Source organism: Pseudomonas sp. NFACC08-1 (assembly GCF_900106735.1).
Taxonomy (GTDB): Bacteria; Pseudomonadota; Gammaproteobacteria; order Pseudomonadales; family Pseudomonadaceae; genus Aquipseudomonas; species Aquipseudomonas fluorescens_Q.
Genome location: NZ_FNNL01000008.1, coordinates 210111 through 309797, shown reverse-complemented (window position 1 = coordinate 309797; position 99687 = coordinate 210111). Strand labels below are relative to the sequence as shown.

Genomic DNA, 99687 nt, shown 5'->3' with positions numbered 1-99687 from the left:
AATTGCCCGTGAGGCTTGACCATATAACACCCAAGCAATTTGTATGCTCCAAGCCGAAGGCGAAAGAGACCAGATTGCGGTGTGTGAAGACGAAACGAACCGAAAGTTCGAGAGACTCGACAGCAACACACAAACTATCGCATACCCATTCGCTGGAACGTGACCGCAAGGCACGCGCTGGCTACCGAATTTCTTGACGACCATAGAGCATTGGAACCACCTGATCCCATCCCGAACTCAGAAGTGAAACGATGCATCGCCGATGGTAGTGTGGGGTTTCCCCATGTGAGAGTAGGTCATCGTCAAGATTAAATTCCGAAACCCCTATCTGCTGATGCAGGTAGGGGTTTTGTTTTGCCCATCATAAAAGTCTGCGAACGCTCGTAATAAATTTGCACAGTTATTTTCGAGCTGGAGCACTAGAATAGTCCCACCTTAGCTGAGCCTGAGCTGTTTATGCCCGATCCGTCAGACACTGATAGGTTGCCAGATCTTCCTCTGGGCGATTTGGTTGCGTGTCATGAGTGCGACTTGTTGATGCGCAAGCCCCAACTGGCCCATGGCGAAAAAGCCGAGTGCCCCCGCTGCGGTTATGAGCTTTATGCTCACCGGCACAATGTAGTCGAACGCAGTCTTGCGTTGGTGATCGCCGCCCTGCTGTTATATGTGCCGGCCAACTTCTTACCCATCATGGAGCTCAATCTGCTTGGGCAGTCCTCCCAGGACACCGTTTGGAGTGGGGTGGTCGGTCTGTTTGATACCGGCATGCAAGGCATCGCGGCAGTGGTGTTCCTGTGCAGCATGGGCATTCCGCTGCTCAAGTTGCTCTGTCAGTTGGTGGTGCTGTTGTCCATTCGCTTGGACTTTGGCCGTAGTTACGGTTTGTTGCTGTATCGCATTTATCACCATCTACGAGACTGGGGGATGCTTGAGGTCTACCTCATGGGCGTGTTGGTGGCCATCGTCAAGTTGGCAGACATGGCGGCCATCACTGTAGGCCTTGGCCTGGTGTGCTTCATCAGTTTGTTGCTGGTCCAGGTCTGGCTGGAGGTGGTGATGTCACCCCATCAGATCTGGCAGGCGTTATCAGGAGAAGATGCCCATGCGGGCGATTGATGCAGGGATTCTGATCTGTACGGAGTGCCACGAGTTGAATCGGCAGGATGCTGAGGTCGACAACCAAACCTGTACTCGCTGCGGCGCGCTGGTTCACCCCCGTCGCCCGAACAGCTTGATGCGGACCTGGGCGTTGTTGATCACGGCCGCGATTCTTTATATTCCGGCCAACATGTTGCCGATCATGACTATCAACTCGCTGGGCCAGGGCGCCCCGAGCACCATCATGGCTGGCGTCATCGAGCTGGTTCAACACGGCATGATTCCTATTGCCGCCGTGGTGTTCATCGCCAGCATCGTTGTACCCACTTTCAAACTGGTGGGCATCGCCTTGTTGTTGTTTTCCGTGCAGCGGCATCAGCCTATGTCGGCGCAGCAACGCATCCTTATGTACCGTTTCATCGAGTTCATTGGCCGCTGGTCGATGCTGGATATTTTCGTGATCGCCATTTTGGTGGCCGTGGTGAATTTCGGACGGCTCGCCAGTGTTGAAGCCGGTCTCGGCGCGATCGCTTTCGCCAGCGTAGTGATTTTGACAATGATTGCCGCAGTAACCTTCGATCCCCGACTGATTTGGGATAACACGGAGTCGGATGACGACCATGACTGATTTGCCTACCGCTAAAACTCGACCGGCTTCGAACTGGTCGGCCATCTGGGTCCTGCCGTTGATTGCCTTGATCATCGGCGGCTGGCTTGGCTGGCGGGCTTATAACGAAACCGGAATCGAGATCAACGTGCGCTTTGAGAGCGGAGAGGGCATTCAGGTCAACAAAACCGAAGTCGTTTACAAAGGGATGACGGTCGGCAAAGTGACGGCCCTTACCCTCGATGATGAAGGCAACTCCAAGGGAGTGGTCGCGACCATCGAGATGAACAAGGACGTCGAGCAATACCTCAAGACCGGAACACGTTTCTGGCTGGTCAAGCCGAGCGTGAGCCTGGCCGGGATCACGGGTCTGGAAACCCTGGTATCGGGTAACTATGTGGCTATCAGCCCAGGTGAAGGGGAGTCGACCCGTAAGTTCAAGGCCCTGGCCGAAGAGCCGCCGCTGTCGGACGCCAAGCCGGGTTTACACCTGACCCTCAAGGCTGATCGGCTGGGTTCGCTGAACCGTGGCAGCCCGGTGTTCTACAAACAGATTCAGGTCGGTCAGGTGAAGAGTTACCTGCTGTCCGAGGATCAGAGCAAGGTCGAGATCAAAATCTTCATCGAGCCGACCTATGCCAGCCTGGTGCGCAAACACACGCGTTTCTGGAACGCCAGTGGCATCAGCATCGATGCCAACCTCTCGGGCGTCAAAGTGCGCAGCGAGTCCCTGGCCAGCATCGTGGCCGGAGGGATTGCCTTCGCCACGCCGGAAAGCCGCAAGGACAGCCCGCCGACGGACCCAAGCCTGCCGTTCCGTCTTTACGAAGACTTTGACGCCGCTGCGGCGGGCATTCGAGTGAAAGTCAAACTCAGCGATTTCGAAGGGTTGCAGGCCGGTCGTACGCCGGTCATGTACAAAGGTATCCAGGTCGGCAGCCTGAAGAACCTCAAGGTCGATTCGGACCTGGCCAGCGCCACGGCTGAATTGACCCTGGACCCCTTGGCCGAAGATTACCTGGTAACCGGCACGCAGTTCTGGGTCGTCAAGCCATCCATCTCCCTGGCGGGTATCACCGGCCTGGAAGCCTTGGTCAAGGGCAATTACATTGCCGTGCGTCCGGGTGACAAGGGCGGCGCGCCGCAACGCGAGTTCGAAGCTCGGGCAAAAGCTCCACCGCTGGACTTGCGTTCCCCGGGGCTGCATTTGGTCCTGCTGACCGAAAACCTCGGATCGCTGGAGGTCGGCAGTCCGATCCTCTACAAGCAGGTCAAGGTCGGGTCGGTGCAGAGCTATCAGTTCTCCCGCAAGAAGAAACAACTGATCATCGGTGTGCACATCGAGAAGGAGTACGAAGGGCTGGTCAACGGCTCGACCCGGTTCTGGAACGCCAGTGGGATCACCCTCACGGGCGGTTTGACCGGCGGGATCCAGGTCAAGAGCGAGTCCCTGCAAAGCCTGATGGCCGGCGGGATTGCCTTTGAAACGCCGGAACCGAATGTGCCGCTGAAAAGACGTATTCCGCGTTTCCGCCTGTTCGCCGATCACGAAGCCGCACAACAGCGAGGCACTGAGGTCACGATCAAGGTCGATCGCGCCGATGGTTTGCGCAGTGGTACACCGATCCGATTCAAAGGATTGGATGTGGGCAAGGTCGAGGATGTTGATCTCAGTGCCGATATGCAATCGGTGCTGCTCACGGCGCGTATCACCGAAGTGCCCGAGCGCATCGCCCGGGTCGGGTCCCAGTTCTGGGTGGTCAAGCCGGAGTTGGGGTTGATGAAGACCTCCAACCTGGAAACGCTGGTCACCGGCCAATACATTGAAGTGCAGCCTTCGGCGAAAAACCTCGGGCCGCAGAAAAACTTCGTGGCCCTGGCCAACCCACCGCAAAGCGCTGTGCCCGAAGCGGGATTGAGCCTGGTGCTGAGCGCGGCCCGCCGAGGTTCGTTGAAGATCGGCGTACCGGTGACCTACCGCGAGATTACGGTGGGCAAGGTCACGGGTTATGAACTGGGCCAGACCGCGGACCGGGTGTTGATCCATATCCTGATCGAGCCCAAGTACGCGCCGCTGGTGCGCAGCGGCACGCGTTTCTGGAATAGCAGTGGCTTCGGTCTGGACTTCGGGCTGTTCAAGGGCGCGACGGTGCGAACCGAGTCCCTTGAAACGCTTATCCAGGGTGGCATTGCGTTCGCAACGCCGGATGGCGAACGAATGGGCAATCCGGCTCGACCGGAGCAGACTTTCCCGTTGTTCGATAAGTTTGAAGATGAATGGCTGACCTGGGCGCCAAAGATCAGTCTCGGCAAGTAAGCATAATGGTCGGCAATACCCGTGGCGAGGGAGCTTGCTCCCGCTGGACCGCGTAGCGGTCCTAAAGCCAGCGGCTGCTGCGCAGCCGAGCGGGAGCAAGCTCCCTCGCCACAGATTATGCATTAACCATGAAAAAGGCCGCGATCCATTAGATCGCGGCCTTTTTCATGCCCGGCTACTCACCTCACACCGGATCCAGCTCCGGCTCGTCGGCCTGGACATTCACCGTGGCCTTCACCGCATCGTGACGACGGATGTATTTCCAATCCGCTTCGTCTATGTAGATGCCGTTCGGCCCGCTGCCGCCTTCCAAGTCGATGGCGACACTGGCGCAGACTTGCGGCTTCACACTGGCGAGGATCGGCACGAAGCCCAGTTGCAGACTGGTTTCCAGCAGTGCCGCCTGGTTCTTCTCGTCGATGTCCGCCGCTTCGTCGAGGTAGTACGGCAGGCGCACGCGGCCGGCCTGTTCGCGGTCCATCAGGTGCAGCAACAAGTACATGTTGGTCAGCGCCTTGATGGTCATGGTAGTGCCGTTGGACGCCGCGCCGTCGATGTCGGTGTGGATCACGGGCTGACCATTGACCTTGGTGATCTCGAACGCGAGTTCGAACAGGTCCTTGAGGCCGAGCTGGTTGTGGTTCGCCGCCACCAGCCGCGCCAGGTACTCCTTGGCTTCTTCGTTCTTGTTGTCCTGCTCGGCGCTCTGGCTGAGGTCGAACACCGACAGCGTCTCGCCTTCCTCGTACTGGCCGGCACTGTGGATGATCTGGTCGATGTGCTTGAGCGCTTCCTTGTTCGGCGCCAGGACGATGCGGAAGCTCTGCAGGTTGGACACCTGGCGCTTGTTGATTTCGCGGTTGAACAACGCCAGTTGGTGCTCGAGGCTGTCGTAGTCGCTGCGGATGTTGCGCAGGGTCCGGGCGATGTCGGTCACCGCCGCACGGCGCGCCTTGCCCAGGGTCAGGGCTTCGTCGGTGCGGTGGGCATAGGCGTTGATCAGCAGTTGCAGGCGTCGCTCCATGTCGTCTTCGCTGTCGAACTTGGCCACGCCCTTGAGGCGCACCTGGGCATAGAGCGCTTCGATCTGGCCGTCGACCCGCAGCAGCCCTTGCCAGCTGTCCTGGTAGTCATTGAGCAGCGGCAGCAGGTTGTCCATGGAATCGTCGACCGGGTCCATGAACGGCGTGCCGAACGGCAGGTCCGCCGGCAGCAGTTGGCGGCGGCGCAGGGCGTCGTCGAGGGTGCGTTGCTTGGCTTCCATGTCGGCGATCTGCCGGCCCACCAACTGCAACTTGGCGGACAACTGCTGGACGCGCTCGGTGAAGGCATCGCTGGAGCGCTTGAGTTCGTCCTGGGCGGCTTCCATTTGCGCCAGCTGTTCGAGCTTCTCGCTTTCCTCGGCGCTCAAGGTCTGGGTACGGCGGAAGTCTTCCAGGGCTTTTTGCGCATCCAGGACCTGCTGGTACAGCGCTTCGGTCTGGGTCTTGCTCGCGGCGCGGTCGGCGGCCACGGCTTGCTGGGTCTTGAGCTGCTTGAGTTCTTTTTCCAGGCGTTCTTTCTGGTCGCGCAAGGCTGCACGGTCGGCCAGGGCTTGCAGGGCAGGTGGCTCGATGTGGGACAGGTCGATGGACAGGCCTGGCACTTCGAAGCGTTCACCCTTGAAGCCGTCGAGGATCAGCTCCATGGATTTGACCCACTCGCCATTCTCGTCCAGCGCGATGCCGTGTTCGCCCAATGGCAGGCTGAACAGGGCGCTGTTGAACAGGCGCATCAGGCGTTCGACGTCCTGCTGCGAGAACTCTTCCCGCAGGCGGGCGTAGCTGTTGTTGTCGGCGTGATCGAGTTGCTGCTTGACCGACTTCAGGCGTTTTTCCAGATCCCGCAGACGCTCTTCCAAGTCTTCGGCGCTGAATTGCCGGGACTGGGCCAGGGCGCCGGCCAGTTCGTCGTGGGCGTCCTTGGCGGCGAGCAGTTGCTGCTCCAGGACCTTGACGTCATCCACCAGGGCAAACCGATGCTTGAGCACCGACAACTCGCCGAGCCAGCGCTGGATGCCGCTGATTTCCCGTTCCAGGCGCATCAGTTCCTGAGTGCTGCCGCGCTGGTCGTTCTGCAGCGAATCCTGTTCGTTGCGGTAGTGTTCGGCCTGGATGGTCAGCTCTTCCTTGCGCGCACTGGCGTAGTCCGACCAGGTGCCGAGCAACGAGTCGAGCAATGGCGATAGGCGATGCAGTTTGCCGCGCAGAATGTCGCGCTGCTTCACGCCATTGGCCAGGGCTTCCACCAACGGGCCGGCGGCGACCAGGGAGTTGTAGTCCTGCTCCATGCGTCGTACGTCGCGGAAGGCTTCTTCGCACGCGGCGATGTAGTCCACGCTTCCGGAGCGCAGGCTGTGCTCGAACGCGTCGAGGAACAGTTGCTTGAGCTTGGCCGCAGTGATTTCGCGCATGTGCAGCAGGTTGATGAACAGCGCGCGGAAGGTCTTGAGGCTTTGCTCGCTGGTGGAGCGCAGCGGGATCAGCGTCAGGTCCAGCGGAATGGACGTATGACCGCCTACCAACAGCCGCCGCAGCTCATCCGGCTTGAGTTCGTAGGCTTTGAGGCCTTCGCGCTCCAGGTTGGTGAATAACTCTTTCTGACGCAGACAGGTGTCATTTTTCTGATAGTGGGCCAAGTCCAGCTTGCCGGCATAGGCAAAGAACTGATGACCGAAACCGCCGCCAGGGCCGCGACCGACCACGCCAATCACGTGCGGGCCGTGGGGCAGGGCGACTTCCACCAGGATGTAGCTGGTGTCCGAGGCAAAGTAGAAACGCCGGGACTGTTCCAGGCTGTACTTGCCGAAGCTCATGTCCGACATGCGCGCCAGGATCGGGAACTGCAACGCGTTGATCGAGGCGGATTTACCGAGGTTGTTCGCGCCATAGACCGACAGCGGTTCTTCCAGCGGGAACAAACCGAGGCTGTAGCCGGCGGTGTTCAAAAGGGCAAAGCGGCGGATGCCGTAGCGTTCCTTGCTCATGCGTCGGTCTCCTGTTCTTCGGCAATGGCACGGGCCAGTGCGTCTTCTTCGCTTTCACCTTCGAATTCGCTGAGGTCCAGCGGATCATCGGTCTGTAGCAGTTTCTCGTCGCTGTCTTCGTCGATCAGCACCGGCGCGGGCAGCGGCAGCACACTGTGCAGGCTGGCGGCCAGGTCGCGGTCCTGCTGGACCGACAGGCACACGTCGAGGAAACGATGCATCGGCGGCAGGAAGCGGTACACGCCGTTGTCTTCGCTGGCGAAACCCAGTTGGGTCATGCGCCGCATGATTTTCTCTTCCAGTTCTTCCTGGGTCTGGACTTCGGCCTGGATGAACAGGTCGCGGTACTTTTCCAGCAGCGAAGGCAGCTCATCGCGGCCCAGGCTGCCGCCGTCGAGCACGGCAATCGGGTCGCGGCCCTGGTCGGCCAGGTGCTCGACCAGGATAAAGGTGAACAGGGCCAGGCGCTGGGCGGTCTTGTTCACCGCCGCGGCGGCCAGGTCCGGCACGAAGTAATAGAAGCCACGGGTGTCGCACACCAGTTCGAAGCCCAAGGCCTTGAACAGCGTGCGGTACTGGTCCTGGAAGTTCGACAGTTGCGCGTACAGCTCCGGGTCGCGGCGGCTGACGTGGTAACCCTTGAACAGCTCGCGAAAGATCGGCGCCAGCTGGGACAGTTCGGATAGATCAAGATGCATGGGGGATGCTCGCAGAATCCTCGGCGGCGGTGTCGCCGGCCGAGAGCAGGGCGAAGGAGCGCAGGCTGACCTGATGCTCGTGAGTGTGATAGTCGCGGCGTTCCAGACGCTCGCGCTTGAAGCGTTTTTCCCGCGACAGGCGCGAGAACCAGTACAGCAATTCGTCGGTGGCGCCGTCCGGTTCCTGTTCCAGCAGCCAGGTCATCAGGTCCGGCATCGGCAGGGCGTCTTCGCAACGCTCGACCATCTCGCGCACGGTGCGTGGTGCGCGCGGCGCCTCGCCGCCCTTGTGGGTCTTGTGGGACTTGGGGAAACGCGCCGGTTTCGGTTCGAAACGGGCCAGGGCATAGACGTAGGCTTCGACCTGGCTGGCGCTGCCCAGGAAGGTGCTTTGCGGCCGGGTAAACAGCGGCATGGCGGCCTGCGGCACGGCGTCGATGCCTTTGCGACGAATGGCGGCCAGGGCCAACGCGGCGCCACGGGTCACCGCGTTATGGCGGCGGGCCTCTTCGCGCAGTGGCAGGAGCAGTTCACGGGCATGGCGTAGGGTCAACTGGGCGCTGGTCTGCATTTCAAGAATGCGCGCGTGGGTGCGCAGCAGCATGTCGTCGTCCACCAGGTGGCCGAGGCGTTGCTGTTCGGTGAGCATGCGCAACAGCACGTTCTCGACCTTGCGCACGCCTTGCTCGAAGGCGCCGTCGGCGTTCACCAGTTGGATCATCGGTTCGACGTATTCGTCCCAGGTCGCCAGCACTTCGGCATAACGCTGGCGCAGCGGGATCTGCCGGTCGCTGGTCTTGGCCCGCTCGGCCACGGCCACCAGGGCCTGTTCGTCGTTGGCGAGTTTCTTGAGCACGTCGCGCACGCGCATGTCCAGCAGGCGCAGTTGGCGGGCCAGGTCGTTGCCGTCGCGAATGTCGAAGGCGTCCTGGATATAGCCGGCCAGGCGCTCGAGGTGGCGCAGGTAGGCTTCGATCTCCAGGCACAGGCCCAGGCGGTGTTCGCGGCGCAGGTAGGCGAGAAAATCATGGATCTGGGCGTTGAGCTCGAAGCGGTTCGGGCTTTTCGCCACCGGTACGAGAATGTCCAGGCGGATCCACACATCCAGCAGGCTGGTGATGTCCTGGGGCGTGCTGTCCAGTTGTTGGGCGGCCAGCTGTGAACGCAATTCGTTGAGGCTCAGGGTGCCCTGGTCGAAGTGCTCGCACAAAGGTTCCAGCAATGCCCAGTGTTCAGCGAGGGCGCGCAAGACGCGCTTGGGTTCGATCATCGCAATGGCCGTCGGGTTGGCAATTAAAAGCGGCGATTGTACTGCATCGGGCCGGTTGCGATTCACCCCTTGGACGGACTGTCGTTCGCTATCGATCAACTATTGGCTCAACAGGGAAGCGATCCGCCTCGAAGGGCGGTAGAATCCCTCCCACTTTCAGTTATCCACAAGTGGCCGACCCTTGCTTATCGAGTCCCGCCGCCGCGCCTATCTGACCGCCATGCAGGTGGTCAACTGGCTGCCGCGTACCGAATTGCCGTTCGCCGCCCCGTCGCGGCCCGAGCTGTTGGAAGCGCCCGAACCGGTAGAGAGCGTGCCGGTCGTGACGGCGCCCGTGGCCAAGACCGTGGCCGAACCGGTGGCCGAGCGGCCGAAAGTCGAGGTGCCACGCCCGAGCCTGGCCTCGACCCGTACCAACGCCAAGCCGGTGGAGGAGGCCGATGAAAAGCCGGCCCCGGTCAAGGCGCCCTATGTCGCACCGCCGCGTTTCGCCCTTCAGTTGTTGCGGGCGGGACGTTGCCTGCTGTTGGTGGAGTTGCCCACGGGCGAGCCGTTCCAAAGCCGCGATCCAGCCTACTTGCTGCTCAAGGACATGCTGCGCGCCGCCGGTCTGCCGGATAGCCCGCAGATCATTGGCGAGCCGGTGCGCTGGCCGCTGTTGTCGCGCGGCACCATGGACCAGGGGCCCGAAGCGGCGCGGGATTTCGTCCAGGGCTTCGTTTCAGCGCGGCTAGAAGACGAGCCCTGCGTGTGCCTGTGGCTGATCGGCCTACCGGCGGTGAAGTTTGCCGGCGAGGCGGATGCCGAAGCGTTCAATCGCGAACTGCAGGTCGAAGGCCTGGGCTCGGCCTGGGCGTTGCCCGGGTTGGAACTGTTAATGGAAACGCCACAGCGCAAGGCTGATGTCTGGCAAGCCATGCGCCGGCTGATGGCGCGCTGGAAAGAATCGAATGAGTGACGCTGTATCGTTCCGCCCGATGACCGAGGCGGACCTCGACGCTGTGCTGAAAATCGAATACGCCGCCTACAGCCACCCGTGGACCCGCGGGATCTTTCTCGACGGGCTGGGCAAATACCAGATCTGGCTGATGTTCGAAGGCCAGCAGCAAGTGGGCCATGGCGTGGTGCAGATCATCCTGGATGAGGCGCACCTGCTCAATATCACCGTCAAACCGGAAAACCAGGGCCGTGGCCTGGGTTTGCGCCTGTTGGAGCACTTGATGTCGATTGCCTACAAGGCCGAGGCCCGAGAGTGCTTCCTGGAAGTGCGAGACAGCAACCGCACGGCGTTCCGGCTGTATGAGCGCTATGGCTTCAATGAAGTGGGCCGGCGCCGGGATTACTACCCGGCGGTGGGCGGGCGTGAGGATGCGGTGGTCATGGCCTGCACGTTGGTGGACTGAAGCACCGCGACCCCATGTGGGAGCGAGCTTGCTCGCGAAGACGGCGGTACATTCGACATCGATGCAAACTGATCTACCGCTATCGCGAGCAAGCTTCCACAGGGTCGGGTCAACGCTTGCCATCCAGAGGATCGATATCGGCCATTTCCGCCTCGTCCAGCCCGTCGCCCCCGCCAATATCATTTTCACCCACCACGCTCAGGTCCCAGTCCGCCTGTTCGTCGTCTCCGGTCTCGTGGGCGTCCCGGGCGCCGTCTTCGCGAATGAGCGTTTCCGGGCTCATGTCGTCGTCGGTCGGTTGGTGATCGTCCGTCGAAGCCCCCGTCAGGCCGGCTTCACGAACGCGCTCACGCGGCATCAGTTGTTCGCGCTCGTTGTCCGGCAGTTCATCGCCGATTTTCGCGCTGGGTTCTTCTTCGTCGAATTCCAGTTCATGCATCGAGCCCATGCGATCTTCATTGTCGTCGATGGGTTCCGGTTGCACCGCATCGAAAGGGCGTCGTGAATCATTCATGGCAATTCCTCATACTGTGGGCCTTACTGGTGTCGACCGGCAGCGCATCCAGGAATTCCAATGCATCGCCGACGTGACCTTGACCGACGGTCGTTTGTCATAGTTGCGCACTCTCAATCGAGGCTAGACAGCATGAACGAATTACAAGATCTGATTGATAACAACGCGCGTTGGGCCGATGCGATCAAGCAGGAAGATCCTGACTTCTTCTCCAAGCTGGCTCGTCAGCAAACCCCGGAGTACCTGTGGATTGGCTGTTCCGATGCGCGGGTGCCGGCCAACGAGATCGTTGGCATGCTGCCGGGCGATCTGTTCGTACACCGCAATGTGGCCAACGTAGTGTTGCACACGGACCTCAACTGCCTGTCGGTGATCCAGTACGCGGTGGACGTGCTCAAGGTCAAACACATCCTGGTCACCGGCCATTATGGCTGTGGCGGTGTGCGTGCCTCGATGCAGGACCGGCAACTGGGCCTGATCGACGGCTGGCTGCGTTCGATTCGCGACCTGTACTACGAGCATCGCGAGGCCTTGGGCCAATTGCCGACCGAGGAGGAACGTGTCGACCGCTTGTGCGAGCTGAACGTGATCCAGCAGGTGGCCAACGTCGGCCATACCAGCATCGTGCAGAACGCCTGGCACCGCGGGCAGAAACTGTCGATCCATGGCTGCATCTACGGCATCAAGGACGGACGCTGGAAGAGCCTGGACACCACGATCAGCGGTTTCGAACAGCTGCCGCCGCAGTATCGGCTGCGGCCGGTCGGCGCGCCCTGAGTCCGGTTCGTCAGTCGCGGTGACATTGACGGCGCCAGTGCCGTAGAAACTTCATTCCCTGTTCATTGGGCGGTTCGTCATAGCCGGTAATCCAGCCATGACAGTTGTACGAACCGCACCGGCAGGCGAACTGTCGATACAGTTTCTGTTCGGTACTGGCGTAGTCCATCGTCAGGCAGTCGCCTTCATCGATACGGGCCAGTGACCACAACCACAGTTCGCTCATGTCGAGGAACACATTCGGGTTGCAGGAATGCAGCAGCAATCCGGCGAAGCGTGGGTCATACATGTGCACGTCCGGCAGGATCTGCAACGTGTGCAGGCGCCGTCGGCTCACCAACAGCCCCGAAACCCTGCACATCCTTGTCATGGGAGCGAATGGTTTACGGGCGATGATGCCGTTGCCGCGGCCGTCGGTCGTGTGATGCACTTCGAAGTCGTGCACCGAGGGGTAGCCCAAGCGGGTGCTGAGTTGTTTTTCCGGGTAGATGCAATCCCGGTGCTGTGAACAGGCGCTATCTGTGATGAACGTGGTCATGACAGTCCTTGTCGGTGCTAAACACTCGACTTGCTGGCGCTGGCGATCCTGCCGGCGGTCGTTGAAAAAACCTTGATAGCTTCGCCCAAGTCGGGGGCGTCATCTACTGTCGACTCTGACAGGTGCCAAAGGCGCTTTCCCGCGTCAGCGCCAGCCTACGCGGGAAAACGCCTCAAGGTTTAGACCGCCTCGGCTGGCAGCGGCATGGGTACCTTCAGTTGCGGAAGTTGCGACTTGATCGCAGGTGTTTCGCATTTTTTCGCTGCGTCTTCCTCGCTCAGTTTCCGAACCGAGGTGTAGAACAACTCGCAGGTTTTCTCCTTCTGCGTGACCTGCCAGGTCTGCGTGCACTGGTTCAGCAGGGTGTTCGGGTCGGTGCCCGGCTTGCTGCCCATGCCGGCCTGCCAGCATGCAGCACTCAGGTCCTGGCCCATGACTTTCAGGCCGGCGGCATCAGCCTTGGCTTCGTCTCCATCGTAGTTGTCCTTGTCGGCGGCGTACCAGATGTAGCTCGGATGGTTGGAGCCCAGGACCGGAACCTTGACCCCGCTACCGGTTGTGATGGTCGCCAAGCTGAGCACATTCACGGTCTGGCCGTACTGAGCCTTGATCCAGTTCCGAACGGGCGCTCCGAAGGCGACCATCGGCAATGCGGCGCCGCTGGCGGTTTGGGTGACCTGTGTGACCATGGTGGTTTGGTAATCGTTGAAGTAGCTATAGAGCCCCTCCAATGTGCTGCCAGCATTGGACGGCGCTGCGATGGGCGCAATGTCGATGATGGTCTGGTAGGCCGGCGTCTGTTCAACCGCAATGCCGTTGACGGTCAGCAGTGTGGCCCAACGATCGGTGGTCGCCGACTCCAGGTAGTCCTGGGCCTGGGTCAGGGAGTAATCCGGCGGGAAGTGCAGCAACTCGACACTCTTGCGGTTTTCCAGGGCCATGCCCAGCGGCAGGAACAGGTACCAGTTATAGGACCATTTCTTGTCGCTGTTGAGTTTGGATGCGCTGTTGTACGCCAGGTCCCCGGCGTCAAGCAGGGCCTTGAGCGGTTGGCCGTAGCTCTTCGGTACGCCACTGATGCTGGCATAGACCTTGTCATTATCGATTTTGACGTGGACCTTGGCCGTGCCGTAGCCGTCGCGCTGCACGCTTTGGGTCAGGTAGTGCTCGACGGTCTGCTCCAGGGTCCAGTCGCGAAAGCAGATGACGTTGCAGTTGTTGGGGTAGGCGAAGAGTCGAGTGACGCGTTCGGTGCTGCCCAGTTGTACGTCAATGTCGGTAGCGTGGGCGGCGGCACTGAAGGCCAGGGCGGCAAAAGAAAGTACGGCGAGTTTGGACATGCTCAGATCCTTTTCAGCGTGTGGGCCCCTCAAAACAGGGCGCATCCATACTGAAACAGACCGGGCCGAAGGAGAAGTGGGCCGATGGAAATATCGGCCCTTTTTTATGGCTTTATGGCATCACTGGCGGCAAATAACTCAATGTCGTCCCCAGCGCCCATAGCAGCACCAGCACCAACGGCGTATGCACCAGCAACTGGACGAAGGAAAAACCGATCAGGTCCCTGGCCTTCAGCCCCAAGACCCCGAGCAACGGCAGCATGTAGAAGGGGTTGATAAGGTTCGGCAGCGCTTCGGCGGCGTTATAGATCTGCACCGCCCAGCCCAGGTGATAGTTCAGGTCGTTGGCCACCTGCATGACGTAAGGCGCTTCAATGATCCACTTGCCGCCGCCAGAAGGAATGAAAAAGCCCAGTACCGCCGAATAGACACCCATCAACAGGGCGTAGGTGTCATGGGAGGCAATTTGTACGAAAAAGGTCGAGATGTGGTGGGCCAGGGTCTGGGCATCGCTGCCTTTGACCGTGGTCAGCAACGCGGCGATCGAGCCGTACAATGGAAACTGGATCAACACGCCGGTGGTCGTCGGCACTGCACGGGCCACGGCGTCGAGAAAGCTGCGCGGCCGCCAGTGCAGCAAGGCGCCCAGCATGATGAACAGGAAGTTATAGGTGTTGAGCCCGGAAATGGCACTGATCGCAGGCTTGGTCGAAAACTCGTGGAACAGCCAGCCGGCCGCCAGCAGCACCAGGGCGATGATCAACAGTGGACTGTGTTCCAGCCATTCCCCTGGGCGGGTACGGGGCTGCAGCGCCGGCATGCTGAAACTGGGGTCGATACCACAAGCGGCGGCGTCACGGGCACTGTTCGGCCCGGGAGCGGTGGCGTAGGCGACGATCAGGGAAATCACGATCAGCGCCAGCAACATGACCCCGGACTGCCAGAGAAAAATGGTCTGGGTAAAGGGAATGACGCCAGTAATCGACAGGATCGAAGGCGGGAGGCTGGCCGGGTTGGCCTGCAATTGCGCTGCCGAAGAAGACAAGCCCAGGGCCCACACTGCGCCCAGGCCCAGGTAAGCAGCGGCCCCGGCGGCGCGATAGTCCATTTTCAAGTCGGTGCGCCGGGCGAGGGCGCGCACCAGCAAACCGCCAAACACCAACGACAGGCCCCAGTTGAGCAACGACGCGACCATGGAGATCAGCGCCACCCATGCCACGGCGGAGCGACCGTTGGTCGGAAGTCGTGCCAGGCGGTCAATCAATTTGACGGCTGGTGGAGAACTGGCGACCACGTATCCGCCGATCACCACGAAGGCCATTTGCATGGTGAACGGGATCAGGCTCCAGAAGCCGTCGCCGAACGCCATGGCCGCCGCCGTGGGCGTGGCGCCGATAAATTGTGTCGCCACGGCGACCACCAGCACCGCCAGCGCGGCGAAGACCCAGGAGTCGGGAAACCAGCGTTCGGCGAAACTGGAACAGCGCAAGGCGAAGCGGGCGGAACGGCTGTCTTCGATGTCGGTGGTCACGGCAATTACCTCGTTTTTATGGTTATGGGTATTGATGGCGGCAAAGGCTTCAAGGATCAGGCGCAACAGTAGAACAATCCAGTGACCATGGGAGGCTTATCGGGTTCGAGGGTGTCCTGGAATATTTTCACTGCGGGCTCGAGGTGCTCTTTAGAAAAAAAACGCCGGGCCGATGGCAAGGGAACAGCATTCAATTCTCCTGCTGTCGGAGCTGCCCATGTTCAACAACCGCCTGAAGCAGGAGCTACTGGCTCTTCGCCAAGAACTGTCCAGCCTTGCGCAAGTCAAGGAAAGCCTGGATCGCGAAATGCTTGGCCTCACCCTGGACGCCGATGGACGGATTCAATCGGTCAATCAGAATTTTCTCGACGAGATGCGCTACAAGAGCCAGGACTTGATTGGCCGGCCTGTGGATGAGCTGGTCCCTGGGTATTTGAAAACCAATGAGTTCCAGGTTCGCTTCAAGTCGGCGCTGACCCGTGGCGAGCACTTCTCCGGCGCCGTGCGCCTGCTGCGAGGCAATGGCCAGGAAGCCTGGCTGCGTTCGATCCTCCAGCCCGTACGAGGGGCTGACGGGCGGGTCCGCTTTTTTTCGATGTACTCCAATGACCTGACCCGCACCATCGAGGCGTCCCGCGAGCATGAAAACCTCATTGGCGCATTGGTGCGTTCAACGGCGGTGATTGAATTCGATCTGGGCGGTCACGTACTGACGGCCAATGATCGTTTCCTCAACGCCATGGGTTACAGCCTTGCGCAAATCAAGGGCAAGCATCACCGCATGTTTTGTGAACCTGAGGAATACAACGGCGCGGCCTACGAGCAGTTCTGGAAGCGCCTGAACAGTGGTGAATTCGTGGCCGGCCGCTTCAAGCGTATCGACAGCAGTGGTCGTGAGGTCTGGCTGGAAGCCTCCTACAACCCGGTGCTCGATGCCAATGAGCGGCTTTACAAAGTGGTCAAGTTCGCCACCAACATCACCGACCAGGTCAACCAGGAAAAAGCCGTCGCCGAGGCGGCCAACATCGCCTACAGCACCTCGTTGCAGACCGACAACAGCGCCCAGCGCGGCACGACGGTGGTAACCCAGGCCGTGGACGTGATGCGCGACCTGGCCCGGCACATGCAAACCGCTGGCGAAGGCATCGAGGCGCTGAATGAGCAATCCCTGGTGATTGGTACCATCGTCAAGACCATCAGCGGCATCGCCGAACAAACCAACCTGCTGGCGCTCAACGCCGCGATCGAAGCGGCCCGGGCCGGCGAGCAAGGTCGCGGCTTTGCGGTGGTGGCCGATGAAGTGCGACAACTGGCATCGCGTACCAGCCAGGCGACCGATGAAATCGTTGGCGTGGTCCGTCAGAACCAGGACATGGCCCGCAACGCCGTGGCCCTGATGACCGACGGCCAGCACCAGGCCGAACACGGCCTGGCCTTGGCAGCCGAGGCGGGAACGGTGATCGTCGAGATCCAGGACGGGGCGAAGAAAGTGGTCGATGCGGTGAGCCAGTTTGCCAATCAGCTATCTACTTAAGCTTCGACTATTATTGTTTTTTACATATTAATTATTGTTTTGCGATAATTTCATGGCTATGTTCTGGGCTCCTCTTATTCTGTTGGAGCCTCAACATGCGTACGAATCGTCTTGCCCTGTACAGCCAGCGCATGGCTGCCATAACGCTTTTCTTCATCGTCGCGATGATGGCCGTCAATGCCGCGGCCTGGCTCTTTCCTGATGTTGCATCACGATACGGCCTGGGATTTGCCCTGACCGAACGACAGCTGTCGAGTTTGTCCGAAGAGGCGCTGCACTTGACCGGCTGGCAATCGCTAGGCGGCATTTTGCTGTCGAGTATTCCTTTGTTGGCGTTGGCGGCTGGCCTGGCCAACTTGCGGCAGTTGTTCAAGCGGTATGCCCATGGCCAGTATTTTTCCAGCGAAGCGGCTGTCTATCTGGGCAAGGTCGGGCGCGCGGTTGCGCTGTGGGTGTTGTTGGATTTCCTGTGCGAGCCGTTTCTCAGCCTGCTGATGACAATCCATGCGCCGGTTGGCCAACGATTGTTGACCCTCAGTATTACCGCCCCCTCCTTTGTGGCTTTGTTTCTTGCGGCCTGTATTGCGATCATTGCCCGGATCCTGTCCCAAGCCAGTGAAGTCGACTCAGAAAACCGAACTTTCGTTTGAGAACCCCATGCCTATCGTGATTCAACTCGATGTAATGCTGGCGACACGCAAGGTCAAATCCAAGGACCTCGCCGCCGCCATAGGCATTACCGAAGCCAACCTTTCCTTGCTCAAGCAAGGAAAGGTCAAGGGTATACGCCTGGCGACCCTCGAAGCCATTTGCAGTTATCTGCAATGTCAGCCCGCCGATCTGCTGGTCTATCAGCCCCAGAGCGAGGTTGATCAATCCCCCAGCGCTTGACCCTCACGCCGTGGATCCGCCCCGCCAGCCAGTGTGGTTTTCCCTTGCGCATCGCGCACCCGGACAATCGCCTGGGTGCCACTGGTCATGTCAATTTCGCTCACCTCATGGCCTTTGTCTTTCAGCGCCTGGATCAGCGCCGGGCTGAATTGGCCCCGCTCCAGTTCGGTAGGGCCGTTGCGGCTGCCGAAGTTGGGAAGGTTGATGGCGGTTTGCGGGTCGAGGTCCCAATCCAACAGGCCAATCATTGACTTGGCGACGTATTCGATGATCTGAGAGCCACCGGGGGAGCCGACAGCGGCCACCAATTCCCCCCGACGATCGAAGATCAGCGTCGGTGCCATGGACGAGCGTGGGCGTTTGCCCGGTTCGACGCGGTTGGCGACTTTTTGCCCATTCTCTTCGGGGATGAACGAGAAATCGGTCATCTGGTTGTTGAGCATGAAGCCCTGGACCATCAAGTGTGAGCCGAACGCCGATTCCACGGTCGTGGTCATGGACACGGCGCCACCCTGGTCATCCACGGCCACCACTTGCGAGGTGGAAATACGCAGGGGGGAACGGTCCGGGGCGTAGGCCACCTGGATGCCCGGTGGTGTGCCGGGCTTGGCGACGCCCATGCTACGAGGGCCGATCAGGCTGGCGCGGCTGGCCAGGTACCCGGCATCGACCAAGCCGCTGAGCGGCACGGCGACAAAATTGGGGTCGGCAATGTATTGGGCGCGGTCGGCATAGGCCAGCCGCTCGGCTTCGGCGATCAGGTGCACCGCGTCTGGGGTGGGTTCAATGCCGGCGGGCTTGTCGGTCTTGACGGGTTTCAAAGGTGCGAGGGCTGCGGGGCTGTCGCGCTGTTCCAGGGCCTGCAACGTCCCGAGGATCTGCGCCACGGCAACCCCGCCCGAAGACGGTGGTGGCATGCCGCAGACTTGCCAGCGCTTGTAGTCGGTGCACAACGGTGCTCGTTCCCGCGCGGTGTAGCCCTGAAGGTCGTTCAGCGAAAGGCTGCCGGGGTTGGCGTGGCCTTGTACCTTGGCGACGATCTCGTCGGCGATCGGGCCTTTGTACAACGCGTCGGGGCCTTCGTTGGCGATGCGATTGAGCACGCCGGCCAATGCTGGATTTTTCAGCACGGTGCCAACCGCCTTCGGGCTGCCATCGGCATTGAGAAAGTAAGCGGCCATGTCTGGCGAACCCGGCAGGGAGGCGTCGGCGGCGATCAGCGAGTGCAGTCTGGGCGAGATCGCGAAGCCCTGTTCCGACAGCGTGATGGCCGGCTCGAACAGCGTCGCCCATTTGAGGCGGCCATGTTTGCGATGGGCCAATTCCAGCCCGCGCAACACCCCCGGTGTACCCACGGAACGACCGCCGATCTGCGCCGCCGTAAAGGGCATGGGTTTGCCGTCGGGTTGCAGGAAAAGCCTTTCGGTGGCGCCAGCCGGTGCCGTTTCGCGCCCGTCATAAGTGCTCACAGCCTTGCCGTCCCACAACACAATGAATGCACCACCGCCGATGCCGGAGGATTGTGGTTCCACCAGGGTCAGCACGGCCTGCATCGCAATGGCCGCGTCGATGGCCGAGCCCCCGCGTCGCAACATCTCCCGCCCGGCCTCGGCCGCCAACGGGTTGGCCGCGGCCGCCATGTGCTTGTCGGCGTAGCGGGTCTGCAGATCGGTACGGAAGCCGGAGATGACCTCTGGTGGAGCGGGCAATGCCGGTGTCGCTGTGGAGGAGGGTGGCGCCTTACAGGCCGCGAGTGTTAGAGCGACAGCCAACAACGAAACGGCTGACAGGCGATGGAGGTTCGGTTTCAGATCTGTAAGCACGTGTCGCTCCATCCGTGGACTTGGGGGTATAGAGATCGACTGTAGCGATGCGAGGCGTGGGGCGCAAATCAACACAAGGCTGGTCGCCTTGATTTCCGGCTTGCCCAGCTGCACCGTGGCGAGGGAGCTTGCTCCCGCTGGGCTGCGCAGCAGCCCCTTTTTTAGTACTTGGTGTACACAGTCATTTGAACAAGATTCCTAAACGCACTGTATCTAAATAGTTTAGTGCTTTTAATTTTACTCAGGCATACATGCAGGCATTACAAGCTGCCGCCTTTTGACTACTTTTTTCTCTCATGCTTGTACCAACAGAGAATGATCGTCACGCCAATACCTGAGGGAGCGATAGACAGAGTCCAGATTACCGCTCCCATGACAAGCCCTTGGCTTGACAGGCTCATCAGTAGACTTGATGCGAGCAACAGCGTTGCGCCGCAACGTAACACGCGTGTTCCGAGTAACTGTCGTTGAAGCGTAACCCTGCGCAAGTGAGTGATTTGACTTAGCGCCAATGCGCAGAGCCCCAATACCATTAAGCAGACCGCAGCGATGCTCGATAACCAATAAGCCATTTGTCACCTTGCCGAGCGCTTGTGACGGAGCAAGCGCCTACCCATGATTCCCGCGAGCAACGCGATGATCATCAACGCCAGATCCACCCCCGCCACCGCCGATAGCTTCTGGTTCATTGCCCGCCAGAGATGATCGCCCGTACTCCAAGCATTGGAGAGCACAGCCAGTAGCGCCAACGCGCTGATCAGCAAAAGGTGCGCGGCCCATGGCGCCCGTGATTGCGCCGAGCGCAAGATAACCAACAGGGCATGCACAGCCGCCAGCACCCAGACCCAGTAAAATGCTGTGGTTTCCCACTGGGCCCGGTCAACCAGGTCGATCGGCAGCCATCGATTGACCACTAGCATGGCCAGGGTGGCCAGTGGCATTCCAGTGATCAGCGCGCTGCTGAGCAGTGTCATCGACACCACGCCCCATTGCCCGGCAGCGTGCTGCAGGCGGCGCTTTTCCAGCCAGTACAACAGGCCACTGCCGAGCATCACGCAACCACTCAAACCGGCAAAAAAATACAAGGCGCGCAACCACTGCTGCTGAAAATGCGCCACATGCAATCCGGCCAGAAACTTGAAGCTCGCGGAGGCGGCCGGCAATCGGGACTCATGTAGCAGCCTTGCGCTGGCGCCATCGAAGTACAGGGTTTGCCCATCCTGGCTCATGCGGTCAGCCAAGGAGCGACTGATCTCGACGTAGGCATTGGCATCCCCGGGGTGCCAGACCCGGACAAACGCCGGCTCGCCATCGCCCCAGTGCAATCGGGCTTGCGCCATCATCCGGTCCAGCGAGGCCAATGACCCCGGTATGCCCGATGCCGGGCGACTGTAGGCTGCGTCCGCCTCTTGACCGAACTTACCGGGCTGGTCCAGGTACACCGCCAGGATGCCGGCAGGGAGATACAGTGGGAACAGGATCAGCACTCCCGACAACAGGATGACCACTTGAAAAGGCAGGGTAAACACACCGGTCAGGTTGTGCATGTCCAACAGCCGCCTGGGCGACTTATCGGCTCGCAATGTAAACAGATCCTGAAACAGGCGCGCATGGATACAAACGCCGGCAATCAACGCGATTATGCCCAGCATGGCGGCAAGGCCCAGCAGGCGCGCACCGATGTTCCAGAAGTTGATATTGAGGGTGTAATGCATTCGGTAGAAAAAGTCGCCGCCGAGGCTTCCGGCTTCGGGCAGCGCGCGGTCCCCGGCCGGCGCCAGAAAACGACTGAAGCCCTGACGGTCCTTGGTCCAGGCTTGAAATCGCACCACTGGCCGGCGCTCATCGGGCAGCTCCACGTACCACTGCATCAGCGGTTTGCCCTGCGTCAAGCCGGCTATGTGGGGGACCACCCGGTGATCCAGTGACAAGGGCGTGTCAATTGGTGCCAGGCGAATGTGCGGCAGCATCCAACTATCCAGCTCACGGTCATAAACCGCCAGGCTACCCATGAAAAATGCGATCAGCAGCAGCCCGGAAAAACCGATGCCGACAAATCGATGCATCCACAGCAACGCCTGCCGAACACTCGTGAACATCAGGCGCCTCCCGCCAGATAGCGGGTGTTTGCCCACATCGCCAGCAGTGCACTCACCACCAGCAAGCCGTTGCGCGTTGCATGTGGCGCACTGAACAACCACAACACCAGCCATGGAAAGAGCAAGAAACTGGTGATCGAACTGGTTAGCACCGCTTCACTGGGCTGCACACGCCAATGCACTAGGCACAACGCCAAAAAGCCGTTCAGCGCCCAGCACGATAGGTAACTGAGCAGCAACACCAGCACTAGCCACGCGGTACGCTGTGGGCCTAGGTTTTTCCTTGGTTGTTTTGACGCTGTTTGTCTCACCCCAACTCCCGGATCGCAGAGCGTGTAGCCGATAAAAAACGGCATACCGAAGTATGCCGGGTGAGTGACAGGCAATCGTAATCAGAACTTGGCGCGCAGTGTCATGGACACGGCACGGGGGTCACCGAAGATATTCCCGTCCTGGAAAGTGTTGATCCGCTGAAAGTACTTCTTGTCGGTCAGGTTGGTGCCGAGCAGATCAGCGGAGAAGTTTTGCGTGATCTGGTAGCCAATGCCCGCATCGTACAGAGCGTATCCACCCTGGCGGAGTTTGGTGCCGTTCATGCCGATGCCAGGGACATCCAGCTTATTATAGGTCTCGCTGACAACGCTGACGCCACCCTGGACACTCCACTTCTCCAACTCGCCGGGCAGTTTGTACAGGCTCCACACCCGCAACATGTTTTTCGGCAGGTAGGTCTGCAACTGCTCGTTGGGGCTGTCATAGCGTTTGTAGGTATGGGTAAAGTTCGCGCTGAGGAACCAGTCGGGAGTCATCTGTCCACTCAGCTCAGCCTCGAACCCACGGGTCCGAGCCTTGCCGCTGGCAACCACGGCCCGTGCATTCGGATCGTTCATATCCGGAATTGCGCGATTCTCTTCTTCGATCTGGAACGCTGCCAACGAGGCGTTCAATGCGCCATCGAGGAATTCGCCCTTGATACCCAGTTCATGTTGCTTGCCTTCCAGCGGCTTTATGATGTTGTTGTTGATGTCCAGATTGCTGACAGCCTGTGGCTGGAATACGCCGGAATAGTTGGCATACACCGAGTAGTTATCATTGAGGTCGTAGATCAGCCCGTAGAACGGAGTGAACTTCTGCGACACACTATCGCCGCTTTTTTCCGACGGTGAGCCGGCCTCGGGTTGGTGCTGACTGCGGTGCATCTCAAGCCAGGTCACGCGCCCGCCGAGTACCAGCGTCAGAGGGTCGGAAAGGCTCAAGCGCATGTTGCTGTAAAGCGCTTTTGCGCGGGTGTTGGCAACACTGGTCGGCAACTTGTCCGAATCAGGAAAGGCCGGGTAGGCAAAGTCGGGCTGCGGGTTAACGAGATCAACGTTCCCTAGGAAATTTGAAAAGTAGCCGCCGTTGGAGGCGAACTCGGAGCGCGAATAGTTGGCGCCCACCAGCACTGTATGTTCACGCCCGAGGAAGTTGAACGGACCATCGACATATACGTCAGCCTCGTCCTGTTTCTCGCGGTAATCGAACATGATCGAGTTCATTGACACCAAGTTGTCCGCAGGGTCGATGCCGCCGCCATTACGTGCGTAAGCCTGTGTCAAATCGTAATTGTTATCGGCGTGCCGCAGCGACAACCTGGTCTTCCAGCCATCGCCCAACTGATGCTCGAGTTCGGTGAAAACTGCGGTACTCCAGAAGTAGTCGCGGTTCCAGTCTTCACCGTAAAAGTTCTTGCGCGATGCATTCGGCAGTGACATCGCGGCTTCACCGGCTGAATTAGTGTAACGATAGGCCGGTAGGGAGCGTTGGGCGCCACGGATGTCGGTGTTCTGATTGCTCGCACCGATTGTCCAGACTGTGTCTGGCGTCAGGTCTATATCGACAATGCCATAGACTTGATTCGACTCTCGCTTGCCGCCACTGTCGTAGTAGTAACCTTCGTCGTGCTCGCTGAGCACCAGGCGTCCCCGCACATTACCGCTCTCGGTCAACGGGCCGGTGACGTCAACCATGCCCCGATAGTCGTCCCAGGAGCCGGCGCTGATTTCCGCCGAAGCAGCTGCCTCGGCCAACGGTCGCTTGCGTATCAGGTTGATGCTACCGCCGGGGCCGCCTGCACCGGTCAGGCTGCCAGACGGGCCCTTGAGTACCTCGACGCGGTCATACATGGTCAGGTCGGGTGACAGGAACACCCTGTTGTCCATGGTGGTCGGCGTACCGTCCAATTGCAGCGAGGTCATTTCGAAACCCCGGGAGAAAAAACTTAGACGGCTGGCGTCGATTCGCTGCACGGTTACACCACCGACCTTGCCCAGAGCATCTTCGAGGGTATAGAGATTTTGCTTCTGAATACGCTCCTGGCCAATCACGTTGATCGTCTGCGGCACCTCTCGAAGACGCAACGGGACTTTGGTACCCACCGACACGGTGGGTGCTTCGGTCTGCATTCCGACGATCGACTGTGCCGGTAGCGTCATGCTGCCGAGGGCGTCCAGCGTCAAGGTTCCATCCGAGGTCGTGCGTACTGACAATCCGCTGCCTTCAATCGCGATTTGTGCCGCTCGCTCGGCATTCATTGTTCCCTTGATGGCCGGAGCACGTAGCCCGGCAACGAGATTCGGCACATACACGATTTCGTGACCGCTTTGGCGGGCTATGCGGTCGAGGGTTGCCACCAGGGAGTCGGCTGGCAAGTCGAAGTTTTGTAGCGATTGGCTTTGCGTCGAAGCCGACTCCGCAAAGCTGGTCGAAGCGTATCCTTGAGCCAGCAATACAGAAAAGCACACAGACGTCAGCCTGCGCGTAGTGTTAAAACGATTGGACATAGGTAACTCCGTGTTGGCGGCTGCGCTTTTATTAGCGGTTAATGCCTATGTCCAACGAGACTGAAAAAGCGATACAGGGCAGATGAAAAAAACTTAGCCGAGCAGTTCGATCTGGGTCCAGAACCCCAGGTACTGCTCGATGCGTACGGGCAGAATCTGCTCCAGCGAGTTCAGTGCACGCTCACTGTTATCCAAGGAGAACAGGCCGGAAACACGAAGCCGGGCCGCTGCCGTACTGATGCGGATCACCCCGCGTCGGTAAGGCTGCAATGCCTCGATCACCTCCCCAAGCGCCCAGTCATCCACACTTAGTTTGCCGCTCTCCCAACTGCTCTCACCTTTACGATTAGCCGCCAGTGGCGTGATGCCTTTCGAGTCGAGTCGGGCACCTTCGCCGCTTTGGAGTGCTGAACAACGATCGTTGAGGCGACCGATGCAGAGGCTGGACCGCATGCCCCATACATGGGTCGAATCGCCCTGCAGCGAAACCATGAACCGAGCGCCAGCGCCGCGTGCAAATCCGTGGGACGTTTGCACTACGAAAGGCCGAGGGTCGTCACTGACCTCAATGATCAGCTTTCCGGCACGCAGCAGCAGGCTGCGCTCGCTATCAGTAAAATTGATATCCACCGCGCTGCGTGCATCCAACCGCAATTTGCTGCCATCCGACAGATTGAAATCACCCCGTTGGGCCGTAGCGGTCCGCAAATCGCCTCCGATAGTAGAGAACAGCGTACTCTGCCGGCCAATCAGTGTTGCACCGATGCCGACACCGCCGAACACCAGCGCCCCACGAAGCAAGCGACGTCGCTGCAGATCAGGGGTTTGCAGCACCCGGCGTACCTGTGAGTCCGAGCCACGCAAGAGGGGTGGGAAGGTTGCCTCCAAATGGACCTGAACTTTCTCCCATGCCTGCGCATTCGTCGGGTTGGCAAACCAGGCGTCAAACGCCTTTTGTTCGTCGGCCATGACTTCGCCTGAGCGCATACAGGCCGTCCACTCGATAGCTTCATCGACTGCGGAGCGTGTGTGCTTCATTTGCGCATCAGATTCTGGCAGCACAGTTTCAAACCCTTGGCCACGTATTGACGTACTCGAATGGTCGAGACCCCTATCAACTCGGCAATGTCGGCGTACTTCATTCCGTCCACCTGACTGCACAGAAATGCAGTACGGGCTCGCGCAGAAAGACCGGCGAGCAAGGCATCGATTTCAAGGAGCGCTTCAATCGCCAAAGCACGTACTTCGGGAGAGGGCTCAAACATTTGAGGTTGCAACGCTAACGCTTCCAGATAAGCACGCTCCAGATCGCGCCGTCGCCAACTGTCGTACATCAGTCGCTTGGCAATGGTCGTAAGCAACGCCCGAGGTTCGCGTATCGCCTGCGGCTCAGGTAAAGCGACAACCTGAACGAACACTTCGGCAGCCATGTCAGCGGCATCATGAGTACAACCAAGCCGCGCCCGCAGGCGACTCAGCAACCAACCATGATGGTCGCCAAAAAGACTGTGCAGAACCGTCTGCCGAGCACTGGAAGAAGCGAGCGCAATGTGGGTCATTGGAGTGTACTGAATGATAATTCTTATCATTATCTCCAGTGTTGTGATTTTTTCAAGGCGTAAGGCTTTCTATGAGCTTCGCCTCTGCGACATGGGGCGTTTAGACGTCCCTCATCAACGTTTTCCTAGAGAAGGGAACACGTGACGTTCCAAGGCTCCGAGAATCCTCTTCGCTGTGTCGAGATCCCCAGCCGCCCAAGCGAGAGGAATGCCATTTACGAGCCAAGGCCTCGAGGGGTTCGTTTGTGGCTTCTATCTCCGCAGCTTTCCTAGCTTTCTTGGCGGCTATCGGAGAGGGGACGGCGTTTGATATCGCTGCGCTTCATCTATGTATGCTTTCTACTGAGGCAGACATGGGGGGCATACAGGATGTGAAGGATGCGCGTAGAGCGGAATGGATTTCCAGATACAAGAAAGCCCGCACTAGGCGGGCTTCTTGTTGTTCAAAGACGTTCGAAAACATCGTTGAACAGGACTTGGTGGCTACACAGGGACTTGAACCCCGGACCCCAGCATTATGAATGCTATGCTCTAACCAACTGAGCTATGTAGCCAAGTGGCGCGCATTATTCGCCGGTAACGCAGATGTGTCAAGCGTAAATCTGAAATATTTCTCTGCGCTTTCAACCGCTTAACAATCCTCGCAGCAAATCGCTATCAACCGAGCTGAAATCTCCCTGTGTTGGCACTCAGAGCCCGGCTTCCCTGGCTCAGGGTATCCGCCGCCAGGTTCACGGCCCTTGCGCCTTCAAGCAAACGCATTGCTGCCTGGTCGACCTGCTGGATATTGCCGCTGACCTCGTCGGCGGTGCTGGCTTGCTCATCCACGGCGGTGGCGATTTGCGCCAGGGTATCGGTGACGCTTTGCACCGCGCTGGCAATTTCTCCCAGCCGTTCGCCAAGACCGGTGACGGCTTGGGCGTCGGTCTGGGCCTGGCCGCAGGCGGCTTCCATCAGGCTGACGGCTTCGTTGACCGTGGCGCGCAGGCTGTCGACGGTGGCGGCAATCTGTTGTGTGGAGGATTGGGTGCGTTGCGACAGGCTGCGCACCTCGTCGGCCACCACCGCGAAACCACGGCCCTGTTCCCCGGCGCGAGCGGCTTCGATGGCGGCATTGAGGGCCAAAAGGTTGGTCTGCTCGGCCACGCCACGAATGGTATCGACCACCAGTTGGATCTGTTGCCCCTGTTCGCTGACCCGTCCCAGTGCGGCGGCGGTTTCGTTGAGGCGCTGGTTGAGCTGCTGGATGCTGGCCGTGGTGCGTTGGCTGTCGTGGCTGCTGTCGGTGGCGATGCGGCGGGTCTGCTGGGCGCTATCGGAGGCCTGTTCACAACTCTTTGCCACGCCCTGGGAGGTGGCGGCCAGTTGTGTCGCGGCGGCAGCGATCTGGCTGATCTGCATCTGCTGGGCCTCGACTTCGCCCAGGGCGCCGCTGGAATGGGTATTGAGGGTGCGTACAGCGTTGCTCAACTGCAACGTTTCGTGGTCGACCCCCAGCAGGCTGTTGCGCAATTGCACCACGGCGACGTTGAGAGCGGTGCTGATGGCCGCCAGTTCATCGCGCCCTTGCACCGGCACTTGCAGGCTGAGATTGCCGTCGCGCAGGGCTTCGGCCAGCAGGGTAATGCCGCTGGCGCTGCGCCGGATCGACGCTTGCAGGCAAACAAAAAGATACAGCGCCGCCAGCAGCAGGCAGCCCAGTACCGTCGCTACCAGGGTGAACTGGCGAATCGCCGAACCGTGGTAATGGTCCAGCCGCGTATCCAGTGCCACCAGTGACTGTTGCCGCAGGGTCGCCAGGTCGGCGAGGAGGGCGTCCATGTGTTTTTCGAAGTCTTCGGGCTTGAGATTGATGGAACCGCCGAACACGCCGTCATCCAACACTTTCAGGCCAGCATCCAAGTGCTTGAGGCTGCCCTGGTATTGTCCGGCCCAGGTTTGCAGATCGCTGGGCAGGCGGGTTTCCAGCAGCGCTCCGGTCTTGACCAACTGGTCCCGGGCGTCGCCGATACGGCTGCGCAGGTCCCGCAGTTGCAGGCGACTCTGCAACGTGAACTGGCCTGATACCACGGAGGCTTGTCCAACGCTGGCCAGGCGACCGACCCGTTCGATCAGGTCCGGCGTCTGTTGGGTGGAGATCTGAGTCAGCAAATACGTTTCCAGCCAGGAGGCGAGGGTCAGGCGGTTGTCCATGACCATCTGTTCGCGCAAGGCTTGCAGGGCGCTGAGGGCGGCGGTGAAGCGGTCGTAGCCATCCGGCCACCAGCCCACGCTGCCCAGGCTTTTCGAATCCAGACCGTTGAGGCTGGTTTGCAGGGCTTGATAGCGGGCGAGGGTATCGGCTTCGGCGCCTTCGGTTTGCAGGGCGTTGCCCAGGTCACTGGCGGCCTGGGTAAGGGCCGGTTGCACTGCGTCATACGCTGCCATGGCGGCCAGCGTCGCGGGTGTCGGCTGCCGATTGGTTTCGGTGGCACGCCAGCGGGCTGCGCGGTTGCGCTGCGCGGTGAGCAGGTTGTCCAGGTTATCCAGGGCCAGCAATTGGCGCACCCCGGCGCGTTCCCCGGAAATCAGGCTGAGTTTGTCGCGATAGTCCTGGCCGATAAGCCATAGGCTGCCCATGAGCGGCAGGATAAAAAGCAGGAACAGCAATTGGAATTTGCGGGCGAAGCCGAAATGCCCCAACAACCTGATTCCAGGTGATAAAAAAGCCTGCATGCCCATACTCCCCTGAACACCCTTGCACTATTTTTGTGCGTTTTCTACACAAGTGTCGAAACAGGTGCTCTTTTAAAAGGCCTCGAAAGTTTGTCCAAATCGGCTCGGTAGGCCAGCTCTGTAGCGAAACTTCCCATTCTCGGTCTCCTTTGTAAGGAGCCGTGTTGTAGACCGTTAACAAGGCAAGATTCAGACCATGGCGTTGGGCTATCACCTTGGATTTCGACAATTTTTCGAGGTCGATAGCTAGCTAAGGGGATAGCCTTGCTGCACCGAAAAATGGCACATTGACGCCTTGCCCGTGTGCACCCTCTGTCGTATGGAAACTCCCATGGCTATCAGCAATACCCAGGCCGAGACCCCGGTCGTTGCCACCACTGCGCAAAGCAGCCCGTTGGTCATGCGGATCATCGGCGCCGTGGCGCTGGCGCATCTGATCAACGACTTGATCCAGGCCGTGCTGCCCTCGATTTATCCAATGCTCAAGGACAGCTATGGCCTGACGTTCACTCAGGTTGGCTTGATCACGCTGACGTTCCAGTTGACCGCCTCTTTGTTGCAGCCTTGGGTCGGCTATCACACTGACCGGCACCCCAAGCCCTGGCTGCTGCCGGCCGGGACGGTGTGCACGTTGATCGGCATTGTGATGATGTCCATGGTCGGCAGTTTTGCCTTGATCCTGTTGGCGGCGGGATTGATCGGCATTGGCTCGTCGACCTTCCACCCGGAAGCGTCGCGGGTGGCGCGATTGGCCTCGGGCGGCCGTTATGGGCTGGCGCAATCGACGTTCCAGGTGGGCGGTAACGCCGGCTCAGCGTTCGGCCCGCTGCTGGCGGCGGCGATCATCATTCCCTATGGGCAAGGCAATGTGGCCTGGTTCGGCTTGTTCGCCCTGTTAGCGCTGTTCGTGCTGTACCGCATCAGCCGCTGGTACGCCAACCACCTGAACTTGTTCAAGCTCAAGCAAGGCCAAGCGGCCACGCATGGCTTATCCAAAGGCCGGGTCTTGAGTGCGCTGGTGGTATTGGGGCTGTTGGTGTTTTCCAAGTATTTCTACATGGCCAGTTTCACCAGCTACTTCACGTTCTACCTGATCGAGAAGTTCGACTTGTCGGTGGCCTCTTCGCAATTGCACCTGTTCCTGTTTCTCGGGGCAGTGGCGGCGGGGACGTTCTTCGGCGGACCGATTGGCGACAGGATCGGGCGCAAGGCGGTGATCTGGTTCTCGATCCTCGGCGTGGCACCGTTCACCCTGATCCTGCCTCACGTTGACCTGTTGTGGACCAGCATCCTCAGCGTGGTCATCGGCTTCATCCTGGCCTCGGCGTTCTCGGCCATCGTGGTGTATGCCCAGGAGCTGGTACCGGGCAACGTCGGGATGATCGCCGGCGTGTTCTTCGGGCTGATGTTCGGTTTCGGCGGGATTGGCGCCGCGCTGCTGGGGCACCTGGCGGACATCCGCGGCATCGAGTATGTGTACTGGTTGTGCTCGTTCCTGCCGCTGTTCGGGGTGTTGGCGATTTTCTTGCCGAGGACTCGAAAGGCTTGAGGCGCGAAGGTCCATGTAGCTGAGCCGACGCCAACGCGAGCTTGCTCGCGAAGGCGTCGGCACATCCAACATCATTGCAAACCGACCCAGCGCCTTCGGAGCAAGCCCGCCTGTCAACACGGCTTTTTCTTCTAGCGCAATTCCCGTTCCTCATGCCTGCGATTCACCCTTCAAGGACGGTAGATACTGGCCTGGATGGCGCCGGGGTATTGCTTGTACCCGCCCGAGTTGCACAGTGGAGTCGACAGTTGATAATCGCCCGCCGTCGTGGCGTTGGCGGTGCGCACATTACCGGCCGCAAACCCAGAGTAATCCTGAAAGGCATCGAACGAGGCGATTGGCTCGTCGAAGTAGTTGCCACGGGAAGGGTCGAAGATCGAGAGCGTGATCGCTACACCACCAGGAAATGCTGCTTCGGCCTCGATCAACACGGTCTCGTAGGGATACAGGGTCTGTGGGGACGGCCCGGCGGAAGTGGGGGACGGATTGAACACCGTGGCCACCAGCGTGTTCGGGCTCAGGTTGGTAAGCGCGATTACCAGGTAATTGGCGGCGTTGCCGCTGTAGGTGTAGGGCCGCGTCATGGCGAACGCCCAACCGTTCCTGTTGTTAAAGAAGTCGTCCTTCGAGCCGCCGTTGTCCCAGACCTGGGTGAGCGCGATTTCTTGCGGATAGATTGACCAATCCGTCGAATCGGCGATCCAGTATTTGAAGTAGGTCCCGTCGATCGCGGGTGTGATGTACTGCGCATAGGCGGGCACACCGTCGATGGGGTTGTTATTGACGTCCAGGTATTGATAGATCTGGAATTTGGTCGGCAGCAGCATTTGCATCACCGACAGCACGTAGCCCTGCTTGGCGGCTTTCACCATATTTCCAGTTTCACCGGAGTTCCAGAACAATCCGTCGGGCGCAGTGGAAGCGATCAGCGTATAGGTGATTTTCAGCTTGGCCCAGTCGGTCAGTATCGTGGTTTCCATGGTGTCGAACGTGTCCAGCAACCCTTCGAAGGTAGCGCTCAATTGTCCCCACAGGTCGGCATAGGCTACCTGGAACAGGCTGGGAGAAACGTTCGAGGTCTGGGCCGCGACCGCCACATTGATACCGCTCTGGAGAACGTTGGCCGCGACGGCGAAATAATTGATGTCGCCTTCCATCGTTTCAGCCGAGAGCACGGTGTAGATGACGCCCGAGAGCACCGCCAGGATGATGCCGCCGATATTGGTCGAGTCACCGTCCTCGAACCCGGCATCCAGCCCAAGTTCGGAGAGCAACGCCCCCTGGTCCTCGAACAGCAGGGTGTGGAAACTGGTGTAGCAGGCGAACAGGCTGTTGACGGCGCTCGCCGCGCTGAGCTCCAACTTCAACTGGTCCACTACGGGGTGCCAGACTTGCGGTGGGAACGCGCTGTAGTCCAGGCCGAGCATGTCTTGCCGGTAATTGTCCAGGGTGCTGGCGCCGTTGGTGTACTGCTCGCGCAGGATCAAATGGGGCTGATTGTTCATGGCCGCCAGTTTGTTGTTGATCCAGTCATAGACAGCCTGTTGGTCAGGTGTAAAGGCCGGGAAGGCCGAGTCGGACGCCGGCAAGGCCATGATGCTGTCCAGGGGCGTGGTAGGCATGAAGTACCATTGGCTCAAGGTGTCGGTATCTTGCATCTGAACCGAGCCCCCCGTGATATCGACACTCAGATACTGATTCGAAGCGCTGTTCTGGATGGCCGTGGGGCCGAGTCCCGTTCTCCACAGCCAGGTTTGCTCGACCGGGACGGGTACGCTCTGTGTGGTGTTGATTGGCGTACTGCTGTCGGTATCCTGACCCAGCACCAACCCGGCGAGCAGGCCACTGAGCAGCCGTCCATCGGCGGTGACTTGCCAGATCTGGTTGGGCGAACCGGCCACGAAAGGGCTCAGCGTCACGCCGTCTGAACTGGCGGTGAGTACAAAGGGCACGCCTTTCTCGGGTGCGACGAGGCGGCTTTGTACATTGACCCAGCGAGTCGGCGGCCAAACCTGATAGTGATTGCTGCTTGAGGCCCAGCAGGCTTGGTTGAGGGTGTTGTACAGCACGAGGTTGCCGTCGGTCTGGACGAGCAGTTCCTGTGGGTCGATGCCGTTGGTGTAGGGTGACCATGCCACGTTGCCGTCGCTGGTACCCAGGACCAGGTTGCCATCGGTCTGGACATCGAAGTAGGCGCCATTGTTGGTGCCAGTGGCCCAGATCGCGCTACCGGTGAACGAGCTGTTGGCCGCCACGGGGCCTGTGACGACCTGGTACAGCACCAGGTTGCCGTCAGGCTGCAGCAGCAACACGTAACTGTTGTCGGCCGCTGCCGCCCACTGGCCGGGCAGCATCCGCGTGTTGGGTGGAATGTTGCCGTTGTCAGCCTGGACCGGATCGCCGAGCGGGACCGTGAGGAAGGCGCTGGGGTTGGTGGATGTTGCCAGCGTTATATCGCTCAGGTTGTTCATGTGGATCTCCTTTTCACGACATTGGGTGGACGCCTTGCGGTTGTTTGCGCATGTGAGGGCGCGCAGTGCATGGGTACGGCTGCGCTCCCAAGAGTCCGGCGCGCCGGTGCCTGCTACGCCGATGCATTGATCGGGAAGTCTTTTCAAGTGTCGGGTTGCGAAGTCCCGGAGCGAATCAATCGTTCCCGGACTTGAGGTAGCCGAGGGAATGCTCAGCCAGGGAGGTGCCGTTCAATGTCGCCAGTGGCTGGCAGCACTGCACAAATGGCGGGGGCGGGTCTCTTCGTATATCCGTGGTTTGCGAGACGGTGCATGAGAATCTCCCTATCTATGCGGAAGAAGGCGTTCGAGCGTTGTGCCTTGCTGGGCGCGCATGGAGTGTAGCCCGGCGCCCATATCTTGCCTGAGCCCTCCCTTTTGCGCGGTGGTGGCCAGTGCCGTGCAAGGAGTGAGTCCAAACTTGAAACGCTGTGAATCTTGTACTTGATGAGTACGTTGCTGTTGCGACTAAAGTACTGGTTTGTATAAGCCTTAAGTGGGTATTTGTATAAAGGTTGGTCGTGTTAATTTGCTGTTGTGGTTAATGGTTAGAAGGGAATCTGCAGCATTATTCAAGGGTGACCCCTGTGGTGACTGAAAAAGCAGGTTTTCACATTCTTTCCAGCTATCGCCCTTATTGTCCCGGACATAAGGCCTTCGATTCTTGGTTTGATGACCTCTTCTGCGCTGCGGGCGGACAGGGGTTGCGCCCCCCACCTGCCATATTGAAATTCTTATAAAGAGCTGTATCGCCAAGTTCTTCCAAGGTGTTTGCCTCGGGGACGGCGTAGCAGCCGTAATCGATTGTCATGCCGTGTCGTGCATACGTTAGATGCTGCCGTCTTTTGACGTTGGCCATAAATAGAATCAGGCGGGGAATGATATGAAGTTCAAGTCATTGCAGGCACGCATTTGTGTCACGGCAGGCGTATGCCTGTTTGTTTCATCCATCAGCCTGATTGTCTACGGGCTCTTCAGCGCCCGGGCCAACGAGCAATATGTTTCGACCGAGGTCAGCGCACTGGTTGAAAAATCAGCGATCCGGGAAATCCAGAACCTGGCCGAGTCCCGGGCCAACGCCATCCAGGCCAAGTTGCAGAATGCGCTGGATGCAGCCCGCACCATGGCCAATGCCTTTGCCGCCAGCAAGGCCTCGCAAAGCCCCCTGGCGTTGGGCCGTGAACAGATCAACAGCGTACTGCTCAGCGTCCTCAAGGATAACCCGGACTTCAACGGCACCTATTCCTGCTGGGAACCGAATGCGTTGGACGGGCAGGATCCGGCGTTCCGCAATGCAGAGGATGGCAATAACCCGCTGACCGGGCGCTTCACGCCTTACTGGACGCGCAGCGCCGATGGCCACGTCGCGGTGCAACCATTGGTCGAGTATGACTCCCCGGACCGTCATCCCAACGGTGTGCCCAAGGGCGGCTGGTACAGCGGCCCGCGCGACACCCTCAAGGAAAGCGTGCTCGACCCCATTCCTTATGTGGTCCAGGGGAAAAACGTCTGGCTGACCACCTTGTCGGTGCCCATCGTATCCAACGGCAAGTTCTACGGTGTGGTCGGGGCTGACTTCGATATCGCGTTTATCCAGAAACTCAGCGAGCAGATGTCTGCCGATCTCTACGGCGGCAAAGGCACGGTTTCGATCTTGAGTAACCAGGGCTTGGTGGTCGCGGACAGCCAGCGGACCGACCTGATTGGCCAGCCGATCAAGGCGTTGTTGCCGAACTCATGGGAAAAAGTGCTCCGCGATATCCAGGGCGGTCGGGGTGATGGCCTGCTCAATGCGCAAACACAGAACATCGAAGTGCTGATGCCCATTGCGCTCGGTCGCACGGGCAAGCCCTGGGCGGTGTTGATTCGCCTGCCCAAGGCTGTGGTCATGAGCCAGGCCATCGCCCTGGAGCAGGAACTGCAAGCGCGCAGCCTCAACAACAGCATCTGGCAGGTATCGGTAGGGTTGGTCATTTCGTTGTTGGCCCTGGCTGCCCTGTGGTATGCCGCGGCAAAAATCGTTGGGCCGATTCGCGAAGCCGCCGCCTTGGCCGCCACCATCAGCCTGGGGGATTTCTCTCGTCGCCTGGTGCAGAAATCCGAAGATGAAGTCGGGCAGTTGTCTGTGGCCCTCAACGACATGTCTGAAAGCCTGCAACGGCAGGTGCGGGTGGCCGAGCGTATTTCCGAAGGTGACCTGGATCTGGAGGTCCGCTTGTCTTCGCCCCATGACACCCTTGGCAAGTCATTGGAGAAAATGGTCAGCAACCTGAACCAGCTGATTTCCGAGGTTCAAATCAGCGCCACCCAGATCACCGGCAGCTCGGCGCAGGTTACCGACTTGAGTCAGTCACTCTCGGACGGAGCTTCCAATTCCGCCTCGTCCATCACCGAAATCAGCGCGGTGATGACGCAGATGGCCGCCCAGACCCGGGACAATGCCGCCAACGCCAAGAAGGCCGATGAGCAATCCCAGGCCTCGCGGGCCGATGCCGGGGAAAGCGACAAATTGATGAGCGAACTGATAGCCGCCATGGCTGAAATCGACAACTCGGGCAAGGACATCACTGCGATCATCACCACCATCGACAACATCGCCGCACAAACCAACCTGCTGGCCTTGAACGCGGCGATCGAGGCTGCCCGGGCTGGTGAGCTTGGGCGCGGTTTTGCCGTGGTCGCCGATGAAGTGCGTAGCCTGGCCGCCCGCAGTGCCGAGGCCGCCCAGCAGACTGCCGCGCTGATCGCCGATTCATCGAGCAAGACTCAGCGTGGCATGATCATCGCCGGCCGGACCGCCGAATCACTGAAGAACATCGTCAGTGGAACCAGCGCGGTTTCCAACCTGGTTTCGCTGATCTACCAGGCCTCCAGCGAGCAGGCTTCCGGCTTGCAGCAGGCCAGCATCGGCTTGGAACAGATCGATGAAGTGACGCAGAAAAACCAGTCCAACTCACAAGAATGCGCAGTGGCAGCCAAGGATCTTTCAGAGCGAGCTTCCCTGATGCAGCGGGTGTTGGGACGCTTCAAGGTCAAAAGAGGCTAATGGGCATCCGTGGCGAGGGCGGAAATTCCCTCGCCACGGCGATCACAAACCTCGAATGAACCGCATTACGACATAGCAGGCTTTTTGTTATCCTCCCCGCCTTCTTTCATGGACGAATACCGGGACAAGCTATGGCTAACTACCCCCCGTCACGCACCGGGACGATACTGCTGGGCCTGCTTTTTGCGCTGATCGGCATTGGCTTGCTGGGCATTGCCGTCAATCTCACCCTCGACCGTCGCGACTTCCTCGCCCGGGCACAGACCGTCGATGGCATCGTCAGCCACTTGAATGCCGGTGGTTCGCATCCCGAGATCGCCTTCACCACCGTCAGTGGTGAAAAAATTTCCTACCCCCAGGGCGGCTTTATCTTCGGCTATCAGAAGGACCAGCCGGTGCGGGTGCATTACCTGCCCGAGCAGCCGACGGCCAGCGCCATCGTCGATGCCCCGGCGGCACTGTGGGGCACTTCCGGTGTACTGGGTGTTATCGGCCTGGTGTTCACCCTTGTCGGCCTGCTGAAAGCCACCCGCCAACGCGGTCGCGATGCGGTTCATTCACATAAAGGACTTTGAACGTATGAGCTACAACATCCCACTCCCGGTTAATGAAAGTCGCTGGCAGTACCAGACCGCTAGCGGTGGTGGCCTGACCGTGGTCATGGTGGCGGGCAGTGGTGGCTCGATTATCCTGCGCTCGCCCCAGGGCGAAGACGTCAGCTACCGCTATGGCGGGGTCGGCGTGGGTGTCGGGTTTGGCGCCAGGCTGCCGCGTTTCGGCAAGATCAATATCCAGATCAAGGGCAAGGGTGTGGCTGCGGCCGGTGCGGCAGAGGCGTTTCCCAGCACTGGCAAGGTGTTTGTCAGCGACGCCCTGGTCGACCGCGACCTGACCAGTGACGATATCACCGGCCCTTGCATGTATACCGAAGTGGGCGTGGGCTTGGGGATCGGCGGTTCGGCCACGGCCCTGCTGTTCGGGCTCGATCCCAAGTTGCTGGCGTTGTCGGTGGCCCTGAGCTCCAACCCGGCAACCTCGCTCATCGCTTCGACCACGGTCAACCGGCAACTGGCGCGCTCGGCCAAGGGCGCGGTGGTCATGGCCGGGGTGAATGCTGGCCTGCAGGCCGGTGGTGGCGCGGCGATCTACATGGGCTATCTGTTCTAGTCGGATTGTGCGAGCGGACAACAATCCCGGCATCTAAAACCTGTGGGAATGAGTTTGCTCCCGCAGGGAGTTGCGCCCATAAAAATTGGTATGTGCCGAAAGCATAATGAAAATATCAGTCATCGCTTCGCTAGGGCTTTTATCGCTCATTCAAACATCACTGGCCTTTGCGGATAATGCCAATGGGAAAAATCTCTATCTACAGAGATGTGCCATGTGTCATGGGGCGGATATCAAGGGGACAGGGCCGTTGGCGCATAAAAGCAATCCTCCTGCGCCTGACCTTACAACGTCCGCTTTCAAGAAACGACTGAGTGATTATCCGGGTGTCATTGTGTCGTCGATAATACTGCGACCCAATGGGGATTTGATTCCGAGGACCTTGCGAGAGAATGGTGTGAAGCTACCGCCGCATTCTTGGAGCGTTAAGGATTTTCGCGATTTGAATCAGTATATGGATGGCGTGATTTCAAAGAGCCGATGATCTCTCCGGTTTGGGAGGGTGTGTGTATTCGTTTCTGCGGTAAGGGCTACTGGCGGCCGATACTGGCAAGAAGAATCTAATAAACAGCCTCATGCAGGCTGCCCATGCGTGATGGTTCGTATGGATCAATTGCCGTGGTGACGGTTCGCCGGCAAAGCCAGCGCGACGCCCCCCAGTACCACGGCTGAGACCATCAACAAGCGGATCGACATAGGCTCGCTCAAGAGCCAGACGCCCCCCAGCGCAGCAATGATGGGTACGCTTAATTGAAGGGTTGCCGCTTGCTGCGAGCTGATTTGCTTAACCGTGCCGTACCAGAGCGCATAGCCGCAACCTGACGCCAATACACCTGAAGCCAGCGCGTACAGCACGCCAGGCGAACTCATGTGAGCACCACTTCCGAAAGCCATGCCGGGGCCAAGCAAAAACAGCAACGGAAGGCTTCTTGCAAAATTGCCCGTGGTGTCGGCGAGCGGGTTGGCGGACCTTTTGCCGAGCACCGAGTAAATGCCCCACGCCACTCCCGACATCGCCATGAGCAATGCGCTGCCAATAGGCGGCGCATCAGCGCCCGGCAGCAACATTGCAAGCAGACCGCAGAACGCCGTTATCATGCCTATCAGCACTTTTTTCTGAATCTGCTCTCCTTCTTGCCAGGAAAGGATGAACATCGTGATTTGCACCGCTCCAAACAGGATCAGGGCGCCCACGCCTGCACCTAGCTGAACATAGGCAATGGAGAAAAGGTAGGCGTAAAGAAAAAGAGAAAGGCCACCCCTCCAGCTACCGCCGATGCTTGGACGAGGATTACGACGCCTGATCAAGAGCAGCAGAAATACCCCGCCACTGAGCAACCGAATCGCCGTGAATGAATCGGGGTCAATTTGACCGTTCATCAGTGCCTGGCGGCAAAAAATCGAATTTGCTGCGAAGGCAACCAGGCATAGAATCGCCTGCAATGCCCAGATCGAACGGCTGGTTTCATTGCGGTCTGGGTCAGTTATCGCAGTCATCAGACAAACGCTCCAACCAATAGAAAAACTTTACTGACTTGCTCTGTAGTTGCCGAAATTGAGTTCAACAATTCAGAGCTAATAGAATCTTTGGAGATCAGTAGGGTTCTCCACAACGAAGATTTTCTATGTCGGATGCGTAGATTTAATCAGTCGCGATGCGGCGTTTGTTTTCACACCATGACTTCATTCGAGCTGAATGCACCCCCCTACATAGCCCAGCTCGCAACAGGAGTCTTATATGCTCACCGGTAAAACGGCGTTGATCACTGGCGGTAACTCAGGCATCGGCCTGGCCACGGCGAAGGTGTTTCTGGCTCACGGTGCGCGCGTTGCGATCACCGGCCGCGATGCGGATAAATTGGCGGCGGCGCGCAGAGAGCTTGGCCCAGGTGTTATCACGTTGGTCGCTGATGTAAGTTCAAGCGAGCAACTCCGGCAAATGGCGAAGGTTGTCGAGCAGGAGTTCGGCGGCTTGGACATCTTCTTCGCCAATGCTGGAGTCGCGTTTGGAACGCCGCTGTCCAGCACGACCGAAGAGCAGTACGACAGGCTTATGGATATCAACGTGAAGGGCGTTTTCTTCTCGGTACAAGCCATTGAACCGATCATGCGCCCGGGCGGCTCTATCATCCTTTCCACATCCTGGCTCAATCAGGTTGGTGCTCCGGGCCGGACGCTGTTATCGGCTTCCAAGGCTGCTGTCCGCTGTTTCGCGCGTACCCTCTCGGCAGAGTTGTTGGAGCGCCGCATTCGAGTCAACGCGGTCAGCCCCGGTGCTATCGAAACCCCGATTCACCATCAGCCAAACCAAAGTGAAGAGGAGTACCGTGCTTATGCCGAGCGAGTGGGTGCGCAAGCGCCCATCGGCCGTATGGGGCGCGCTGAGGAAGTTGCGGCGGCGGTGCTCTTTTTAGCCAGTGATGCTTCAAGCTACATGCTGGGTGCTGAAGTAGTCGTCGATGGTGGCAGGGCAGAGTTGTGATGAAGGAGCTTGTTAACGACGACCGCCAAAAAAGGGCAATTGTGCATAGCTCTACGCTGCCATGGATTCATAGCCCGATCGCAGGAGTGGATCGGCGCCCTTTGTATCGGGTCGGTGGCGAACAGGCGCGGGCAACTTCAATGGTGCGGTACGCTCCCGGCAGTGCGTTCAGCGCGCATGTTCACTCGGGCGGAGAGGAGTTCCTGGTGTTGGAGGGGGTCTTTGAAGATGAACACGGCCGATATCCCGCAGGTACTTATGTACGTAATCCTCCTGGCAGCCGGCACGCTCCAGGAGCGAGCTGCGGCTGCACAATCTTTGTTCGCTTGCGCCAGTTCCATCCCGCAGACCGGCACCCGGTAGTCTTGCGTATTGGAACTCAAAACAATCAGCTTCTGTACGAGAGTGAGCATGAGCGCGTCTGGGTGGAGGCTATACCGGCTGGAACCCAGCAGACTCGAGCTAATCACAGAGGACTGGAGTTGCTGGTGCTGGAGGGCGAATTGATAGGCGAAGGTTTCCTGCTGCAACCACTCAGTTGGTTGCGTTTACCGCAGGGCGAACACTTTGTGGTGAAAGCGGGCACGCAAGGTGCTCGCGTCTGGATCAAGGATGCTTCGCCAGATCTAGGCGTGTGATCCGGCTTGCTCTGCCTCGGCAATCAACCAGTCCCGGAAGGCTTGGATTTTCGGTAGTTCACTGCACTCAGCGCGGTAGACGACGTAATAGGCCTGGGTCAACGGGCAGTCCAGCCCTTTGTCCGCAAACGGCCGTATCAGGCGGCCCGTCGACAAATCATCGCGCACCATCACGCTGCGGGCGAGCGCCAAGCCTTGGCCGTCTATCGCGGCTTGCAGGACTGAAGCCGAGTTGTTGATCCGCAATCCGTGGTCAGACTTGATGTGCGTAAAACCAGAGGCGTCCAGCCACATTCGCCACGTGGGATAGTCACGATCGTTGGCCATGGATAGATCATGGATCAGCGTGCAATCGGCCAAAGCCTCGGCTATCAGCTTGCCGTCCTTGAGCAGAGGGAAGTCGGGCGCGCAGACGGGGAACATCACCTCATCCATCAAGTGCACGGCGATGAGACCTGGCCACTTTCCTGCACCGTATCGCACTCCGACATCGATGCGCTCGACCTGAAAATCCACGGATCGAGCGTTCGTGTCCAGCAGTACATCCAGATCCGGGTGGTCCTGCTGAAAGCGCTCGATTCGTGGCAGTAGCCACTTGGATGCGAAGGCCGGGCTCACCGTGACCGTAAGCCCGGCATGTATGCTGGCATCCTTTAGCCGGGCGAGACCAATCGACAGCCGATCAAACCCCTCTCTGATATCCGGCAAGGCCACTCGGGCGACGTCCGTGAGCATCAGGCGCGCAGTACCGCTACTCGCGCGCGTGAACAGGGAAATACCCAGCCACGACTCCAAGTTACGGACCTGTTGCCCCACGGCGGCTGGCGTGACGTTCAGTTCGGCGGCGGCTGCGGAGAAGCTTTGGTGCCGCGCGGCGGCTTCGAATGCACGCAGGGCGTTTAGATAAGCGGGAGTGGTCATTGATAGTTTTTCTATCTCTTAAAACAAAATCTTCTGCGTTGTCGCTGTGAGCGCAGCCGTGAAGAATGCACACCAAGCCAACGGATTAGTACCCAGAAGATAGCAGAAAAAGGGTCAATTCCAAGGCGTAGTTGTTTCTCACCCCTTGCGCTCAGTGTCACTGAGGAGATCAAAGCATGAATAGTTTTTCTAACAAGGTTGCGATTGTTACCGGCGGTGGTTCAGGCATTGGTAAGGAAGTAACCAAACGGCTCGTTGAAGCGGGCGCCAGTGTTGTCATCGGTGGTCGAGATGCTGTGAAACTGGCCCAGGTTGCCCAGGAAATTGATGCCTCGGGTCAAAAGGTCCGCTTTCATGCGGGGGATATCGCCAAGCCTGCCACCGCGCAAGCACTGGTTGACCTCGCAGCGAGCAGCTTCGGCGGCGTAGACATCCTCATCAACAACGCCGGCATCTTCAGCCCTAAGCCATTTCTTGAGGTGAGCCCGGAGGAATATGACGCGTTTCTGGACATTATCCTCAAAGGCAAGTTTTTCATGGCCCAGGCTGCGGCCAAAGCCATGCTGAAGCGCGGCGGCGGCGCAATCGTCCAGACCGGTTCTTTGTGGGCGATCCAGGCCATCGGCGCGACGCCCTCGGCTGCCTATTCCGCCGCGAATGCGGGCGTCCACGCCCTGACTCGCAACTTGGCGCTTGAGCTGGCCGGCTCCAACATCCGCATTAACACGGTGGCGCCCGCAGTGGTTGAAACTCCGGTCTACGGGACCTTCATGGACGCTGATCAGGTCAAGGAAGTCTTACCGACCTTCAACGCTTTCCACCCGCTTGGCCGCAACGGTCAGCCAGCAGATGTGGCCCAAGCGATGTTGTTCCTCGCCTCGGATGAAGCCTCGTGGATCACCGGCACTGTATTGCCAGTCGATGGCGGCGTGACTGCCGGTCGTAACTAATCGGGAGAGATGCAACATGATGAACTGGAATGAGTATTTTGCGGGCCTGATGGGTAACGTCAGTGAGTTCGCCAAACTGGCCCCGGAAACCATGCGTGGCCTCCACACCATCGGCAGCGCCCCGGCTAAGCACCTGGAGCCGAAGATCCATGAGCTGATCGCCTTGTCCGTGGCAATCACCACACGTTGTGACGGCTGTATTGCCTCCCACGTCCAGGCTGCGCTCAAGCATGGTGCAACCCGCGAAGAAATCGCTGAAGCGCTGGGCGTAGCCATCTCGCTCAATGCTGGGGCGGCACTGACTTACACCGCGCGGGTATTCGATGCCGTGTCTGCCTTCGAGAAACACTGATATAACTGGGCGCCGGATGGCGCCCTTTTTTCGTCCCGGAGGGCACCCATGACTACACAGAAAATTGCCATCATTGGAGGAGGTCTGGCTGGTGTTTATGCAGCCTATCGCCTTCGTGGTCTTGGCATAGACTTCGATCTGTTCGAAGCACAAGGTCGACTTGGTGGAAGAATTCTTTCAACGGAGGTGGGTGGCTTTGATCTCGGGCCGACGTGGTTCTGGCCAGACTGCCAGCCTCGCATGCAAAGCCTGGTCGAGGAGTTGGGCTTACCTACGTTTCAGCAACACGAAGAAGGGGATGCGCTGGTAGAGCGCTGGGCCACTGATCTGGTTCGTAGAGAGGGGTATCGCTCGGGCAACGTTTCGATGCGTATAGAAGGGGGAACAGGCCGCTTGGTTAAAGCGCTCGCGGCTTCATTGCCACAAGCATCTGTCCACGTCGATGCAGCGCTGACGGACATCCAAATCGACGATCAGGCTATACGCTTAACGCTCTCTGAAGGCCGAGTTCACTCTTCGATTTACTCACAGATTTGGCTGGCTATACCTCCTCGGCTAATAGGGAAAATTCATTTTACGCCGCCCCTCTCTCGGCAAAAATTGCAGCAGATGAACAGCATGCCGACATGGATGGCGTCACACGCTAAATACGTTGCACGATATGCCAGGCCATTCTGGCGTGAGCACGATCTCTCGGGCGATGCGTTCAGCGGTGTTGGCCCACTAGGTGAAGTTCACGACGCCTGTAATGAAAGCGGGGCAGCACTCTTCGGTTTTCTAAGTATGAATGCGGCTCGACGCCAAAGCATGAATATGTCGGATTTGAAGGCGTTATGCCGGGAACAACTGAAGCGTCTCTTTGGCGATGAAGCGCTCAATCCAATTGAGGACTTCATACACGACTGGGCAACCGATCCATTTACTGCGACAGACGAGGATCAGGTTTCGCTGGGGTGGCACGGACGGCATGAGTTCACGCTGTCGCTCGATTCACCATGGAGCGATATATTTCATTTGATCGGCAGCGAGGTAGGTGGCGATCAAGGCGGCTACATGGAGGGCGCATTGGCAGCCGTCGATAAAGCACTGGGCGAGCTTATCAACAGCGACATTCGTACTGGATTCGGTTTGGAGGAGCAGTTAGGTCGAAAGCACAACTGTACGGGCTGAATGTCGGTTATGTGAATCTCTACTGGCAACGCTCGGATCTCAATGGATGGGGATGGTGGGGCTTAGACGCGAAACCCCCGTATCGCTTAACGATAACGGGGGGCTGAGGTCCATCAAGTACCGTGGAGAGCCACGGAAAACCGTCAGACGTTAAAGCGGAAGTGCATCACATCACCGTCCTTGACGATGTACTCCTTGCCTTCCAGACGCCATTTACCAGCCTCCTTGGCACCCGCTTCGCCCTTGTACTGGATGAAATCGTCATAGGCGATGACTTCGGCGCGGATGAAGCCTTTTTCGAAGTCGGTATGGATCACGGCCGCGGCTTGTGGCGCGGTGGCTCCGACGCGAACGGTCCAGGCGCGGACTTCTTTTACGCCAGCGGTGAAGTAGGTCTGCAGGTTGAGCATTTCATAGCCGGCGCGAATCACGCGGTTCAGGCCGGGTTCTTCAAGGCCCAGGGCCTCCAGGAACATGTCCTTTTCTTCGCCATCTTCAAGCTCGGCGATTTCCGCTTCGATCTTGTTGCAGACCGGTACGACCATCGCGCCTTCTTCTTCGGCGATGGCTTTCACCACGTCCAGCAGCGGGTTGTTCTCGAAGCCGTCTTCGGCAACGTTGGCGATATACATGACCGGTTTGGTGGTCAGCAGGTGGAAGCCGCGGATGATCTGTTTCTCATCGGCGCCCATGTTCTTGATCAGGCTGCGTGCCGGCTTGCCCAGGGTGAAGTGAGCGATCAGTTGCTCGAGCAGGGCTTTCTGGGCGACGGCGTCCTTGTCGCCCCCCTTGGCATTGCGAGCGACTTTCTGCAGCTGTTTTTCGCAGCTGTCGAGGTCGGCGAAGATCAGTTCCAGATCGATGATCTCGATATCGCGTTTCGGGTCGACGCTGTTGGAAACGTGAATCACGTTCTCGTCTTCGAAGCAGCGGACCACGTGGGCGATGGCATCGGTTTCACGGATGTTGGCCAGGAACTTGTTGCCCAGGCCTTCACCCTTCGAGGCGCCAGCCACCAGGCCGGCGATGTCGACGAATTCCATGGTGGTCGGCAGCACGCGCTCCGGGATCACGATGGCCGCCAGGGCGTCCAGGCGTGGGTCGGGCATCGGCACGATGCCGCTGTTCGGCTCGATGGTGCAGAAGGGGAAGTTCTCGGCCGCGATACCGGATTTGGTCAGGGCGTTGAACAGGGTGGACTTGCCGACGTTAGGCAGGCCGACGATGCCGCAATTGAATCCCATGGTGTTTCCCCTCGGATAAGTGTCAGGCCTTCTGGCTGTGCAGGTTTTTCATCGCGCGGTTCCATTCACCGGCGAGGATATCCGGCAGCACGCCGAGGGCGAAGTCGATGCTGGCATCGAGTTTTTCCTGTTCGGCGCGAGGCGCACGACCCAGGACAAAGTTTGAAACCATACTGGCAACGCCTGGGTGGCCGATGCCGAGCCGCAGGCGGTGAAAGGTATTCTGATTACCCAGTTGCGCGATGATGTCGCGCAATCCGTTGTGACCGCCATGGCCGCCGCCTTGCTTGAGCTTGGCAACGCCCGGAGGCAGGTCGAGTTCGTCGTGGGCCACCAGGATTTCTTCAGGCTTGATGCGAAAGAAACCGGCCAATGCCGCTACGGCCTGGCCGCTGCGGTTCATGTAGGTGGTGGGAATCAACAGGCGAACATCCTGACCCTGGTGCGAGAAGCGACCGGTCAGGCCGAAATACTTGCGATCGGCTGCCAGGCTGACGCCTTGTGCTTGCGCGATGCGCTCAACAAAAAGGGCCCCTGCGTTATGCCGGGTCTGTTCGTATTCAGCGCCTGGATTTCCCAGGCCAACGATCAGTTTAATGGCAGTCACGATAGGGGCCCTTCCTGGAGTGTGGATAACGATGTCGCAATCAGGCGGTGTTGCGGCAATGGACGAAAATGGCGGATTTACCGTTAAGTAAACTTCGCGTTCTCGCCCGCTGTCTCGCTACGTTCCAGTCCGCGATGTTTCCGGCCACTCCGGCGACAGAGTGAAATTACTCTGCAGCGCCTTCTTCAGTAGCTTCTGGAGCAACACGTGGAGCGTGGACGTTGGCAACAGCCTTGTCATCGCCGTGTGCCAGAGCAACAAACTCAACGCCTTTAGGAGCCTTGAGGTCGGACAGGTGAATGATCGTGCCGACTTCGGCGTTAGCCAGGTCGACTTCGATGAATTCAGGCAGGTCTTTCGGCAGGCAGGTCACTTCGATTTCCGAAACAACGTGCGAAATTTCGCCGCCTTTCTTGATCGGAGCAGCTTCACCAACGAAGTGCACAGGCACGATAGCGGTCAGTTTCTGGCCGGCGACTACGCGTACGAAGTCAGCGTGCATCACGTGGCCTTTGGCCGGGTGACGCTGCAGGGCCTTGATCACGACGTTCTGCTTGGTGCCGCCAATGTTCAGCTCGATGATGTGGCTGTAGGCCGCTTCGTTTTCGAGCAGTTTGGCAACTTCTTTGGCCAGCATGCTGATGGACTCAGGGGCTTTCTCGCCACCGTAGACTACAGCTGGAACCAGGCTTGCGAGACGACGCAGGCGGCGGCTCGCACCTTTCCCCAGGTCGGAACGCACTTCAGCATTCAGAGTAAAATCGTTCATGTTGTATCTCCAAAGTAACCACATTCACCCCAGCGCTTGCGACCAGCGCTTAAGGCGATATGGGCAAAAAAGCCCCGCCCCGACAGGTAATGCCGGGGCGGGGCGCTTTTCGTCAACGAGATGTCCTGGAAAGGGCAGGGCCCTTAGCGGAACATCGCACTGATCGATTCTTCGTTGCTGATGCGGCGAACCGCCTCGGCAACAACCGGTGCGATATCCAGTTGGCGGATACGCACACAGGCTTGTGCTGCAGCGGACAGCGGGATGGTGTTGGTGACCACCAGCTCGTCCAGCACGGAATTTTCAATGTTCTCGATCGCTCGACCCGACAGCACAGGGTGTGTGCAGTAGGCAAAGACCTTGGCAGCGCCATGCTCTTTCAGGGCCTTGGCCGCGTGGCACAGGGTGCCGGCGGTATCGACCATGTCATCGACCAGAATACAGGTGCGCCCTTCGACGTCGCCGATGATATGCATCACTTCGGAGTGATTGGCTTTCTCACGGCGTTTGTCGATGATACCCAGATCCACGCCCAGGGATTTGGCAACTGCTCGTGCACGCACGACGCCGCCAATATCCGGGGACACGATCATCAGGTTTTCGAAGCGCTGATCTTCAATATCATCCACCAGGACCGGGGAGCCGTAGATGTTATCCACGGGAATATCGAAGAAACCCTGAATCTGGTCAGCATGCAAATCAACCGTGAGGACACGGTCGATGCCGACTACGGTCAGCATATCAGCCACGACTTTTGCGCTGATTGCCACACGTGCGGAACGCGGACGGCGATCCTGACGGGCATAACCAAAGTAAGGAATAACAGCAGTGATACGAGTAGCCGAGGAGCGACGGAAGGCATCAGCCATCACGACGAGTTCCATCAGGTTATCGTTGGTCGGGGCGCAAGTCGGCTGAATAATGAAAACGTCTTTACCGCGAACGTTTTCATTGATCTCGGCAGTGATTTCGCCGTCGGAAAACTTACCGACAGAAATGTCACCGAGAGGGATATGCAGCTGACGTACAACACGCCGAGCCAGATCGGGGTTAGCGTTCCCCGTAAAGACCATCATCTTGGACACGCGCAGTACCTGAAGGCTGAGGGTATACCTGGATGAGTATAGGAAAATGGCAGGGGCGGCTGGATTCGAACCAACGCATGGCAGGATCAAAACCTGCTGCCTTACCGCTTGGCGACGCCCCTGTATCTGTTGCTGCGAGTGCCCAGCACTCGATTCCTTTTAGAGCAGGTCTTGCAGCTTGCGATGCAACATCGAAACGTTGCTTCCTTTTGCTACAAACCCTGTAAGGGTCTCTGTCAGAAGGGCCGAGACTTTATCAGCTTCAGCTTTGCTTGGGAAGCCCCCAAACACACAACTTCCAGTTCCGGTGAGTTTTGCTTCGGTAAATTTACCTAACAAATTCAAAGCGTTACGAACATCTGGATAACGCCTTGCTACCACCGGTAAGCAGTCATTTCGACTGTTTCCCTTGGGAACGGGGCGCACTTTAATGGGAGGAGAGTTACGTGTCAACAGTGGATCTGAAAAAATTTCTGCTGTACTTACAGAGACTTGCGGCACCAGTACCAAGTACCAGGGTTCTTCAGGGTCCACCGGGGTGAGTTTTTCCCCTACGCCCTCAGCGAAAGCGGCGTGGCCACGCACGAAAACCGGCACGTCGGCGCCCAGTGTCAAGCCCAGGGCGGCCAGGCGATCCGCGTCCCAACCCAGCTGCCACAAGTGGTTGAGACCGAGCAGCGTGGTAGCCGCATTCGAGCTGCCGCCACCGATGCCACCACCCATGGGCAGGATCTTGTCGATCCAGATATCGATGCCCTGCGTACAACCGGATTGCGCCTGGAGTTTTTTCGCGGCTTTGACGATCAGATTGTCGTCGTGGGGAACACCTTCGAATTCGGTGTGCAGGCGAATCACGCCGTCGTCGCGTACGGCAAAGGTGATTTCGTCGCCGTAGTCCAGGAACTGAAAAATCGTCTGCAACTCGTGGTAGCCGTCCGGACGACGACCGAGGATGTGCAGCATCAGGTTGAGCTTGGCCGGGGAGGGCAGGGTCAGGCGTGCGGCGCTCATGTCATTGCCCCAGCTTGCGCGGCTGCCATTGCTTGATCACCAGCGTGACGTCGAGGTTGCTGCCGTGCAGCTTGATGCGTTCGGGCAGCCAATAGCCGTTCTGCTGGGCATAGCTTAAGTACTCGATCTGCCAGTCATCCTGTTCCAGGTTGGACAGGCGGCTGTCGGCATCGAGGGTCAGACGGCTTTTGCTGTCCGGTGCCGGCAGCCCGCGAACCCACCAGGTCAGGTGGGAAACCGGCAGCTTCCAGCCCAGTTGTTCTTCCAGCAACGCTTCGGGCGTGGGTGCCTCGTAGCGTCCCTGGTTGGCGACTTCCAGCGATACCTGGCCCGGCCGACCGGTCAGGCGGGCCGCACCGCGACCCAGTGGGCCCGACAGGCGGATGTCGTAGTAGTCCTGGCGTTGCAGCCAGAACAGCGTGCCACTGCCGGAGTCTTTCGGGGCGCGAATGCCGATCTTGCCGTCGATCTGCCAGCCGTCGAGGCCGCTCAGTTGTTGCTTGTGCTCGCGCCATTGGGCCTGGTTGCCCTGGCCCTGGACGGATTCACGGGCGCCGAAGCCCGCGCAGCCGGCGAGCAGGGCAATGAAGCTGAAAACGATGAGATGGCGCAAAAACATAATCTTAAAGAGTCTCGGATCCGGTCAGGCGTTTGATGGTGCTGCGCAAAATGGGACTGTCGGGCTGGTCCTTGAGGAACTTGCTCCAGATCTGCCGGGCTTCGCGTTGTTTGCCGTTGGCCCACAGGACCTCGCCCAGGTGAGCGGCGACTTCCTGGTCGGGAAAGCGCTCCAGGGCCTGGCGCAACAGGCGTTCGGCTTCGTCGAGATTGCCCAGGCGGAAATTCACCCAGCCAAGGCTGTCGAGCACCGCCGGGTCTTCCGGATTGATCTGGTGGGCCTGTTCGATCAGCACCTTGGCCTCGTCATAGCGGGTGGTGCGATCCGACAAGGTGTAGCCCAGGGCGTTGAGGGCCATGGCGTTGTCCGGGTCACGCTGGATGATCAGGCGCAGGTCTTTCTCCATCTGGGCCAGGTCATTGCGTTTCTCCGCCAGCATGGCGCGGGTATACAGCAGGTTCAGGTCGTCCGGGTACTGCTTCAAGGCTTGTTGCAACACGTTCCAGGCCTTGTCGCCCTGGTTGTTGGCCGACAACGTTTCGGCTTCGATCAGGTACAGCTGGATGCCATAGTCCGGTTGGGAGTCGCGTTGCACCGCGAGGCGGCTCTGGGCTTCGGTGGTCTTGCCATTGCCGATCAGGATATCGGCCTGGCGCAACTGCGCCGGCAGATAGTCGTTGCCCGGGCCAACCTGGGCGTACTCGATCAGTGCGCTCTCAGGGTCATTGCGTTCCTCGGCGATGCGCCCCAGGTTCAGATGGGCCGAGTCGACGTGGCTTTCCCGGGCGATCAGGTCCTCCAGGTAACCCTTGGCCTCTTCCCAGGCCTTGGCTTCCAGGCAGACCAGCGCCAGGGAATAGCGCAACTCGTCGTCTTCCGGGTATTGCTGGACCAGGCTGGAGAACTCCACCTTGGCGTCGTCCATGCGGTTGTTTTCCACCAGCATGCGGGCGTAGGTGAGGCGCAGGCGTTTGTCGTCCGGGTATTTCTTGATGCTTTTTTCCAGCAGCGGCAAGGCTTCGTCGCCGCGGTCCAAGCCTTGCAGCAGGCGGGCACGCAGCAGGATCGGCGCCACTTCGCCGGCTTCCGGCGGGTTGTCTTCCAGCAGCGTGAGGGCGCCCTGGGTGTCGCCATCCTGTTGCAGCAGCAGGGCCTTGCCGAAAATCAGCTGGCCGTTATTCGGGTGGCGCTGCAACAGGCGATCGAAGCTTTTCATCAGGCCGTTGCGGGTTTCCTGGTCGGTATCGGCGGCGGACAGGGCCAGGAAGTCGAAATGGGTGTCGCCCTTGCCCAGCAGGACTTTCTCCATATAGACCATGGAGTCGTCGTAGCGCCCGGCCCGGGCCAGTTGCACGGCGGCGGCGCGCTGCGCTTCCAGGTCATCGGGGGCATTCCTGGCCCAGATCAGCGCGGTATCCAGCGCGGGCTGGTCGGCGCCCAGGTATTCGGCAATGCGAAATGCCCGCTCGGAGATTCCCGGGTCCTGGGTATTGATGGCCTGGGTCACGTAGTTGTCCAGCGCAATGTCGAAGCGATTGCGCTGGCCTGCCAGTTCGGCGCTCAACAGGCTGAAGATGGTTTCTTCGCTGAACGAGCCGTAGACCTTGGGTTTTTCAGGTGCCTGCACGCTGTCTTCGACCGGCGGCGTACCGTCCGTCGAAACGGGGGCCATGGACTGGCAGCCGCTGAGCAAGGCAAGGGCGAGGAGCAACGCGGAAGATCTATTCATATAGGAAGAGGACGACTAACCTGCGGTCGGATCATCATGACACAAGCCTTGGGTCAAACATAACCGCCCCGTCGATTTACAAGCCAGGGCAGGGCGATAGAGATCGAGTGGTTGTTCTGAATCTGACGAAGTAGGACAATTGCCGGCTTCACGTCACTATCAGCGACCTTGAATGGCCTTCCTTGCACTCGGTATTAACCACAAGACTGCTTCAGTAGACGTCCGCGAGCGCGTGGCCTTTACGCCTGAGCAACTGGTTGAGGCCCTGCAGCAGCTCTGCCGACTCACCGACAGCCGCGAAGCTGCGATCCTCTCCACCTGCAATCGCAGCGAGCTTTATATAGAACAGGATCACGTTTCGGCGGATTCGATTCTGCGCTGGCTGGCCGACTATCACGACCTGAGCCTCGAAGAACTGCGCGCCAGTGCCTATGTGCATGAAGACGATGCGGCCGTTCGTCACATGATGCGCGTCGCCTCGGGCCTCGATTCGCTGGTGTTGGGCGAGCCGCAGATTCTCGGCCAGATGAAGTCGGCCTACGCTGTGGCCCGCGAGGCCGGCACCGTCGGTCCGCTGTTGGGCCGTCTGTTCCAGGCCACCTTCAATGCCGCCAAGCAAGTGCGCACCGACACCGCCATCGGCGAAAACCCGGTGTCCGTGGCGTTTGCCGCTGTCAGCCTGGCGAAACAGATCTTCAGCGATTTGCAACGCAGCCAGGCGCTGCTGATCGGCGCCGGTGAGACCATCACCCTGGTCGCCCGCCATCTCCACGACCTGGGGGTCAAGCGTATAGTCGTCGCCAACCGGACCCTGGAGCGGGCCAGTACCCTGGCCGAGCAGTTCGGCGCCCATGCGGTGCTGTTGTCGGACATTCCCGCGGAGCTGGTGCACAGCGACATCGTCATCAGTTCCACCGCCAGCCAGTTGCCGATCCTTGGCAAGGGCGCGGTGGAAAGTGCCCTGAAATTGCGCAAGCACAAGCCGATTTTCATGGTGGATATTGCTGTCCCCCGGGACATCGAGCCGGAAGTCGGCGAGCTGGACGACGTGTATCTCTACAGCGTCGACGATCTGCACGAGGTGGTCGCCGAGAATCTCAAGAGCCGACAAGGCGCGGCCCAGGCGGCGGAAGAGATGATCACCATCGGCGCCGACGACTTCATGGTCCGCCTGCGCGAACTGGCGGCGGTGGATGTGCTCAAGGCGTATCGTCAGCAGAGCGAACGCCTGCGCGACGAGGAGCTGCAAAAGGCCCAGCGCCTGCTGGCCAACGGCGGCAGTGCCGAAGAGGTGCTGGTGCAACTGGCTCGCGGCCTGACCAACAAATTGCTCCACGCCCCCAGTGTCCAGCTCAAGAAGCTGACCGCCGAAGGCCGCCTCGATGCGCTGGCCATGGCCCAGGAACTCTTCGCCCTCGGTGAGGGCTCACCGGATAGCTTTTCGGATAAAAAACCGCAATGAAAGCGTCACTGCTCAACAAGCTGGATATCCTCCAGGACCGTTTCGAAGAATTGACCGCCTTGCTGGGCGATGGCGAAGTCATTGCCGACCAGAACAAGTTCCGCACCTATTCCAAGGAATACGCGGAAGTCGAGCCGATTGTCGCCACCTATAAACAGTTGCTTAAAGTGCAGGACGACCTCGAAGGCGCCCAGGCGCTGCTCAAGGACAGCGACCCGGACATGCGTGAAATGGCCGTGGAGGAAGTGCGCGAAGCCAAGGAGCAGTTGCTCGAACTGGAAAGCAACCTGCAACGCATGCTGCTGCCCAAGGACCCGAATGACGGGCGCAACGTGTTCCTCGAGATCCGTGCCGGCACCGGCGGCGACGAGGCGGCGATTTTTTCCGGCGACCTGTTCCGCATGTATTCGCGTTATGCCGAGCGTCGCGGTTGGCGCGTGGAGATCCTGTCGGAGAACGAAGGCGAGCACGGCGGCTATAAAGAAGTCATCGCCCGGGTCGAAGGCGACAATGTCTACGGCAAGCTCAAGTTCGAATCCGGCGCCCACCGCGTGCAGCGCGTGCCGGCCACCGAATCCCAAGGGCGTATCCACACCTCGGCTTGCACCGTGGCGGTATTGCCCGAGCCGGACGAGCAGGAAGCCATCGAGATCAACCCGGCGGACCTGCGGGTCGACACGTACCGTTCCTCCGGCGCGGGCGGCCAGCACGTCAACAAGACTGACTCGGCGATCCGCATCACGCACTTGCCCTCGGGCATCGTGGTCGAGTGCCAGGAAGAACGTTCCCAGCACAAGAACCGCGCGCGGGCCATGGCCTGGTTGTCGGCCAAGCTCAACGACCAGCAGACCAGCGCCGCTGCCAATGCCATCGCCAGTGAGCGCAAATTGCTGGTGGGCTCGGGGGATCGTTCCGAGCGGATCCGTACCTACAACTTCGCCCAGGGCCGGGTCACCGACCATCGCGTCAACCTGACCCTGTATTCCCTGGACGAGATCCTTGCCGGTGGGGTCGATGCGGTGATCGAGCCGTTGCTGGCCGAATACCAGGCCGACCAGTTGGCGGCGATTGGCGAGTAAGCACAGGTGAATAAATGACCATCATCGCCAGTCTGTTACGCGCCGCCGAGTTGCCGGATTCGCCCACGGCACGGCTGGACGCCGAGTTGTTGCTTGCCGCAGCCTTGGGCAAGTCCCGCAGCTTCCTGCACACCTGGCCCGAGCGGATCGTACCCAGTGAGGCAGCGTTGCTGTTCTCCGAATACCTGCGGCGGCGTCGCTCCGGCGAGCCGGTGGCGTATATCCTCGGGCAACAGGGCTTCTGGAAACTCGACCTGGAAGTCGCGCCTCATACCTTGATCCCGCGTCCCGACACCGAGCTGCTGGTGGAAACCGCGCTGGCGTTGTTGCCGGCCACACCGGCCCGGGTCCTGGACCTGGGCACCGGCAGCGGTGCAATTGCCCTGGCATTGGCCAGCGAGCGCCCTGCCTGGAAAGTCACCGCGGTCGACCGGGTGCTGGAGGCCGTAGCCCTGGCCGAACGCAATCGCCAGCGCCTGGATCTGCACAACGTCACGGTGCTGAGCAGCCACTGGTTCAGTGCGCTGGAAGACACGCGTTTCGAGTTGATCATCAGCAACCCGCCGTACATTGCAGCCAGCGATCCGCATCTGGCCGAGGGTGACGTGCGTTTCGAGCCATCCAGCGCCCTGGTTGCCGGGCCGGACGGGCTCGATGATTTGCGCCAGATCGTTGCCCAGGCCCCGGCTCACCTTGAGCCGGGTGGCTGGGTGATGCTCGAGCACGGCTACGACCAGGCCGAAGCAGTGCGCGATTTGCTGCGCACCCAAGGCTTTGTCGAAATCCACAGCCGCAAGGACCTGGGTGGTCATGAGCGCATCAGCCTGGGGTGCCTGCCGTGCTGAACGATCAGGAGTTGTTGCGCTACAGCCGGCAGATTCTGTTGCAGCACGTCGACATCGACGGCCAATTGCGTCTCAAGCAAAGCCGCGTGCTGATCATCGGCCTTGGTGGTCTCGGCGCCCCGGTAGCGTTGTACCTGGCCGCCGCTGGGGTGGGGGAGATGCACCTGGCGGATTTCGACACCGTCGACCTGACCAACCTGCAACGCCAGATCATTCACGACACGGACAGCGTCGGTCTGAGCAAGGTCGATTCGGCGATGCGACGCCTGGGGGCGATCAACCCTGAGGTTCGGCTGATGCCTCACCGGGTGGCCATGGACGAAGACAGCCTGGCCGCGGCAGTCGCGACAGTGGATGTGGTGCTCGACTGCTCCGACAATTTCTCGACCCGCGAAGCGGTGAACGCGGCCTGTGTCGCGGCGGGTAAGCCGCTGGTCAGTGGCGCGGCGATTCGTCTGGAAGGGCAGTTGTCGGTGTTCGACCCACGCCGCCCCGAAAGCCCTTGCTACCACTGCCTTTATGGTCACGGCAGCGAAGCCGAGCTGACCTGTAGCGAGGCCGGTGTGATCGGACCGCTGGTGGGATTAGTGGGCAGCCTGCAAGCCCTTGAAGCCTTGAAGTTGCTGGCCGGTTTCGGTGAGCCGCTGGTGGGGCGCTTGCTGTTGATCGATGCCCTGGGCACGCGTTTCCGTGAACTGCGGGTCAAGCGCGACCCAGGTTGCAGCGTCTGCGGTGGCCAACATGAGTGAAGCGCCGATTGGTGTGCTTGACTCGGGTGTCGGCGGGTTGTCGGTGCTGGGGGAAATTCGCCAGTTGCTGCCCAATGAGTCGCTGTTGTATGTGGCGGACTGTGGGCATATTCCCTACGGCGAGAAGACCCCGGAATACATCCGGCAACGCTGCGCGATCATTGCCGACTTTCTCCTGGGCCAGGGCGCCAAGGCGCTGGTTGTCGCCTGCAACACCGCAACGGTTGCTGCCGTTGCCGATCTACGCCGTGATTTCCCTCATTGGCCCATCGTCGGGATGGAGCCGGCGGTCAAGCCGGCGGCTGCCGCGACCCGCAGCGGTATCGTCGGTGTGCTGGCCACCACCGGCACCTTGCAGAGCGCCAAGTTCGCCGCTTTGCTCGACCGTTTCGCCACCGATGTGCGAGTCATCACGCAACCGTGTCCGGGCCTGGTTGAACTGATCGAGACGGGTGATTTGCACAGTCCGGCCTTGTATCAATTGCTGCAACATTACGTCGACCCCTTGCTGGCAGCCGGCTGCGATACGCTGATCCTGGGGTGCACGCACTATCCGTTCCTCAAGCCATTGCTCGCGCGGATGATTCCGGAGCACATCAGCCTGATCGACACCGGTGCCGCCGTGGCCCGGCAACTTCAGCGTCTTTTGGCTGAGCGAGAGCTGCTGGCTGAGGGACCAGCCGGCGAAACGTATTTCTGGACGAGTGCAGACCCGATACATTTAAGAAAAATCCTACCTACGCTATGGCATTCGTCCGGCGTTGTGCGAAGCTTCGATCTGTAAGAAAAATGTGAAAACTGTGTGAAACGGGCTGAACTTCTGTTTGGGGGCAGATTTCTATAGCTTTGTCTGTTTGTAACAAAATCAACTAAGTCTGTTCGGAAAAGGATGTTTCTAATGAAGCGCTTATTCTGCTTCGCCGCGTTTGCGGCTGCATTGTTGGGGCACACTTACACTGCACAAGCAGCGGGTGTGGAATTTGGGGTTGGCCAGACCAGCGATTCGACCATGACCTATCGCCTGGGCATGCAGTTCGACTGGGACAAGAGTTGGCTGCAAAGTGATGTCGGTCGCCTGACCGGCTACTGGAGCGGTGCCTATACCTACTGGGAAGGGGACGAGACATCCAGCAATCACAGCCTGTCGTTTTCGCCTGTGTTTGTGTATGAATTTTCCGGCCAGAACGTGAAGCCTTACATCGAGGCGGGTGTCGGTGTGGCGTTGTTCGCCAATACCGAAGTGGAAGACAACAAGCTCGGTACGGCTTTCCAATTTGAAGATCGTATCGGCTTCGGCCTGCGCTTCAACGGTGGACATGAAGTGGGCATTCGCGCCACTCATTACTCCAACGCCGGCATCAAGTCGACCAACGATGGTGTAGAAAGCTACTCGCTGCACTACACGATGCCGCTGTAACACTTAAATACTGTGGGAGCGGGCTTGCTCGCGAAAGCGTAGTGTCAATCGCTTCAGTGCTGGCTGATCCGACGCTTCGCGAGCATGCCCGCCCCCACAAAAATCGGGTCTATTTCCTACCGATACGCCGTCGCAATCCCTTGGCGTTCTTCCAGGCACTCCGGTGCGCCCATCTCGAACTCCCGGCAGATCAGCGGGCGCTTTTCGTAGATGGTGCACATCATGCTGTCGCGATCCAGGGCCGCGCACCAACCGTCATCAAGCCTCAGCATCACTTCCCCACCCCAGTCGTCCGTGTCGATAAAACGCTCCGGAACCCCGGTGTCGGTGATCAGCATCACTTCCAACTGGCAGCAGCACGCCGCGCACGTCGAGCACGTGACTGCCGGTGCCGGGATTTCATGGACAGGGATGGTTTTCATGGCGCGCAGTGTAAGGCAATCGGCGGCTCAGGGTTGTCCCTTGATCGGATAGCCGTTTTTCGCCTGGCATGAGTCAATGTCGGGCGGTACGGTTTCGGTCGACGAAGGCAAAGGCCAGAGTGCGGTCATGGACGCAATGGGGAGCGCGGCTTCCCGCGGGCGCTCGACCAACAGATTCAGCACATGTCGCGCTGCTTCGTCCGCCGACCAGTGGGCCGGGGTTGGGAAGCTGTCTTCGGCCCCCTGCAATGGGCCGTCGTAGCCAGGGTGTAGCAACGTCGCGTCAACACCCGCGCGCGCCAGGTCTGCCCGAGCCGATTCGAACAGATGACGCATCCCGCTGCCACCGGCTTCGGTTTGCGAAGGCGGCAGGTAAGTCGCCGGGCTGGCAATACCCACCAGATGAGGTTCGGTCCCAGCGCGCAACAAGGGCGTGGCCACTTCGATGCAGAAACTGGCAGCCAGCAGATTGCTGCGCACAATATGCTCGATCAATGTGTGATCAGCCGGCTGCCCGTCAACGTACTCAGCCGTCCCGGCATTGACGATCACCTGATCCAGGGCGCCCCATTGCCGGGTGATCTGTTCGCCGATTTCGCGCACGGCCCGGCTGTCGGTCAAATTGCCGGGCACGGCCAGCACTTGTCCTGGATAACGTACCGAAAGGGTTTCGCATGATCGGGTCGAGCGCGAACTGACGGCCAGGTATGCACCTGTCTCCAGTATCGCTTCAGCCAACGAAGCGCCGATTCCGTTGCCAGCCCCGGTGAGCCAATAGCGCCGTGGCAGTCTGAGACCCATTCCCTTCTCCTTTCGATTGGACAGCATACTGATCCGTGGCTTTTCAGTAGAGTCCGTACGATTAGTAAGACTATATGTTATCGGGCAAATGATGCATCCCCTAGACCGGCAATTTCGTGTTCGCTAATCGCCCATCCCTTCAACGGCTGCATCCTGTCGCGCTGGCAGGTTTCTGAACGCTGCCAGCGCACGCGCCCTGGATTGGCTCAAGTCGACAATCGGTGCCGGATAATCCACGGCGCCAAACAAGCCGCCCTGGGTATTTGGGCTATGGACCTGTTGCCTGTCCAGATCGTTCAGTTCAGGTAACCAGTGCTTGATGAACAAGCCCTCGCGGTCAAATTTTTCCGACTGGCTCAACGGATTGAAGATGCGGAACCAGGGCGCCGAGTCGGTGCCGGTGGAGGCGCTCCATTGCCAGCCGCCATTGTTGGCGGCGAGGTCGCCGTCGATCAGGTGCTGCATGAAAAAGCGCTCGCCTTCGCGCCAATCGATCAACAGGTTCTTGGTCAGGAACATGGCTACGACCATCCGCAAGCGGTTGTGCATCCAACCGGTCTCCAGCATTTGACGCATGGCTGCATCGATAATCGGTAGGCCGGTGCGTGCTTGCTTCCAGGCTTCCAATTCTGCGGGGGCCTTGCGCCATGCCAACGCCTCGGTTTCGGGGCGAAACGCACGATGGCGCGACACGCGTGGATAGCCCACTAGAATGTGTTTATAAAACTCGCGCCAGAGCAATTCATTGATCCAGGTCACAGCGCCGGCATTTCCGCTCTCGAATTCACCTTGGTTGGCTTGCAGCGCGGCGTGCAGGCACTGGCGCGGCGACACCACGCCGGCCACCAGATAGGCCGAGAGCTGGCTGGTGCCGGGCCTGGCGGGGTAATCCCGTTCACCTTGGTAATCGTCGATGTGCTGGTCGACGAAGGTGTCCAGGCGCCGACGGGCTTCGGTTTCCCCGGCGGGCCAGAGGGCTCGTAGCGCTTCGCTGGGCGGGGCGAAGCCATCGACTTGTGTCGGCACCGGGTCGCGGGCAATGCCGGTGGAGGCCTGCCGGGCCGGCGTGGCGACCAGGCTCGGCAATGAGAGGTGCAGACGGCTGTAGCAGACTTTGCGGAACTGACTGAACACTTGGAAATAATTGCCGGTCTTGGTCAGCACGCTGCCGGGCTTGAACAGTAATTGATCGAGGTGGCTGTGAAATTCAACGCCCTGGTCATTCAGCGTGCGGGCGACTTCGGCGTCGCGTCGTGTTTCATTCAGGCCGTACTCTTCGTTGACATGCACGGCGTCGACGTTCAGTTCGCGACACAGCTTGAGCAGTACCTGCGGTGCCTGGTGCCAATGCGCAGCGGCGCGGATCAGCAATGGGATGTTCAATTCGGCCAGGGCCGCACTCAACGCGCTGAGGTTGCGCAACCAGAAATCGATCTTGCACGGTGCGTCGTCATGGGCGCGCCATTGTTCGGGGCTGGTCAGGTACACCGCCACGCAGGGGCCTTGGGCTGCGGCCGCCGTGAGGGCGGTGTTGTCGTGTAGGCGCAAGTCGCTGCGCAGCCAGATCAGTTGCATGCTGTCTTCCATCTAAAGGAGTTCTCGACGACTCAGTTCGCGGTGAGCCGATAACGGGTCTTCGGCCCAGGACACGTCAATCATCGACACGCCTGTGGATAACCTGGCTTGGTGGATCGACGCAGCCGGGCCGGCAATGACGATCGGGCAATCGATTCCGCCCAGCAGCCTGGGCAGTTGGGACAGGTTGAGTGCGTGACTGGAATACAGCAGGACGCCGCGGGCCTTGAGGCGCTCGACCGCCAGGGCCAGTTCGCCGGCCGGTAGAGGGCCGTCGAACACTTCCACCGGGCAGTCGGCGCTGCTGGCCAGCCAGGCGGTGAGCCATAAGTGCGGCTCCTGGGGCGAGTCCGAATGATTGACCAGCAACAGTGGCGCGCCGCGCAACTGACGGTTGTTGTGGTAGATCCGGCTGCCGAACTTGCTGCGCAGCCACGAGTACAGGAAGACCCGTTCCAGCTGCGCACCGAACTGGCCTTGCCAGCGCAGGTGCAACTCGGCCAGCAACGGCAAGAGCAACTGCTCGCACACGGTCCAGGGTGGGTACAGCGCCATCGCCTGGTTGACCAGGTCATCGATCTGGCGCTCGGCCAGTTGCGTCACCGCCAGCACCAAGGCGTGGCGCTGGCGCTGCCAGTCATTCTCCGGTACCTGTGTGGGTTCGGTCGGTGGCTGCGGTGTGTCCAGCAAAGGCTTGATCTTGCTCACCGCAACGCCACGGTCGATCCAGGTGAGAATGCTCAGGATCCGTTGCACATGGTCGGCATTGAACAGTCGGTGGCCCTTGGGGGTACGGTGCGGCACGATCAGGCCATAACGGCGTTCCCAGGCTCGCAGCGTGACGGCGTTGACACCGGTTTGCCGGGCGACCTCGCGTATGGGCAGCCAGCCTTGCGCCAAGGCCTTGGCAAAGTCGGCCCCCAGGTCTTCGCTGGCGCTGGAGTCGGGTTCGTTCTTCATCAAATAGCGTTTCGCAAGCTGAGGTTTTCCGGGTGTGGTTGCAGGTAGACCTGCTGCGTCAGGTAAGGATCGGGGTGCTGGCGCAGGTGATGCTTGAGCAACGTCAGTGGCACCACCAAGGGCACGATGCCGAGGCGATATTGCCCGATCAGATGCTGTACTTCCTGTTTGTCATCGGCGTCGATGACGCGCTTGAGGTAACCGCTCAGGTGTTGCAGCACGTTGGTGTGGGTGCGACGGGTGGCGCATTTCTTCAAGGCGGCCATCAATGCGCTGAAATAGCGTGGGCCCAACTCATTGGGGTCGGCCTTGCCCATGTTGCCCAGCAAATTGCCCAGGGCCTTGTATTGCACTGGGTTGTGGGCCATCAGCAGGTATTTGTAGCGCGAGTGGAATTCGATCAGGTCGCGACGGCTCAGTCCGTCGCGACGCAAAGGTTGCCAGGCGGCATAGGCGAACACCCGGGTCAGGAAGTTCTCGCGCAGCACCGGGTCGTTGAGGCGACCGTCTTCCTCCACCGGCAGGTCGGGGTGGCGTTCGCAGAAGGCCTGGGCATAGATCCCGCGGCCGCCGCCGTCCTGGGTCACGCCGTTGTGGTCATAAACCTTGACCCGCTCCAGTCCGCAGGACGGCGATTTCTGCATGAAGATATAGCCGCAGATGTCATCCAGTTCCCCAGCCATTTGCTTTGCGTAGTCGGCCAGTGGCCGGGTCGCGTTGAGCTCGCGATTCACCGTGCCGAGCGCCTCGGGATGTTTGGGGTCGCCCACCAGGCGAATCGGCTCCCGGGGGATACCCAGGCCGATGGCGACTTCGGGGCACACCGGCACGAAATCGAAATAGTCGACGAGGGTGCGGCTGCACAACTGCGATTGCTTGTGCCCGCCGTTAAAGCGAACTTCAGCCCCCATCAGGCAGGCGCTGATGGCGATTCTGGGTTTGGCGATGGCTGTGCTGGACATAGGCGACCTCTGATTGCTAAATCTTGTACAGATTTGTATTTCTGTACAATATTTTCATCATAGGTCCGAACGTGCACAAGTCAACCGGATTGTGTGGCGAGGCGACGTCAATCTGTGTCGCAGGCAGGCTGCTGTCTCTTTCGACAGCAGCGAATATCGATGGGTGATGCGCTTACTGCAGGCTTGCGTGCAGGCGGCGTGCGGCCTCCTGGCCGCTGAGCCATGCGCCTTCGACCCGGCCGGACAGGCACCAGTCGCCGCACACATACAGGCCCAGGTCGGCATCGGCCAAGGCGCCCCATTCGTGGTTGCCGGCGGGGCGGGCGTAGAGCCAGCGATGGGCCACGCTGAAGCTCGGTGCGGGCATCGCGCTGTGCAGCAGTTCGGCGAAGGCGCCGTGCAGATGTTCGATCACCGCTTCCTTGGACAGGTCGATGTGCTGCCGGCTCCAGTCGCTGGTGGCGTGCAGTACCCAGGTGTCGAGCGTGTTGTCGCGTCCCGGCTTGCTGCGGTTGCGCGCCAGCCAATCCAGGGGGCTGTCCTGTACGAAGCAGCCTTCCATGGGCGTATCCAGCGGTGTTTCGAAGGCCAGCGCCACGGCCCAGGTCGGGTCCATCTTCACGCCGGCGGCCACTGCGGCCAGCTTCGGTACGGCCGCCAGCAACGCGGTGGCCTGGGGCGCGGGCGTGGCGATCACCACCTGGCCGAAGGGGCCGTGGGTGAAACCTTCGGCGTCCTGCAAATGCCAGTGTTCCTGGCCGCGGTACACCTCGGTGATCCGGCAGGAAAACTGCACCTGCAACTTGTCGAGCAAGGCGCGGCTGATGGCGCTCATGCGCGGCGTGCCGACCCAACGGGTCTGCTCGTCCGGCGATGGGGTCAGTTGTCCGTTCTGGAAGTTGTAGAGCTGCGGGTTCCATTCCGCGGCCCAGCCGTTGGTTTGCCAGCGCTGGACCTCCGTGACAAAGCGGCGATCACGGGCGGTGAAGTATTGCGCGCCCATGTCCAATGCGCCGACGTCGCTGCGTTTGCTCGACATGCGTCCGCCGCTGCCGTGGCTTTTATCGAAGAGTTGAACGATATGCCCGGCCTCCGTCAGGGCCTGGGCGGCTGAAAGTCCGGCGATGCCGGTGCCGATGATTGCGATAGGTACAGTCATGAGGGCCTCGTTTACCTTTCTGTACAGACTACGCCGTCGTTTAAACCTGTACAATTCGGGTTTTTGGTATAAGTTTTACCGTTCGCGTTTGGACAGCTTGTCCTATTGTTAAACACAGACCCTGTCCGATACGAAAAATCCCTGCTTATAAAAATAGACTAATGGGCCGGGTAAAACGCGATACGAGGAACATCTCATGCACATATTGCTGACCGGCGGTACTGGTTTGATCGGACGTCAGCTCTGCCGCCTCTGGTTGGGGCAGGGACATCGCTTGACGGTATGGAGTCGCCGGCCCGAAGAGGTGGCGAAAATCTGTGGGGCAGATGTACGAGGCGTTGCCAGGCTCGATGAAGTTGTCGAGCCGGTGGACGCAGTGGTCAACCTCGCGGGAGCGCCGATTGCCGACCGGCCCTGGAGTCACAAGCGCAAGATGTTGTTGTGGAGCAGTCGCATCACGCTGACGGAAGTTTTGCTAGCGTGGCTGGAGCGTTGCGAGCAGAAACCGCAGGTGTTGATTTCCGGTTCCGCGGTGGGCTGGTATGGCGACGGTGGCGAGCGTGAGTTGACTGAGGAGTCGGGGCCGGTGAGTGAAGATTTCGCCAGTCAGTTGTGTATCGCCTGGGAAGAAACCGCGCAACGGGCCGAGGCGTTGGGCATACGCGTGGTGCTGGTTCGTACCGGCCTGGTCCTGTCTGCCGAGGGCGGCTTTTTGTCGCGGCTGCGGCTGCCGTTCAAGCTGGCGCTGGGCGGGCGTATCGGCAATGGTCGGCAGTGGATGCCGTGGATTCATATTGACGATCAAATCGCCCTGATTGATTTTCTTCTGCACCGCTTTGATGCCAGCGGTCCTTATAATGCGTGCGCTCCGAACCCGGTGCGCAACCGCAATTTTGCCAAGGCCCTGGGGCATGTATTGCATCGGCCAGCCGTGGTGCCGATGCCGGAGCTTGCGTTGAAAGTCGCGCTGGGGGAACTGTCCTTGCTGTTGCTCGGCGGCCAGCGCGCCACGCCGGCCCGATTGCAGGCGGCGGGTTTCACATTCCGGTTCACTGATTTGCCCGCGGCCTTGGAAGACTTGTCCGGCCGCCTTTGAAATAGGACGTTGCATGACCGATCACGCGTTGCTTCTGGTGAATCTGGGTTCGCCTGCCTCCACTTCGGTGGCCGATGTGCGCCGCTACCTCAATCAATTCCTGATGGATCCTTATGTCATCGACTTGCCATGGCCCGTGCGGCGCTTGCTGGTGTCGCTGATCCTGATCAAGCGTCCCGAGCAGTCGGCCCATGCCTATGCCTCGATCTGGTGGGAGGAGGGTTCGCCGTTGGTGGTGCTCAGCCGCCGGCTGCAACAGGCCATGACCGCGCAGTGGACCCAGGGACCGGTAGAACTGGCAATGCGTTATGGCGAGCCGTCCATTGAGTCGGCGTTGGTGCGGCTGGCGAGCCAGGGTCACAAGAAGATCACGTTGGCGCCGTTGTATCCGCAGTTCGCCGACAGCACCGTGACCACGGTGATCGAAGAGGCCAAGCGGGTCGTGCGGGAAAAGAGACTCGATGTGCAGTTCTCGATTCTCCAGCCCTTCTACGATCAGCCCGAATACGTTGACGCCCTTGTGGCCAGCGCCAAGCCGTACCTGATGCAGGAACACGATCACCTGTTGTTGAGTTTCCATGGTTTGCCGGAGCGGCACCTGACCAAGCTCGACCCAACGGGCTTTCATTGCTTCAAAGACGCCGACTGCTGCAAGAACGCGCCGCCGGAGGTCATGGCGACCTGTTACCGCGCCCAGTGCATTCGCACCGCGCAACTGTTTGCCGAGCAGATGGGGCTGGCGGATGGTAGTTGGTCGGTATCGTTCCAATCGCGACTGGGCCGTGCCAAGTGGATCGAGCCTTACACTGAAGCACGCCTGGAAGAGTTGGCTAAAAGTGGCGTGAAGAAGGTGCTGGTGATGTGCCCGGCGTTCGTTGCCGACTGCATCGAGACCCTGGAAGAAATCGGTGATCGCGGGCGCGAGCAGTTCCGTGAGGCCGGAGGGGAGGAGTTGGTGCTGGTGCCTTGCCTCAATGATGAGCCGCAGTGGGCCAAGGCGTTGAGCACGCTGTGTGAGCGGGCGCCGATCGCGCTGTAATACAAAACCTGTGGCGAGGGAGCTTGCTCCCGCTTGGGTGCGAAGCGCCCACAACAGCGGGACTGCTTCGCAGTCCAGCGGGAGCAAGCTCCCTCGCCACAATAGAAGAGCAGGCTGATTTATAGCAGCGGCTCATCCGCCTTCTTGTGCTTCCAACTGTCATTGCCCGGCAGCAGCAGGTTCAGCGCGATTGCCACCACCGCGCACAACGCGATGCCTTTGAGGCCGAAATCGTCCGGCCCAGTGCCGGTGCCCACCAGCACACCACCGATGCCGAACACCAGCGTGACCGAAACGATCACCAGGTTGCGCGCCTCGCCCAGGTCGATCTTGTGGCGGATCAAGGTGTTCATGCCCACTGCCGCAATCGAACCGAACAACAGGCACAGAATCCCGCCCATCACCGGCACCGGAATGCTTTGCAGCAGCGCACCGAACTTGCCGATGAATGCCAGGCTGATGGCAAAGATCGCCGCCCAGGTCATGATCTTCGGGTTGTAGTTCTTGGTCAGCATCACCGCGCCAGTCACCTCGGCATAGGTGGTGTTGGGCGGGCCGCCGAACAGGCCGGCGGCGGTGGTGGCAATGCCGTCACCGAGCAGTGTGCGGTGCAGGCCGGGTTTTTTCAGGTAGTCGCGACCGGTCACGCTGCCCACGGCAATCACGCCGCCGATGTGCTCGATGGCCGGCGCCAGCGCCACCGGGACGATGAACAGGATCGCCTGCCAATTGAACTCCGGTGCGGTGAAGGCCGGCAGGGCGAACCACGGCGCGGCGGCGATTTTCGCGGTGTCCACGACGCCGAAGAAAAACGCCATGGCAAAGCCCACCAGCACGCCGGAAATGATCGGCACCAGGCGGAAAATGCCTTTGCCGAACACCGCCACGATCAGGGTGGTGAGCAGCGCCGGCATCGAGATCATCATCGCGGTCTGATAATGAATCAGCTCGGTGCCGTCGCCGGCCTTGCCCATCGCCATGTTGGCGGCAATCGGCGCCATGGCCAGGCCGATGGAGATGATCACCGGGCCAATCACTACCGGCGGCAGCAGCCGGTCGATGAACCCGGTGCCCTTGATCTTCACCGCCAGGCCCAGGAAGGTGTAGACGAAACCTGCCGCCATCACGCCGCCCATGGTCGCGGCCAGGCCGAACTGGCCCTTGGCGAGGATGATCGGCGTGATGAAGGCAAAGCTCGAAGCCAGGAACACTGGCACCTGGCGCCCGGTGACGATTTGGAACAGGATCGTTCCCAGGCCGGCCGTGAACAGCGCCACGTTAGGGTCCAGCCCGGTGATCAGCGGCATCAGTACCAGCGCGCCGAAGGCGACGAACAGCATCTGCGCGCCGGACAGCACCTGGCGCCAGAGCGGATCGTTGAACTCATCCTGCATGCTCAAGCGTCCTTCTGCTTGGTGCCGAAGATCTTGTCGCCGGCATCGCCCAAGCCCGGGATGATGTAGCCGTGCTCGTTGAGTTTCTGGTCAATGGACGCGGTGTAGATGGTCACGTCCGGGTGGGCGTCCTGCACGGCCTTGATGCCTTCGGGCGCGGCGACCAGCACCATGGCGCGGATGTCCCGGCAACCGGCTTTTTTCAACAGGTCGATGGTGGCGACCATGGAGCTGCCGGTGGCGAGCATCGGGTCGATGATCATCGCCAGGCGCTCGTCGATTTCCGGCACCAGTTTTTCCAGATAGGTGTGCGCCTGCAGGGTCTGCTCGTTGCGAGCCACACCCACGGCGCTGACTTTGGCCCCTGGAATCAGGCTCAGTACGCCCTCGAGCATGCCGATGCCGGCGCGCAGGATCGGCACCACGGTGATCTTCTTGCCGGCGATCTTCTCGACCTGGACCGTACCGGCCCAGCCGTCGATTTCATAGGACTCCAGCGGCAGGTCCTTGGTGGCCTCGTAGGTGAGCAGGGCACCGACTTCCTGGGCGAGTTCACGGAAGTTCTTCGTGCTGATATCGGCGCGGCGCATCAGGCCGAGTTTGTGTCTGATCAGCGGATGGCGGATCTCGAGGATGGGCATGGGGAAGGCTCCGGCGGCGGGCAAAAAAACCGGCCTAGATTAATCTATCCGAGGGTGTTGTCCTATAGACAATACAGAACGTTAGTCCACAAACGCTTGATCTGGCCGGGCGGGATGCGTACCTTTGCCGGCTTTTCCGAACCCTGCCACCCCTGGAGAGCGCCATGTCCGCTGATCTCGAGCATATCCGTCAAATCATGCGAGAGGCTGACTGCCTGTACACCGAAGCCGAAGTCGAAGCGGCCATCGCCCGTGTCGGTGCGCAAATCAATGAACAGCTGGCCGATGCCAATCCGGTGGTGTTCTGCGTCATGAACGGCGGGCTGATTTTTTCCGGCAAGCTGCTGACCTATCTGAACTTCCCATTGGAAGCGTCCTACCTGCACGCCACCCGTTATCGCAACGAAACCAGCGGCGGTGACTTGTTCTGGAAGGCCAAGCCGGAAGTCTCGTTCATCGACCGCGACGTGCTGATCATCGACGACATCCTCGACGAAGGTCACACCCTGGGCGCCATCATCGACTTCTGCAAACACGCCGGTGCCCGCGCCGTGCACACCGCCGTGCTGATCGACAAGGACCACGACCGCAAGGCCCGTCCGGACTTGAAAGCCGATTTCGTCGGCTTGCCGTGCATCGACCGCTACATCTTCGGCTACGGCATGGACTACAAAGGTTACTGGCGCAACGCCAATGGCATTTTCGCCGTCAAGGGAATGTAGTCGATGACCCGGCCAAGCTTTCTGGATCATGCACTGTTCGATGGATTGGCCGAAAAAGCCGCGGCCAGCCCTCGCGGACGGCAGCACCATAACTTCCACGAAATGGATGAGCCGTGCCACCGCATGGCGGTGGGCTTGCAGCCTTCGACCTACATCCCGCCGCACCGCCATCTGAGCGCCGACAAGGCCGAAACCTTGCTGGTGCTCAAGGGCCGGCTGGGGGTATTGATCTTCGATGAAGCCGGCGCGGTGGTGGACAAGCGCATCCTGCAGGCCGGTGGCGATTGCCTCGGCGTCGACCTGCCGGCCGGCGTGTATCACGGATTGGTGGTGCTGGAAGCCGACAGCCTGATGTTCGAATGCAAAGCCGGCCCCTACCGCCCCGTGGGCGAGGGCGAACTGGCCCACTGGGCGCCCCGTGAAGGCGAGCCAGGCGCCGCCGAGTACCGGGCCTGGATGCGTGCCCAGTTCGACTGAGCACCGAATCAGTCGTCGGCACGGAGCTTTTGTGGCGAGGGAGCTTGCTCCCGCTTGGGTGCGTAGCACCCACCTGCAATTGGGGCTGCTGCGCAGCCCAGCGGGAGCAAACTCCCTCGCCACAGTTCAAGCAAGTCGTGGCTGAGCGGTGCTGCCGCTGGCCAACCACTGCTCGCTCTTGACCCGCGCCTGCTCCAGGGTCTGCACATACGCCAATTGCCGCTGCTCGCGATGAATACCGGCGCGGCGCAGCTTCAGGCGCACCCTGGGCGCCGTCGCGACCAGGATCAGGCCGATGCCCTGCTTGCGGTAATCCTTCAGGATGTTTTCAAACGCAGCCAGCGCGGTCATGTCCAGCATGGGCACGGCGCTCATTTCCACCACCACCACGCGCACCCCCGGATCGAACTTGCGCAGCACGTCCAGGGCTTTTTCTGCCGCACCGAAGAACAGCGGCCCACGAATTGCGTAGCAGCGCACATGCTCGGGCATGCCCAGCAGGGCCTGGTGAAAGTGGCGAGGCAGTTCGGTGCTGTCGGTCAGTTCGCTCATGCGCTTGATGAACAGCCCGGCGGCCAGCAGCAGGCCGACGGCGACGGCCATGACCATGTCGAACAGCACGGTCAGGCTAAGGCAGGTCAGCAGCACCAGTACGTCGCTGCGCGGGGCGATGCGCAAGGTATGCAACACGTGTCCGGCTTCGCTCATGTTCCAGGCCACTATCACCAGTAGCGCCGCCAGGGCTGCCATGGGCAGGTAGCTGAACAGGGGCGCCAGCAACACCATCGCCAGCAGCACCACAAGGCTGTGAATGATCGCGGCCAGCGGTGAAGAGGCGCCGCTGCGCACATTGGTCGCGCTGCGGGCAATGGCCGCCGTGGCGGTGATACCGCCGAACAGCGGCGCCACGAGGTTGCCCAGGCCTTGGCCGATCAGCTCGGCGTTGGGGTCATGCTTGCTGCCGGTCATGCCATCCGCCACCACGGCGCACAGCAGCGATTCGATGGCGCCAAGCATGGCAATGGCGAAGGCCGGGCCCAGCAATTGGCGGATCAGATCATAGGAAAGCGTCAAGGGATGCCCCTGGCCATCTGGCAGGTTCCATGGCCACTCGAAGCTCGGTAAAAACGGCGGGATACCGGGGTGGCTGATGCCATCGACCATGTAGCTGAAACGCTCACCCAATGTCGCCACCGGCAAACCGCCGCGCTCCAGCGCCAGTCCCAATAGCGCCCCGACCAGCAAGGCAACCAAATGCCCGGGAACCCGCGGTACCCAGCGTGGCCAGGCAAACAGCACCGCCAGGCACGTGACGCCGATGATGCCATCGCCGAGCCGGGCACTGGGCAGCGCCACGATCAGTTCGCCCAACTGTTCGATGTAGTGCTTGGCTTGCCCGACGGTGGTCAACCCCAGCAGATCCTTCAGTTGCAAGGTGGCGATGACCACGCCGATCCCGGCGGTAAAGCCGAGAATCACCGGGTAGGGGATGTATTGGATCAGCCGTCCGGCGCGCATCAGGCCCAGGGTGATCAAGATCAGACCAGCGAGCATGGTGCACAACAACAGGCCGCCCAGGCCGTGCTGTTGCGTGATGGGCAGCAGGATTACCACGAATGCCGCCGTCGGCCCGCTGACGTTAAAGCGTGAGCCGCCGGTGAGGGCGATCAAGGGCGCGGCCACCAACACCGTGTACAAGCCATGTTGCGGCGGCACGCCAACGGCAATCGCCAGGGCCATGGCCAGTGGGATGGCGATGATGCCGACGGTCAGCCCGGCCACCAGGTCGCCACGCAGGCGCTCCAGGGTGTAACCGGCGCGCCAGGCCTGGCGCCAGGCGGCAAACAACGGTGGGGCGGAGAAAGACATGAATACTCCTCGCAAGGGGGACACTGGCACTGGCCTTGTGGCGAGGGAGCTTGCTCCCGCTCGAGTGCGTAGCGCTCGCAATATTATGGGGCGGCTGCGCCACCCAGCGGGAGCAAGCTCCCTCGCCACAAAGGCATGCGCCGGTAGGCCGGGGCTGATGGCTCTTTGAGTATGCCGTGCTCGTTGCGCGGATGTATTGATCTGGATCGTTATTTTTACCATCCAGGCTCATGCTAGAGTGCTCGGCCAAGACCCCGGAGCTTGTCATGCGTGTATCGATCCGCCGTAGCGCTACTTTGCTGTTGATCTCCAGCCTGCCCTTGGCGGCCGTGGCCGCACCGATGCACAGCCAGTTCCTGCCGCCTGATGACCTGGTGGTGCGCCAGGAGCAGCCTGAACAGCAGCAGTTGCTGCAAGTGACCGAGTATTCGGTGGTGCTGGGTAACCAGCGTCAGTCCAACCAGCAACCGATTCCGGTCACTTCGCCCTTGCTGGTCCGTCTCAAGGGCAAGCCGATGAACAAGGGCGCGACCCTCAGCCAGGTGATCCTTAACTTCGACGGCGAAAGCAAAAGCCTGAAGAAACCGGTTTTCGACGAGGCGAGCAAGACCCTGACGCTGTCTTATCCTCAGGCTCAATACCGGGTGGTCATCGATCTGCTGCGCAACAACACGGTCTATGTGCAGTTTCTCACCTACGCCAACGGTCATATCTGGGCCGACCTGCACACCGGTGCCGAACGCCCGCGTTGAGCCGCGAGGCCTGCCGGGGGTAAACTGCCCGCCCCGTGAACTGTGCGAGCTGGAGCCGGCAATGCGTAAAGACAAGAAACAAGTGATTGGCGACGAGATTGGCGATGAACAGGTCAAGCTGTTCCTCAATTTCGAACCGGTCGATGCCACGTCGCCGTCGCTGCACAAACTGATCAAGGCCTACCGTGGGCTGCGGGTCGATGACTTCGAGCGGTTCCTGACGTTTTTCGTCGAGGCCGGTTACGACCTTAATGGCAAGGATGAGCAAGGCAAGGATTTCGTGGCGTTGATCCAGGACCAGCGTAACGCCGAGGAATACATTGAACTGATCAATAAGGCGCGTGGCTGATCGCGTTAATGTCATGTCCGCGGGCCGCCGCGGCGTTTGAATGTCTGCATCAGTATTTCATGACGTACTCAACTAAGCCCGAAAGGTTATGTCACCATTCGGGCTGTTTTGTTTTATCTGGATTTCCATTACTTTTGGGTTGAAACCAAGGGGTTTCATTTCAATCGCTAAATGGAGTTTTATTTATCATGGAAGATAAAGGTAAATGTATCGCCGGGTGTTTATTGGCCCTGATCGGCTGTCTGGCAAGTTCGGTTTCCAATGCGTTCGATGAGATCGTCAATGTGGAAATATTCAACGCAACGTCAGCGGTCATTGTGCCGGGTAGCGATTTCACGTGGTCTCTGGCCCCGGAAAATGCGGGCCACAGCTTTTCGATAAGTCCTGGGGAACGCCAGGAGCTAACCTATTATCTGCCCCAGGCGCGTGCCGAGCGGGAGTCATTTACCTACACCCAAGGAAACCGCACCTGCCATTTCAGTTTCGGGCATATTCCTGGCGTGCCGGTGAGTGACGGACAGACAATGCCTTATCGTCGCTGGGTTGAAGCGAAACCGGCAGGTGCCTGTGTTGCGGAGTTACTAGAGGTTGAAGATGACGATGATTATGTTCGTCATGGCGGAACACGCGTCAAGTTCAGTATGAAGTCATAATACGGGTAATAAAAAGCCTCCTGTTTGCACGGGAGGCTTTTTATCAGTACACAGTATCAGGCGTAACTTTGAGCCTTGCTGTCTTCAACCAACTCCAACGCAATGTTGTTCTGCGCGTTGATTTTTCGATACAGCGCCGCGTCGGTTTCCAACACTTTTTCCCGGGCCGGGAAGATCTCTGCGAGCTTGGCAGCCCACTCGCCCTTGGCTTTGTCCGGGAAGCAGCGCTCGATCAGTTCCAGCATGATCGACACGGTCACCGAAGCACCCGGCGATGCGCCGAGCAGGGCGGCGAGGCTGCCGTCCTTGGCCGCCACCAGTTCGGTGCCGAACTGCAGGACGCCACCTTTCTTCGGGTCTTTCTTGATGATCTGCACCCGCTGGCCGGCCACTTCCAGGCGCCAGTCCTCGGCTTTCGCCTCGGGGTAGAAACGACGCAGGGATTCCAGGCGCTGTTCCATGGACTGCATCACTTCGCTGATCAGGTACTTGGTCAGGTCCATGTTGTCCCGGGCCACGGCCAGCATCGGGCCGATGTTGCCGGCACGTACCGACAGCGGCAGGTCCATGATCGAACCGTGCTTGAGGAACTTGGTGGTGAAACCGGCGTATGGCCCGAACAGCAGGGATTTTTTGCCATCGACTACACGGGTGTCCAGGTGCGGCACCGACATCGGCGGCGAGCCCACGGCGGCCTGGCTGTAGACCTTGGCCTGGTGGTGCTTGACCACTTCCGGGTTGTCGCAACGCAGCCACTGGCCACTGACCGGGAAGCCGCCGAAGCCCTTGCTTTCCTCGATGCCCGAGGCTTGCAGCAGCGGCAACGCCGCACCGCCGGCACCGAGGAACACGAACTTGGCGTCGACATCGCGGCTGCTGCCGGAATTGACGTCCTTGATGCTCACGGTCCAGCCACTGCCGTTGCGCTTGAGACCGGTGACGCGCTTGCAGTATTTGACCTGAGTGTCCGGGGCGCTGGTCAGGTGTTTGAGCAGCTGGTTGGTCAGGGCGCCGAAGTTGACGTCGGTGCCGTTCATGACGCGAGTGGCGGCGATGACCTCATCGGCCGGCCGGCCAGGCATCATCAGCGGCATCCACTCGGCCATCCGGGCCTTGTCCTCGGTGTATTCCATGTCGGCGAAGGCGTGATGCTGGCGCATCAGCTCGAAGCGCTTCTTCAGGAACGACACGCCTTTCTCGCCTTGCACGAAGCTCAGGTGTGGCACCGGGGCGATGAAGGACTTGGAGGAGCCGAACGTGCCTTTTTTGGTCAGGTACGTCCAGAACTGCTTCGACACCTCGAACTGGGTGTTGATGTGCACGGCTTTCTTGATGTCGACATTGCCGTCGGCTGCCTGGGGCGTGTAATTGAGCTCACACAGCCCGGCGTGACCGGTGCCGGCGTTGTTCCACGGGTTGGAACTCTCCGCGGCACCGGAATCCATCAGCTCGACGACTTCCAGCGAGATCGCGGGGTCGAGCTCCTTGAGCAGTACGGCCAGGGTGGCACTCATGATGCCGGCCCCTACCAGAACTACATCGACTGCTTCGTTATGCGCCATTTAACGCGTCTCCAAAATCTGCAGCACCAAATTGTCGGCATAGCGGCCAGGAGTGGCGGGGCAGGTCAGTTGCGCCCCAGTTATCCATGGCCAGGATCGCCATGTCCGAATCTTCGCAATTTTTCGCACCTACTGCGGATGCATGCAGCCTGGCCTCAAGAGTCACATGAACTCATTTAAGCGCCGGGCAGGCAATTCGACTTATGGCCGAGACATCCGTTCGTGCAACCAAATCCGTAGCGGACAGGCTTCAGGCGCCGGTTCTTGAGCGATATCCGGTCCTGTGTCGTTGGGCTGTTTCAGACGCTAATGGTGCTTGTTCAGACGCAAAACTCTTCATTTGCTCGCCACACTCTCGTGAAGTTGTGAAAACCCGTTTTTTCACGCTCTTTTGAAGACGTGAACCTCAAAAAAGGGCTGTCCCAGCCTGGCACTGCGCCCGGTTTGGTTGCCCCCATGTAGTACATGACAGGCAAAACGGGCAGACAGCTCAGTGACCGAGCGTAATGACAGCTCTGCAGATTCGCGAAAAGTGGTGATTTGCCTGGAGGAACAGCAAGCGCGCCAGCTTCACTCGATCTGTGTGGGCGGCTCTCTGTGGGCGTTGCGGGGTGCCAATACCAGCGCATCAGCGGTGTTGCGAGGCCCGATCAGGAGACGTCCTTATAATCGGGGGGAGATTGTATCGAAGAAACGCAGGGAAATGGTCGTGTTTAATGACTTTTATTAGCCGTCCGGTCAGATGGTCAACAGCTGCCGGTTACGTGCGCGGGCAGGAAGCGGTTGCACGCGGGCGCTGGCGGGCAATGGCTGGTGCAGCCAGTTGAGACGGATCTCTTCGATTTCCACCCAGCCTTCGCCCATGGGTTGCAGGCTGCACTGTTTGAACGCCTGGCAATGGCCGTTGCGATCGAGCAAGGCGAAGCTGCGGTGATGAGGGCGAGGGGTGAACAGGGAAATAAGGAAGCGCATGAGCGGATACCGGGTCAGGGAGCTTGGGGCAAGCCTGACAGCGGGCTATGACATGCCGGTGTAAGGACCGTGACAATGGGGTGACAGGAACCGGCAACCACGGCCCGTGTCAGACATTTCAGTATTCATCGTGCGACGCTAGTTCACGGCGATGGCGCACCGCTATACTGCCGGCCTGTTTGTGCCCGATTCTGGAGAGAAGAGCATGTTGCAACGCCTGTTGTTCGGTTTGATCGCTGTGACCAGTCTGACCCTCGTCGGCTGCGCCCACAGCCCGCAACAACTTAACCCGGAGCCCAAGCTCAATGCCCAACTGGCGCCTGTGGGTCGTGGCCAGCCGGTGGTGGTGCGAGTGGTGGACGGTCGTCCGTCGCCGACGCTCGGTACCCGTGGCGGGCTGTATCCGGAGACCAGTGTGATCACGGTGCAGGGCGCGCAGATCCTGCCCAAGCTGCAGGCCCAGGCTGAAGCTGCCGTGCGTTTGCTGGGCTTCACGCCGACCGCCAATGCCTTGAATGCACCGCAACTGACCGTAACCCTGGCCGAGCTCAAGTATCAGTCGCCCAAGGAAGGCATGTACGTGACCGAAGCCACCATCGGCGCGACCTTCCGCTCCGACGTGCAGAACGCCAACCGCCGCTACAGCGGTCGTTACGGTGCTTCCCTGGACCAGCGTTTCGGCATGGCGCCTAACCAGGACACCAACACCAAGCTGGTCAGCGACGTCTTGAGCGATGCCCTGACCCGGCTGTTCAAGGATCCGACCATTGGGCAAGTGCTGGCTGAATAAGTAACAAACCTCACAACCCCTGTGGGAGCTTGCCCCACAGGGTTTTTTTATGGGCGATGTTCTCAGGCGGCCTGGGAATAGAATTCCAGCACACTGATCCCGGTCAGCAGGTCGGTCTCTGGAAGGTCGGCATGTTGATGACCGCCGAGGGCGCAATACACCAGCCAATGTCGGTCCTGCACGTTGAAGGACAGGCTGTCGACGAGGTTCTGTTGTTCGTCGCTTGGGCTGATGAGATAGAGGCGATCCTGGTTTTCGGCGTGCAACATGAGGGGTTCCGGGCAGGTTTGAAGGGCGACAGAGTGGCCTAATCAGATGACGAAACCGTGACGGGGGAAATTACCCCGAGGATTGATTACGGAGCCTGTGGCGAGGGAGCTTGCTCCCGCTGGGCTGCGCAGCAGCCCCCGACTAGCGTCTCGGTGTGTCAGGTTAATCGTGCAAGCTTTTTTTGGGACTGCTGCGCAGTCCAGCGGGAGCAAGCTCCCTCGCCACGAAGTCACCAGGTCATTATCCCAGCCGATCGTTACTGGTCGGAAAAAACGGTGCAGGGCGGCAGGCTTTCGGTAGAATCCGCGCCCTGTTCGTAGGCCACGGACGTGTCCTGTCCGTTTTTCGCTTGAGGTTCGTGATGTCGCTGCATCTGCTTTCGTTGTTCGCCGCCCACCCCGCCAAACTGATCAACTTGCTTGCGTTGCTGTTTGCCTGCCCGGGCGGTTGGGTGCTGCATGCGACGCGCCGCCGTGAACAACGGGCGCGGGCTTGCCTTGAAGCGCGCAATCGCGATGGCAACGAACGCTTCGAAGCGCTGCTGGATCTGGCCACTCAGCGGATGAACCGGTTTTTCTACCGGTTTGGCTTTGGCTGCCTGGCGCTGGCGTTGCTGATGTCGTGGATCAGTACGCAGTTCTGATGAGATAACCGTTTTGATCGGGGCATGGTGGTCTGTGGCGAGGGGATTTATCCCCGTTGGGCTGCGTAGCAGCCCTGATCAGGTTGATGTGATCGACCAGACTTACCGAGCTGTCAGGGTTTGGGGCTGCTGCGCAGCCCAGCGGGGATAAATCCCCTCGCCACAGCAAGCTCCCTCGCCACAGGGAACCCGTGTCCTCAGACCTGTCGCTTAAAGCGCCAACCCCGCCTTGACCCGATACTGATTACGCACCGGCGTTGCATATTGCAGCACCAGGAACGGCCGGTGTTCCGGCGGGCAAGCGTCCAGCCGGCGTTGCCATTCTTCCTGGGCCTTGACCAGCTCCTCGGCACCGAACACCTCGGCCGCCTTGGGCACCTGCAACTGCGGGTCGGCGTCGTCCCATTGGGCATAAGCCAGGTAATGCACCGGGAACAGGCGGTAGCCGCCGAGAATCTGCCGATCCATCTCCTGGGCCAGTTGCTTGGTGTCCTCGAACAGCTCGGTGATGGGCGCGGCGAAGTTCACGTGGACCCGGCCCTTGTAGCCGGTGATGCCCTTGGCGATGCTCACGTCGTCCTCGCCCGGAGCCTTGGTGTAGGTGCCGGTGGTTGCGCGGATGTACAACTCGCGGGCCTTGGCCTGGTCGCACGGGTCGTATTCGTAGCTGATCGACACCGGGGTGAGGTTCAGTGACTGGATCACTTCGCCGAACGGCTCGTCCTTGCGGCTCATGTGGAACATCTTGAGGATCGCCGATTCGGTCCGGTCGTCACCGTCCTTGGCCCGTCCTTCGGCCTGGGCGATCCAGATCGAGGCGCAATCGTTGCGGATCGAATGGTTGATGTACGCCGACAACAACTGGTACGCCGCCATTTTTTCCCGCCGCCCGGTGATGGAGCGGTGCACGATGAAGCTCTTGTTCAGGCGCATCAGGTCGCTGACAAAGGGCTTTTGCAGCAGGTTGTCGCCAATGGCGATGCGCGGGGTCGGCAGGCCGGCGTGGTATACGGCGTAGTTGACGAAGGCCGGGTCCATCACGATATCGCGGTGGTTGGCGATGAACAGATACGCACTGCCGGACTTGAATTGCTCCACCCCGGTATAGGTCACGCCGTCGGTGGCGCGCTCGATGGTGTGGTCGACATAGAACTCCACTTTGTCCTGCAACGTGGCGACCGACGTCACTCCGGCGAACTCACGGCGCAATCTTTGCGCTATAAGGGGTTTGAGCATCCAGCCGAAGGCGCCGGCCAGGCGTGGGAAGCGGAAGTGGGTGAGGATATCTAGAAACGCCTTATCGCCGAGCAGTCGTGCCAGCACCGCTGGGACTTCGCTGTCGTCGTAAGGTCGGATGGCATCGAATTCGCCCATCATGCTCTCTTGTTGGAAACGGCTAGGGTAAGTAAAGGTTCTAACGAAAAAACGACAGGGCACGGTCTGGAAGATAAGCCAGACAAAAATAGCCCTGCAAATAGACCGGCGATTATACGCACAAGTCACCTGGGAGACCGCGATGCTGGAAAGCGCTCATTATGAATGTCCGTATTGTGGGGAGGACGTAGAGACATCCCTGGACTTGTCCGGCGGTGATCAGGACTACATCGAGGATTGTCAGGTCTGTTGCCGGCCAATCACCTTTGTGTTGCAGGTCCATGGTGAGGAATGGCATCTCGAGGTCTTCAGCGAAAACGACTGACGGGGCGACACCGATGCAGCGAATCTACGAGCTGGAAAACCTGATGGAAGGCGAGTTGTTGCAAGGCATGCTTGCCAGTGAAGGCATCACGGCGCATCTGGTGGGGCGCGATTTGCTGGGCGGTGCGGGGGAGTTGCCCATGCAGGGCTTGCTGGGACTGGCGGTGGAAGATGACCAGGCGCAATACGCCCGGGAGTTGATCGCCGCGTACAATGCCGCACTGCCGTTGCCCGGCGATGAACCGGACAGCTATCCCGGTACGCTGGTCTGTTAGGCTGGCGGCCGTTTGTTCGATCAAGAGTCGTGTTGCCCCATGTGTGGACGTTATGCCCTGTTTCGCTGGAACCCCACCTTCGCGGCCCTGCCCGGTTTTCCCGCCGATCAGAAGGCTCAATGGAACATTTCGCCCAACGATTCGGTGCTGATCCTGCGGGCCGACGCCGAGGGCCAGCGCGAACTGGCCCGGGCGCGCTGGGGCCTGACGCCGCCTTGGTTGACCGACCTGTCCCGCACGCCGGCCCATGCCCGGGCCGAAACCGTGGCCGAGCAGCCGATGTTCCGCGAGGCCTTGCGCCTGCGCCGTTGCCTGCTGCCGGCCAATGGTTTCTATGAATGGCGCGGCGGTACGCGCAAGCGTCCGTACTGGTTGACGCCGGGGGAGGGTTCGTCGCTGTTTTTCGCCGCGATCTGGGAAGCGTATCCGGTGCAGGAACAGGTGTGGCTGAGCACGGCGGTCATCACTCAACCGGCGGCGGGCCAGCGCCGGCCGTTGATTCTGGACGAAGAAGGCCAGCGCCTGTGGCTCGACCCCGAGACACCGCTGCATGCTTTGCAAGGGCTGCTGGCAAGCGAGCCGGCGCCATTGCGCGAGCGGGTATTGGCCAATATGGTCAATGATCCGAAACTCAATGGGCCGGAGTGCTTGACTCCGGCTTGAGCGTTGCGGTGATTGTGCCGGCCTCATCGTCGGATCGCCGCCCGGAGCAAGCTCGCTCCCACATTAGGTTCTGGGCGTTACTCGTGATGCGGCTCACCCAGGAAGGTCAATGAGGTGAACACGCCACGGGTGGCCACGTCCTTGTTGTCCTTGAGCGCAATTTCCATCTGCGCCGCGATCACATTCAAGCCTTCGTTGCGCACCAGCACCTTGGCCCGGCCTTCTGCGTCGGTTTCAGTCGAGACGGTGTTCGGCATGCTGCGGTAGTCGCCCACCAGTTTCACACCAGCCGCGGGTTTGCCGTCCAGCAGCACCCGTACCGGCAATGACTGGCCCGGACCAACGGTCAGCGGGTCGACTTCCGGCAGGATCACGAACTTGATCGGTGCAAGCGTCGGCAGTTTCGCCCCCGGCTCATAGATCGCCAGGCTGTATTTGAACGTATGGGTCGATTCGATCGCCCCGGGTACTTTGCTGCGGCCTTCGTTGATCCACTTCTTGTCGGCCGTCTGGGACCACATGCCGTTGTCCAGCGCCACGGCCAGCACCGCTGGCGGCTTGAGCGGTTGCAGGCGGGCGTGGTCCGGCAGGCGCTCTACGGTGACGGGGATCATCTTGCCGCCCAGGTCATAGGCCCAGGCACCGCTGATTTTCTGCGCCTTGAAGGCATTGTCTTCGGCACCGTGGCCGTAGATCACTTCGACGTTGCCGCGACGCTGTTCGGTCCACAGGCCATGGGCCGAGGCCTGTGTGGCCAGGAGCAGGCCAAGCAGGGCGAAGGTCTTGGGGTATTTCATGCTGACTTCCTTATAGATCGAGGGTGAGGCTGACAGTGAAGTTGCGCGGATCGCCGGGAGTGACCCAGTAATTGCTGTAGGAGCGTTCGTAGTATTTTTCGTCGAAGACGTTATTCAGGTTCAGGCCCACGGTGACGTCATCGCTGGCCTTGTAATGGGCCAGCAGGTCCACGGTGTGGTAGGCCGGCAGTTCGAAATCCTTGCCGGCTTCGCCCGAGCGATCGCCGACGTAAGTGAACGCCGCGCCAACATCCGAGCCGCGCAGGTGCCCATCCTGGAATTCGTAGACCCCCAGCAGGCTGCCGCTGTGTTTAGCGACGCCGAGGATCCGGCTGCCTGTGGGGTTTCCCGGGTCACCCTTGGTCACTTCGGCGTCGATGTAGGCATAGGCGCCGATCACCCGCACGGCGTCGGTCACCTGCCCGGTCAACTGCAAGTCGATGCCCTGGCTGCGGGCCTTGCCAATGGCGCGGCTGAAGTCGGTGCCGGCGACCGGGCTCAGGACGTTTTCCTTCTCGATATGGAACGCCGCCAGGGTGGTGCTCAGGCGATCGTCGAACAACTCGCTCTTGATCCCCACTTCATAGCCGACCCCTTCCTCGGGATCGAAAGTCTTGCCGCCGGCATCCAGGCCGTTGTTGGGTTTGAACGAGGTGGAGGCGTTGGCAAACAGGCCGACCTCGGGCGTCAACTGATACAGCAGGCCGGCCCGTTGCGTCAGGGCGTCGTGGCGTTGGAGGCTGGTGAGGTGGGTGTTGTGGTCGTCGATGCTTTGCTCGAAATGCTCATAGCGCACGCCGAGCATGCCCCGCAGCTTGTCGGTGAAGACGATCTGGTCCTGCAGGTTCAGTGCACGGTTTTGTACATGTTCGAAAAAATCGGGGCCGGTGCGTTTGCCATCAGGTTTTGGCTGGCCGTAAATCGGTTGATAAATGTCGATGGGATAAGCGCTGCCGTTGATGGTGGTCACGCGCTCGTTCTTGCGATAGTCCTCATATTCCGTGCCGATCAACAGTTCGTGCTGCCAGGGGCCGAGGTCGAACATTCCACGCAATTCAAGTTGGGTGATGCTGTCGTGCCAATTGTTGTCGCGCTCGCGGTAGCGGCGGTTCACCGTGTGGCCGTCGGTATTCAACGGGCGTGCTTCGGAAGCGAATCCCCAGAGTTCACCCTGCTTGTAATGGCTGGCCAAGCGTAACTGCCAGGCGTCGTTGAGCTGATGCTCGAGGGCGGCCTGGAGCATGTTGTTGTGATTGTCGATGTCGCCGTCGTTGGGCTCGCCCAGGAACGTCGAGCGGGAAACGCCGCTCCAGCGATTGTTCGGAGCGACGATGCCGCGGTCGAACGTCGAGCTGTGGCGCACGATTTCGCTTTCCACCAGCAACCGCGTATCGGGGTTCAGTTGCCAACTGATGGAAGGCGCAACGAAAACACGTTTGCTGCCGACATGGTCGCGAAAGCTATTGTTGTCCTCGACCGCCAGATTGACCCGCGACAACACGTTGCCTTCGGTGTCCAGTGGCGTGTTGACGTCCAGCGCAGTGCGGTAGCGATCCCAACTGCCAGCGCTGGTTTGCAAGGTGGTGAAGGCTTCGGGCTGGGGTTTCTTGGTGACTATGTTCACCGTACCGCCGGGATCGCCCCGTCCATACAGGCTGGCGGCTGGGCCCTTGAGTACTTCGATGCGTTCGATGTTCGCGGCGTCCGGGGTGCTTGGATAACCGCGGTTGGCGCTGAAGCCGTCCTTGTAGAATTCCGATGTGGTGAAGCCGCGCACGCTGTATTCGTAGAGCGTCAGGCCACCGAAGTTGTTCTGCTTCGATACACCGCCGGCGTATTCCAATGCCCGTTCGACGTTGGTGCTGCCCAGGTCCTTGAGCACGCTGGCGGGAATCACGCTGATCGATTGCGGGATGTCGCGCAGGGCGGTGTCGGTTTTGGTGGCACTGGCGGAGCGGGTGGCGCGATAGCCTGTGACGGGGCCGGAGGGGGATTCGTAGTCGGACGTCACGCTGATGGCGTCCAGTTCCAGCGGTTGGATTTCCTCGGCGTAGGCCGGATCGCCCAAAAGGCCGAAGGCCAGGCTGGCGAAAGACATCCGTGTTAGAGATGACATGTTATGTTGTTCCAAATCTTATAGTTGAAACAATATAACACTACTAATGAGAATTTATGCTATCTGTAATTTCAAGTGAAATCTGGATGGGTTTGCCAGGGGGATCACTTTGGCGGAGCGGATAGGATTTTTGTGGCGAGGGAGCTTGCTCCCGCTGGGCCGCGAAGCGGCCCCAAAACCTGCCAATGCGGAGCATCAGACACACACCGCACCCGCCGGTTTACGACCGCTTCGCGGCCGAGCGGGAGCAAGCTCCCTCGCCACAGGTCCATCATTTTTCTGAAATGAACTGCATTCAGGAGGACTGGCCACCCGGGAAGTTGCCCGCGGCTACTGCTCTTCCTTGAGCACCACCGGTGCCGGCGGTGGGCGCAGGCCGATTTCAGCGGTGAGCTTGAGTTCCTTGCCATTGCGCATGACCTGGATCGTTACCTTGTCGGTGGGCTTGATCCGCGCCACCTGGTTCATCGAGCGGCGGCCATCGCCGGCCGGCTCGCCATCGATGCTCAGGATCACATCGCCCAGTTGCAGGCCGGCCTTCTGCGCCGGGCCGTCGCGGAAAATTCCCGCCACCACGATACCGGGCCTCCCGGACAAGCCGAAGGACTCCGCCAGTTCCTGGGTCAGCGGTTGGACTTCAATACCCAGCCAGCCACGGATCACCTGGCCGTGCTCGATGATGGACTTCATCACCTCCATCGCCAGCTTCACCGGAATGGCGAAGCCGATGCCCTGGCTGCCGCCGGACTTGGAGAAGATCGCCGTGTTGATCCCAGTGAGGTTGCCGTTGGCATCCACCAGCGCGCCGCCGGAGTTGCCCGGGTTGATCGCGGCGTCGGTCTGGATGAAGTCTTCGTAGTTGTTCAGGCCCAACTGGTTGCGTCCGGTGGCGCTGATGATGCCCATGGTCACGGTCTGGCCGACGCCGAATGGGTTGCCGATGGCCAGGGTGACATCGCCGATGCGGATGCTGTCGGAGCGGCCGATGGTGATGGCCGGCAGGTTCTTGAGGTCGATCTTCAGCACCGCGAGGTCGGTTTCCGGGTCGCTGCCGATCACTCGCGCCAGGGTTTCACGACCGTCCTTGAGGGCTACCACGATCTGGTCGGCGCCGCTGGTGACGTGGTTGTTGGTCAAGATATAACCTTCCGGGCTCATGATCACGCCCGATCCCAGGCTCGACTCCATGCGCTTCTGCTTGGGCGAGTTGTCGCCGAAGAACCGCCGGAATTGCGGGTCTTCGAACAGCGGATGGCTGGGCTTGTTGATGACCTTGGTGGTGTACAGGTTCACCACGGCTGGCGCGGCGGTGGTCACGGCGTCGGCGTAGGACACCGGCCCCTGTTGCACAGCCTTGGTTTGCGGCGCCTGCTGCAGGTTGACATCAAGGCTTGGCAGGCCGACCCATTCCGGGTAGCGCTGGATAATCAGTAGAGCGACAAGCACGCCGGCCAACAGCGGCCAGCCGGAAAAACGCAGCGCCTTGAGCATTAAGCACGTCCTACAAAGGTTGCAGGCGGTATGAGACCGCCCATAATGTCGCGCATTATACGAGGCCGCGCGTGCCTCTGAACGGGATATTTAGGAGTCTTTTCATGGCGGTAGCCCTGAACACCCTGGTCGAAGAAGCGGACCGTTACCTGGCCAGCAGCCGGATTGCCGATTACTGCCCCAACGGCCTGCAGGTCGAAGGTGCACCCCAGGTGATGCGCATTGTCAGTGGTGTCACCGCCAGCCAGGCCTTGCTTGACGCTGCCGTCGAGGCCGAGGCCGACCTGGTGCTGGTGCATCACGGTTATTTCTGGAAGGGCGAAAACCCTTGCATCACCGGCATGAAACAGCGTCGTCTCAGGACCTTGCTCAAGCATGATATCAGCCTGTTGGCCTATCACTTGCCGTTGGACCTGCATCCGGAGGTGGGCAATAACGTGCAACTGGCCCGCCAGTTGGACATCACTGTCGAGGGACCGCTGGATCCGGACAATCCCAAGATCGTGGGCCTGGTCGGCTCCCTGTCCGAACCGATGACGGCCCGGGATTTCGCGCGCAAGGTCCAGGAAGTCATGGGGCGTGAGCCGTTGTTGATCGAAGGCGAGCAGATGATCCGCCGGGTTGGCTGGTGCACCGGTGGCGGCCAGGGCTATATCGATCAGGCGGTATTGGCCGGCGTCGACCTGTATCTCAGCGGCGAGGCGTCGGAGCAGACGTTCCACAGTGCGCGGGAAAACGGCATCAGCTTCATCGCCGCCGGGCATCATGCGACCGAGCGCTACGGTGTCCAGGCATTGGGCGATTACCTGGCGCGACGCTTTGCCCTGGAGCACATCTTCATCGATTGCCCGAATCCCATTTGACTCACTCAGATCCCTTGTGGGAGCAAAGCTTGCTCGCGATGACGTCGGCACAGGCGACGCCGCTATCGCGAGCAAGCTTTGCTCCCACAGCGTTCACTGCAATACCCGAACCACCAGGCATATCCATATGCTGTTTCGATCTAGTTGGCGCCCTGATTAGAAGAGGTCGCTGTGCTAGGATTCCCCGCTCGAACACGGCCCGCTGGCCGTTCATAAGAAAGTTTTCGTGAGTAGCCATGGTCGACAAACTGACGCATCTGAAACAGCTGGAGGCGGAAAGCATCCACATCATCCGCGAGGTGGCCGCCGAGTTCGATAACCCGGTGATGCTGTACTCCATCGGTAAAGACTCCGCCGTGATGCTGCACCTGGCACGCAAGGCGTTCTTCCCCGGCAAGCTGCCGTTTCCGGTGATGCACGTCGACACCCGCTGGAAATTCCAGGAAATGTACAAGTTTCGCGATCGCATGGTCGAGGAACTGGGCCTGGACCTGATCACCCACGTGAACCCGGACGGCGTGGCGCAGGGCATCAACCCGTTCACCCACGGCAGTGCCAAGCACACCGACATCATGAAGACCGAAGGCCTCAAGCAGGCCCTGGACAAATATGGTTTCGACGCCGCGTTCGGCGGTGCCCGTCGCGATGAAGAGAAATCCCGCGCCAAGGAGCGCGTGTACTCGTTCCGCGACAGCAAGCACCGCTGGGACCCGAAGAACCAGCGCCCGGAGCTGTGGAACGTCTACAACGGCAAGGTCAACAAAGGCGAGTCGATCCGCGTATTCCCGCTGTCGAACTGGACCGAGCTGGACATCTGGCAGTACATCTACCTCGAAGGCATCCCGATCGTGCCGCTGTACTTTGCCGCCGAGCGGGAAGTGATCGAGAAGAACGGCACGCTGATCATGATTGACGACGAGCGCATCCTCGAGCACCTGTCGGATGAAGACAAAGCCCGTATCGTCAAGAAGAAAGTGCGTTTCCGTACCCTTGGCTGCTACCCGTTGACGGGCGCGGTGGAGTCCGAGGCCGAGAGCCTGACGGACATCATCCAGGAAATGCTCCTGACGCGAACTTCCGAGCGCCAGGGCCGGGTCATCGACCACGATGGCGCAGGCTCGATGGAAGATAAAAAACGTCAGGGTTATTTCTAAGGGGTTGTCATGTCGCACCAATCTGATTTGATCAGCGAGGACATCCTCGCCTACCTGGGCCAGCACGAGCGTAAAGAGCTGCTGCGCTTTTTGACCTGCGGTAACGTCGACGACGGCAAGAGCACCCTGATCGGGCGCCTGCTGCACGACTCCAAGATGATCTACGAAGATCACCTGGAAGCCATCACCCGCGATTCGAAGAAAGTCGGCACCACCGGTGACGACATCGACCTGGCGTTGCTGGTCGACGGCCTGCAGGCCGAGCGCGAACAAGGCATCACCATCGATGTCGCGTACCGCTATTTCTCCACCGCCAAGCGCAAGTTCATCATTGCCGATACCCCGGGCCATGAGCAGTACACCCGCAATATGGCCACCGGTGCGTCCACCTGTGACCTGGCGATCATCCTGGTGGACGCCCGCTATGGCGTGCAGACCCAGACCCGACGTCACAGCTTCATCGCCTCGTTGCTGGGCATCAAGCACATCGTCGTCGCCATCAACAAGATGGACCTCAAGGACTTCGACCAAGGTGTGTTCGAGTCGATCAAGGCCGACTACCTGAAGTTCGCCGAAGGCTTGAAGATGAAGCCCACCAGCATGCACTTCGTGCCGATGTCGGCCCTCAAGGGCGACAACGTGGTGAACAAATCCGAGCGCTCGCCGTGGTACACCGGCCAGTCGCTGATGGAAATCCTCGAGACGGTGGAAGTGGCGGGCGACCGTAACTTCACCGACCTGCGTTTCCCGGTGCAGTACGTCAACCGTCCGAACCTGAACTTCCGCGGTTTCGCCGGCACCCTCGCCAGCGGCATCGTGCACAAGGGTGACGAAGTGGTGGTGCTGCCGTCGGGCAAGAGCAGCCGCGTGAAATCCATCGTCACTTTCGAAGGCGAGCTGGAACACGCTGGTCCTGGCCAGGCAGTCACGCTGACCATGGAAGACGAGATCGACATCTCCCGTGGCGACCTGTTGGTGCATGCCGACAACGTGCCGCCGGTCACCGACAGCTTCGAAGCGATGCTGGTGTGGATGGCCGAAGAGCCGATGTTGCCGGGCAAGAAATACGACATCAAGCGCGCCACCAGTTACGTGCCGGGCTCGATTGCCAGCATCGTCAACAAGGTGGATGTGAACACCCTTGAAGAAGGTCCGGCCAGCGCGTTGCAGCTCAACGAAATCGGCAAGGTGAAGATCGCCCTGGATGCGCCGATTGCCCTGGACGGTTACGAGAGCAACCGCACCACCGGTGCGTTCATCGTCATCGATCGCCTGACCAACGGCACAGTCGGTGCCGGCATGATCGTCGCCCAGCCGCTGGCTCACGGCAGCAGCACGCACCACGGCAAACAGGCCCACGTGTCGGTGGAAGAGCGTGCCCAGCGCTTCGGCCAGCAGCCGGCCACGGTGTTGTTCAGCGGCCTGTCGGGCGCGGGTAAAAGCACCCTGGCCTATGCGGTGGAGCGCAAGTTGTTCGACATGGGGCGTGCGGTCTTCGTCCTCGATGGCCAGAACCTGCGCCATGACCTGAACAAGGGGCTGCCGCAGGATCGTGCCGGACGTACCGAGAACTGGCGCCGTGCGGCTCACGTCGCGCGTCAGTTCAACGAAGCCGGCCTGCTGACCCTCGCCGCGTTCGTTGCGCCAAATGCCGAAGGGCGTGAGCAGGCCAAGGACCTGATCGGCAAGGAGCGTCTGTTGACGGTCTACGTCCAGGCCTCGCCAGCGGTGTGCGCCCAGCGTGATCCGCAAGGGTTGTATGCCGCCGCTGGCGACAACATCCCAGGCGAATCCTTCCCGTATGACGTGCCGCTGGATGCCGACCTGGTGATCGACACCCAGTCGCTGACACTGGAAGAAAGCGTCAAGCAGGTCCTGGACCTGCTGCGCAAGCGTGGGGCGATATAAAGAGGTGCAGCTGTAAGTTTTTAGCTGCAAGCGGCAAGTAAAAGCCCGCAGGTGAGTGATCATCGGCGGGCTTTTTGTTGTCTGGGGGGACGCTATCGCGGGCTTGCTCGCGATGAGGCCAGTACAGACACCTCAAGACTTAGAGGGATACTCGCGGTGCATCTGCGCAAGCAACGCATCCTTGTCCTGCCACAACTGGTTGATCCAGCCCTGGAACTCCAGGCGATACACGCCGTCCTGATCGTAGTTCTTGCCAATGAACTGCGGTGGGATCTTCAGTTCCTGGAAATGCACCACCACCTCGTCCATCTTGCCGCACAGCAGATCCCAATACCCCGGACGCCCGCCCGGATAATGGATCGTCACGTTGATGATCGACTCCAGTTGTTCACCCATGGCGTCGAGCACAAACGCGATGCCGCCGGCCTTGGGTTTGAGCAGGTAGCGAAACGGTGACTGCTGCTGGGCATGCTTGCCTTCGGTGAAACGCGTGCCTTCGACGAAATTGAAAATACCCACCGGATTGTCGCGAAACTTCGCGCAGGTCTTGCGGGTGGTTTCCAGGTCCTTGCCTTTCTTTTCCGGATGCTTTTCCAGGTAAGCCTTGGAGTAGCGTTTCATGAACGGGAAGCCCAGCGCCCACCAGGCCAGGCCGATCACCGGTACCCAGATCAGTTCCTGCTTGAGAAAGAACTTCAACGGCCGGATGCGTCGGTTCAGCACGTACTGCAACACCATGATATCGACCCAGCTCTGATGGTTGCTGGTGATCAGGTACGAATGCTGGTAGTCCAGGCCCTCCAGGCCGCTGAGGTGCCAACGGGTACGACGCAGCAGGTTCATCCAGGCCTTGTTGTTGCTGATCCAGGCTTCGTGGATGTGGCCCATCAACCAGTCAGTGAAGCGCTGGGCAGCGGGGAAGGGCAGCAACAGCTTGAAGATCGCCACGATGAACAGCGGTGTGCAGCAGGCGATGGTGTTCAGCGCCAACAGCAGCGAGGCAATGACGCCGCGCAAGGGGGCAGGCAGAAAGTCCAGCATTTAAATGTCCAAAGGTCGGTTGGCGGCTTGGATCGCGGTCAAGGCGATGGTGTACACGATGTCGTCGACCTGGGCGCCGCGCGGCAAGTCATTCACCGGTTTGCGCAAGCCTTGCAGCATCGGCCCGAGGCTGACGCAATCGGCGCTGCGCTGCACGGCCTTGTGGGTGGTGTTGCCGGTGTTGAGGTCCGGGAAGATGAACACCGTCGCCCGACCGGCCACCTGGCTGTTGGGCGCCAATTGCCGTGCCACGGTTTCGTTGGCGGCGGCGTCGTATTGCAGCGGACCATCGATCAACAGGCCGTGCTGGGCCTCGTGGGCGAGCAGGGTGGCTTCGCGAACTTTTTCCACTTCTTCGCCACTGGCCGACTCACCGCTGGAGTAGCTGAGCATCGCCACCCGCGGCATGATGCCGAACGCGGCGGCCGAGTCGGCACTTTGCAGGGCGATTTCCGCCAGCTCCGCAGCGCTGGGGTGTGGGTTCATCACGCAGTCGCCGTAGACCAGCACTTCTTCGGGAAACAGCATGAAAAACACCGAGGACACCAGTGAGCAGCCTGGCGCGGTCTTGATCAGTTGCAACGCCGGGCGGATGGTGTTGGCGGTGGAGTGGATGACGCCAGATACCAGACCGTCCACTTCATCCAGGGCCAGCATCATGGTACCGATGACCACGGTGTCTTCCAATTGCTGCTCGGCCATCGGCGCGTTCAGGCTCTTGCTCTTGCGCAACCTCACCATGGGTTCGACGTAGCGTTCGCGAATCGAATCCGGGTCGAGAATCTCCAGCCCCGGCGGCAGTTCGATGCCTTGGGCGCGGGCCACCGCTTCGACGTCGGCCGGTTTTGCCAGCAACACGCAGCGGGCAATGCCCCGGGCCTGGCAAATGGCGGCAGCCTGGACGGTCAAAGGTTCGCTGCCCTCGGGCAGCACGATACGTTTGTTGGCGGCCTGGGCGCGCTGGATCAACTGATAGCGGAACACCGCTGGCGACAGGCGCATTTCCCGTGGCGTGCCGCAGCGCTGGTGCAGCCACTTGGCGTCCAGGTGGCTGGCGACAAAATCGGTGATGATCTCTGCACGTTCACGGTCATCAATGGGGATTTCCTTGTTCAGGCCGTTGAGCAGGTTAGCGGTGTCATAGGAGCCGGTGCTTACCGACAGAACCGGCAACCCCGCCTGCAAGGCGCCGCGGCACAAGTCCATGATGCGCGGGTCGGGCAGGGTGTCGCTGGTCAGCAGCAGCCCGGCCAGCGGCACGCCGTTGATCGCTGCCAGGCTCACGGCCAGGATGATGTCGTCGCGATCGCCGGGGGTCACCACCAGCACGCCGGGCTTGAGCAGTTCCACGGTGTTGCGCATGGTGCGGGCGCAAATGATGATGTTGCTCATGCGCCGGGTTTCGTAGTCGCCGGCATTGAGCACCTGCGCGCCCATCAGGTCGGCCACGTCGCGGGTGCGCGGGGCATTGAGTTCGGGGCGAAACGGGATGCAACCGAGCAGGCGGAAATCGCCGCTGCGCAGCAAGGGCGAGTGCTCTTTGAGCCGTGCGGAAAACGCCTCCATGCTTTCGTCGGTGCGGACCTTGTTCAGGATCACCCCGAGAACTTTCGGGTCCTTCGGCCCGCCAAACAACTGCGCCTGCAACTCTACCCGGCCAGACAGCTCGGTCAGCACTTCGTTTTCCGGTGCCGACACCAGGATGACCTCGGCGTCCAGGCTCTTGGCCAGGTGCAGGTTGACCCGGGCGGCGTAGCTGGCGTTGCGGGTCGGGACCATGCCTTCGACGACCAGCACGTCCTTGCCGATGGCCGCCTGCTGATAAAGGGTAATGATTTCCTCCAGCAGCTCATCGAGTTGGCCGTCGCCGAGCATGCGCTCGACGTGCGCCAGGCCCAGGGGCTGCGGCGGCTTGAGGCCATGGGTGCGGGCCACCAGCTCGGTGGAGCGTTCCGGCCCGGTGTCGCCGGGGTGAGGTTGGGCAATGGGTTTGAAAAAGCCGACTTTCAGCCCGGCTCGTTCAAGGGTACGCACCAGCCCGAGGCTGATGGAGGTCAGGCCCACACCAAAATCGGTGGGCGCGATAAAAAAAGTTTGCATGCGGATTCTCTAAGGGAGCATGGCAAGGGTGTGACCTATGACTGGTCATCTACCATCAATTCCAGTCGCCAAGGTTATCGCTAACCGGGGCCTGTGCGCACCAGCCGCAGTCAAAGGGCTGGCCTATTTTTTCAATGCGCTGCGCAGGGTCCAGTACCCAGGCCCGGGACTGCCAGGGTGGCTGGTGGCGCAGGTGTTGGGTATGGCCACAGGAAAGCTCGGCCACCCAGTGCCCGTCCTCGTCCTGATGGAAGCCGGTGACCGTCGGTCTGTTCGGGCAAGTCCGTTTGTCCGGGTTCCGTTCGCTTTCGGGCAAATCCTTGTTTAGACTTGTCCGTTCTTCATTCTTATGCAAAAGGTCTCGCCCCATGCTGATCGCCGCCAATAAGGCTGTCTCCATCGACTATACCCTGACCAACGACGCTGGTGAGGTCATCGACAGCTCTGCCGGCGGCGCTCCGCTGGTCTACCTGCATGGCGCAGGCAACATCATCCAGGGCCTGGAAAAAGCCCTGGAAGGCAAAACGGTCGGTGACGACCTGAACGTTACCGTCGAGCCGGAAGACGCCTATGGCGAGTACTCCGCCGAACTGGTCAGCACCCTGAGCCGCAGCATGTTCGAAGGCGTTGATGAGCTGGAAGTGGGCATGCAGTTCCACGCTTCCGCCCCCGATGGCCAGATGCAGATCGTCACCATTCGCGACCTGGAAGGCGACGACGTCACCGTTGACGGCAACCACCCGTTGGCCGGCCAGCGTTTGAACTTCAAAGTCAAGATCGTCGACATCCGTGACGCCAGCCAAGAAGAAATTGCCCATGGTCACGTCCATGGCGAAGGCGGCCATCACCACTGATTTGTGCGCTACGCTCAAATGACCAGTGAACTGGAAAGGCGCCATACGGCGCCTTTTTAGTCGGTTGCTGTTAGCATCAACCATGGCTGTTTCGAAAAGATCCGCAACCTGGAGTTCGTCATGAGTGCTTTCCACGACCTTAAACTCAAAGCCCTGGATGGTCAGGAGCTTGCTCTGGCGCCGTTCAAGGGGCAAGTCGTGCTGGTGGTCAACGTCGCCTCCAAATGTGGCCTGACGCCTCAATACGCGGCGCTGGAAAATCTCTATCAGCAATACAAGGCCAAGGGCTTCAGCGTGCTGGGCCTGCCCTGCAATCAGTTCGCCGGGCAGGAACCGGGAACCGAGCAGGAAATCCAGGACTTTTGCAGCCTCAACTACGGCGTGACGTTCCCGCTGTCCAGCAAACTGGACGTGAACGGCCATGATCGTCACCAGTTGTACCGCCTGCTGGCGGGCGAGGGGGCCGAGTTTCCCGGGGACATTACCTGGAACTTCGAAAAATTCCTGCTCGGCAAGGACGGCCGGGTGCTGGCGCGTTTCTCGCCGCGCACGGCGCCGGATGACCCCACGGTGATCCAGGCGATCGAAAAAGCGCTGGCTTGAAAGCCCGGCGCTGCCCCCTGTGGCGAGGGAGCTTGCTCCCGCTGGGCTGCGTAGCAGCCCTTCTCTTTGCGGTTGCTGCGCAACCGAGCGGGAGCAAGCTCCCTCGCCACAGGGTTTCATGGTTGAGCAAACACCGCTGCGATTCCTTTTAATCCTTAATCATTCCAATCAATAGTGCTACCCAGCACTCGGCACGGCACATATTATCGCCGTCATATCGACCTGCGACCTTGTCCCGTGGAGTGCCCCCATGCCTGTAAAAGCCCTGTTCAAACCCTTCCACCTCGGCACGCTCGAGCTGCCGACCCGCGTGGTGATGGCGCCGATGACCCGTTCCTTTTCGCCGGGCGGCGTGCCGAACAGCAAGGTGATCGAGTATTACCGTCGTCGTGCGGCGGCCGGGGTTGGCCTGATCATCACCGAGGGCACGACGGTGGGGCACAAGGCTTCCAACGGCTACCCGAACGTGCCGCATTTCTATGGTGACGCCGCGTTGGCCGGCTGGAAAAAAGTGGTTGATGCGGTACACGCCGAAGGCGGCAAGATCGTTCCACAGCTGTGGCATGTGGGCAGTGTGCGACGCATCGGCACCGAGCCGGACGCCAGCGTGCCGGGCTATGGCCCGAGCGAAAAGCTCAAGGACGGCCAGGTGGTGGTCCACGGCATGACCCAGGCGGACATTGACGAGGTTATCGCTGCGTTCGCCCAGGCGGCAAAAGACGCTCAACGCATCGGCATGGACGGGGTGGAAATCCACGGCGCCCACGGCTACCTGGTGGACCAGTTCTTCTGGGAAGGCAGCAACCAGCGCACCGACGGTTACGGCGGCAGCCTGGCCAACCGTTCGCGCTTTGCGATCGAATTGATTCGTGCCGTGCGCGCGGCGGTGGGCGAGGGTTTCCCGATCATTTTCCGCTTCTCCCAATGGAAACAGCAGGACTACACCGCACGTCTGGTGCAAACCCCTGAAGCCCTGGGCGAATTCCTCAAGCCACTGTCCGAGGCGGGCGTGGATATTTTCCACTGCTCGACACGGCGCTTCTGGGAGCCGGAGTTCGAAGGCTCCGAGCTGAACCTGGCCGGCTGGACCCGCAAGCTCACCGGCAAGCCCACCATCACCGTCGGCAGCGTCGGCCTGGATGGCGAGTTCCTGCAGTTCATGGTCAACACCGACAAAGTCGCGCAACCGGCCAGCCTGGAGAAACTGCTGGAGCGCCTGAATAACGAGGAGTTCGACCTGGTGGCGGTGGGGCGTGCGCTGCTGGTGGATCCGGACTGGGCACAAAAAGTCCGTGAAGGGCGTGAGCAGGAGATCTTGCCGTTCAGTCGCGAGGCGTTGATGACCCTGGTTTAAGCGGCGCCTGATCTGACGCTATCGCGAGCAAGCTCGCTCCCACATTTAATCTTCAGCGAGCATGAGTCTGGTGTTCGACAAAGATCCCCTGTGGGAGCGAGTTTGCTCGCGATGGCGATTTCAATATTGCCGAAGACTCAGCGCACTGTCGGCGCAGCGGGTATCACTGATTCGCCGACACAAACCCCACGCAACTGCGCCTCGAATTGTTCGATCACCGCCGCCCAACCTTGGCGACTGGCATGTTGGCGCGCATTGAGCCTCACGCAACGCAAGGCCTCGCGCTCTTGCAGCAGCCAACGGGCCCCCTCACAGAACGCTTCTTCATCCCCCGGCATTGCCAGCACACCGTTGTACCCATGGCGAATGTGCTGCGCGGCGGCGGCCTGGTCGTAGGCCACCACGCCCAGCCCGGACGCCAGCGCCTCCAGCACCACATTGCCGAAGGTTTCGGTCAGGCTCGGAAAGACAAACACATCCCCAGACGCATAGTGGCTGGCCAGCGCCTCGCCGCGTTGCGAGCCGCAAAAGATCGCCTCGGGCAATTCCTGTTCCAGCTCGGACCGCTGCGGGCCGTCGCCGACCACCACCAGCTTCATCCGTCGCCCCGGGAAAGCGCTGCACAGCGTGTCGAAACTGCGCTTGAGCAGTCCCAGGTTTTTTTCCGGTGCCAGGCGTCCGACATGCAGCACGGCAATGTCGTCGTCGCCCAGTCCCCAGGCTTCGCGCAGGGTGGCGCAGCGCTTGGCCGGATGGAACAGCTGGCTGTCCACGCCGCGAGACAAGAGCGCCACGCGTTCGAAGTGCCGACGCTCCAGCTCCATGCGCTGACTGAGGCTGGGGACCAGGGTCAGGTTGGAGCGGTTATGAAACCAACGCAGATAATGGGTCAGCACGCGACTCAACAAGCCGAGGCCGTACTGCTGGGTGTATTGCTGGAAATTGGTGTGGAAACCACTGACCACCGAGATGCCCAGGCGTCGCGCCGCCCGCAGCGCAGACAAACCCAGGGGGCCTTCCGTGGCGATGTACAGCACGTCCGGACGATGGCGCTTCCAGCGTCTGAGCAGTTTGTGCATCGACGCCTGGCCCCACTGCAAACCCGGATAGCCCGGCAGCGGCCAGCCCCGGCACAGCAGCAACTGCTCGTCACTGGCCTGGCGTTGGTCGTCGACCTGGCGCGGTCGTATCAGCTCGACTTGATGCCCGCGGGCGAGCAAGCCGTCGTACAGGCGGCCCAGGGTATTGGCCACGCCATTGATTTCCGGCGGGAAGGTTTCGGTGATCAGGGTAATGTGCAGAGGTGTGGTCATGACCCCAGTGTCGACCGGGGCCATTTCGTCATTGTGACGCCAGGATGATGGATTTGTGACTGGCTCAGCCCTGGCGGGCCAACGCGGTCTCGGCACCTTGCTCACGGACCCAGAACAACGTCGCGCCGGCCACCGCTGCCGGCATCATCAGGATGTTCACCACCGGGATCAGCAACACCAGGTACACGCTGCCGCCAAAGCCCAGGCTCTGCCAGCGCTTTTCCCGCAGCCAGGCGAGCATTTCGTTCCAGCCCAGCTTGTGGTTGTCCGCCGGGTAGTCGATGTACTGGATCGCCATCATCCACACGCCGAACAGCAGCCACAGCGGTGCCGCCACCAGGTTGACCACGGGGATGAACGACAGCACGAACAACCCCAGGGCGCGGGGCAGGAAATAGCCAAGCTTGCGCGCTTCCCGCCCGAGGGTCCGCGGGATCATGGCAATCAACTCGGCCCAACTGAAGGCAGGGAAGTCGTCGGTGCCACGGATGACCACTTCGACTTTTTCCGCGAGAAAGCCGTTGAACGGGGCGGCGATGACGTTGGCGAGCATGGTGAAGGTGAAAAACACCATCAGCACGACGAGCACCACGAACAGGGGCCAGAGGACATAGCTGAGGAAACTGAGCCAGTCCGGCAGCGACGGCATCAGCGTATCGACCCACAGGCTGAACTGGTGGCCGGCCAGGTAAATCAATCCGACGAACAGCACCAGGTTTATCGCCAGGGGCAAGAGTACAAACAAGCGCAGGCCCGGGCTCAAGACCAGCTTGAGGCCCTCTCGCAAATATTGCGGGCCGGACAGGACGGGGGCGGGCATAGGTGGCTCCGAGCGAAGGTGAACGCGCCGACCTTACCGGCTTTGCCCCGCCCGGGAAAGCGGCGACATGGCGTGTAACAACGTTTCTTGAGGCGAAGGCGCCTATTGAAAGGGCCGCGGGGGATAGAGCTCACCTATGAGCTGGATTGTTAATCCGTATTTCCTTAATCTTCGCTCCCTCGATACGCTGCACCCATTCTTTTCCAGGACTGTCGAACCCAAGCCTTCCCCAAGTGCGTCAACGGTCCTTTTTATTCACGCCGCTCACCCGGCGTTCCGGCCCGCAAGGTCCGGTCAACAGGAGCAGGTCATGTCTGAAGTGCGTCATTCGCGAGTGATTATTCTCGGTTCCGGCCCTGCCGGTTACAGCGCTGCGGTTTATGCGGCCCGTGCCAACCTCAAGCCACTGCTGATCACCGGCATGCAGGCCGGCGGTCAATTGACCACCACCACCGAAGTCGATAACTGGCCGGGCGATGTCCATGGCCTGACCGGCCCGGCCTTGATGGAGCGCATGAAGGAACACGCCGAGCGCTTCGAGACCGAGATCGTTTTCGACCACATCAATGCCGTGGACTTCGCCGCCAAGCCATACACCCTGACTGGCGACAGCGCGACCTACACCTGCGATGCCTTGATCATTGCCACCGGTGCCAGCGCTCGTTACCTGGGCCTGCCGTCGGAAGAAACCTTCATGGGCAAAGGCGTTTCCGCCTGCGCCACTTGCGACGGTTTCTTCTACCGCAACAAGCCTGTGGCGGTGGTCGGTGGCGGCAACACCGCGGTCGAGGAAGCGCTGTACCTGGCCAACATCGCCAGCACGGTCACTCTGATCCACCGTCGCGAGACTTTCCGCGCCGAGAAGATCCTGATCGACAAGCTCAACGCCCGCGTCGCCGAAGGCAAGATCATCCTCAAGCTCAACGCGACCCTGGACGAAGTGCTGGGTGACAACATGGGCGTGACCGGTGCCCGCCTGAAGAACAACGACGGCAGCTTCGACGAGATCAAGGTTGACGGCGTCTTCATCGCCATCGGCCATACCCCGAACACCTCGCTGTTCGAAGGCCAGCTGGAACTCAAGGACGGCTACCTGGTGGTCAAGGGCGGCCGCGACGGCAACGCCACCGCCACCAGCGTCGAAGGCATCTTCGCGGCCGGCGACGTGGCCGACCACGTCTACCGCCAGGCGATCACCTCGGCCGGCGCCGGTTGCATGGCAGCCCTGGACACCGAGCGCTACCTGGATGGCTTGCAGAACGCTTCGTTCTGATCCATCAGGCATTAAAAAACCGGCTTCGGCCGGTTTTTTAATGGGGGGATGTTTATCAGTGGTCTCCTGTGGGAGCTGAGCTTGCTCGCGATCGCGGTGGGTCATGTGCAGTCATTTTTGAATGTGCCGCCGTCATCGCGAGCAAGCTCGGCTCCCACAGGGTGAGTGGGGATGTCTAGACCAGCTTCGCCAGGCACGCCTCCAGAATATCCAAGCCTTCCCCCAACACGTTCGGCTCGGTCGTCAATGGCGCCAGCAGCCGCACGATGTGTCGCGACTTGCCACTGGGCATCAGCAACAAGCCCGATTCCCGCGCCAGGGCCAGCAGTTGCGTCAATTGTGCCGAAGCCGGGGTGCCGTCGGCGTGGGTCAGCTCGATGCCGCGCATCGTGCCGACGCCGGTCAGGCGGCCCAGGTAGGGCGTCAGCCCACGGTTGCGCCAGGATTGGTAGCGGCTGACGATTGCCTCCTCCTGTTGCGAGCCCCAGGCATGCAGGTTGGCGTCGGTCATTTCATCCAGGGTCGCCAGGGCGGCGGCGCAGGCGATGGGGTTGCCCGAGTAGGTGCCGCCCAGGCCGCCCTTGGGCAGGTTGTCCAGCAGCGCCTTGCGTCCCACCACCGCGCCCAAGGGCACGCCGCCGGCAATGCTTTTACCGAGCAGGACCAAGTCAGGCTCGATGCCGAGCCGTGAGAAGGCAAAGCGCTGGCCGGTGCGACCGAAGCCGGACTGGATCTCATCGACGATCAGCACAATGCCCTTGTCGTCGCAGAACTGCCGCAGGGCCTGGGCGAAGGGCACATCCATCGCCAGGAAGCCGGCTTCGCCCTGCACCGGTTCGACAATGAAACAGGCCACGTCATTCACGTCGATTTCGACGCTGAACAGCCGCTCCATGGCCTTCAAGGCTTCTTCGCGGGTGACACCGTTGTCCTTGCTGGGGTACGGCAGGTGATACACCGGCCCGGGCAATACGCCGACTTTCTGCTTGTAAGGCGCGACCTTGCCGTTGAGGTTGAGGGTCGCCAGGGTGCGGCCGTGAAAGGCGCCATCAAACGCAATCACGGCGGTACGGCCCGTGGCGCCGCGTACGATCTTCAAGGCGTTTTCTGCTGCCTCGGCGCCGCTGTTGGTGAGCATGCCGCTGACCGGATAATCCACCGGGACAAACGCCGTCAGCCGTTCCATCAATTCAATGTACGGTGTATGGGGGGCGGCATTGAATGCGTAATGGGTCAACCGGGTGGCCTGTTCACGGATCGCCTCGACGATGCGCGGATGGCAATGGCCGAGGTTCAACACACCGATGCCGCCGACGAAATCGATGTAGCGTTTACCGTCGGTGTCCCAGACCTCGGCATTCTTGCCGTGGCTGAGGCTGACGGGATGCACGATGGAGATCGATTGGCTGATGGTTTCGCTGCTCATGGAAGACGGCCCGGACGATGGAGAAATTTCCGTTATCTAAGCCGCGAGCAGAGGGGCCCGGCAAACGAAATAAAGTTGCCGGGTCAATCTTAAAAGTCGGGATGTGGTGAGGCGCCGCTCACTTGGACTCAGCCTGTGGCGAGGGAGCTTGCTCCCGCTGGGGCGCGAAGCGGCCCCCCAAACCTGGCAACGCGGTGTGTCAGGCAAATTGAGTTTGACTGTTTGGGTCTGCTGCGCAGCCCAGCGGGAGCAAGCTCCCTCGCCACAACAGCGGGCCTCGTCGTAATGGAAGGTGCGATCAGCGCCGTTGCAGCGGCGGCGCCTCGAACTTCACCCCGGCCAACCCATGGGTCATCAGCGCGCGGATATTACCGTGATCGTTGCCGTCAGGCGTGGCCAGCACCGAACGGTAGTGTTCGCCAAACGCCAGCAGCGCTTCTTCATCGCTCAAGCCCTCAAGCAGCGCCAGGCCCAGCGTCTTGCAGGATCCTTCGTTCTGCCCCGCGGCGTTTTGCACGCCACCGTTGTTGAAGGCCTGGGGCTGGTAGTCGTAACCGGCGGCGATAAAGGCCAGGGTGTCGGCGAAGGCATGTTCGCCGCTTTTGAGACGGGTACGCAGGGTATTGAGATCAGGCATCGGGTTTTCCTTTGGCGAACGCCGCTTGTTGTTCGGCGCTGGCTTCTTTCTGGTATTGGGCTTTCCACTCGGCGTACGGCATGCCGTAGACCACTTCGCGGGCGTCATCGAGGCTGACCTCGATCTGGCGTTCATCGGCGGCGGCCTTGTACCACTTGGACAGGCAGTTGCGGCAGAAGCCGGCGAGGTTCATCAGGTCGATGTTCTGCACATCCTTGCGGCTGTCCAGGTGGGCAACCAGCCGACGGAAAGCGGCGGCTTCGAGTTCGAGGCGTTGTTGGTCGTTCATGGGGATCTCTGCGAGGCAGCTTCAAGGGGCGAGCTTCAAGCTGCAAGTTTGGATTTGCGGTGGTCAGGCTTGAAGCTTACCGCTTGAGGCTTGCAGCTGCTACGAAGTCGCCCGACTTGCTGCGAGCGTAATCGACACTGATTCTGCGAATCGCAAGGCGTGGGGTTTGTCGACTTCGACTTCGGCGTATTGCACCGACTCGTTGGTCATGACCAGGTCGAGCAATTCCTGGGTCAGGCGTTCGAGCAGGGCGAAGCGGTTGCCCTCCACGTGGGCGATGATCGCCTTGGTGATGGTGCGGTAGTTCAGTGCGTGGTCGATGTCGTTGTCGCGTACTGCTTCCTGGGCGGCGTAGAGGATGGTCAGGTTGATCAACACATCCTGCTTGTTGAGGATTTCATCTTCGTTGATGCCGATGAAGGTGCGCAGGCGCAGGTCCTTGACCTTGATGCGTGCCATGGCTGGCTGAAGTTGTGGCATTTACTTGCTCCGTCGAATCAATTGCAGGAACTCCTGGCGCGTGGTGCTGGAATCGCGAAAGACGCCGAGCATCACCGAGGTGTTCATGGTCGAGTTCTGTTTTTCGACACCGCGCATCATCATGCACATGTGCTGGGCCTCGATCACCACCGCCACGCCGGCGGCCTGGGTGACCTGCTGCACCGCGTCGGCGATTTGCCGGGTCAGGTTCTCCTGGATTTGCAGGCGGCGGGCGAACATGTCCACCAATCGGGCGATCTTCGACAGCCCCAGGACCTTGCCCGTAGGAATATAAGCCACATGGGCCTTGCCGATGAAGGGCAACAGGTGATGTTCGCAGAGTGAATAGAGTTCGATGTCGGCGACGATCACCATTTCATCGCTGTCAGAGGCGAACAGCGCGCCGTTGACGATCTGCTCGACGCTTTGTTCATAACCATGGCAGAGGTACTGCATGGCCTTGGCGGCACGGACCGGGGTATCGAGCAGACCCTCGCGTTCGGGGTTTTCCCCCAGGCCGATGAGGATCTCGCGATAGTTCTGGGGCAGGGATAGCGTCATGGTGCATCCTCGAAACAAGGCTATTTGACGTGCCGCCCGCCGTTGACGGTCAGGGTCGTGCCGGTGACATAAGGGTTGTCCAGCAGATAACGCAGGCTCTGGTAGATCACTTCGCTGCCGGGTTCGATGCCCAGTGCGGACTTGGCCAGGGCCTTGGCGCGGTAAGCTGCGTCGTCTTCGGGGTTGAACAGTAGCAGGGCCGGGGCGATGCCGTTGACCTTGATCGCCGGGGCGAACTTGGCCGCGAACGACAGGGTCAAGCTTTCCAGGCCGGCCTTGGTGGCGCAATAGGCGATATGCCGGGCGCTGCCCTTGCGGGTTACATCATCGCTGATGTGCACGATATCCGCCGGGGTTGAACGCCGCAGTAGCTCGGCGCCGTGCAGGTTGATCAGGTAAGGCGCCAGCATGTGCACGCCGAACATGGCGTTGAAGGCCGCGGCTTCGCAGCCCGGGCCCTCGGCCAGCCAGGCCGAGGCGTTGTGCACGATGGCCCGCAGCCGGTCGGTGTGCTGCTTGAGTTGCTCGATAAAGGCCAGGATCCCCGCTTCGCTGGAGAAGTCGGCAAACAGCATGACCGCGCCCAGGTCCCGCAACGTTTGCACGCCTGGACGTTCGGTCCGGTAGGTCGCGATCACCGGTTGCCCGTCTTCCAGCAATCGCCGGGCACAATGCAGGCCGACGCGCTGGGCTGCGCCAGTGATCAGGATCGGAGCGGTGGCGCTGGACATAGGACGGCTCGGTTCACGGCTAGAGCAAAACTATAACAGCGACGCAAGATTGCGACAGGCGAATCTGTGACAGCGTCGATCCGACGTGCTCGCGAAGAGGGTGCGCCAGCCGACATCAGCGTTAACGGATAAACCGCTTTCGCGAGCAAGCCCGCTTCCACAGAGGATTA

96 protein-coding genes, 2 tRNA genes, 1 rRNA gene and 3 pseudogenes are annotated in these 99687 nt (G+C 60.3%); 47 read left to right on the top strand and 55 right to left on the bottom strand.

Going from position 1 to position 99687, the window contains the following annotated elements; all coding sequences use genetic code 11:
* The first annotated feature begins 192 nt into the window (after positions 1-192).
* From rrf to BLU76_RS18800, 4 genes are all read left to right on the top strand, one after another.
* Positions 193-308, top strand: a 5S ribosomal RNA gene (rrf, locus tag BLU76_RS18815).
* A gap of 148 nt (positions 309-456) precedes the next feature.
* On the top strand, positions 457-1116 hold the full coding sequence (locus tag BLU76_RS18810) for a paraquat-inducible protein A (RefSeq protein WP_092223821.1): 660 nt from the start codon (positions 457-459) through the stop codon (positions 1114-1116).
* Positions 1103-1726: a paraquat-inducible protein A gene (locus tag BLU76_RS18805; RefSeq protein WP_063324362.1), complete on the top strand. Its 624-nt coding sequence runs from the start codon at positions 1103-1105 to the stop codon at positions 1724-1726. The genes BLU76_RS18810 and BLU76_RS18805 overlap by 14 nt, the downstream gene beginning before the upstream one ends.
* A complete protein-coding gene (locus tag BLU76_RS18800; protein ID WP_092149688.1) occupies positions 1719-4022 on the top strand; it encodes a PqiB family protein in 2304 nt (767 codons plus the stop codon). The genes BLU76_RS18805 and BLU76_RS18800 overlap by 8 nt, the downstream gene beginning before the upstream one ends.
* Positions 4023-4206: 184 nt before the next feature.
* Here the strand turns inward: BLU76_RS18800 and mksF are convergent, their stop codons facing one another.
* From mksF to mksB, 3 genes are read right to left on the bottom strand one after another with little or no spacing between them, the layout of a single operon-like run.
* Positions 4207-7047, bottom strand: a complete 2841-nt coding sequence (gene mksF / locus BLU76_RS18795; RefSeq protein ID WP_092223819.1) for an Mks condensin complex protein MksF — start codon at positions 7045-7047, stop codon at positions 4207-4209.
* A complete protein-coding gene (mksE, locus tag BLU76_RS18790) occupies positions 7044-7745 on the bottom strand; it encodes an Mks condensin complex protein MksE (protein WP_063324364.1) in 702 nt (233 codons plus the stop codon). Before mksE ends, mksF begins: the two co-directional genes overlap by 4 nt.
* Complete coding sequence (mksB, locus tag BLU76_RS18785) at positions 7735-9015, bottom strand: Mks condensin complex protein MksB (protein WP_063325220.1); 1281 nt, start codon at positions 9013-9015, stop codon at positions 7735-7737. Before mksB ends, mksE begins: the two co-directional genes overlap by 11 nt.
* A gap of 181 nt (positions 9016-9196) precedes the next feature.
* Here mksB and BLU76_RS18780 point away from each other — a divergent pair, with 181 nt between their 5' ends.
* Positions 9197-9973: an energy transducer TonB gene (locus tag BLU76_RS18780; RefSeq protein ID WP_092223817.1), complete on the top strand. Its 777-nt coding sequence runs from the start codon at positions 9197-9199 to the stop codon at positions 9971-9973.
* Entirely contained in the window at positions 9966-10418 is a 453-nt protein-coding gene (gene rimI / locus BLU76_RS18775) for a ribosomal protein S18-alanine N-acetyltransferase (RefSeq protein WP_047229376.1), read from the top strand. The genes BLU76_RS18780 and rimI overlap by 8 nt, the downstream gene beginning before the upstream one ends.
* Positions 10419-10527: 109 nt before the next feature.
* Here the strand turns inward: rimI and BLU76_RS18770 are convergent, their stop codons facing one another.
* Positions 10528-10932, bottom strand: a complete 405-nt coding sequence (locus BLU76_RS18770) for a serine kinase/phosphatase (RefSeq protein WP_092223815.1) — start codon at positions 10930-10932, stop codon at positions 10528-10530.
* 132 nt (positions 10933-11064) lie between these two features.
* Between BLU76_RS18770 and can the strand changes: the two genes are divergently transcribed.
* Positions 11065-11709 carry a carbonate dehydratase gene (gene can, locus BLU76_RS18765; RefSeq protein ID WP_058546018.1) on the top strand — a complete coding sequence of 215 codons (645 nt, stop codon included), beginning with the start codon at positions 11065-11067 and terminating at the stop codon, positions 11707-11709.
* 10 nt (positions 11710-11719) lie between these two features.
* Here the strand turns inward: can and BLU76_RS18760 are convergent, their stop codons facing one another.
* The 3 genes from BLU76_RS18760 to BLU76_RS18750 all read right to left on the bottom strand — a co-directional run bounded on the left by BLU76_RS18760 (position 11720) and on the right by BLU76_RS18750 (position 15118).
* Entirely contained in the window at positions 11720-12247 is a 528-nt protein-coding gene (locus tag BLU76_RS18760) for an SET domain-containing protein (protein WP_072344566.1), read from the bottom strand.
* 179 nt (positions 12248-12426) lie between these two features.
* On the bottom strand, positions 12427-13587 hold the full coding sequence (locus tag BLU76_RS18755) for a hypothetical protein (protein WP_092223813.1): 1161 nt from the start codon (positions 13585-13587) through the stop codon (positions 12427-12429).
* A gap of 112 nt (positions 13588-13699) precedes the next feature.
* A complete protein-coding gene (locus tag BLU76_RS18750) occupies positions 13700-15118 on the bottom strand; it encodes a short-chain fatty acid transporter (RefSeq protein WP_092149685.1) in 1419 nt (472 codons plus the stop codon).
* Between the two features lie 172 nt (positions 15119-15290).
* On the opposite strand from BLU76_RS18750, the pseudogene BLU76_RS32345 reads away from it, so the two are divergent.
* The 4 genes and pseudogenes from BLU76_RS32345 to BLU76_RS18735 form a co-directional block, all read left to right on the top strand.
* A pseudogene (locus tag BLU76_RS32345) lies at positions 15291-16112 on the top strand (PAS domain-containing protein); the annotation flags it as partial.
* A 108-nt stretch (positions 16113-16220) separates the two neighbouring features.
* A complete protein-coding gene (locus BLU76_RS32340) occupies positions 16221-16652 on the top strand; it encodes a methyl-accepting chemotaxis protein (protein WP_370873836.1) in 432 nt (143 codons plus the stop codon).
* Positions 16653-16747: 95 nt separating this feature from the next.
* Positions 16748-17302, top strand: a complete 555-nt coding sequence (locus BLU76_RS18740; RefSeq protein ID WP_063324370.1) for a DUF2975 domain-containing protein — start codon at positions 16748-16750, stop codon at positions 17300-17302.
* A gap of 7 nt (positions 17303-17309) precedes the next feature.
* A complete protein-coding gene (locus tag BLU76_RS18735; protein WP_063324371.1) occupies positions 17310-17543 on the top strand; it encodes a helix-turn-helix domain-containing protein in 234 nt (77 codons plus the stop codon).
* Here BLU76_RS18735 and ggt read toward each other — a convergent pair.
* The 10 genes and pseudogenes from ggt to BLU76_RS18685 form a co-directional block, all read right to left on the bottom strand.
* On the bottom strand, positions 17525-19378 hold the full coding sequence (gene ggt / locus BLU76_RS18730; protein WP_092223811.1) for a gamma-glutamyltransferase: 1854 nt from the start codon (positions 19376-19378) through the stop codon (positions 17525-17527). The two genes, BLU76_RS18735 and ggt, sit on opposite strands and share 19 nt — an antisense overlap.
* Positions 19379-19647: 269 nt before the next feature.
* On the bottom strand, positions 19648-19938 hold the full coding sequence (locus BLU76_RS32335; RefSeq protein WP_092223809.1) for a DUF3325 family protein: 291 nt from the start codon (positions 19936-19938) through the stop codon (positions 19648-19650).
* Between the two features lie 3 nt (positions 19939-19941).
* Positions 19942-21465, bottom strand: coding sequence for a PepSY-associated TM helix domain-containing protein (locus BLU76_RS18720; RefSeq protein WP_092223805.1), 1524 nt, complete (start codon positions 21463-21465; stop codon positions 19942-19944).
* Positions 21465-21821 carry a hypothetical protein gene (locus tag BLU76_RS18715; protein WP_256572681.1) on the bottom strand — a complete coding sequence of 119 codons (357 nt, stop codon included), beginning with the start codon at positions 21819-21821 and terminating at the stop codon, positions 21465-21467. Before BLU76_RS18715 ends, BLU76_RS18720 begins: the two co-directional genes overlap by 1 nt.
* A gap of 36 nt (positions 21822-21857) precedes the next feature.
* Positions 21858-24287: a TonB-dependent siderophore receptor gene (locus tag BLU76_RS18710; protein ID WP_092149641.1), complete on the bottom strand. Its 2430-nt coding sequence runs from the start codon at positions 24285-24287 to the stop codon at positions 21858-21860.
* Positions 24288-24380: 93 nt separating this feature from the next.
* On the bottom strand, positions 24381-25325 hold the full coding sequence (locus BLU76_RS18705) for a FecR domain-containing protein (protein WP_092223802.1): 945 nt from the start codon (positions 25323-25325) through the stop codon (positions 24381-24383).
* Entirely contained in the window at positions 25322-25846 is a 525-nt protein-coding gene (locus BLU76_RS18700) for a sigma-70 family RNA polymerase sigma factor (protein ID WP_092149682.1), read from the bottom strand. The genes BLU76_RS18705 and BLU76_RS18700 overlap by 4 nt, the downstream gene beginning before the upstream one ends.
* Before the next feature lie 117 nt (positions 25847-25963).
* A pseudogene (locus BLU76_RS31920) lies at positions 25964-26141 on the bottom strand (integrase); the annotation flags it as partial.
* A 182-nt stretch (positions 26142-26323) separates the two neighbouring features.
* Positions 26324-26400, bottom strand: a tRNA-Met gene (locus BLU76_RS18690).
* 103 nt (positions 26401-26503) lie between these two features.
* Positions 26504-28561 carry a methyl-accepting chemotaxis protein gene (locus tag BLU76_RS18685; RefSeq protein WP_063324372.1) on the bottom strand — a complete coding sequence of 686 codons (2058 nt, stop codon included), beginning with the start codon at positions 28559-28561 and terminating at the stop codon, positions 26504-26506.
* A gap of 331 nt (positions 28562-28892) precedes the next feature.
* Between BLU76_RS18685 and BLU76_RS18680 the strand changes: the two genes are divergently transcribed.
* Positions 28893-30110, top strand: a complete 1218-nt coding sequence (locus BLU76_RS18680; protein WP_092149632.1) for an MFS transporter — start codon at positions 28893-28895, stop codon at positions 30108-30110.
* Between the two features lie 170 nt (positions 30111-30280).
* Here BLU76_RS18680 and BLU76_RS18675 read toward each other — a convergent pair whose 3' ends face one another.
* Positions 30281-32581 carry a calcium up-regulated protein gene (locus tag BLU76_RS18675; RefSeq protein ID WP_092223800.1) on the bottom strand — a complete coding sequence of 767 codons (2301 nt, stop codon included), beginning with the start codon at positions 32579-32581 and terminating at the stop codon, positions 30281-30283.
* Between the two features lie 922 nt (positions 32582-33503).
* On the opposite strand from BLU76_RS18675, the pseudogene BLU76_RS32330 reads away from it, so the two are divergent.
* The 5 genes and pseudogenes from BLU76_RS32330 to BLU76_RS18655 all read left to right on the top strand — a co-directional run.
* Positions 33504-34766 (top strand): annotated as a pseudogene (locus BLU76_RS32330) (HAMP domain-containing protein); the annotation flags it as partial.
* Positions 34761-35666 carry a methyl-accepting chemotaxis protein gene (locus tag BLU76_RS32325; RefSeq protein ID WP_371856169.1) on the top strand — a complete coding sequence of 302 codons (906 nt, stop codon included), beginning with the start codon at positions 34761-34763 and terminating at the stop codon, positions 35664-35666. The pseudogene BLU76_RS32330 and the gene BLU76_RS32325, both read left to right, overlap by 6 nt.
* A gap of 131 nt (positions 35667-35797) precedes the next feature.
* A complete protein-coding gene (locus BLU76_RS18665; protein WP_170867305.1) occupies positions 35798-36241 on the top strand; it encodes a DUF3592 domain-containing protein in 444 nt (147 codons plus the stop codon).
* Positions 36242-36245: 4 nt separating this feature from the next.
* Positions 36246-36833, top strand: a complete 588-nt coding sequence (locus BLU76_RS18660) for a hypothetical protein (protein WP_014340199.1) — start codon at positions 36246-36248, stop codon at positions 36831-36833.
* A 106-nt stretch (positions 36834-36939) separates the two neighbouring features.
* Positions 36940-37317, top strand: a complete 378-nt coding sequence (locus tag BLU76_RS18655; RefSeq protein WP_092149620.1) for a c-type cytochrome — start codon at positions 36940-36942, stop codon at positions 37315-37317.
* A 125-nt stretch (positions 37318-37442) separates the two neighbouring features.
* Here BLU76_RS18655 and BLU76_RS18650 read toward each other — a convergent pair whose 3' ends face one another.
* Positions 37443-38333: a DMT family transporter gene (locus BLU76_RS18650; protein ID WP_371856168.1), complete on the bottom strand. Its 891-nt coding sequence runs from the start codon at positions 38331-38333 to the stop codon at positions 37443-37445.
* Between the two features lie 238 nt (positions 38334-38571).
* On the opposite strand from BLU76_RS18650, the gene BLU76_RS18645 reads away from it, so the two are divergent.
* The gene (locus BLU76_RS18645; RefSeq protein ID WP_092149614.1) at positions 38572-39315 is read left to right on the top strand and encodes an SDR family oxidoreductase; all 744 of its coding nucleotides are present in this window, start codon (positions 38572-38574) and stop codon (positions 39313-39315) included.
* Entirely contained in the window at positions 39315-39953 is a 639-nt protein-coding gene (locus BLU76_RS18640; protein WP_092149611.1) for a cupin domain-containing protein, read from the top strand. The genes BLU76_RS18645 and BLU76_RS18640 overlap by 1 nt, the downstream gene beginning before the upstream one ends.
* Here BLU76_RS18640 and gcvA read toward each other — a convergent pair.
* A complete protein-coding gene (gcvA, locus tag BLU76_RS18635; protein ID WP_092223794.1) occupies positions 39942-40874 on the bottom strand; it encodes a transcriptional regulator GcvA in 933 nt (310 codons plus the stop codon). The genes BLU76_RS18640 and gcvA overlap by 12 nt on opposite strands.
* A 176-nt stretch (positions 40875-41050) precedes the next feature.
* Here gcvA and BLU76_RS18630 point away from each other — a divergent pair, with 176 nt between their 5' ends.
* From BLU76_RS18630 to BLU76_RS18620, 3 genes are read left to right on the top strand one after another with little or no spacing between them, the layout of a single operon-like run.
* On the top strand, positions 41051-41824 hold the full coding sequence (locus BLU76_RS18630; RefSeq protein WP_092223790.1) for an SDR family NAD(P)-dependent oxidoreductase: 774 nt from the start codon (positions 41051-41053) through the stop codon (positions 41822-41824).
* Positions 41825-41840: 16 nt separating this feature from the next.
* Positions 41841-42176 carry a carboxymuconolactone decarboxylase family protein gene (locus BLU76_RS18625; RefSeq protein WP_092149605.1) on the top strand — a complete coding sequence of 112 codons (336 nt, stop codon included), beginning with the start codon at positions 41841-41843 and terminating at the stop codon, positions 42174-42176.
* 48 nt (positions 42177-42224) lie between these two features.
* A complete protein-coding gene (locus BLU76_RS18620; protein ID WP_092223787.1) occupies positions 42225-43346 on the top strand; it encodes a flavin monoamine oxidase family protein in 1122 nt (373 codons plus the stop codon).
* Between the two features lie 143 nt (positions 43347-43489).
* On the opposite strand, the gene ychF is transcribed toward BLU76_RS18620, so the two are convergent.
* The 8 genes from ychF to BLU76_RS18580 form a co-directional block, all read right to left on the bottom strand.
* Positions 43490-44590 carry a redox-regulated ATPase YchF gene (gene ychF / locus BLU76_RS18615; RefSeq protein WP_092149599.1) on the bottom strand — a complete coding sequence of 367 codons (1101 nt, stop codon included), beginning with the start codon at positions 44588-44590 and terminating at the stop codon, positions 43490-43492.
* A 22-nt stretch (positions 44591-44612) separates the two neighbouring features.
* Entirely contained in the window at positions 44613-45197 is a 585-nt protein-coding gene (pth, locus tag BLU76_RS18610; RefSeq protein ID WP_003205533.1) for an aminoacyl-tRNA hydrolase, read from the bottom strand.
* 166 nt (positions 45198-45363) lie between these two features.
* On the bottom strand, positions 45364-45966 hold the full coding sequence (locus tag BLU76_RS18605) for a 50S ribosomal protein L25/general stress protein Ctc (RefSeq protein ID WP_014340196.1): 603 nt from the start codon (positions 45964-45966) through the stop codon (positions 45364-45366).
* A gap of 143 nt (positions 45967-46109) precedes the next feature.
* Positions 46110-47051, bottom strand: coding sequence for a ribose-phosphate pyrophosphokinase (locus BLU76_RS18600; RefSeq protein ID WP_003205529.1), 942 nt, complete (start codon positions 47049-47051; stop codon positions 46110-46112).
* A 47-nt stretch (positions 47052-47098) separates the two neighbouring features.
* Positions 47099-47173, bottom strand: a tRNA-Gln gene (locus tag BLU76_RS18595).
* Between the two features lie 37 nt (positions 47174-47210).
* The gene (ispE, locus tag BLU76_RS18590) at positions 47211-48062 is read right to left on the bottom strand and encodes a 4-(cytidine 5'-diphospho)-2-C-methyl-D-erythritol kinase (RefSeq protein ID WP_092149596.1); all 852 of its coding nucleotides are present in this window, start codon (positions 48060-48062) and stop codon (positions 47211-47213) included.
* Between the two features lies 1 nt (position 48063).
* Positions 48064-48681 (bottom strand): lipoprotein insertase outer membrane protein LolB, encoded by a 618-nt coding sequence (lolB, locus tag BLU76_RS18585; protein WP_003205525.1) that lies wholly within the window; start codon positions 48679-48681, stop codon positions 48064-48066.
* Positions 48682-48685: 4 nt separating this feature from the next.
* Positions 48686-50410, bottom strand: a complete 1725-nt coding sequence (locus BLU76_RS18580; protein WP_092149590.1) for a tetratricopeptide repeat protein — start codon at positions 50408-50410, stop codon at positions 48686-48688.
* A 172-nt stretch (positions 50411-50582) separates the two neighbouring features.
* Between BLU76_RS18580 and hemA the strand changes: the two genes are divergently transcribed.
* The 6 genes from hemA (at position 50583) to BLU76_RS18550 (ending at position 55962) form a co-directional block, all read left to right on the top strand.
* Complete coding sequence (gene hemA, locus BLU76_RS18575) at positions 50583-51872, top strand: glutamyl-tRNA reductase (protein WP_063324386.1); 1290 nt, start codon at positions 50583-50585, stop codon at positions 51870-51872.
* The gene (prfA, locus tag BLU76_RS18570; RefSeq protein WP_072409343.1) at positions 51869-52951 is read left to right on the top strand and encodes a peptide chain release factor 1; all 1083 of its coding nucleotides are present in this window, start codon (positions 51869-51871) and stop codon (positions 52949-52951) included. The genes hemA and prfA overlap by 4 nt, the downstream gene beginning before the upstream one ends.
* Positions 52952-52965: 14 nt before the next feature.
* On the top strand, positions 52966-53796 hold the full coding sequence (gene prmC / locus BLU76_RS18565) for a peptide chain release factor N(5)-glutamine methyltransferase (protein ID WP_063324388.1): 831 nt from the start codon (positions 52966-52968) through the stop codon (positions 53794-53796).
* The gene (locus tag BLU76_RS18560) at positions 53790-54545 is read left to right on the top strand and encodes a molybdopterin-synthase adenylyltransferase MoeB (RefSeq protein WP_092223827.1); all 756 of its coding nucleotides are present in this window, start codon (positions 53790-53792) and stop codon (positions 54543-54545) included. Before prmC ends, BLU76_RS18560 begins: the two co-directional genes overlap by 7 nt.
* A complete protein-coding gene (murI, locus tag BLU76_RS18555) occupies positions 54538-55329 on the top strand; it encodes a glutamate racemase (RefSeq protein WP_092149581.1) in 792 nt (263 codons plus the stop codon). Before BLU76_RS18560 ends, murI begins: the two co-directional genes overlap by 8 nt.
* A 114-nt stretch (positions 55330-55443) precedes the next feature.
* Positions 55444-55962, top strand: coding sequence for an acyloxyacyl hydrolase (locus BLU76_RS18550; protein WP_092149578.1), 519 nt, complete (start codon positions 55444-55446; stop codon positions 55960-55962).
* A gap of 116 nt (positions 55963-56078) precedes the next feature.
* On the opposite strand, the gene BLU76_RS18545 is transcribed toward BLU76_RS18550, so the two are convergent.
* From BLU76_RS18545 to BLU76_RS18520, 6 genes are all read right to left on the bottom strand, one after another.
* Positions 56079-56384 carry a YkgJ family cysteine cluster protein gene (locus tag BLU76_RS18545; RefSeq protein ID WP_003205513.1) on the bottom strand — a complete coding sequence of 102 codons (306 nt, stop codon included), beginning with the start codon at positions 56382-56384 and terminating at the stop codon, positions 56079-56081.
* 27 nt (positions 56385-56411) lie between these two features.
* Complete coding sequence (locus tag BLU76_RS18540; protein ID WP_092223785.1) at positions 56412-57185, bottom strand: SDR family NAD(P)-dependent oxidoreductase; 774 nt, start codon at positions 57183-57185, stop codon at positions 56412-56414.
* 123 nt (positions 57186-57308) lie between these two features.
* Positions 57309-58760, bottom strand: coding sequence for a deoxyribodipyrimidine photo-lyase (gene phrB / locus BLU76_RS18535; RefSeq protein ID WP_063325223.1), 1452 nt, complete (start codon positions 58758-58760; stop codon positions 57309-57311).
* Positions 58761-58772: 12 nt separating this feature from the next.
* Positions 58773-59720: a MerR family transcriptional regulator gene (locus BLU76_RS18530; protein ID WP_092223783.1), complete on the bottom strand. Its 948-nt coding sequence runs from the start codon at positions 59718-59720 to the stop codon at positions 58773-58775.
* A complete protein-coding gene (locus tag BLU76_RS18525) occupies positions 59720-60682 on the bottom strand; it encodes a YbgA family protein (RefSeq protein WP_092223781.1) in 963 nt (320 codons plus the stop codon). Before BLU76_RS18525 ends, BLU76_RS18530 begins: the two co-directional genes overlap by 1 nt.
* Positions 60683-60854: 172 nt before the next feature.
* A complete protein-coding gene (locus tag BLU76_RS18520; protein WP_092223780.1) occupies positions 60855-61841 on the bottom strand; it encodes an NAD(P)/FAD-dependent oxidoreductase in 987 nt (328 codons plus the stop codon).
* A gap of 196 nt (positions 61842-62037) precedes the next feature.
* Between BLU76_RS18520 and BLU76_RS18515 the strand changes: the two genes are divergently transcribed.
* Together BLU76_RS18515 and hemH are read left to right on the top strand one after the other, a co-directional pair.
* Positions 62038-62937: a TIGR01777 family oxidoreductase gene (locus BLU76_RS18515; protein ID WP_092223779.1), complete on the top strand. Its 900-nt coding sequence runs from the start codon at positions 62038-62040 to the stop codon at positions 62935-62937.
* 13 nt (positions 62938-62950) lie between these two features.
* Positions 62951-63976 (top strand): ferrochelatase, encoded by a 1026-nt coding sequence (gene hemH, locus BLU76_RS18510; RefSeq protein WP_092223775.1) that lies wholly within the window; start codon positions 62951-62953, stop codon positions 63974-63976.
* A 119-nt stretch (positions 63977-64095) separates the two neighbouring features.
* Here hemH and BLU76_RS18505 read toward each other — a convergent pair whose 3' ends face one another.
* Both BLU76_RS18505 and upp read right to left on the bottom strand, forming a co-directional pair.
* A complete protein-coding gene (locus BLU76_RS18505; protein WP_092149559.1) occupies positions 64096-65370 on the bottom strand; it encodes a uracil-xanthine permease family protein in 1275 nt (424 codons plus the stop codon).
* A 2-nt stretch (positions 65371-65372) separates the two neighbouring features.
* Positions 65373-66011, bottom strand: coding sequence for a uracil phosphoribosyltransferase (upp, locus tag BLU76_RS18500; protein ID WP_003185330.1), 639 nt, complete (start codon positions 66009-66011; stop codon positions 65373-65375).
* Positions 66012-66175: 164 nt separating this feature from the next.
* Here upp and BLU76_RS18495 point away from each other — a divergent pair, with 164 nt between their 5' ends.
* Both BLU76_RS18495 and BLU76_RS18490 read left to right on the top strand, forming a co-directional pair.
* Positions 66176-66733, top strand: coding sequence for a hypoxanthine-guanine phosphoribosyltransferase (locus tag BLU76_RS18495; RefSeq protein WP_053125250.1), 558 nt, complete (start codon positions 66176-66178; stop codon positions 66731-66733).
* 3 nt (positions 66734-66736) lie between these two features.
* Complete coding sequence (locus BLU76_RS18490; RefSeq protein WP_092223774.1) at positions 66737-67210, top strand: WbuC family cupin fold metalloprotein; 474 nt, start codon at positions 66737-66739, stop codon at positions 67208-67210.
* A 126-nt stretch (positions 67211-67336) separates the two neighbouring features.
* On the opposite strand, the gene dauA is transcribed toward BLU76_RS18490, so the two are convergent.
* Positions 67337-69079: a C4-dicarboxylic acid transporter DauA gene (gene dauA / locus BLU76_RS18485; protein ID WP_092223773.1), complete on the bottom strand. Its 1743-nt coding sequence runs from the start codon at positions 69077-69079 to the stop codon at positions 67337-67339.
* Positions 69080-69345: 266 nt separating this feature from the next.
* Here dauA and BLU76_RS18480 point away from each other — a divergent pair, with 266 nt between their 5' ends.
* The 3 genes from BLU76_RS18480 (at position 69346) to BLU76_RS18470 (ending at position 70833) form a co-directional block, all read left to right on the top strand.
* A complete protein-coding gene (locus tag BLU76_RS18480) occupies positions 69346-69831 on the top strand; it encodes a hypothetical protein (RefSeq protein WP_092149550.1) in 486 nt (161 codons plus the stop codon).
* 61 nt (positions 69832-69892) lie between these two features.
* Positions 69893-70180: a PA4642 family protein gene (locus tag BLU76_RS18475; RefSeq protein WP_092149547.1), complete on the top strand. Its 288-nt coding sequence runs from the start codon at positions 69893-69895 to the stop codon at positions 70178-70180.
* 188 nt (positions 70181-70368) lie between these two features.
* On the top strand, positions 70369-70833 hold the full coding sequence (locus tag BLU76_RS18470) for a hypothetical protein (RefSeq protein ID WP_063324402.1): 465 nt from the start codon (positions 70369-70371) through the stop codon (positions 70831-70833).
* A 56-nt stretch (positions 70834-70889) separates the two neighbouring features.
* Here the strand turns inward: BLU76_RS18470 and mqo are convergent, their stop codons facing one another.
* Both mqo and BLU76_RS18460 read right to left on the bottom strand, forming a co-directional pair.
* On the bottom strand, positions 70890-72395 hold the full coding sequence (gene mqo / locus BLU76_RS18465) for a malate dehydrogenase (quinone) (protein ID WP_063324403.1): 1506 nt from the start codon (positions 72393-72395) through the stop codon (positions 70890-70892).
* Positions 72396-73133: 738 nt separating this feature from the next.
* Positions 73134-73367: a hypothetical protein gene (locus BLU76_RS18460; RefSeq protein WP_092149544.1), complete on the bottom strand. Its 234-nt coding sequence runs from the start codon at positions 73365-73367 to the stop codon at positions 73134-73136.
* Between the two features lie 205 nt (positions 73368-73572).
* Between BLU76_RS18460 and BLU76_RS18455 the strand changes: the two genes are divergently transcribed.
* On the top strand, positions 73573-74157 hold the full coding sequence (locus tag BLU76_RS18455) for a YajG family lipoprotein (RefSeq protein WP_003205489.1): 585 nt from the start codon (positions 73573-73575) through the stop codon (positions 74155-74157).
* Between the two features lie 62 nt (positions 74158-74219).
* Here BLU76_RS18455 and BLU76_RS18450 read toward each other — a convergent pair whose 3' ends face one another.
* Positions 74220-74426, bottom strand: a complete 207-nt coding sequence (locus BLU76_RS18450; RefSeq protein WP_003185312.1) for a hypothetical protein — start codon at positions 74424-74426, stop codon at positions 74220-74222.
* A gap of 362 nt (positions 74427-74788) precedes the next feature.
* On the opposite strand from BLU76_RS18450, the gene BLU76_RS18445 reads away from it, so the two are divergent.
* Positions 74789-75070 carry a hypothetical protein gene (locus BLU76_RS18445; protein WP_063324405.1) on the top strand — a complete coding sequence of 94 codons (282 nt, stop codon included), beginning with the start codon at positions 74789-74791 and terminating at the stop codon, positions 75068-75070.
* A 210-nt stretch (positions 75071-75280) separates the two neighbouring features.
* On the opposite strand, the gene BLU76_RS18440 is transcribed toward BLU76_RS18445, so the two are convergent.
* Positions 75281-76447, bottom strand: coding sequence for a 1-acyl-sn-glycerol-3-phosphate acyltransferase (locus BLU76_RS18440; protein WP_092223772.1), 1167 nt, complete (start codon positions 76445-76447; stop codon positions 75281-75283).
* 139 nt (positions 76448-76586) lie between these two features.
* On the opposite strand from BLU76_RS18440, the gene BLU76_RS18435 reads away from it, so the two are divergent.
* The 3 genes from BLU76_RS18435 to BLU76_RS18425 are packed head-to-tail and all read left to right on the top strand — an operon-like array spanning position 76587 to position 77706.
* Entirely contained in the window at positions 76587-76769 is a 183-nt protein-coding gene (locus tag BLU76_RS18435) for a CPXCG motif-containing cysteine-rich protein (protein ID WP_092149541.1), read from the top strand.
* Positions 76770-76782: 13 nt separating this feature from the next.
* Positions 76783-77043 carry a putative signal transducing protein gene (locus BLU76_RS18430; protein WP_092149538.1) on the top strand — a complete coding sequence of 87 codons (261 nt, stop codon included), beginning with the start codon at positions 76783-76785 and terminating at the stop codon, positions 77041-77043.
* A gap of 39 nt (positions 77044-77082) precedes the next feature.
* Entirely contained in the window at positions 77083-77706 is a 624-nt protein-coding gene (locus BLU76_RS18425; protein ID WP_063324407.1) for an SOS response-associated peptidase, read from the top strand.
* Positions 77707-77783: 77 nt separating this feature from the next.
* Here BLU76_RS18425 and BLU76_RS18420 read toward each other — a convergent pair whose 3' ends face one another.
* The 3 genes from BLU76_RS18420 to algW all read right to left on the bottom strand — a co-directional run bounded on the left by BLU76_RS18420 (position 77784) and on the right by algW (position 82110).
* Complete coding sequence (locus BLU76_RS18420; protein ID WP_092223770.1) at positions 77784-78503, bottom strand: DUF4198 domain-containing protein; 720 nt, start codon at positions 78501-78503, stop codon at positions 77784-77786.
* Positions 78504-78513: 10 nt separating this feature from the next.
* Positions 78514-80619 (bottom strand): TonB-dependent siderophore receptor, encoded by a 2106-nt coding sequence (locus tag BLU76_RS18415; RefSeq protein ID WP_092223768.1) that lies wholly within the window; start codon positions 80617-80619, stop codon positions 78514-78516.
* Between the two features lie 330 nt (positions 80620-80949).
* Positions 80950-82110, bottom strand: a complete 1161-nt coding sequence (gene algW / locus BLU76_RS18410) for a Do family serine endopeptidase AlgW (protein WP_014340162.1) — start codon at positions 82108-82110, stop codon at positions 80950-80952.
* A 104-nt stretch (positions 82111-82214) separates the two neighbouring features.
* Here algW and BLU76_RS18405 point away from each other — a divergent pair, with 104 nt between their 5' ends.
* From BLU76_RS18405 to cysN, 3 genes are all read left to right on the top strand, one after another.
* The gene (locus tag BLU76_RS18405) at positions 82215-82973 is read left to right on the top strand and encodes a Nif3-like dinuclear metal center hexameric protein (RefSeq protein ID WP_092149529.1); all 759 of its coding nucleotides are present in this window, start codon (positions 82215-82217) and stop codon (positions 82971-82973) included.
* A 236-nt stretch (positions 82974-83209) separates the two neighbouring features.
* Positions 83210-84127 (top strand): sulfate adenylyltransferase subunit CysD, encoded by a 918-nt coding sequence (gene cysD, locus BLU76_RS18395; protein ID WP_003178041.1) that lies wholly within the window; start codon positions 83210-83212, stop codon positions 84125-84127.
* Between the two features lie 9 nt (positions 84128-84136).
* The gene (gene cysN, locus BLU76_RS18390) at positions 84137-86035 is read left to right on the top strand and encodes a sulfate adenylyltransferase subunit CysN (RefSeq protein ID WP_063324412.1); all 1899 of its coding nucleotides are present in this window, start codon (positions 84137-84139) and stop codon (positions 86033-86035) included.
* Positions 86036-86167: 132 nt separating this feature from the next.
* Here cysN and BLU76_RS18385 read toward each other — a convergent pair whose 3' ends face one another.
* The 3 genes from BLU76_RS18385 to BLU76_RS18375 are packed head-to-tail and all read right to left on the bottom strand — an operon-like array spanning position 86168 to position 89576.
* Positions 86168-87076 carry an acyltransferase gene (locus tag BLU76_RS18385; protein WP_072344415.1) on the bottom strand — a complete coding sequence of 303 codons (909 nt, stop codon included), beginning with the start codon at positions 87074-87076 and terminating at the stop codon, positions 86168-86170.
* Positions 87077-89176, bottom strand: coding sequence for a phosphate acetyltransferase (gene pta / locus BLU76_RS18380; protein ID WP_063324414.1), 2100 nt, complete (start codon positions 89174-89176; stop codon positions 87077-87079). It lies immediately after the preceding gene.
* Positions 89177-89231: 55 nt separating this feature from the next.
* On the bottom strand, positions 89232-89576 hold the full coding sequence (locus tag BLU76_RS18375) for a DUF3565 domain-containing protein (RefSeq protein WP_072344588.1): 345 nt from the start codon (positions 89574-89576) through the stop codon (positions 89232-89234).
* Between BLU76_RS18375 and BLU76_RS18370 the strand changes: the two genes are divergently transcribed.
* The 3 genes from BLU76_RS18370 to BLU76_RS18360 all read left to right on the top strand — a co-directional run bounded on the left by BLU76_RS18370 (position 89545) and on the right by BLU76_RS18360 (position 91987).
* Positions 89545-90030, top strand: coding sequence for an FKBP-type peptidyl-prolyl cis-trans isomerase (locus BLU76_RS18370; RefSeq protein ID WP_003205467.1), 486 nt, complete (start codon positions 89545-89547; stop codon positions 90028-90030). The two genes, BLU76_RS18375 and BLU76_RS18370, sit on opposite strands and share 32 nt — an antisense overlap.
* 120 nt (positions 90031-90150) lie before the next feature.
* Entirely contained in the window at positions 90151-90633 is a 483-nt protein-coding gene (locus BLU76_RS18365; RefSeq protein WP_072344396.1) for a glutathione peroxidase, read from the top strand.
* A gap of 250 nt (positions 90634-90883) precedes the next feature.
* Positions 90884-91987 (top strand): NADH:flavin oxidoreductase, encoded by a 1104-nt coding sequence (locus tag BLU76_RS18360; protein ID WP_092223766.1) that lies wholly within the window; start codon positions 90884-90886, stop codon positions 91985-91987.
* Between the two features lie 137 nt (positions 91988-92124).
* Here the strand turns inward: BLU76_RS18360 and BLU76_RS18355 are convergent, their stop codons facing one another.
* Together BLU76_RS18355 and cysZ are read right to left on the bottom strand one after the other, a co-directional pair.
* Positions 92125-93324 (bottom strand): glycosyltransferase family 4 protein, encoded by a 1200-nt coding sequence (locus BLU76_RS18355; RefSeq protein ID WP_092223764.1) that lies wholly within the window; start codon positions 93322-93324, stop codon positions 92125-92127.
* Positions 93325-93364: 40 nt separating this feature from the next.
* Entirely contained in the window at positions 93365-94120 is a 756-nt protein-coding gene (gene cysZ, locus BLU76_RS18350; protein ID WP_063324418.1) for a sulfate transporter CysZ, read from the bottom strand.
* Between the two features lie 310 nt (positions 94121-94430).
* Between cysZ and trxB the strand changes: the two genes are divergently transcribed.
* On the top strand, positions 94431-95393 hold the full coding sequence (gene trxB, locus BLU76_RS18345) for a thioredoxin-disulfide reductase (RefSeq protein ID WP_030139882.1): 963 nt from the start codon (positions 94431-94433) through the stop codon (positions 95391-95393).
* Between the two features lie 175 nt (positions 95394-95568).
* On the opposite strand, the gene BLU76_RS18340 is transcribed toward trxB, so the two are convergent.
* From BLU76_RS18340 to folM, 6 genes are all read right to left on the bottom strand, one after another.
* Positions 95569-96819 carry a 2-aminoadipate transaminase gene (locus BLU76_RS18340; protein WP_092223762.1) on the bottom strand — a complete coding sequence of 417 codons (1251 nt, stop codon included), beginning with the start codon at positions 96817-96819 and terminating at the stop codon, positions 95569-95571.
* Positions 96820-97117: 298 nt separating this feature from the next.
* Positions 97118-97456 carry a HopJ type III effector protein gene (locus BLU76_RS18335; RefSeq protein WP_063324420.1) on the bottom strand — a complete coding sequence of 113 codons (339 nt, stop codon included), beginning with the start codon at positions 97454-97456 and terminating at the stop codon, positions 97118-97120.
* Positions 97449-97745, bottom strand: a complete 297-nt coding sequence (locus BLU76_RS18330; RefSeq protein WP_063324421.1) for a DUF1244 domain-containing protein — start codon at positions 97743-97745, stop codon at positions 97449-97451. Before BLU76_RS18330 ends, BLU76_RS18335 begins: the two co-directional genes overlap by 8 nt.
* A gap of 99 nt (positions 97746-97844) precedes the next feature.
* Positions 97845-98225 carry a dihydroneopterin triphosphate 2'-epimerase gene (gene folX / locus BLU76_RS18325; protein WP_063324422.1) on the bottom strand — a complete coding sequence of 127 codons (381 nt, stop codon included), beginning with the start codon at positions 98223-98225 and terminating at the stop codon, positions 97845-97847.
* Positions 98226-98786, bottom strand: coding sequence for a GTP cyclohydrolase I FolE (gene folE, locus BLU76_RS18320; RefSeq protein WP_092149361.1), 561 nt, complete (start codon positions 98784-98786; stop codon positions 98226-98228).
* A 20-nt stretch (positions 98787-98806) separates the two neighbouring features.
* Complete coding sequence (gene folM, locus BLU76_RS18315) at positions 98807-99517, bottom strand: dihydromonapterin reductase (RefSeq protein WP_092149364.1); 711 nt, start codon at positions 99515-99517, stop codon at positions 98807-98809.
* Between the last annotated feature and the right edge of the window lie 170 nt (positions 99518-99687).

Bases quoted from the DNA above. Each gene is read 5' to 3' on its own strand.
- BLU76_RS18420 (WP_092223770.1), bottom strand. From the start codon at position 78,503: ATGAAATACCCCAAGACCTTCGCCCTGCTTGGCCTGCTCCTGGCCACA.
- BLU76_RS18335 (WP_063324420.1), bottom strand. From the start codon at position 97,456: ATGCCTGATCTCAATACCCTGCGTACCCGTCTCAAAAGCGGCGAACAT.
- BLU76_RS18640 (WP_092149611.1), top strand. From the start codon at position 39,315: ATGAAGGAGCTTGTTAACGACGACCGCCAAAAAAGGGCAATTGTGCAT.
- BLU76_RS18520 (WP_092223780.1), bottom strand. From the start codon at position 61,841: ATGACTGTACCTATCGCAATCATCGGCACCGGCATCGCCGGACTTTCA.
- BLU76_RS18365 (WP_072344396.1), top strand. From the start codon at position 90,151: ATGAGTGCTTTCCACGACCTTAAACTCAAAGCCCTGGATGGTCAGGAG.
- algW (WP_014340162.1), bottom strand. From the start codon at position 82,110: ATGCTCAAGGCGCTGCGTTTTTCCGGCTGGCCGCTGTTGGCCGGCGTG.
- hemA (WP_063324386.1), top strand. From the start codon at position 50,583: ATGGCCTTCCTTGCACTCGGTATTAACCACAAGACTGCTTCAGTAGAC.
- BLU76_RS18330 (WP_063324421.1), bottom strand. From the start codon at position 97,745: ATGAACGACCAACAACGCCTCGAACTCGAAGCCGCCGCTTTCCGTCGG.
- BLU76_RS18655 (WP_092149620.1), top strand. From the start codon at position 36,940: ATGAAAATATCAGTCATCGCTTCGCTAGGGCTTTTATCGCTCATTCAA.
- BLU76_RS18495 (WP_053125250.1), top strand. From the start codon at position 66,176: ATGTCCGCTGATCTCGAGCATATCCGTCAAATCATGCGAGAGGCTGAC.
- BLU76_RS18605 (WP_014340196.1), bottom strand. From the start codon at position 45,966: ATGAACGATTTTACTCTGAATGCTGAAGTGCGTTCCGACCTGGGGAAA.
- BLU76_RS18360 (WP_092223766.1), top strand. From the start codon at position 90,884: ATGCCTGTAAAAGCCCTGTTCAAACCCTTCCACCTCGGCACGCTCGAG.
- BLU76_RS32335 (WP_092223809.1), bottom strand. From the start codon at position 19,938: ATGGCTTATTGGTTATCGAGCATCGCTGCGGTCTGCTTAATGGTATTG.
- mksF (WP_092223819.1), bottom strand. From the start codon at position 7,047: ATGAGCAAGGAACGCTACGGCATCCGCCGCTTTGCCCTTTTGAACACC.
- BLU76_RS18435 (WP_092149541.1), top strand. From the start codon at position 76,587: ATGCTGGAAAGCGCTCATTATGAATGTCCGTATTGTGGGGAGGACGTA.
- mksB (WP_063325220.1), bottom strand. From the start codon at position 9,015: ATGATCGAACCCAAGCGCGTCTTGCGCGCCCTCGCTGAACACTGGGCA.
- hemH (WP_092223775.1), top strand. From the start codon at position 62,951: ATGACCGATCACGCGTTGCTTCTGGTGAATCTGGGTTCGCCTGCCTCC.
- ispE (WP_092149596.1), bottom strand. From the start codon at position 48,062: ATGAGCGCCGCACGCCTGACCCTGCCCTCCCCGGCCAAGCTCAACCTG.
- BLU76_RS18805 (WP_063324362.1), top strand. From the start codon at position 1,103: ATGCGGGCGATTGATGCAGGGATTCTGATCTGTACGGAGTGCCACGAG.
- BLU76_RS18445 (WP_063324405.1), top strand. From the start codon at position 74,789: ATGTCGCTGCATCTGCTTTCGTTGTTCGCCGCCCACCCCGCCAAACTG.
- BLU76_RS18480 (WP_092149550.1), top strand. From the start codon at position 69,346: ATGCGTGTATCGATCCGCCGTAGCGCTACTTTGCTGTTGATCTCCAGC.
- ychF (WP_092149599.1), bottom strand. From the start codon at position 44,590: ATGGGATTCAATTGCGGCATCGTCGGCCTGCCTAACGTCGGCAAGTCC.
- BLU76_RS18580 (WP_092149590.1), bottom strand. From the start codon at position 50,410: ATGAATAGATCTTCCGCGTTGCTCCTCGCCCTTGCCTTGCTCAGCGGC.
- BLU76_RS18385 (WP_072344415.1), bottom strand. From the start codon at position 87,076: ATGCTGGACTTTCTGCCTGCCCCCTTGCGCGGCGTCATTGCCTCGCTG.
- BLU76_RS18675 (WP_092223800.1), bottom strand. From the start codon at position 32,581: ATGAACAACCTGAGCGATATAACGCTGGCAACATCCACCAACCCCAGC.
- cysN (WP_063324412.1), top strand. From the start codon at position 84,137: ATGTCGCACCAATCTGATTTGATCAGCGAGGACATCCTCGCCTACCTG.
- BLU76_RS18405 (WP_092149529.1), top strand. From the start codon at position 82,215: ATGGCGGTAGCCCTGAACACCCTGGTCGAAGAAGCGGACCGTTACCTG.
- BLU76_RS18665 (WP_170867305.1), top strand. From the start codon at position 35,798: ATGGCTAACTACCCCCCGTCACGCACCGGGACGATACTGCTGGGCCTG.
- BLU76_RS18625 (WP_092149605.1), top strand. From the start codon at position 41,841: ATGATGAACTGGAATGAGTATTTTGCGGGCCTGATGGGTAACGTCAGT.
- BLU76_RS18525 (WP_092223781.1), bottom strand. From the start codon at position 60,682: ATGTCCAGCACAGCCATCGCCAAACCCAGAATCGCCATCAGCGCCTGC.
- BLU76_RS32325 (WP_371856169.1), top strand. From the start codon at position 34,761: ATGTCTGAAAGCCTGCAACGGCAGGTGCGGGTGGCCGAGCGTATTTCC.
- cysD (WP_003178041.1), top strand. From the start codon at position 83,210: ATGGTCGACAAACTGACGCATCTGAAACAGCTGGAGGCGGAAAGCATC.
- BLU76_RS18680 (WP_092149632.1), top strand. From the start codon at position 28,893: ATGGCTATCAGCAATACCCAGGCCGAGACCCCGGTCGTTGCCACCACT.
- murI (WP_092149581.1), top strand. From the start codon at position 54,538: ATGAGTGAAGCGCCGATTGGTGTGCTTGACTCGGGTGTCGGCGGGTTG.
- BLU76_RS18470 (WP_063324402.1), top strand. From the start codon at position 70,369: ATGGAAGATAAAGGTAAATGTATCGCCGGGTGTTTATTGGCCCTGATC.
- phrB (WP_063325223.1), bottom strand. From the start codon at position 58,760: ATGCAACTGATCTGGCTGCGCAGCGACTTGCGCCTACACGACAACACC.
- gcvA (WP_092223794.1), bottom strand. From the start codon at position 40,874: ATGACCACTCCCGCTTATCTAAACGCCCTGCGTGCATTCGAAGCCGCC.
- mksE (WP_063324364.1), bottom strand. From the start codon at position 7,745: ATGCATCTTGATCTATCCGAACTGTCCCAGCTGGCGCCGATCTTTCGC.
- BLU76_RS18505 (WP_092149559.1), bottom strand. From the start codon at position 65,370: ATGCAGGATGAGTTCAACGATCCGCTCTGGCGCCAGGTGCTGTCCGGC.
- pta (WP_063324414.1), bottom strand. From the start codon at position 89,176: ATGCAAACTTTTTTTATCGCGCCCACCGATTTTGGTGTGGGCCTGACC.
- BLU76_RS18620 (WP_092223787.1), top strand. From the start codon at position 42,225: ATGACTACACAGAAAATTGCCATCATTGGAGGAGGTCTGGCTGGTGTT.
- BLU76_RS18715 (WP_256572681.1), bottom strand. From the start codon at position 21,821: ATGCCGTTTTTTATCGGCTACACGCTCTGCGATCCGGGAGTTGGGGTG.
- dauA (WP_092223773.1), bottom strand. From the start codon at position 69,079: ATGTCTTTCTCCGCCCCACCGTTGTTTGCCGCCTGGCGCCAGGCCTGG.
- BLU76_RS18430 (WP_092149538.1), top strand. From the start codon at position 76,783: ATGCAGCGAATCTACGAGCTGGAAAACCTGATGGAAGGCGAGTTGTTG.
- BLU76_RS18740 (WP_063324370.1), top strand. From the start codon at position 16,748: ATGCGTACGAATCGTCTTGCCCTGTACAGCCAGCGCATGGCTGCCATA.
- BLU76_RS18755 (WP_092223813.1), bottom strand. From the start codon at position 13,587: ATGTCCAAACTCGCCGTACTTTCTTTTGCCGCCCTGGCCTTCAGTGCC.
- BLU76_RS18490 (WP_092223774.1), top strand. From the start codon at position 66,737: ATGACCCGGCCAAGCTTTCTGGATCATGCACTGTTCGATGGATTGGCC.
- BLU76_RS18550 (WP_092149578.1), top strand. From the start codon at position 55,444: ATGAAGCGCTTATTCTGCTTCGCCGCGTTTGCGGCTGCATTGTTGGGG.
- folX (WP_063324422.1), bottom strand. From the start codon at position 98,225: ATGCCACAACTTCAGCCAGCCATGGCACGCATCAAGGTCAAGGACCTG.
- prmC (WP_063324388.1), top strand. From the start codon at position 52,966: ATGACCATCATCGCCAGTCTGTTACGCGCCGCCGAGTTGCCGGATTCG.
- BLU76_RS18760 (WP_072344566.1), bottom strand. From the start codon at position 12,247: ATGACCACGTTCATCACAGATAGCGCCTGTTCACAGCACCGGGATTGC.
- BLU76_RS18660 (WP_014340199.1), top strand. From the start codon at position 36,246: ATGAGCTACAACATCCCACTCCCGGTTAATGAAAGTCGCTGGCAGTAC.
- upp (WP_003185330.1), bottom strand. From the start codon at position 66,011: ATGCCCATCCTCGAGATCCGCCATCCGCTGATCAGACACAAACTCGGC.
- BLU76_RS18425 (WP_063324407.1), top strand. From the start codon at position 77,083: ATGTGTGGACGTTATGCCCTGTTTCGCTGGAACCCCACCTTCGCGGCC.
- BLU76_RS18440 (WP_092223772.1), bottom strand. From the start codon at position 76,447: ATGATGGGCGAATTCGATGCCATCCGACCTTACGACGACAGCGAAGTC.
- BLU76_RS18460 (WP_092149544.1), bottom strand. From the start codon at position 73,367: ATGCGCTTCCTTATTTCCCTGTTCACCCCTCGCCCTCATCACCGCAGC.
- BLU76_RS18540 (WP_092223785.1), bottom strand. From the start codon at position 57,185: ATGGGTCTCAGACTGCCACGGCGCTATTGGCTCACCGGGGCTGGCAAC.
- BLU76_RS18370 (WP_003205467.1), top strand. From the start codon at position 89,545: ATGCTGATCGCCGCCAATAAGGCTGTCTCCATCGACTATACCCTGACC.
- BLU76_RS18530 (WP_092223783.1), bottom strand. From the start codon at position 59,720: ATGAAGAACGAACCCGACTCCAGCGCCAGCGAAGACCTGGGGGCCGAC.
- BLU76_RS18450 (WP_003185312.1), bottom strand. From the start codon at position 74,426: ATGTTGCACGCCGAAAACCAGGATCGCCTCTATCTCATCAGCCCAAGC.
- lolB (WP_003205525.1), bottom strand. From the start codon at position 48,681: ATGTTTTTGCGCCATCTCATCGTTTTCAGCTTCATTGCCCTGCTCGCC.
- BLU76_RS18705 (WP_092223802.1), bottom strand. From the start codon at position 25,325: ATGAAGCACACACGCTCCGCAGTCGATGAAGCTATCGAGTGGACGGCC.
- folE (WP_092149361.1), bottom strand. From the start codon at position 98,786: ATGACGCTATCCCTGCCCCAGAACTATCGCGAGATCCTCATCGGCCTG.
- prfA (WP_072409343.1), top strand. From the start codon at position 51,869: ATGAAAGCGTCACTGCTCAACAAGCTGGATATCCTCCAGGACCGTTTC.
- BLU76_RS18340 (WP_092223762.1), bottom strand. From the start codon at position 96,819: ATGAGCAGCGAAACCATCAGCCAATCGATCTCCATCGTGCATCCCGTC.
- can (WP_058546018.1), top strand. From the start codon at position 11,065: ATGAACGAATTACAAGATCTGATTGATAACAACGCGCGTTGGGCCGAT.
- BLU76_RS18720 (WP_092223805.1), bottom strand. From the start codon at position 21,465: ATGTTCACGAGTGTTCGGCAGGCGTTGCTGTGGATGCATCGATTTGTC.
- BLU76_RS18800 (WP_092149688.1), top strand. From the start codon at position 1,719: ATGACTGATTTGCCTACCGCTAAAACTCGACCGGCTTCGAACTGGTCG.
- BLU76_RS18355 (WP_092223764.1), bottom strand. From the start codon at position 93,324: ATGGCCCCGGTCGACACTGGGGTCATGACCACACCTCTGCACATTACC.
- BLU76_RS18685 (WP_063324372.1), bottom strand. From the start codon at position 28,561: ATGCAGGCTTTTTTATCACCTGGAATCAGGTTGTTGGGGCATTTCGGC.
- BLU76_RS18455 (WP_003205489.1), top strand. From the start codon at position 73,573: ATGTTGCAACGCCTGTTGTTCGGTTTGATCGCTGTGACCAGTCTGACC.
- cysZ (WP_063324418.1), bottom strand. From the start codon at position 94,120: ATGCCCGCCCCCGTCCTGTCCGGCCCGCAATATTTGCGAGAGGGCCTC.
- BLU76_RS18770 (WP_092223815.1), bottom strand. From the start codon at position 10,932: ATGAATGATTCACGACGCCCTTTCGATGCGGTGCAACCGGAACCCATC.
- BLU76_RS18545 (WP_003205513.1), bottom strand. From the start codon at position 56,384: ATGAAAACCATCCCTGTCCATGAAATCCCGGCACCGGCAGTCACGTGC.
- BLU76_RS18645 (WP_092149614.1), top strand. From the start codon at position 38,572: ATGCTCACCGGTAAAACGGCGTTGATCACTGGCGGTAACTCAGGCATC.
- BLU76_RS18515 (WP_092223779.1), top strand. From the start codon at position 62,038: ATGCACATATTGCTGACCGGCGGTACTGGTTTGATCGGACGTCAGCTC.
- trxB (WP_030139882.1), top strand. From the start codon at position 94,431: ATGTCTGAAGTGCGTCATTCGCGAGTGATTATTCTCGGTTCCGGCCCT.
- BLU76_RS18700 (WP_092149682.1), bottom strand. From the start codon at position 25,846: ATGACCCACATTGCGCTCGCTTCTTCCAGTGCTCGGCAGACGGTTCTG.
- BLU76_RS32340 (WP_370873836.1), top strand. From the start codon at position 16,221: ATGCGCGACCTGGCCCGGCACATGCAAACCGCTGGCGAAGGCATCGAG.
- mqo (WP_063324403.1), bottom strand. From the start codon at position 72,395: ATGGCGCATAACGAAGCAGTCGATGTAGTTCTGGTAGGGGCCGGCATC.
- rimI (WP_047229376.1), top strand. From the start codon at position 9,966: ATGAGTGACGCTGTATCGTTCCGCCCGATGACCGAGGCGGACCTCGAC.
- BLU76_RS18735 (WP_063324371.1), top strand. From the start codon at position 17,310: ATGCCTATCGTGATTCAACTCGATGTAATGCTGGCGACACGCAAGGTC.
- BLU76_RS18710 (WP_092149641.1), bottom strand. From the start codon at position 24,287: ATGTCCAATCGTTTTAACACTACGCGCAGGCTGACGTCTGTGTGCTTT.
- BLU76_RS18415 (WP_092223768.1), bottom strand. From the start codon at position 80,619: ATGTCATCTCTAACACGGATGTCTTTCGCCAGCCTGGCCTTCGGCCTT.
- folM (WP_092149364.1), bottom strand. From the start codon at position 99,517: ATGTCCAGCGCCACCGCTCCGATCCTGATCACTGGCGCAGCCCAGCGC.
- BLU76_RS18630 (WP_092223790.1), top strand. From the start codon at position 41,051: ATGAATAGTTTTTCTAACAAGGTTGCGATTGTTACCGGCGGTGGTTCA.
- ggt (WP_092223811.1), bottom strand. From the start codon at position 19,378: ATGGAGCGACACGTGCTTACAGATCTGAAACCGAACCTCCATCGCCTG.
- BLU76_RS18475 (WP_092149547.1), top strand. From the start codon at position 69,893: ATGCGTAAAGACAAGAAACAAGTGATTGGCGACGAGATTGGCGATGAA.
- BLU76_RS18375 (WP_072344588.1), bottom strand. From the start codon at position 89,576: ATGGAGACAGCCTTATTGGCGGCGATCAGCATGGGGCGAGACCTTTTG.
- BLU76_RS18810 (WP_092223821.1), top strand. From the start codon at position 457: ATGCCCGATCCGTCAGACACTGATAGGTTGCCAGATCTTCCTCTGGGC.